Source organism: Luteibacter jiangsuensis (assembly GCF_011742555.1).
GTDB classification, from domain to species: Bacteria; Pseudomonadota; Gammaproteobacteria; order Xanthomonadales; family Rhodanobacteraceae; genus Luteibacter; species Luteibacter jiangsuensis.
Map to the genome: position 1 here is coordinate 400,443 of NZ_JAAQQR010000001.1, position 113,907 is coordinate 514,349.

General features: G+C 66.1%; 101 protein-coding genes and 4 tRNA genes (2 of these 105 running past the window's edge). 25 read left to right on the top strand and 80 right to left on the bottom strand.

Translation table 11 applies throughout. The annotated features are described in order from the left end of the window. Positions 1-501, top strand: partial view of a c-type cytochrome gene (locus HBF26_RS01630; RefSeq protein WP_167122417.1) — the end only. Its footprint begins 810 nt before the window's first position; only the last 501 of its 1,311 coding nucleotides appear in the window; its start codon lies beyond the left edge, outside the window; its stop codon occupies positions 499-501. Positions 502-609: 108 nt separating this feature from the next. Here HBF26_RS01630 and HBF26_RS01635 read toward each other — a convergent pair whose 3' ends face one another. The 10 genes from HBF26_RS01635 to HBF26_RS01680 form a co-directional block, all read right to left on the bottom strand. Further along, positions 610-1,068: a PA2171 family ribosome-binding persister protein gene (locus HBF26_RS01635; RefSeq protein WP_167122419.1), complete on the bottom strand. Its 459-nt coding sequence runs from the start codon at positions 1,066-1,068 to the stop codon at positions 610-612. 113 nt (positions 1,069-1,181) lie between these two features. Continuing rightward, positions 1,182-1,565, bottom strand: a complete 384-nt coding sequence (locus tag HBF26_RS01640; protein WP_167122421.1) for a VOC family protein — start codon at positions 1,563-1,565, stop codon at positions 1,182-1,184. Between the two features lie 142 nt (positions 1,566-1,707). Then, positions 1,708-1,914, bottom strand: coding sequence for a cold-shock protein (locus tag HBF26_RS01645; RefSeq protein WP_090053863.1), 207 nt, complete (start codon positions 1,912-1,914; stop codon positions 1,708-1,710). Between the two features lie 137 nt (positions 1,915-2,051). Next, positions 2,052-2,798 carry an S-methyl-5'-thioinosine phosphorylase gene (locus tag HBF26_RS01650; protein WP_167122423.1) on the bottom strand — a complete coding sequence of 249 codons (747 nt, stop codon included), beginning with the start codon at positions 2,796-2,798 and terminating at the stop codon, positions 2,052-2,054. 4 nt (positions 2,799-2,802) lie between these two features. Beyond that, positions 2,803-3,348, bottom strand: coding sequence for a hypoxanthine-guanine phosphoribosyltransferase (locus HBF26_RS01655; protein WP_167122425.1), 546 nt, complete (start codon positions 3,346-3,348; stop codon positions 2,803-2,805). 7 nt (positions 3,349-3,355) lie between these two features. Further along, the gene (nagZ, locus tag HBF26_RS01660) at positions 3,356-4,357 is read right to left on the bottom strand and encodes a beta-N-acetylhexosaminidase (protein WP_167122427.1); all 1,002 of its coding nucleotides are present in this window, start codon (positions 4,355-4,357) and stop codon (positions 3,356-3,358) included. After that, positions 4,351-4,875: a CYTH domain-containing protein gene (locus HBF26_RS01665; RefSeq protein WP_167122429.1), complete on the bottom strand. Its 525-nt coding sequence runs from the start codon at positions 4,873-4,875 to the stop codon at positions 4,351-4,353. Before HBF26_RS01665 ends, nagZ begins: the two co-directional genes overlap by 7 nt. Positions 4,876-4,890: 15 nt before the next feature. Continuing rightward, entirely contained in the window at positions 4,891-6,192 is a 1,302-nt protein-coding gene (gene rlmD, locus HBF26_RS01670; RefSeq protein ID WP_167122431.1) for a 23S rRNA (uracil(1939)-C(5))-methyltransferase RlmD, read from the bottom strand. A gap of 107 nt (positions 6,193-6,299) precedes the next feature. Then, positions 6,300-6,899: a YdbL family probable chaperone protein gene (locus HBF26_RS01675; RefSeq protein ID WP_167122433.1), complete on the bottom strand. Its 600-nt coding sequence runs from the start codon at positions 6,897-6,899 to the stop codon at positions 6,300-6,302. Positions 6,900-6,971: 72 nt separating this feature from the next. After that, on the bottom strand, positions 6,972-8,999 hold the full coding sequence (locus HBF26_RS01680) for a hypothetical protein (protein WP_167122435.1): 2,028 nt from the start codon (positions 8,997-8,999) through the stop codon (positions 6,972-6,974). Between the two features lie 46 nt (positions 9,000-9,045). On the opposite strand from HBF26_RS01680, the gene HBF26_RS01685 reads away from it, so the two are divergent. Next, entirely contained in the window at positions 9,046-9,783 is a 738-nt protein-coding gene (locus HBF26_RS01685) for a response regulator (protein ID WP_167122437.1), read from the top strand. A 129-nt stretch (positions 9,784-9,912) separates the two neighbouring features. Here HBF26_RS01685 and recO read toward each other — a convergent pair whose 3' ends face one another. The 11 genes from recO to HBF26_RS01740 all read right to left on the bottom strand — a co-directional run bounded on the left by recO (position 9,913) and on the right by HBF26_RS01740 (position 21,553). Next, positions 9,913-10,605 (bottom strand): DNA repair protein RecO, encoded by a 693-nt coding sequence (recO, locus tag HBF26_RS01690; RefSeq protein ID WP_167122439.1) that lies wholly within the window; start codon positions 10,603-10,605, stop codon positions 9,913-9,915. Between the two features lie 18 nt (positions 10,606-10,623). Then, complete coding sequence (era, locus tag HBF26_RS01695; RefSeq protein ID WP_167122441.1) at positions 10,624-11,559, bottom strand: GTPase Era; 936 nt, start codon at positions 11,557-11,559, stop codon at positions 10,624-10,626. Next, entirely contained in the window at positions 11,556-12,212 is a 657-nt protein-coding gene (gene rnc, locus HBF26_RS01700; RefSeq protein WP_425482961.1) for a ribonuclease III, read from the bottom strand. Before rnc ends, era begins: the two co-directional genes overlap by 4 nt. A gap of 6 nt (positions 12,213-12,218) precedes the next feature. After that, positions 12,219-12,593, bottom strand: a complete 375-nt coding sequence (locus HBF26_RS01705; protein WP_167122445.1) for a DUF4845 domain-containing protein — start codon at positions 12,591-12,593, stop codon at positions 12,219-12,221. A 136-nt stretch (positions 12,594-12,729) separates the two neighbouring features. Further along, a complete protein-coding gene (lepB, locus tag HBF26_RS01710; RefSeq protein ID WP_167122447.1) occupies positions 12,730-13,632 on the bottom strand; it encodes a signal peptidase I in 903 nt (300 codons plus the stop codon). Positions 13,633-13,710: 78 nt separating this feature from the next. Further along, entirely contained in the window at positions 13,711-15,501 is a 1,791-nt protein-coding gene (gene lepA / locus HBF26_RS01715) for a translation elongation factor 4 (protein WP_167122449.1), read from the bottom strand. 127 nt (positions 15,502-15,628) lie between these two features. Beyond that, positions 15,629-17,044, bottom strand: coding sequence for a DegQ family serine endoprotease (locus HBF26_RS01720; RefSeq protein WP_167122452.1), 1,416 nt, complete (start codon positions 17,042-17,044; stop codon positions 15,629-15,631). Positions 17,045-17,162: 118 nt separating this feature from the next. After that, positions 17,163-17,801: a sigma-E factor negative regulatory protein gene (locus HBF26_RS01725; RefSeq protein ID WP_167122454.1), complete on the bottom strand. Its 639-nt coding sequence runs from the start codon at positions 17,799-17,801 to the stop codon at positions 17,163-17,165. Beyond that, a complete protein-coding gene (gene rpoE / locus HBF26_RS01730) occupies positions 17,798-18,394 on the bottom strand; it encodes an RNA polymerase sigma factor RpoE (RefSeq protein ID WP_167026712.1) in 597 nt (198 codons plus the stop codon). Before rpoE ends, HBF26_RS01725 begins: the two co-directional genes overlap by 4 nt. A gap of 147 nt (positions 18,395-18,541) precedes the next feature. Then, positions 18,542-21,073 (bottom strand): putative bifunctional diguanylate cyclase/phosphodiesterase, encoded by a 2,532-nt coding sequence (locus tag HBF26_RS01735; RefSeq protein WP_167122456.1) that lies wholly within the window; start codon positions 21,071-21,073, stop codon positions 18,542-18,544. A 3-nt stretch (positions 21,074-21,076) separates the two neighbouring features. Beyond that, positions 21,077-21,553, bottom strand: a complete 477-nt coding sequence (locus HBF26_RS01740; RefSeq protein ID WP_167122458.1) for a Ycf46 family AAA ATPase — start codon at positions 21,551-21,553, stop codon at positions 21,077-21,079. A 161-nt stretch (positions 21,554-21,714) separates the two neighbouring features. Here HBF26_RS01740 and HBF26_RS01745 point away from each other — a divergent pair, with 161 nt between their 5' ends. Continuing rightward, entirely contained in the window at positions 21,715-23,772 is a 2,058-nt protein-coding gene (locus HBF26_RS01745; protein ID WP_167122460.1) for a 3-hydroxyacyl-CoA dehydrogenase NAD-binding domain-containing protein, read from the top strand. 139 nt (positions 23,773-23,911) lie between these two features. On the opposite strand, the gene HBF26_RS01750 is transcribed toward HBF26_RS01745, so the two are convergent. The 5 genes from HBF26_RS01750 to HBF26_RS01770 form a co-directional block, all read right to left on the bottom strand. Further along, positions 23,912-24,586, bottom strand: a complete 675-nt coding sequence (locus HBF26_RS01750; protein ID WP_167122462.1) for a DUF2058 family protein — start codon at positions 24,584-24,586, stop codon at positions 23,912-23,914. A gap of 21 nt (positions 24,587-24,607) precedes the next feature. Further along, entirely contained in the window at positions 24,608-24,820 is a 213-nt protein-coding gene (locus HBF26_RS01755) for a SlyX family protein (protein WP_167026697.1), read from the bottom strand. Then, on the bottom strand, positions 24,813-26,162 hold the full coding sequence (locus tag HBF26_RS01760) for a UDP-glucose dehydrogenase family protein (protein WP_167122464.1): 1,350 nt from the start codon (positions 26,160-26,162) through the stop codon (positions 24,813-24,815). Before HBF26_RS01760 ends, HBF26_RS01755 begins: the two co-directional genes overlap by 8 nt. Positions 26,163-26,313: 151 nt before the next feature. Next, the gene (locus HBF26_RS01765) at positions 26,314-27,078 is read right to left on the bottom strand and encodes an FKBP-type peptidyl-prolyl cis-trans isomerase N-terminal domain-containing protein (protein ID WP_167122467.1); all 765 of its coding nucleotides are present in this window, start codon (positions 27,076-27,078) and stop codon (positions 26,314-26,316) included. Between the two features lie 164 nt (positions 27,079-27,242). Further along, complete coding sequence (locus HBF26_RS01770; RefSeq protein ID WP_167122469.1) at positions 27,243-29,003, bottom strand: cation:proton antiporter; 1,761 nt, start codon at positions 29,001-29,003, stop codon at positions 27,243-27,245. Positions 29,004-29,206: 203 nt separating this feature from the next. On the opposite strand from HBF26_RS01770, the gene HBF26_RS01775 reads away from it, so the two are divergent. From HBF26_RS01775 to HBF26_RS01785, 3 genes are all read left to right on the top strand, one after another. Next, positions 29,207-29,282, top strand: a tRNA-Ala gene (locus tag HBF26_RS01775). Between the two features lie 11 nt (positions 29,283-29,293). Further along, positions 29,294-29,369: transfer RNA gene (locus HBF26_RS01780), tRNA-Glu, on the top strand. Positions 29,370-29,439: 70 nt separating this feature from the next. Further along, positions 29,440-29,516, top strand: a tRNA-Asp gene (locus tag HBF26_RS01785). A 187-nt stretch (positions 29,517-29,703) separates the two neighbouring features. On the opposite strand, the gene HBF26_RS01790 is transcribed toward HBF26_RS01785, so the two are convergent. After that, complete coding sequence (locus tag HBF26_RS01790; protein ID WP_167026686.1) at positions 29,704-30,168, bottom strand: DUF1249 domain-containing protein; 465 nt, start codon at positions 30,166-30,168, stop codon at positions 29,704-29,706. 30 nt (positions 30,169-30,198) lie between these two features. Continuing rightward, positions 30,199-31,014: a posphoenolpyruvate synthetase regulatory kinase/phosphorylase PpsR gene (gene ppsR, locus HBF26_RS01795; RefSeq protein WP_167027908.1), complete on the bottom strand. Its 816-nt coding sequence runs from the start codon at positions 31,012-31,014 to the stop codon at positions 30,199-30,201. A 189-nt stretch (positions 31,015-31,203) separates the two neighbouring features. Here ppsR and ppsA point away from each other — a divergent pair, with 189 nt between their 5' ends. Further along, entirely contained in the window at positions 31,204-33,576 is a 2,373-nt protein-coding gene (gene ppsA, locus HBF26_RS01800) for a phosphoenolpyruvate synthase (RefSeq protein ID WP_167122471.1), read from the top strand. Between the two features lie 161 nt (positions 33,577-33,737). Here the strand turns inward: ppsA and HBF26_RS01805 are convergent, their stop codons facing one another. The 3 genes from HBF26_RS01805 to HBF26_RS01815 are packed head-to-tail and all read right to left on the bottom strand — an operon-like array spanning position 33,738 to position 36,254. Continuing rightward, positions 33,738-34,508, bottom strand: a complete 771-nt coding sequence (locus HBF26_RS01805) for a DeoR/GlpR family DNA-binding transcription regulator (protein WP_167122473.1) — start codon at positions 34,506-34,508, stop codon at positions 33,738-33,740. Continuing rightward, entirely contained in the window at positions 34,505-35,125 is a 621-nt protein-coding gene (locus tag HBF26_RS01810; protein ID WP_167122475.1) for an HAD family hydrolase, read from the bottom strand. The genes HBF26_RS01805 and HBF26_RS01810 overlap by 4 nt, the downstream gene beginning before the upstream one ends. Before the next feature lie 10 nt (positions 35,126-35,135). After that, complete coding sequence (locus HBF26_RS01815; protein WP_167122477.1) at positions 35,136-36,254, bottom strand: MFS transporter; 1,119 nt, start codon at positions 36,252-36,254, stop codon at positions 35,136-35,138. A 106-nt stretch (positions 36,255-36,360) separates the two neighbouring features. Here HBF26_RS01815 and lexA point away from each other — a divergent pair, with 106 nt between their 5' ends. The 5 genes from lexA (at position 36,361) to HBF26_RS01840 (ending at position 42,868) form a co-directional block, all read left to right on the top strand. Then, positions 36,361-36,987 carry a transcriptional repressor LexA gene (gene lexA, locus HBF26_RS01820; RefSeq protein WP_167122479.1) on the top strand — a complete coding sequence of 209 codons (627 nt, stop codon included), beginning with the start codon at positions 36,361-36,363 and terminating at the stop codon, positions 36,985-36,987. 2 nt (positions 36,988-36,989) lie between these two features. Next, complete coding sequence (gene imuA, locus HBF26_RS01825; RefSeq protein WP_167122481.1) at positions 36,990-37,619, top strand: translesion DNA synthesis-associated protein ImuA; 630 nt, start codon at positions 36,990-36,992, stop codon at positions 37,617-37,619. Positions 37,620-37,692: 73 nt separating this feature from the next. Continuing rightward, on the top strand, positions 37,693-39,102 hold the full coding sequence (locus tag HBF26_RS01830; RefSeq protein WP_167122483.1) for a Y-family DNA polymerase: 1,410 nt from the start codon (positions 37,693-37,695) through the stop codon (positions 39,100-39,102). A gap of 124 nt (positions 39,103-39,226) precedes the next feature. Next, positions 39,227-42,376, top strand: a complete 3,150-nt coding sequence (locus tag HBF26_RS01835; protein WP_167122485.1) for an error-prone DNA polymerase — start codon at positions 39,227-39,229, stop codon at positions 42,374-42,376. A 219-nt stretch (positions 42,377-42,595) separates the two neighbouring features. Continuing rightward, the gene (locus HBF26_RS01840) at positions 42,596-42,868 is read left to right on the top strand and encodes a hypothetical protein (RefSeq protein WP_167122487.1); all 273 of its coding nucleotides are present in this window, start codon (positions 42,596-42,598) and stop codon (positions 42,866-42,868) included. 58 nt (positions 42,869-42,926) lie between these two features. On the opposite strand, the gene HBF26_RS01845 is transcribed toward HBF26_RS01840, so the two are convergent. Next, entirely contained in the window at positions 42,927-43,151 is a 225-nt protein-coding gene (locus tag HBF26_RS01845; RefSeq protein WP_167122489.1) for an RNA-binding S4 domain-containing protein, read from the bottom strand. 11 nt (positions 43,152-43,162) lie between these two features. Next, positions 43,163-44,275 carry an S-(hydroxymethyl)glutathione dehydrogenase/class III alcohol dehydrogenase gene (locus HBF26_RS01850; RefSeq protein ID WP_167026653.1) on the bottom strand — a complete coding sequence of 371 codons (1,113 nt, stop codon included), beginning with the start codon at positions 44,273-44,275 and terminating at the stop codon, positions 43,163-43,165. A gap of 512 nt (positions 44,276-44,787) precedes the next feature. Here HBF26_RS01850 and HBF26_RS01855 point away from each other — a divergent pair. After that, positions 44,788-44,940 carry a hypothetical protein gene (locus HBF26_RS01855; RefSeq protein WP_167122491.1) on the top strand — a complete coding sequence of 51 codons (153 nt, stop codon included), beginning with the start codon at positions 44,788-44,790 and terminating at the stop codon, positions 44,938-44,940. A 56-nt stretch (positions 44,941-44,996) separates the two neighbouring features. Here the strand turns inward: HBF26_RS01855 and HBF26_RS19385 are convergent, their stop codons facing one another. Then, entirely contained in the window at positions 44,997-45,578 is a 582-nt protein-coding gene (locus HBF26_RS19385; RefSeq protein ID WP_167122493.1) for a DNA-binding protein, read from the bottom strand. 239 nt (positions 45,579-45,817) lie between these two features. On the opposite strand from HBF26_RS19385, the gene HBF26_RS01865 reads away from it, so the two are divergent. Beyond that, complete coding sequence (locus HBF26_RS01865; protein ID WP_167122495.1) at positions 45,818-46,003, top strand: CsbD family protein; 186 nt, start codon at positions 45,818-45,820, stop codon at positions 46,001-46,003. Positions 46,004-46,054: 51 nt separating this feature from the next. Here the strand turns inward: HBF26_RS01865 and HBF26_RS01870 are convergent, their stop codons facing one another. Continuing rightward, positions 46,055-47,209, bottom strand: a complete 1,155-nt coding sequence (locus tag HBF26_RS01870; RefSeq protein WP_167122497.1) for an acyltransferase family protein — start codon at positions 47,207-47,209, stop codon at positions 46,055-46,057. A gap of 88 nt (positions 47,210-47,297) precedes the next feature. After that, the gene (locus tag HBF26_RS19705; RefSeq protein WP_275690547.1) at positions 47,298-47,423 is read right to left on the bottom strand and encodes a hypothetical protein; all 126 of its coding nucleotides are present in this window, start codon (positions 47,421-47,423) and stop codon (positions 47,298-47,300) included. A 143-nt stretch (positions 47,424-47,566) separates the two neighbouring features. Between HBF26_RS19705 and HBF26_RS01875 the strand changes: the two genes are divergently transcribed. Further along, entirely contained in the window at positions 47,567-49,585 is a 2,019-nt protein-coding gene (locus HBF26_RS01875; protein ID WP_167122499.1) for a hybrid sensor histidine kinase/response regulator, read from the top strand. Positions 49,586-49,649: 64 nt separating this feature from the next. Beyond that, positions 49,650-49,802 carry a hypothetical protein gene (locus HBF26_RS01880; protein WP_167026635.1) on the top strand — a complete coding sequence of 51 codons (153 nt, stop codon included), beginning with the start codon at positions 49,650-49,652 and terminating at the stop codon, positions 49,800-49,802. Here HBF26_RS01880 and HBF26_RS01885 read toward each other — a convergent pair. The 5 genes from HBF26_RS01885 to HBF26_RS01905 form a co-directional block, all read right to left on the bottom strand. Further along, on the bottom strand, positions 49,799-50,002 hold the full coding sequence (locus tag HBF26_RS01885) for a hypothetical protein (protein WP_167122501.1): 204 nt from the start codon (positions 50,000-50,002) through the stop codon (positions 49,799-49,801). The genes HBF26_RS01880 and HBF26_RS01885 overlap by 4 nt on opposite strands. 99 nt (positions 50,003-50,101) lie before the next feature. Beyond that, positions 50,102-52,942: a TonB-dependent receptor plug domain-containing protein gene (locus HBF26_RS01890; protein ID WP_167122503.1), complete on the bottom strand. Its 2,841-nt coding sequence runs from the start codon at positions 52,940-52,942 to the stop codon at positions 50,102-50,104. A gap of 203 nt (positions 52,943-53,145) precedes the next feature. Further along, complete coding sequence (locus HBF26_RS01895; protein WP_167122505.1) at positions 53,146-53,385, bottom strand: hypothetical protein; 240 nt, start codon at positions 53,383-53,385, stop codon at positions 53,146-53,148. A 64-nt stretch (positions 53,386-53,449) separates the two neighbouring features. After that, positions 53,450-53,695 (bottom strand): DUF2188 domain-containing protein, encoded by a 246-nt coding sequence (locus HBF26_RS01900; protein ID WP_167026624.1) that lies wholly within the window; start codon positions 53,693-53,695, stop codon positions 53,450-53,452. A 131-nt stretch (positions 53,696-53,826) separates the two neighbouring features. Next, a complete protein-coding gene (locus HBF26_RS01905; RefSeq protein WP_338039613.1) occupies positions 53,827-54,651 on the bottom strand; it encodes an NADPH-dependent F420 reductase in 825 nt (274 codons plus the stop codon). Between HBF26_RS01905 and HBF26_RS01910 the strand changes: the two genes are divergently transcribed. Then, the gene (locus HBF26_RS01910) at positions 54,629-55,648 is read left to right on the top strand and encodes a TraB/GumN family protein (protein ID WP_167122509.1); all 1,020 of its coding nucleotides are present in this window, start codon (positions 54,629-54,631) and stop codon (positions 55,646-55,648) included. The two genes, HBF26_RS01905 and HBF26_RS01910, sit on opposite strands and share 23 nt — an antisense overlap. On the opposite strand, the gene HBF26_RS01915 is transcribed toward HBF26_RS01910, so the two are convergent. The 4 genes from HBF26_RS01915 to HBF26_RS01930 all read right to left on the bottom strand — a co-directional run bounded on the left by HBF26_RS01915 (position 55,615) and on the right by HBF26_RS01930 (position 59,481). After that, on the bottom strand, positions 55,615-56,652 hold the full coding sequence (locus HBF26_RS01915; RefSeq protein WP_167122511.1) for an Lnb N-terminal periplasmic domain-containing protein: 1,038 nt from the start codon (positions 56,650-56,652) through the stop codon (positions 55,615-55,617). The two genes, HBF26_RS01910 and HBF26_RS01915, sit on opposite strands and share 34 nt — an antisense overlap. Positions 56,653-56,813: 161 nt before the next feature. Continuing rightward, positions 56,814-57,185 (bottom strand): response regulator, encoded by a 372-nt coding sequence (locus HBF26_RS01920; RefSeq protein WP_167122513.1) that lies wholly within the window; start codon positions 57,183-57,185, stop codon positions 56,814-56,816. Positions 57,186-57,335: 150 nt separating this feature from the next. After that, positions 57,336-59,045, bottom strand: a complete 1,710-nt coding sequence (locus HBF26_RS01925; protein WP_167122515.1) for a patatin-like phospholipase family protein — start codon at positions 59,043-59,045, stop codon at positions 57,336-57,338. 76 nt (positions 59,046-59,121) lie between these two features. Beyond that, positions 59,122-59,481 carry a DUF1304 domain-containing protein gene (locus tag HBF26_RS01930; RefSeq protein WP_167122517.1) on the bottom strand — a complete coding sequence of 120 codons (360 nt, stop codon included), beginning with the start codon at positions 59,479-59,481 and terminating at the stop codon, positions 59,122-59,124. Positions 59,482-59,597: 116 nt separating this feature from the next. Here HBF26_RS01930 and HBF26_RS01935 point away from each other — a divergent pair, with 116 nt between their 5' ends. Continuing rightward, positions 59,598-59,876, top strand: coding sequence for a hypothetical protein (locus HBF26_RS01935; protein WP_167026604.1), 279 nt, complete (start codon positions 59,598-59,600; stop codon positions 59,874-59,876). Between the two features lie 103 nt (positions 59,877-59,979). After that, entirely contained in the window at positions 59,980-60,345 is a 366-nt protein-coding gene (locus tag HBF26_RS01940) for a UBP-type zinc finger domain-containing protein (RefSeq protein WP_167122519.1), read from the top strand. A 15-nt stretch (positions 60,346-60,360) separates the two neighbouring features. Here the strand turns inward: HBF26_RS01940 and HBF26_RS01945 are convergent, their stop codons facing one another. From HBF26_RS01945 to tpiA, 5 genes are all read right to left on the bottom strand, one after another. After that, positions 60,361-60,792 carry a hypothetical protein gene (locus HBF26_RS01945; protein WP_167122521.1) on the bottom strand — a complete coding sequence of 144 codons (432 nt, stop codon included), beginning with the start codon at positions 60,790-60,792 and terminating at the stop codon, positions 60,361-60,363. Positions 60,793-60,885: 93 nt separating this feature from the next. Next, positions 60,886-61,566: a hypothetical protein gene (locus tag HBF26_RS01950; protein ID WP_167122523.1), complete on the bottom strand. Its 681-nt coding sequence runs from the start codon at positions 61,564-61,566 to the stop codon at positions 60,886-60,888. After that, positions 61,557-61,641, bottom strand: a tRNA-Leu gene (locus HBF26_RS01955). The genes HBF26_RS01950 and HBF26_RS01955 overlap by 10 nt, the downstream gene beginning before the upstream one ends. A gap of 23 nt (positions 61,642-61,664) precedes the next feature. Further along, complete coding sequence (gene secG / locus HBF26_RS01960; protein WP_166697965.1) at positions 61,665-62,096, bottom strand: preprotein translocase subunit SecG; 432 nt, start codon at positions 62,094-62,096, stop codon at positions 61,665-61,667. A 25-nt stretch (positions 62,097-62,121) separates the two neighbouring features. Next, positions 62,122-62,874 (bottom strand): triose-phosphate isomerase, encoded by a 753-nt coding sequence (gene tpiA, locus HBF26_RS01965; RefSeq protein ID WP_167122525.1) that lies wholly within the window; start codon positions 62,872-62,874, stop codon positions 62,122-62,124. Positions 62,875-63,032: 158 nt separating this feature from the next. On the opposite strand from tpiA, the gene HBF26_RS01970 reads away from it, so the two are divergent. Further along, positions 63,033-65,456 (top strand): DUF3772 domain-containing protein, encoded by a 2,424-nt coding sequence (locus HBF26_RS01970; protein ID WP_167122527.1) that lies wholly within the window; start codon positions 63,033-63,035, stop codon positions 65,454-65,456. A 3-nt stretch (positions 65,457-65,459) separates the two neighbouring features. Here the strand turns inward: HBF26_RS01970 and HBF26_RS01975 are convergent, their stop codons facing one another. From HBF26_RS01975 to HBF26_RS02000, 6 genes are all read right to left on the bottom strand, one after another. Further along, positions 65,460-67,091, bottom strand: coding sequence for a serine hydrolase (locus HBF26_RS01975; RefSeq protein ID WP_167122529.1), 1,632 nt, complete (start codon positions 67,089-67,091; stop codon positions 65,460-65,462). A gap of 66 nt (positions 67,092-67,157) precedes the next feature. Continuing rightward, positions 67,158-68,060: a DMT family transporter gene (locus HBF26_RS01980; RefSeq protein WP_167122531.1), complete on the bottom strand. Its 903-nt coding sequence runs from the start codon at positions 68,058-68,060 to the stop codon at positions 67,158-67,160. 107 nt (positions 68,061-68,167) lie between these two features. Beyond that, on the bottom strand, positions 68,168-70,000 hold the full coding sequence (locus HBF26_RS01985) for an ABC transporter ATP-binding protein (protein WP_167122533.1): 1,833 nt from the start codon (positions 69,998-70,000) through the stop codon (positions 68,168-68,170). Between the two features lie 59 nt (positions 70,001-70,059). Further along, positions 70,060-70,701 (bottom strand): Pr6Pr family membrane protein, encoded by a 642-nt coding sequence (locus tag HBF26_RS01990; RefSeq protein WP_167122535.1) that lies wholly within the window; start codon positions 70,699-70,701, stop codon positions 70,060-70,062. A gap of 11 nt (positions 70,702-70,712) precedes the next feature. Further along, positions 70,713-72,632, bottom strand: coding sequence for a M1 family metallopeptidase (locus HBF26_RS01995; protein ID WP_167122537.1), 1,920 nt, complete (start codon positions 72,630-72,632; stop codon positions 70,713-70,715). Between the two features lie 75 nt (positions 72,633-72,707). Then, a complete protein-coding gene (locus HBF26_RS02000; protein ID WP_167122539.1) occupies positions 72,708-73,202 on the bottom strand; it encodes a pyridoxamine 5'-phosphate oxidase family protein in 495 nt (164 codons plus the stop codon). Positions 73,203-73,391: 189 nt separating this feature from the next. On the opposite strand from HBF26_RS02000, the gene gnd reads away from it, so the two are divergent. Then, positions 73,392-74,429, top strand: coding sequence for a phosphogluconate dehydrogenase (NAD(+)-dependent, decarboxylating) (gnd, locus tag HBF26_RS02005; RefSeq protein ID WP_338039622.1), 1,038 nt, complete (start codon positions 73,392-73,394; stop codon positions 74,427-74,429). Positions 74,430-74,494: 65 nt separating this feature from the next. On the opposite strand, the gene HBF26_RS02010 is transcribed toward gnd, so the two are convergent. The 5 genes from HBF26_RS02010 to HBF26_RS02030 form a co-directional block, all read right to left on the bottom strand. Beyond that, the gene (locus tag HBF26_RS02010; RefSeq protein ID WP_167122543.1) at positions 74,495-75,436 is read right to left on the bottom strand and encodes a cation diffusion facilitator family transporter; all 942 of its coding nucleotides are present in this window, start codon (positions 75,434-75,436) and stop codon (positions 74,495-74,497) included. Positions 75,437-75,548: 112 nt separating this feature from the next. After that, entirely contained in the window at positions 75,549-76,532 is a 984-nt protein-coding gene (locus tag HBF26_RS02015; RefSeq protein WP_167122545.1) for a malate dehydrogenase, read from the bottom strand. A gap of 33 nt (positions 76,533-76,565) precedes the next feature. After that, positions 76,566-77,765, bottom strand: coding sequence for an aminotransferase class I/II-fold pyridoxal phosphate-dependent enzyme (locus HBF26_RS02020; RefSeq protein WP_167122547.1), 1,200 nt, complete (start codon positions 77,763-77,765; stop codon positions 76,566-76,568). 214 nt (positions 77,766-77,979) lie between these two features. Further along, a complete protein-coding gene (locus HBF26_RS02025) occupies positions 77,980-78,486 on the bottom strand; it encodes a peptidylprolyl isomerase (protein ID WP_167026561.1) in 507 nt (168 codons plus the stop codon). A 124-nt stretch (positions 78,487-78,610) separates the two neighbouring features. Next, entirely contained in the window at positions 78,611-80,365 is a 1,755-nt protein-coding gene (locus tag HBF26_RS02030; protein WP_167122549.1) for a 3-hydroxybutyrate oligomer hydrolase family protein, read from the bottom strand. 133 nt (positions 80,366-80,498) lie between these two features. Here HBF26_RS02030 and HBF26_RS02035 point away from each other — a divergent pair, with 133 nt between their 5' ends. Both HBF26_RS02035 and typA read left to right on the top strand, forming a co-directional pair. Continuing rightward, positions 80,499-82,688: a pilin gene (locus tag HBF26_RS02035; RefSeq protein WP_167122551.1), complete on the top strand. Its 2,190-nt coding sequence runs from the start codon at positions 80,499-80,501 to the stop codon at positions 82,686-82,688. Positions 82,689-82,807: 119 nt separating this feature from the next. Then, positions 82,808-84,640 (top strand): translational GTPase TypA, encoded by a 1,833-nt coding sequence (gene typA, locus HBF26_RS02040; RefSeq protein WP_167122553.1) that lies wholly within the window; start codon positions 82,808-82,810, stop codon positions 84,638-84,640. Between the two features lie 198 nt (positions 84,641-84,838). Here typA and HBF26_RS19455 read toward each other — a convergent pair whose 3' ends face one another. Together HBF26_RS19455 and HBF26_RS02050 are read right to left on the bottom strand one after the other, a co-directional pair. Further along, on the bottom strand, positions 84,839-85,393 hold the full coding sequence (locus tag HBF26_RS19455; RefSeq protein ID WP_167122555.1) for a DUF1003 domain-containing protein: 555 nt from the start codon (positions 85,391-85,393) through the stop codon (positions 84,839-84,841). 91 nt (positions 85,394-85,484) lie between these two features. After that, the gene (locus HBF26_RS02050; RefSeq protein WP_205287576.1) at positions 85,485-86,603 is read right to left on the bottom strand and encodes a mechanosensitive ion channel family protein; all 1,119 of its coding nucleotides are present in this window, start codon (positions 86,601-86,603) and stop codon (positions 85,485-85,487) included. 63 nt (positions 86,604-86,666) lie between these two features. Between HBF26_RS02050 and HBF26_RS02055 the strand changes: the two genes are divergently transcribed. Then, complete coding sequence (locus HBF26_RS02055) at positions 86,667-87,200, top strand: mismatch-specific DNA-glycosylase (protein ID WP_167122557.1); 534 nt, start codon at positions 86,667-86,669, stop codon at positions 87,198-87,200. 47 nt (positions 87,201-87,247) lie between these two features. On the opposite strand, the gene HBF26_RS02060 is transcribed toward HBF26_RS02055, so the two are convergent. The 3 genes from HBF26_RS02060 to HBF26_RS02070 all read right to left on the bottom strand — a co-directional run bounded on the left by HBF26_RS02060 (position 87,248) and on the right by HBF26_RS02070 (position 90,668). Beyond that, positions 87,248-88,573: a hypothetical protein gene (locus HBF26_RS02060; RefSeq protein ID WP_167122559.1), complete on the bottom strand. Its 1,326-nt coding sequence runs from the start codon at positions 88,571-88,573 to the stop codon at positions 87,248-87,250. Between the two features lie 166 nt (positions 88,574-88,739). Next, on the bottom strand, positions 88,740-89,960 hold the full coding sequence (locus HBF26_RS02065; protein WP_167122561.1) for a cytochrome c: 1,221 nt from the start codon (positions 89,958-89,960) through the stop codon (positions 88,740-88,742). Between the two features lie 3 nt (positions 89,961-89,963). Beyond that, the gene (locus HBF26_RS02070) at positions 89,964-90,668 is read right to left on the bottom strand and encodes a c-type cytochrome (RefSeq protein ID WP_167122563.1); all 705 of its coding nucleotides are present in this window, start codon (positions 90,666-90,668) and stop codon (positions 89,964-89,966) included. A 131-nt stretch (positions 90,669-90,799) separates the two neighbouring features. Here HBF26_RS02070 and HBF26_RS02075 point away from each other — a divergent pair, with 131 nt between their 5' ends. Further along, a complete protein-coding gene (locus HBF26_RS02075) occupies positions 90,800-92,383 on the top strand; it encodes an amidase (RefSeq protein ID WP_167122565.1) in 1,584 nt (527 codons plus the stop codon). A gap of 186 nt (positions 92,384-92,569) precedes the next feature. On the opposite strand, the gene galU is transcribed toward HBF26_RS02075, so the two are convergent. From galU to treS, 14 genes are all read right to left on the bottom strand, one after another. Then, positions 92,570-93,457: a UTP--glucose-1-phosphate uridylyltransferase GalU gene (gene galU / locus HBF26_RS02080; RefSeq protein ID WP_167122567.1), complete on the bottom strand. Its 888-nt coding sequence runs from the start codon at positions 93,455-93,457 to the stop codon at positions 92,570-92,572. Next, entirely contained in the window at positions 93,454-95,352 is a 1,899-nt protein-coding gene (locus HBF26_RS02085) for a polysaccharide biosynthesis protein (protein WP_167122569.1), read from the bottom strand. The genes galU and HBF26_RS02085 overlap by 4 nt, the downstream gene beginning before the upstream one ends. Continuing rightward, complete coding sequence (locus tag HBF26_RS02090) at positions 95,339-96,376, bottom strand: MraY family glycosyltransferase (protein WP_167122571.1); 1,038 nt, start codon at positions 96,374-96,376, stop codon at positions 95,339-95,341. Before HBF26_RS02090 ends, HBF26_RS02085 begins: the two co-directional genes overlap by 14 nt. Next, positions 96,373-97,545 carry a lipopolysaccharide assembly protein LapB gene (gene lapB, locus HBF26_RS02095; protein ID WP_167122573.1) on the bottom strand — a complete coding sequence of 391 codons (1,173 nt, stop codon included), beginning with the start codon at positions 97,543-97,545 and terminating at the stop codon, positions 96,373-96,375. The genes HBF26_RS02090 and lapB overlap by 4 nt, the downstream gene beginning before the upstream one ends. Continuing rightward, positions 97,542-97,793, bottom strand: a complete 252-nt coding sequence (locus HBF26_RS02100; RefSeq protein ID WP_167122575.1) for a lipopolysaccharide assembly protein LapA domain-containing protein — start codon at positions 97,791-97,793, stop codon at positions 97,542-97,544. Before HBF26_RS02100 ends, lapB begins: the two co-directional genes overlap by 4 nt. 126 nt (positions 97,794-97,919) lie before the next feature. Continuing rightward, positions 97,920-98,222 carry an integration host factor subunit beta gene (locus tag HBF26_RS02105; protein WP_167122577.1) on the bottom strand — a complete coding sequence of 101 codons (303 nt, stop codon included), beginning with the start codon at positions 98,220-98,222 and terminating at the stop codon, positions 97,920-97,922. 83 nt (positions 98,223-98,305) lie between these two features. Beyond that, positions 98,306-99,979, bottom strand: a complete 1,674-nt coding sequence (gene rpsA / locus HBF26_RS02110) for a 30S ribosomal protein S1 (protein WP_167122579.1) — start codon at positions 99,977-99,979, stop codon at positions 98,306-98,308. 168 nt (positions 99,980-100,147) lie between these two features. After that, on the bottom strand, positions 100,148-100,828 hold the full coding sequence (cmk, locus tag HBF26_RS02115; protein ID WP_167122581.1) for a (d)CMP kinase: 681 nt from the start codon (positions 100,826-100,828) through the stop codon (positions 100,148-100,150). A gap of 99 nt (positions 100,829-100,927) precedes the next feature. Further along, on the bottom strand, positions 100,928-103,540 hold the full coding sequence (gene treY / locus HBF26_RS02120) for a malto-oligosyltrehalose synthase (RefSeq protein WP_205287577.1): 2,613 nt from the start codon (positions 103,538-103,540) through the stop codon (positions 100,928-100,930). Further along, entirely contained in the window at positions 103,537-105,618 is a 2,082-nt protein-coding gene (gene malQ / locus HBF26_RS19390; RefSeq protein ID WP_205287578.1) for a 4-alpha-glucanotransferase, read from the bottom strand. The genes treY and malQ overlap by 4 nt, the downstream gene beginning before the upstream one ends. Positions 105,619-105,622: 4 nt before the next feature. Next, entirely contained in the window at positions 105,623-107,374 is a 1,752-nt protein-coding gene (gene treZ / locus HBF26_RS02125; protein WP_205287579.1) for a malto-oligosyltrehalose trehalohydrolase, read from the bottom strand. Then, on the bottom strand, positions 107,367-109,478 hold the full coding sequence (gene glgX / locus HBF26_RS02130) for a glycogen debranching protein GlgX (protein ID WP_167122585.1): 2,112 nt from the start codon (positions 109,476-109,478) through the stop codon (positions 107,367-107,369). The genes treZ and glgX overlap by 8 nt, the downstream gene beginning before the upstream one ends. A gap of 12 nt (positions 109,479-109,490) precedes the next feature. Further along, positions 109,491-111,677: a 1,4-alpha-glucan branching protein GlgB gene (gene glgB / locus HBF26_RS02135; RefSeq protein WP_425482959.1), complete on the bottom strand. Its 2,187-nt coding sequence runs from the start codon at positions 111,675-111,677 to the stop codon at positions 109,491-109,493. Continuing rightward, positions 111,674-113,907, bottom strand: the 3' portion of a protein-coding gene (gene treS, locus HBF26_RS02140; RefSeq protein ID WP_167122587.1) for a maltose alpha-D-glucosyltransferase. The gene runs 1,084 nt beyond the window's last position; 2,234 of the gene's 3,318 nt are visible here — the last part of the coding sequence; its start codon lies beyond the right edge, outside the window; its stop codon occupies positions 111,674-111,676. Before treS ends, glgB begins: the two co-directional genes overlap by 4 nt.

Sequence of the window (113,907 nt, forward strand, 5' to 3'; positions counted from 1 at the left end):
GGTGGTCCCATGGGCGAGGCGGTCGATCACAGCCTCCAGTACCTGGACGCCGCGGACATCTCCGCGCTGGTCACCTGGTTACGGACCGTCCCCGCGAAGGAAGGCAAGGACCCGGTGGTCGTCGATGCCGGTGCGCCCGGACTCCGCGCTTCGAACGAGCTGCTGCCGGGTTCCGATCCTTCCGCGAGCGACATGGGAAGGCAACTCTTCGCAGGCGCGTGCGCCAGCTGCCACCAGTGGAACGGACCGGGCCGTCAGACGCCGCAGGCAGGCCTGGCCGGCACCCGTGGCGTGAACGATCCGTCCGGTGCGAACGTGGTGGGCATCATTCTCGAAGGCGTATCGATGCGCGTGCGCGACCAGGACATCTACATGCCCGCGTTCGCCCAAACGTTCAACGATGCGGAAGTGGCGGCGCTGGCCAACTACGTGGTGCACCACTTCGGTGGCAAGGCCGGTACGGTGACACCAGCAGAGGTGGCGAAACGGCGCGCGGAGTGAAGGCTCACTGTGGGAGCCGGCCAGGCCGGCGATCCCGCGACCGCGGACAGGGGCGACGTGTGCGCCCTATCGCCGCTGAAGCGGCTCCCACAGATAACCCGGCCGATCTCAGCCGAAGGACGCGATTACCTCGGCCTTGCGCTCTTCCATGCGGGCTCCGAGTTCGGCCAGTTCTTCCTTGGAAAGCAGTTCCTTCGCGTCCTTGAACATTTCCTTCTCTTCCTCGTCCGCGTGGTGCTCGATCAGTTCCTTGAGCACCTTCGCCCGGCCGGAGAATTCGACGCTGGAAGGATCCGTGCCCAGCAGGTCGGGAAGCACGAGGTCCTCGGCGGCGCGATGCTCTTCAAGCGCCTCGAAATACATCTTCGCTTCGTCCTTACGGCCTGCTTTCTTGAAAGCGGGATAGAAGATCTCTTCCTCGATCGTGGTGTGGGCCTTGAGGTTCACCTGAATCTCGTGCAGCAGGGCGGCGCGTTTCTTCGTTGCGCGCTCGCTGGTTTCCGCAAGCTCCGAAAGGAGTTGCTTGACGAGCTTGTGATCGGTCTTGAGCAGCTTGATGGCATCCATGGTAGTTCCTGGCAGTGGGCTGGGTGCCTTACCATTCACTGGCGGCCGTGAATTTCCCGCGAGCGCAACGCGTGGGATTCGCATCGCGATTTTGACGGGGACAACCGATACGGTCACTCCTCGGGTGGCTGCCAGAGTTCCACCTTGTTCCCTTCGGGATCAATCACCCAACCGAACTGCCCGTAGCCCGAATCGGGCGCCTTTTCGAGCACGTTGCAGCCTTCCTCGCGCAATGTCCCAAGCAGCTCGTCGAGGTTTTCCACGCGGTAGTTGATCATGAAGGGCGAGGCACCGGGCGGGAACTGTTCACCGCCGTCCGCGCCGATCGACCAGACCGTCATGCCCTTCGTGGCGTTACCGTGTTCGTCGGTCCAGGGAAACATGGCGCCGCCCCATTCCTGCACGTCGATGCCGAGATGGCGCTGGTACCAGGCGCGCAAGGCGACCGGGTCCTTCGCCTTGAAGAAAATCCCGCCGATGCCGGTAACTCGCTTCATGCCATGCTCCCGTGGTCGCGCGCGATGTGCGCGGCGGGAGGACTATCGAACTCCGCCCGATTACGGTCAATAAGAACGATTCCAAAAAAAACCCCGCGCGGATGCGCGGGGTTTTCTTGTAACCGGCAAAACGTGGAAGCGATCAGGCGGCGACTTCAACGCCCGACGCCTGGGCACCCTTCGGGCCCTGGGTCACTTCGAACTTCACACGCTGGCCTTCCTGGAGACTACGGAACCCCTTGGAATTGATCGCAGAAAAGTGGACGAACACGTCCTCCCCACCGTCCTCGGGCGCGATGAAACCGAAACCCTTGGCGTCGTTGAACCACTTGACCGTACCGAAACGCATTGCGGAAACCTCTGGACATGGACTGGAAGCACCCGGATGGCGAGGCGTTCCCCATGGATCCCCTTGGCCTGCCCCCGCGGCGCAGCGGAAGTATCATCATGTTTCCAGGCAAAGCGCAACTGGGATTCTTTCCGAGATCAATCCGTCGCCAGTAACCGACCCAGGATCGGGGGCACGTTCGCGGTCGCCGCGGCGAGATGGGCGAAGATTTCCTCGATGCTTATTTCGGCTTCGTCCCCGGCGCCGGCCGCGAAATTGGCCACCAGCGCGAGGCAGGCGAACTCCAGGTCCAGCTCGCGGGCCAGCACCGCTTCCGGCATGCCGGTCATGCCCACGAGGTCGCAGCCGTCGCGCTTCATACGCGCAATTTCGGCACGAGTCTCCAGCCGGGGCCCTTGGGTCACGCCATGGACGCCGCCATCGACGATGGCCAGACCTTCCGCCCTGGCAGCGGCCAGGATCGCCTGACGCAGGCTCTCCGTGTACGGCTCGCTGAAATCGATGTGCCGCACTTCGGCGCCCTCGACATCGTTGAAACTCGTGTAGCGGCCGTGGGTGTAATCGATGATCTGATCGGGTACCACCAGCGTGCGCGGCCCCATGTCGTCGCGGATGCCGCCCACGGCATTGACCGCCACCACCCGGCGTGCGCCCAGCGAATGAAGTGCCCAGAGGTTGGCCCGGTAATTCACCCGGTGTGGCGGCACGGTATGGCTTTCGCCGTGGCGGGCAAGGAACGCGATCCGCTTGCCCCGGAAGCGGCCGGTGACGACATCGCCCGAGGCGGCGCCGAACGGCGTCTCGACGGTATGGCGCTCGCTGTCTTCGAGCCCTTCGAACGCGTAAAGGCCGCTACCGCCGATGACGGCGAGGTCGATGCTCATCGGGTCAGTCCTTCAGCGCGTAGATGCCCGGCAGGTTGCGGGCATGCTCGTTGTAGTCCATGCCGTAACCGAACACGTAGCGGTCCGGCACATCCACGCCATTGAAGTCCGCCGAGATGCCGTGGGCGCGGCGGCCATGCACTTTCGTGCAGAGCACCGCCAGCAGCACCCGGTCGGCCCCCATCTCCAGGCAGGCATCGCGCACGGCCTTCAGCGTGTGGCCCTCGTCGAGGATATCGTCCACCAAGAGCACGGTGCGGCCCTGCAACGGCACCTCCGGACGGCGGAGCCAATGCAGGTCGCTGCCGCTGGTCTGACCGCGGTAACGGGTGGCATGGACGTAGTCGAACTCGAGGTCGGTGCGAATCGACAGGGCGAGCTGCCCGGCAAAGAGCAAGGCACCGTGCATCACGGTAAGGAAGACGGGACGTTCGCCGGCAAGCGTGTGGTCGATCTCGCGGCCCATGCGCGCGATCTCGATATCCAGCTGCTCGCGGCCGAACAGGAGGTCCGCGCTGGCCAGCGCTTCTTCATACGGGACGGATGTCATGGGTAGCTCAAGGCTCCAGGGCGGTCACGCGCGCGATGAAACGCTCGCGCTGGGGGTTGTCGGAAAGTCCTTCCCAGGTGGAGCCGATCGCGCCGCGCAACGGCGCGATGCGCTCGGGCGGCGACGGACGGCGGCCCTCGACCGCCGCGATCGCCTCGGGAACAACGTCGGGAAAACAGGCGAGCACCAGGTCGCAACCGGCATCGAGGTGGGCGGCGGCGCGCTCGGCAATGCCGCCGACGCTGCCTGCCGCGGCCATGCTGATGTCGTCGCCGAACACGCAGCCACGGAAGCCCAGCTCGCCGCGCAGGATGTCTTCGATCCAGATGCGCGAGTAGCCGGCGGGACGATCGTCGACGGCCGGATACGTGACGTGCGCAGCCATGACCGCCTCGGCATGCGCCTCCATGCCGGCCAGGAAAGGCAGCAGGTCGTTGCGGAAGATCTCGTCCTTGCTCCGCGGATCGACCGCGGACGACAGGTGCGTGTCTTCGAGCACCGATCCGTGCCCGGGAAAGTGCTTCAACACGGCGGCCATGCCGCCCAGATGCATGCCACGCACGTACGCCTGCACCAGTTCGGCGGCCGCTGCCGGATCGGCATGGAAGGCGCGGTTGCCGATCGCCCGGCTGCCACGGTCGATGTCCGCCACGGGTGCGAAACTGAAATCCACGCCGATGGCGCGCATTTCGCTCGCCATGATCCAGGCATGTTCTTCGGCGCGGTTCACCGCATCCACCGGGTCGGTGTCGTAGAGCCGGCCAATGGCCGCCACGGGTGGCAACCGGGTGAAGCCTTCGCGGAATCGCTGCACGCGTCCGCCCTCCTGATCGACGCACACCAGGAAGTCTTCGCCGGCGACGTCGCGCACCGATTCGATCAGTGCCGCGACCTGCTGTCGTGAGGCGAAATTGCGGGAGAAAAGAATCACGCCCGATACACCCGGCGCCGTAAGCCACGCGCGTTCGTGCGCGGCCAGTTCCGTGCCGGCAAGGCCGACGATCAGCATGCGGTGCCTCCCTTCCCTTCCCGTTCCGCGGCCGACCATTGCGCGAATGGGCGGTCCACGAGATTGACGTTGTAGTAGCGCGATTGCTCGCTTACCTCGATGCCCAGCCATGAAGGCGTGGGATAAGGCGCATCCGCGGACGGAAGCTCGATCTCGGCGACGATCAGTCCGGCGTTGTCGCCGAGGAATTCGTCGATCTCGACGTGGGTGCCGTCGAGCATGACGTGGTGGCGGATCTTCTCCAGCACGCCGTCGGACAGTTCATGCAGCAGGTGCTCCGCGTCCGCGTACGGAATCGGGTATTCGAACTCGTGGCGCTCGACGCCCAGCGTGGCCGACTTGATGTTCAGCCAGCCCTTGTCGCCCGACAGGCGCACCCGAACGGAGCACTTCGCGTGGCCGGCGGCGATCGCGGCACCGCTTACCAGGTATCCCTGCGCCATCCGCTCGCTGCGCTCCACGAGGCCACGCCAGCCGTCGCCGGCGAGGAGGAACTTGCGTTCGATTTCGACGCCCATGAGCTTCCCGTTCGTTCAGCCGCGCTCGAAGAGCGCGATGGATTCAACGTGCGCGGTATGGGGAAACATGTCCATTACCCCGGCGGACACGAGCCGGAACCCGTGCTTCTCGACGAGGATACCCGCGTCGCGGGCCAGCGACCCCGGATGGCACGACACGTACACGATCCGCTGGGTGCCTTTGCGCGGAAGGTATTCCAGCACCTTGTCGGCGCCGGCACGCGGCGGGTCGAGCAGAATCTTGTCCCACGCCTGCGTGGCCCAGGGTTCGTTACGCTGGTCGTCGAACAGATTGGCGACACGGAACGTGGCGTTGCCCAGGCCGTTTCGCGCGGCGTTGGCCGCCGCGCGCTCCACGAGCCCGTGCTCGCCCTCCACGCCCACCACCTCGGCCGCATGACGGGCGATGGGAAGGGTGAAGTTGCCGAGGCCGCAGAACAGATCGAGCACGCGATCGCCCGGCTGCAGGTCCAGGAGTTCGAGGGTACGCGCGAGCATCCGCTGGTTCATGCCTGCGTTCACCTGCACGAAATCGAGCGGCAGGAAGTCGAGTTCCACGTTCTCCGCCGGAATGGCGAACGAGAGTCGGGGGGCTTCCGGCCACAGCGGATGCACGCTGCTGTGGTTGCCCGGTTGGAGGTAGATGGCCAGCCCGTGCGCCTTGCCGAATTCGGTCAGCGCCGCGCGATCGCGTTCCGACAGCGGCGACAGGTGACGGAAAACGAGAGCGACGGTGTCGTCACCGGCGGCGAATTCCACCTGCGGAATGTCGCGCGCCGCGTCGAGCCCGCCGATCAGCGTGGCCAGCAGACCCACCTTCGGGCCAAGAGCCGGATGGATGACGTCGCACACCTCGATGTCGGCCACGAAACGCGGGTTGGACTCCTCGCGGAAACCGACCAGCACGCGCTCCTTCTTCGCCACGTAGCGCACCGAGAACCGGCCCTTCCGGCGATAGCCCCAGGCCTGGTCCACCAGCGGCGGCAACCAGGTTTCCGGCGTGACCTTGCCGATGCGCTCGAAGTTCTCGGCAAGCACGCGTTGCTTGGCGGCGATCTGCGCGGCGGGCGCCAGGTGCTGCAGCGAGCAGCCGCTGCACTGGCCGAAGTGCCGGCAGACGGGCTCGACCCGGTCGGGCGATGCCTCGATGACGCTGACCACCTCGGCGTCGTCGTAATTGCGGTGGCGCTTGCGGTACTTCAGCAGCACGCGTTCGCCCGGTAACGCGCCCGAAACGAAGGTGGCCTTGTTGTCGATGCGGGCGACGCCCCGGCCGTCGTGGCTGAGGTCGGTGATGGTGGCTTCGAATTCGGTCATGCGCTCAAAAACGTGATGTGGGAAGCGCGCTGGCGCGCGAATGGGTGCTCGCTGCAAGCCCCATTCGCGCGCCAGCACGCTTCCCACGGAATCGGCGGGGATTTGCCTTACTTGCGCTTCCAGGCGCCCGAGGCATCCTGATAATACCAGCCCGACGGCGCTCGCTGGACCCAGCCCTGCGCGAAGGTCTTGCGGATCTGCGGCTCCCATTCCGGATGGCCGTTGGCGACGGCGACCGCGCGATACAAGGCGTCGCGGTCGTTGTTCTCGTCGCGCAGGAGGTTGTTGGCCTGCGCGCGCTGGTCGAGCGGCAACGCCGAAGCGTCGCGCACGGCCACGAGGCCGTCGCTGGTGAAGCCCACGGCGCCGCTGGCGAAAAGGGCCTTCAGCTGGCCGCCGAAGCGCGCGGTCATGCGCGCGCGGATGGCTTCGGTTTCCGGCGTGCTGACACGAATGTCCGGAGTCTCGGCCGCATGGGCGGCCGGAATCACCAGATCGAGCAGCGACGCGGAAGGTTGCTTCGCCGGCGGCGACGCGGGCTTGGTGTCGCTGCCCGTGGCCGGTTTACCGGCGCCACTGCCCTCGAGCACGTTGCCGATGAACTGGTCGGCGGCCTTCTGCGCGGCCGCTTCGGGGAAATACACGTTGATGGTGACGCACCCTACCAGGGCGGCCAAGGTAGCTATGGAGATCAATAGGTTGCGCATCGGTCTTCCTCCTGGATCTGGTACGGCCAAGCCGCTTCGTTGGCTCTTGCGCGCATGGCGCGCTCCTGCGTGTCAGCGGACGACGGGACCGCCGCCCTCGGTGGCTGCCTTCAGGCGACGAACCAGGGTCGGCCAGTCGACCTCGCGCTGGTGGCCAACCACGTTGAGGCGCGGCAAGCCGCTGCCCTCCACGATAGCGTAGCCGTCCTTCGCGGGACCGAGCCCGCCCATGCTGCAGACATCGCCCTTGAGCGTGCAACTCAACCCGACCCGCTTGTAGCCGAAGGTCTTGAACAGCTTCAGCACGGTGCCCTGCAAGCCGCCTGCGATGCCGCCCCCACCCACCGAGGTGAGGCTGTTCACCGCCTTCTGGCTGATCCGGCCGCCCTCGTCGGCGACAAGGCTGGCCTTGAACGCCGTGGGCGCCCACGCCACCAGGCGGATGTCGTCGATGCTGCCGTGGAGGCGCCCGGTCATGCTCCCGAAATCGAACACCGAGGTGAGCAGGGCGAGGTCGAGACGACGGAGCGCGACATCGCCCGTGAGCACCGGCGCCGCACCGAACGGCTGCGCGAGGGTCATGCGGGTGATGTCCACGAACCCGTCGAACACGTTGATGGACAGGCCGCCGCCGAACTCGATCCGGTCGTCCACGAAGCGCAGCGACGGCACGGCCCCACCGAGTTTGCCCTGGAACTCGGGCCAGCCCAGGGCGCGGCAGAACGCGGCCATGTCGATCTCGGTCAGCGCCAGCGATGTCTGCAACCGTTCGCCGGTGGCGGCGCCGGGGCGCAGGCTGAGGCCGAGCACGCGGAGTTGCCCGTCGAGCACGGGAATGGCGAAGGGCTTCTCCAGCTTCAGCACGCCCCCGGAGCTTCGCCAGGACGATTCGGCGGCTCCGTTGGGAATGCGATAGAAACGCAGGCCACGCCAGCCCAATCGGGTGGACGGACGATTTTCCGTGGCGCTCCAGTCGATGGCGCCATGCAGGCCGTCGACGCCGAGGCGCCCGTCGCCAAGCCTCAGGTCCAAAGCGGCCGTCTGCAGGGCGAACGCCTTCAGCGCGCCGCCTTCCATGGTCACATGGCCCGCCAGGTCGCCACGGGCGTCCAGTTGATCCACCCCGAAGGATTGCAGAAGCCCCTTGCCATAACGGGTGTATGCCGCCGGGAACCGTCCGTTGATGCGGTCCAGGCGCAGCTGGCTGAGGTCGCCGTTCGCGGCGAATGCGAGTTCGCCCTCGAGTTGCAAGGCGTCGGGATCGGTCAGACGGAGGCGTGGGATCGCCAGTTCGCCCTTCTTCGTGCGAGCGCCCAGCGACAATTGCACCGCGTGGTCGGGCAAGCGGGCATACAGCGGCCCCAACAGGACATCCCCGCCACGCAGGGTGGCGTCGAGGTCCACCGAGGCGCCGTCGGCCTGGCTGTCGATGCCCAGGCGACCGGACCCCGAAAGGCCCTCCCCGGCCAGCTTCCCGCCCGAACCGTCGAAACCCACGCCGGCAAGTGAAAACTGACCCGATGCCTGCACACCGCTGTCGAGCACGTCGAGGGCGAGGTCCGCGTCCACGCGCCCGCCGGTGGCACGCCCCGACCACACTGTGGACAACAACCCCTGCAGCCACCCGGCCGGCAGGCCGGCCAACGTGATCTGCGCATGAGTGGTCTGGTCCATGGGCAGGGCCACGCGCGCCTGGGCCTTGTCCTGCTTGAGCGACACTTCCAGCGTGTTCGCCGCCTGGTCCGCCACGACGTGTACGGCGGCGTTTCCGAGCGCCCCGCCGGGTGCCCCGCGCAGCTTCACGCTGCCGTCGAAGACCCATCGCCCCAGCTCGTCGCGGTCGAGGGTGCCGTCGAGGCGCAGTCCGAGCTTGCGCCAGCCCAGGGAGGGCATGTCCGCCCGGTCGGCGGACAGTGTGACGTCGAGACCCTTGCCGTTACCGGCAGGTTCGATGTCCGCCTTCATGCCGTTCATCGCCATTCCCGGAATGGACAGCGTGTCGGCTTCGACCGACACGCCCGCACGCGCGCCTTCTGCCGCGGCCATCGCGGTCAGGGCAACGAGGATCAGTGCGAAGAGGCGGGTTGATACGGAAAGCATGCTCGTCCATTCTGCCAAATCCAGATGAACGACACGGAACGTTACTATGTCGCAGGACCTTCACGATGCGCCTCGTGCGAGCGGCGAACGGCATCTACTGGTCGCCGACGACGACCCCTCCACGCGGCAATTCCTCGCCGGGGCGCTCGCTGCCCACGGCTACGTCGTGGCGCTGGCCCAGGACGGCACAGAGGCGTTGGAGATGGCGCGAAGCCGGCGTTTCGACGCGCTGCTGCTGGATTGCCGGATGCCGCGGGCGGGCGCGGTGGAGGTACTGAAGGCGCTGCGCGCCGACCCCGCCGCCGCATCGAGCGCGAGTACCGCGCTGGCGACGAGCGCCGAGGTACCGGCACCGTTGCGCGCGTCGCTCCTTTCGGAGGGCTTCGCCGGCGTTATCGAGAAACCGTGCCGCGTCGCGTCGCTGCTCGAGGCGCTGGCGGCCACCCTGGGGCTGGACGACGGCACGCGCATCCTGGATGACGCCGCCGGCCTCACCGCTGCCGGCGATCCGCACACCATGCAGGCGCTGCGCCAGCTGCTCCACGCGGAACTCCTGGATCTCTCGGGCGCTCTGGATCGGTTGGTCGACGCCCCCGCCGAACTGGTGGAGCGCCTGCACCGCCTGCGCTCGGCCTGCGGATTCTGCGGCGCCGCACGGCTCGGTGCCCAGGCGAAGGTGCTGCAAGGCCACGTGCGCGAAACGCGCATCGTCGTGCCCGGCGCCCTCGCCCGCTTCCGCGTGGAACTCGACGCGACGCTGGCTGCGTTGTCTGCTGCAGGGTAGGAGCGCGCCCTGCGCGCGACAACTTTTCGCGCCAATCTGGGAGCTGGCGCGTGAACTTGGGAACAGGCGCGAAGAGCTGTCGCGCGCAGGGCGCGCTCCTACAACGAGGGCGACGCCTAGGCATGCCGCCTAGCGCAAAACCCGCCAGGCGCGCAGTTCGCCGCCGCCGAGGTGGAAGGCGATTACCTGACGCATCATGCGTCGCAACGACGCCAGCCCCGCCGTGTCGGGCGCCATGTCCTGGGCTAGGGCCAGGAGGTCGGCGCCGCGAATCGCCCGCGGATCGCCCGCACGACCGGGCATCGCTCCCGATTCGGGGTCATAGAAGTACGTGGCTGCCGGGTCCAGCGGCTCCCCGTCCAGCGCGTCGGCGTCCAGTTGCAGGGCGTAGCCCAGGGCGTCGAGCATGTCGCGCTCGAACCGGCGCAGCGTCCACGCCAGCGGTTCGCGTGCCGCCATGCGCTGCAAGGCCAGCTCGTAGAGCGCGAACAGTTCCGGGTTCGGGTCCTGCCTGCCGGTGAGCCGTACGACCAGCTCATTGAGGTAAAGGCCGGCCAGCCCGGCGTCGCCCACGAGGCGCAGCACCGCGCCGCTCGGCTCGGCGGCGCGCAGGGTCGCCAGTTCGCCACGCATCAACAGGTCCAGCTCCACGCGCTGGAAGGGTTCGAGCTGCGCGCGTTGCAGGCGGGCCCGTTCCTTGCGTACGCCACGGGCGACCACGCCGATGCGGCCGTGGTCGCGCGTCAGGCATTCGATCAGCAGCGAGGTTTCCCGGTAGGGCCGGGCGTGCAGGACGAAGGCAGGCTGTTGTTCGACGCGCATGAGCGGCGCCCGGAGGGCTTACTCGTAACCGAAACGCTTGAGCAGGTTCTCGTCGTCGGCCCAGCCTTCGCGAACCTTGACCCACAGCTTGAGGAACACCTTTCGCTCGAAGAGGTTTTCCATCTGCCGGCGCGCGGAGGTGCCGATGGCCTTGAGCTGCGCCCCCGCGTTGCCGATCACGATGGCCTTCTGGCCGTCGCGCTCCACCCAGATCACGGCGTGGATCTCGGCCACGCCGTCGGGGCGGTCCTCGAAGCGCTCGATTTCCACGGTGGTGGCGTAAGGCAGTTCCTGGTCGAGCCGGAGCATGAGCTGCTCGCGCACCATTTCCGCGGCGAGGAAGCGCTCGCTGCGGTCGGTGATCTCGTCTTCGCCGTAGATCGCCGGCTGCTCGGGCAGGCGTTTCAGGATGCCTTTCTCCAGGCCGGCAAGGCCCTTCGACTTCAGTGCGCTCACGTAATACACGTCGTCGAAGGGATGCTTCTGCATCAGGTCGGCGACGAAAGGCAGCATGGCTGTCTTGTCTTTCTGCAGGTCGACCTTGTTGATCGCCAGGAGCTTCGGCATGTCCTTCTGTTCCGCCAGGGCGGAATACATGGTCATGTCCTCGTCGGTCCAGCGACCGGCTTCGATCACCTGCACCGCCAAGTCCACCTCGGTGATCGCCGCGCGCGCGGCGCGATTGAGGCTGCGGTTCATCGCGCGCTTGCCGCCGCGATGCAGGCCCGGCGTGTCCACGTACAGGATCTGCCCCTGCGGCTTGCTGGAAATGCCGAGGATGCGGTGACGCGTGGTTTGCGGGCGATGGCTGACGATGCTGAGGCGCACGCCGATGAGCGCGTTGAGCAGCGTGGACTTGCCCACGTTGGGGCGGCCGACGAGGGCCACGTATCCGCAGCGGAAATCGTCGTCGACCAGGGTGTCTTCGTGTTCGTTGGATTCGATGTCGTTCATGTCTTGGTTTCCAGCAGGCGGCGAAGGATCGCTTCGGCGGCATCCTGCTCGGCGGCGCGCCTGCTGCCACCGCGTCCTTCAACGCGAATGGGCTCGGGCTCGTCGATGGAACAGCTGACGTCGAAGACCTTTGCGTGGTCTTCGCCGTAGCTGCCGGTGAGTTCGTAGACGGGCAGCGCCATGCCCCTGCCCTGCAGCCACTCCTGCAAACGGGTCTTGGCGTCCTTGCTGGAGCGCTTGATTTCTGCCACGCGCGACGTGAACAGCCTGCGCACGACCTGACGGCACGCGTCGTAGCCGTCGTCCAGGTAGACGGCGGCCACAAGGGCCTCGAAGGCATCGGCCAGGATGGAGTCGCGGCGGAAACCGCCACTCTTCAGTTCGCCGGGGCCCAGCTTCAGGGCGTCTCCCAGTTCCAGTTCGCGGGCGATGGCAGCCAGGGCCTGCCCGTTGACCAGTTGGGCGCGAAGCCGCGACAGCTCGCCCTCGCTGGCATTCGGATGGGCCTCGAACAGCAGTTCCGCCACGGTGGCGCCCAACAGGGCGTCGCCGAGGAACTCCAGGCGCTCGTTATTCGGTTTCCCGGCGCTGCGGTGGGTCAGAGCCAGGGTCGCGAGGTCGGGATTACGGAAGGAATGGGGAAACGGCACGATCGCTCGTTACATGGACGCATTCCTCAACTGCACCGAGTTTTCGAAATGCAGGAGGAAGTCGATGTTGTAGATGAAGGGAATCTGTTTGTCGTACTCGACATGCAGCATCGCCCCGTTGTTGGCGCGGTCGATGGTGATGTCCTTGGGCTGGATGGTGGCGTCGTCCACGTACTGGAAGCCCATCTTGAAGATCAGTTCGCGGCGAAGGCTGTCCAGATCCTGGGCGTTTCCACTCGTGGCCATCTGGCTCATGGCCTTCTTCACCCCGAAGTACTCGATGTAGGACGGCACGAGCTTCATGGCCATGAATGCGAAAAAGCCGAGCACCAGCAGCACGATGGCGAAGCCGATGAGGGTAATGCCCTGTTGTCTGGATTTCATGGTCGTGTCCTCGCCGCCGTGGCGGCTCCCCTGTCGAGACGAATGCGTGCGGGGCGCGATACGCGCCCCGCAGCGGAGATTACCTTGTCCGGAGGCAACCGCAACGCCTTTCGGCGTGACCGGGGCCACCATTCGGTCAATGAATGACCTTGCCCATCTTGGAGAAATCGAGCCAGCCGTTGCCCGGACCGCGCCACGCCAGCCATACGAAGAACGCCTTGCCGACGAGGTTCTTCTCGGGCATGCAGCCCCACCAGCGGCTGTCCGTGCTGTTCATGCGGTTGTCGCCCATGACGATGTAGCAGCCCTTCGGCACTTCCGAGGGCACGACCTCGTTGGGGATGTCCTGCGGCATGTTGAAGGCGGGCGTCAGCGCAATGGTGTGGTTGATGCTGCCCAGGTGCTCGGTGTACAGCTTCGAGCCAAAGGTCATCAGCAGGCGGTCTTCCGGCCGGGTCATGCTGCCCTTGAAGGGACCGATCTCGTCGGCGCCGACGCGCTCGCCGTTGATGTAGAGCTCGCTGCCGCGAGTCTCGATGCGGTCGCCGGGAAGACCGATCACCCGCTTGATCCAGTTCTCGCTGGGCACGGGCGCGTGGGGGTTCTGGCAGGTGAGATCGCCGCTGCGGACGATGTCGCCGTTCTCGTCCTTGCAGAGGAAGCCGGGGAAGCGGAAGACGACGACGTCGCCGCGCCGGGGTTCACCGTTTTCCACCAGCTTGTTGTTGAAAGCCGGCATGCGCAGGCCGTAGGCGAACTTGTTCACCAGGATGAAGTCGCCCACGTCCAGCGTGGGCATCATCGAGCCGGACGGGATGCGGAACGGCTCGGCCACGAACGAACGCAGGATCAGCACCACCAGGATCACCGGGAACAGCGACCTGGCCCAGTCCACCGGCCAGGGCTCGGGCTGCTCCGTGCCGGAGGCCTCCGCGCGGGCGCGGCGCGCCTTCGCCAGGAAGAGGCGATCGAACAGCCACACCAGCCCGAAGAGGACCGTGAGGCCGAGAAGGATCGCCGAAAAATCGAATGCCGCCATGCCAACTCCGTTAGTCGTATCGAGGGGCCGCGAGGCCCATTCCGGCGCATCCGGCACCGGGGTTCCATAGGTCAGAGGTCACTTGTCCACTTTCAGGACTGCCAGGAAGGCTTCCTGGGGAATTTCCACGCTGCCGACCTGCTTCATGCGCTTCTTGCCCTCTTTCTGTTTCTCGAGCAGCTTCTTCTTGCGCGAGACGTCGCCGCCGTAGCACTTCGCGAGCACGTTCTTGCGCAGGGCCTTCACCGTCGAGCGCGCGATGATCGCCGCTCCGATCGCCGCCTGGATGGCCACGTCGAACTGCTGGCGGGGGATGAGGTCCTTCATCCGCTCCACGAGTTCCCTGCCGCGCCGCTCGGCATGCGAGCGATGCACGATGAGGCTGAGGGCGTCCACGCGATCGCCGTTGATCAGTACGTCCACGCGCACGAACGGGCCGGCGTCGAAACGGTCCATGTGGTAGTCCATCGAGGCATAACCACGGGACACCGATTTCAGCCGGTCGAAGAAGTCGAGCACGACCTCCGCCAGGGGCAGTTCGTAGGTCACCTGCACCTGGGTGGCCAGGTACTGGATGGAACGCTGCACGCCGCGCTTTTCTTCGCACAGCTTGATGACGTTGCCCACGTATTCGCCGGGCGTGAGGATGTTGGCGACGATGATCGGTTCGCGGATCTCGGCGATCTGCTGCGGCGGAGGCAGCTTGGCCGGGTTGTCCATCTGCAGCACGGTGCCGTCGGTCTTGGCCACTTCGTAGACCACGGTCGGCGCCGTCGTGATGAGGTCGAGGTTGTATTCGCGCTCCAGGCGCTCCTGCACGATCTCCATGTGCAGCATGCCGAGGAACCCGCAGCGGAAACCGAAGCCCATGGCCTCGGAGCTTTCCGGCTCGAAGAACATCGCCGCGTCGTTCAAGCGCAGCTTGTCCAGCGCTTCGCGCAGCGCCGGATAGTCGTCGGCGGACACGGGGAACAGGCCGGCGAACACGCGCGGCTGCATCGTCTGGAAACCGGGCAGCGGTTCTTCCGCCGGTTTGCCCGCGTGCGTGAGCGTGTCGCCCACGGGTGCGCCGTGCACGTCCTTGATCGATGCGTTGATCCAGCCCACTTCACCGGCCGCCAGGCGCTCGAGCTTCTTACGCTTGGGCGTGAACACGCCCACGTCGTCGACAAGGTGCGTGCGGCCGGTGGACATGACCAGGATCTTGTCGCCCGGCTTGATCTCGCCCTGCATCACGCGCACGAGCGACACCACGCCGAGGTAGTTGTCGAACCAGGAGTCGATGATCAGCGCCTGCAGCTTGTCGGTGTCGCGCGGCTTCGGCGGCGGGATGCGATGGATGATCGCCTCCAGCACCTCGATGACGTTCTGGCCCGTCTTCGCGCTGACCGGAATCGCGTCGCTGGCGTCCAGGCCGATCACGGCTTCGATCTCGGCCTTGGCCTTTTCGATGTCCGCCGTGGGCAGGTCGATCTTGTTGAGCACCGGAATGACTTCCAGGCCCTGCTCGATGGCCGTGTAGCAGTTGGCGACCGATTGCGCCTCCACGCCCTGGGCGGCGTCGACCACCAGCAGCGCGCCTTCGCAGGCCGAGAGCGACCGGCTCACTTCATAGGAGAAGTCGACGTGGCCCGGGGTGTCGATGAAATTCAGCTGGTAGGTCTTGCCGTCGCGCGCCTTGTACGGCAGCGACACGGACTGCGCTTTGATGGTGATGCCGCGCTCGCGCTCGATCGGATTGTTGTCCAGGACCTGCGCTTCCATTTCGCGCTCGGACAACCCGCCGCACAACTGGATGATGCGGTCGGCCAGGGTCGACTTGCCGTGGTCGATGTGGGCAATGATGGAGAAGTTGCGGATGAGTTCCATGGAGCGCCGTGGTCACGTTCACCATCGCTCGCGGCGCGAACGACGCGCGCCGGCCCAATCGGCCGGCGCGAATCCTGCATTATCGCATGGAAGACCGGCTACCGCCGAGCGGCGGCCGGCCGTGGCCTCAGCGGTCGGACGGCACGGTGACGCCGACGAAGCGGGTGGAGTCGTCGCGCCGCACCAGCAGCATGGCGGTGTCGCCGGGCTTCAGGCCCTTGACCGCAGCGCGGAACGCCGCCGAGCTGCCCACGCGCTTCTGGTTCACCATCAGGATCACATCGCCCGGGCGAAGGCCGGCGCCGGCGGCCGCGCTGCCGCTGACCTGGCTCACCACCACGCCCTCCCCGGCCTTGAGACCGAGCTCCGAGCGGGTCGAGGCGTCGATGTCTTCCACGGACATGCCCAGCGCCGCCGCGCTTCCGCTGGCGCCGTCCGTGTCGGAAGCGAGGGACTGCCCGCTCTTGTCGCGGGGCATCTCGCCCACCTTGACGTCGACGGTCTGCTTCTTGTGGTCGCGGAGGATTTCCACCTTGGCGATGGAACCCGGCTTCGTCAGGCCGACGAGCGGCGGCAGGTCGGGCGACGAGGTGATGGGCGTACCGTTGAAGGAGAGGATGACGTCGCCCTGCTTCAGGCCGGCCTTGTCCGCACCGCTGCCCGGGGTGACCTGGGCCACCAGCGCGCCGTTGGCGTCCGGCAGGTCGAGGTTCTTCACGAACTGGTCCACCGGCTGCACGGTGACGCCGAGCATGCCGCGCGACACGTAGCCCTTGTCCTTGATCTGCTGCACGACGTTCATCGCCACGTCGATGGGGATCGAGAACGACAGGCCCTGGTAACCGCCCGAGGTGGAATAGATCTGCGAGTTGATGCCGATGACCTGGCCTTGCAGGTTGAACAGCGGGCCGCCGGAATTGCCGCGATTGATCGGCACGTCGGTCTGGATGAACGAGGTGTACGGCTGGTCGCCGCTACCCAGGTTGCGGCCGACGGCGCTGATGATGCCGTGGGTCACGGTGGCGTCGAGACCGAACGGCGAGCCGATGGCCAGGGCCCATTGGCCGCGCTTGACGGTGCGCGAATCGCCGATGGTGACGGTCGGCAGCGACTTGCCGTCGATCTTCAGCAAGGCGATGTCGTACTGCGGGTCCTTGCCCACCACCTTCGCGGTGAAGGTCCGGCGGTCCTGCAGGCGGATCTTCACCTCGTCGGCGTCGTCGACCACGTGGTCGTTGGTGAGGATGTAGCCGTCGCCCGAAATGATGAACCCGGAGCCGAGCGACGTTCGATCGCGCGGCTGCATCGGCATGCCCGGCATGCCGAAGAAGCGCCGGAGCAATTCTTCCTGATCGTCGGGCATGTCACCCGGCCCGCCGCGAGACTTGCGGGCCGTGCCCGTGGTCTTCGCCTCGACGTGGACCACGGCCGGGGCGTTCTTTTCCACGACGCCGGTGAAGTCCGGAAGGGTTTGCGCCTGCGCGCCGGCGCTTGCCACGACCAGGGCGCCGCCGAGCAGTGCGCGTACATGCCAGAAAGCCATCGATTTCCTCCTTTTTACCTAACCACAGCTGCCCGCGCGGTTTGACCGCGCGGACTGTTACGAATTGAAGGGAAAGGCGCGCGCCGGCGAGGGGCGGCGCGCGGTCACGAACCGCGGCTCAGCGAGCCTGCGCCGCCACCGGCTGCACATAGCGACTGCCGTCGGGGCGGATCAGCAGCAGGTAGCCGTTGTCTTCCGGCGCCGCAGCGGCCCGGGCACGATGAATCTGATAGGGCGTGGAACGCGGCAGGTAGGCCTCGGCCCCGGCTGCGTTCGAGCTGTCGAATGCGGCCTTCTGCGTGAATTGGGAAGCCATGTTGCCGCTGAGCCATTGCGGGGCAACCGGCGCCGCGGGCTGGGCGGCGGGCACGCTGGCCACCTGGGCGTCCTCGATCGAGGTCCGCTGTGCGACGTCCGGCGCCGCCGAACGATTGCCGGCCGGCTGGGAAAGCATCAGGGCCGCCACGGCGACGCTGGCGGCGATGGCGCCACCGGCCGACCAGTGCAACCAGCGGCGACGCGGCGCGGCGGCCATGGCGGGCTCGGCTTCGATGGCGTCCATGACCCGGCTGGCGAAGTCAGCGGACACCAGCGGCACGCCCTGTTGACGCAGGCCGTCGCGGGCCACGTGGAAGCGGGCCCAGGTATCGGCGAGGACCGGATCGGCTTCGAGCCGTCGCAGCAGGAAGCGGATTTCCTCCCGTGACAGCTCTCCGTCCATGCCGGCGGAGAGAATTTCCCGATTGGCTTCGCTCATGGGTTGTGGTCCTCGCGGTCGGACAACAGCGGCCGCAGTTTCTGGTCGATGGCTTCGCGGGCCCGGAAGATACGCGAACGGACGGTACCGATGGGACAGTCCATGATGGAGGCAATTTCCTCGTAGCTTTTGCCTTCCACCTCGCGCAGGGTGATCGCGACCCGAAGTTCCTCAGGCAGGGCTTGGACAGTGGAAAACACCGTTTGTTCCACCTGTTCCCGCATCATTTCGCGCTCGGGGGTGGCGCTTTCGTGCATGCGGGTGGCCCCGGGCACGTAAACGGCATCCTCGACGTCGATGTCGCCGGTGGGCGGACGGCGGCCCATGGCGACCAGGTGGTTCTTCGCCGTATTGACGGCGATCTTATACAGCCAGGTGTAGAAGGCGCTCTCGCCGCGGAAGGAGCCGAGGGCGCGCCACGCGCGCACGAAGGCCTCCTGCGCGATGTCCTCGCATTCGGTCCAGTCGTGCACGTATCGCGAGATCAGCGCCACCACCTTGTGCTGGTACTTGCGGACAAGCAAATCGAATGCGCGGCGATCCCCTTGCTGCACGCGTTCGACAAGTGCTTGATCCAGTTCGTTTTCGCCCATCCGGGCCGTCTCCTTAACTCTATCGGGGCCAGTCGCGGGCGCAGCTGAGACAAGCCCGCGCGGCGCAAGTTCAGTCACGCCGGCGCGCTCGTCCGCAGCCATGGAACTATGCGGGGCGCGGCGCCCGACCTCAAGGTGGCGGGCTTTTCAGGCCGGCACGGCCTGCCCTTCACTCACCAGCCGCTCGCGCTCGCCGAGCAGTTTCTCGAACGTGGCGGTGGGCAGCGGCCGGCAGAAAAGATAGCCCTGCAGCTCGTCGCAGCCGTTGGCGCGGAGGAACTCGAGGTGTTGCTCGATCTCGACACCTTCCGCCACCACGCCGCGCTTGAGGCGGTGGGCCATGTCGATGGTGGCGCGGACGATGGCCTCGTCGTCGGGGTCTACGCCGATATTCCGCACGAAGCTCTGGTCGATCTTGATGCGGTCGGCGGGCAGGCGCCGCAGGTAGTCGAGCGAGGCCGCGCCGGTGCCGAAGTCGTCGATGGCGATGCGGCATCCCATCGCGTGCAGCGCATCCAGCGTTTCCACGAGATGCGGCACCGTCTTCACGCTGATGCTTTCGGTAACTTCCAGTTCGAGCTGGCCCGGCTCCAGGCCGGTGTCGCGAAGCGCGTTGGCGACCACGGCCGCAAGGTTCGGCTGCATGAGCTGCACCGCCGACAGGTTCACGCCGAGGCGAAGACCCAGCCCGAAGCGGTCCTCCCAGGCCTTTGCCTGCGCGCAGGCGGTGCGCAGCACCCATTCGCCGATGGGCACGATGAGCCCGCTGGCTTCCGCGAGCGGAATGAAGAAGCCCGGGCTGATCATGCCCAGCTCGGGATGCTCCCAGCGCACCAGCGCTTCCATGCCCACGATGTCTTCGCTCGCCGCCTCCACCTGCGGCTGATAGAACACGCGCAGTTCGTCGTTGCGCACCGCGTGCCGCAGGCGCACCTTCAGTTCCGCCTGCTGCTGTTGGGCGGTATCGACGTTGGCGGCGTACACCTGGTAATTGTTGCGGCCGAGGGTTTTCGCGCCGTACATGGCCTCGTCGGCATGACGCAGCAGCAGTTCGCCTTCCACGGCGTCGTCGGGGAAGAACGAAATGCCGACGGAAATGGTCACCTGGAGTTCGGAGCCGTCGTCCAGCGACAGCGGCACCTCCATGGCCTGCACGATCTTCTCGGCGATGCGCAGCACGTCGTCGCGCTTCACGATGTGACGCAGGATCAGGGTGAATTCGTCCCCGGCGTAGCGAGCGACCGTGTCCGACGCGCGCACGCTGGCGCGGAGGCGCTTCGCGACCGAGGTCAGTACCTGGTCGCCCACGGCGTGGCCCAGCGTCTCGTTGATGCCCTTGAAGCGGTCGAGGTCGACCAGCAGTGTGGCGAAACACTCGCCCGTGCGCTCGGCTTCGCGCACGATGGTTTCCATGCGGTCGTTGAAGAGCAGCCGGTTGGGCAGCCCCGTGAGGGTGTCCACGAGCCCTCTCGCCCGCCCCTGCTCGCGTGCGCGCCGCAGTTCGAGGGCCGAGGCGAAGCGAGCCGTGGCCGCGCGCAGGGCCGGCTCGAGCACGCGGGCATCGTTGGAAGGCCGGCAGCGGCCGGCGAGCAGTGCACCCAGGACGCTTCGCCGTTCGTCCAGCAACGGAAGCACGACGTAGGAACGCAGTTCGAGGGCATCGACGAGGGGATCGGCCAGGCGCGCATCGCCTTCCGCGTCGAGGCACACGTGGGGTTTGCCTCCGAGGGCGGTCTTCAGCAACGGAACGTCGCCGGGTTCCGGCCACAGCACGGGCGCGGGCCCGTTCCATACCCGCACCAGCACCTCGGGACCGGTTTCGCTTTCCGGTAGCGCCGACCACACCGCCACCACGTCGAGTTCGAGTGCGTCGGCCAGCAGGGCCGCTGCCTCGCTCATGCCTTCGTCGTCGCTGGGACACGCGTCCAACACGGCAAGCAGGGACAACGCCCGCTCGGCGATGTCGACCGCGCGCAGGTCGCGGAACGCCACGGCGATGCGATGGATGCCCTGGTCGACGATATGGCGCACGTCCACTTCGCCGGCTACGTCGCCGCCGTTCGCACGGCGCAGCGTGCACGCCTTGCCGTCGCCGTCGGGCAAGGGCCACGTCGCGCCGTCCGGGAGCACGAACACGTCGGAAAGCAGCCGCCCCTGGATGGGGCCATTGCCCGCCCAGAGGCGGTGCATGGCCGTGCCGCTTTCGAGGATGCAACCGTCCGGCGTCGAGGCCAGAACCCAGGCGGCTCCGGCGTCGAAAGCGAACCGCCAGTCCGTGCGCGCCGGACCGCCGGAGGGTGCCGGCACGGGCGCGCCGACCGCCGCGCGCACGCGCTGGGCCAGTTCAGCCGGGATGGCGCCGGCACGAAGCCAGTCGAGCGCGCCTTCCGGGGCCACGCCCGGAACGTCGTCCACCACGTAGACGATGGGGAGCTCCGAGTACGCGGGAGAACTGCGCAGGATGCGCAGACCCCGCTCGGTGTCGGCGGTGCCGTCGGCGCCGGCCACCACCACGCGCAGCGGCGGCGTATCGGCCAGCAGCGCTTCCAGCTGCGCGGCATCGCGCGCGCTGAGCAGGACGAAGTCGCCTTCCCTGTCCAGGGCGTCGAAGACGGCGCGGCGCACATCGCGTCGCGCGGTGAAGATCAATACGCCGTTGGGCTCGACCGCGATCGCCATCGCTCAGACGATCCAGCGGCCGTCGCGCAGCCGCGGCGCCGCGGCGCGCGCCTGCCACTCGGCGTCGACGGTGGCCACGTCGTTTTCGAACGTGGCCAACAGGATCGGATTCGCGCCGAGCAGAACCACACGGCGCACATGCCCGGTCTGGGTACGCGAAAGTTGCCGTAAAAGCGCACCGTCGGTGGCGCTCGGCACGCCCTGCGGCATGTCGAGCAGGTATACCCCGAAGTGGAGGCTTTGCAGGATGTAGCGCAGGGCGTCCCCGAGTCGCTGGCAGCCGGGAACGCGCATCTGCGCATCGCGCAGGCTCGCCAGCCCCTCGCCGTGGCGCCACAGGTACACCGCCTGCCCGGTGCGCCGCGCCACCAGGCGGAACTGTTCCACCAGCAGGCCCGGGTCGTTCGTCTTGAGCGCCACCAGCGGCCCCGAGGCCGACAGGATGCGGTCGAAGATATCGTTTCCTACGCTGGAATCCATGTGGGGGTCGGGCGGCTGACGAGCGCGAAGTATCCGCTCTTTGCCGGTCCCTGCGCCAGCGGCGAACCTTTCGATCCAGGCCGACCGTACGCCGGGGTATCTCGCATTCGGCCCGGGGGGAAGGTAAGGTGGTGCGCTCATTCGCCACCGCACGATCCGCCATGTTCGAAGGACTTCGATTCAAGCACTGGAAGACCAGCGAGGGCGACGACGGTATCGTCGTCCTTACGCTCGACCGCGAGGGCTCCAGCGCGAACGCGTTGTCGCGCGAGGTGCTGGACGAACTGGACACCCTCGTCGAGAGGCTCGCCATCGAGGCCCCGCGCGGCGTCGTCATCCATTCCGCCAAGCCGATGGGCTTCGCGGTGGGCGCCGACATCCGCGAGTTCGTTGAGTACGCGCAGACCGGCTCGGTGCTCGAGAACATCGAGAACGGGCAGCGGGTGTTCGAGAACCTGGCCCGCCTTCCCTGCCCCACCGTCGCGGCCATCCACGGCGCCTGCATGGGCGGCGGCACCGAACTCGCGCTCGCCTGTCGCCTGCGCATCGCGGCCGACGACGACGCCACGAAGATCGGCCTCCCGGAAGTGATGCTCGGCATCCATCCCGGCTGGGGCGGCAGTGCGCGCCTCCCGCGGCTCATCGGCGCCCCGGACGCCCTGCCGGCCATGCTTACCGGCAAGCCGTTCAACGCCCGGCGCGCGAAGGCCGTCGGTCTCGTCGACCGCCTTGCCCGTCCCGACGAACTCCTTGCCGAAGCGCGCGAACTTGCCCGCCGGCCGGTCGCGCGTCCGTTCGCGCAGCGGGCGAAGGGATGGGCCACCAACACCTTGCTCGCACGTGCCGTGCTTGCGCCCATGGTGCGCAAGCAGACCGCCGCCAAGGTGCGAAAAGAGCACTACCCGGCGCCGTTCGCGCTCATCGATACCTGGGCGCGCGGCGGCGGAAGCATCCAGCAGCGGCTGCGGCTCGAAGCGAAATCGGTGGCGAAGCTCGCCACCACACCGACGGCGCGCAACCTCATCCGCATCTTCTTCCTGCAGGAACGCCTGAAGGGCCTGGGCGGTGGTGTCGACCACGGCATCTCGCACGTGCACGTCGTCGGCGCGGGCACGATGGGCGGCGACATCGCCGCGTGGTCCGCCCTCAAGGGCTTCCAGGTCACGCTGCAGGACCGCGAGGCGCGATTCGTCGAGCCTGCCATTGCACGCGCACGCGGCTTGTTCGAGAAAAAGCTCAAGGCACCGGCGAAGGTCGAGGCCGCCATGGGTCGTCTTCGTGCCGACGTGGAAGGTCGCGGCGTGGCCGATGCCGATCTCGCCATCGAGGCCATTTTCGAGAATCCCGAAGCGAAGCATGCCCTTTACGCAGCCATCGAGCCGCAGTTCCAGGCCGACGAAATCCTGGCCAGCAATACGTCGTCCATTCCGCTCGACGAACTGCGCCAGGGGCTGAAGGCGCCGCAGCGCTTCCTCGGCCTGCACTTCTTCAATCCGGTGGCGCAGATGCCACTGGTCGAGGTAGTGCGCCACGACGCGCTCGACCCGGCGGTCGAGAAGCGCGCCCTCGCCTTCTGCAAGGCGATCGGCAAGCTGCCGGTGCCTGTGAAGGGCACGCCGGGTTTCCTCGTCAATCGCATCCTCATGCCCTACCTGATGGAGGCCATGCGCCTTTACAACGAGGGCGTACCGGGCCCGGTCCTCGATCGTGAAGCGAAGAAATTCGGCATGCCGATGGGGCCGATCGAACTCGCCGACACGGTGGGCCTCGACGTCTGCGCTTCCGTCGGCCGCGAGCTTGCACCGTTCCTCGGCCTCGAGGTTCCGCAAGGCCTGGAAGAAAAACTCGCCGCCAACAAGCGCGGCAAGAAGGACGGCGAAGGCCTGTACGTGTGGAAGGACGGCAAGCCGGACAAGCCGGAAGTCGATCCCGATTACGTTCCGCCCGCGGACATCCAGGACCGCATGATCCTGCCGATGGTCAACGAAGCCATCGCCTGCCTCGCCGAGAACGTGGTGGACGATGCCGACCTGCTCGACGCCGGCGTCATCTTCGGCACGGGTTTCGCGCCGTTCCGGGGCGGTCCGATCCAGTACGTGCGCAGCGAAGGCGTGGCCGTGGTGCGCGAGCGCCTGGCCAGGCTGGAGCAGACCCACGGTGCGCGCTTCGCGAAGAAGGAAGGCTGGGACAACCCGGAGCTTTCGGCGCCTGCGGCGTAGCCCCGGCGAGAAAGCTTTGTGTGGGAGCCGCTTCAGCGGCGATGGGTGCTCGCGGCAACCTTGCCCGCTGCCGCGGGATCGCCGCTGAAGCGGCTCCCACAAGAGCGGCTCCCGCAAGAACGGCTCCCGCCAGAGGGCCTCACCACATCAGATCGTCAGGAACCCCGTCGTCGGACTCGTTCACCGCGTTCGGATCGACCAGCAACGCAATGAACTCCGGCGCGATGCCCCGCAGTTCCTCGATCACCGTCTTCTCGACCACGAGGTAACGCCCGCCCTGCTGCACGACGCCCAGCTCGCCCGCGTTCAGTGCGGCCAGCTGTTTCGCATCGACGTACACGCGGCGGATCTTGTCTCCATACGGAAAATGCCGCACCTGGTCGGCATCGGCCAGATTCAGCGCCTTGCCTTTCAGCAGCTCCTCGACCTTGCGCTTCCGCTCCTTGCGCAGACGAGCCTGTTCGGCCGCCTGGGCCTCCGCCTGCTTGCGCTCGGTGGCTTCCTTCTGGGCCCGGATGGCATAGGCCTTGGCAAGGTCGATCTCGCCGTCCTTGCGCGGCGCCTGCGCGGCCTTGCTGCCCTGCTGCGGGCGGCCGCCCTTGCCGTGCGGGTTGCCGCTGCCCTGGGGCTTGCCTCCCTGGCCGGGACGCCCGCCCTGGGGTTTGCCGTGCTTCGGCCGGTTGCCGGCGTACGGCTGGCCGCTGGCCGAGCCCCCGCTGCCGGAGCGCGACGGTGGCGCGGACTTCCTTTTCTCCTCGGGAACTTCCTTCACGAGGCCGCTCTTCAACAACTGGTCGCGCAGTGACTCTGCCATCGGTAGGGCTCGTTCAAATACTCAGTAGTGCGGCGGCGGCGGCTCGGTCGCAGGATCGCTACCCAGGCCCGCACGCATGTTCACAAGGTCCGAGCGCAGGTCGCGCACGGCCCGCTCCAACAGATCGAGCCGACGCGCGATTTCCGCGTCGGCCGACGAAAGCGCATTGACGGTGTCGTCGACGAAAGCGACACGCACTTCGAGTTCCGTCAGGCGCGCGTCGATATCAGACATGCTCACGTCCGCTCAGGCTACGGCCGCGGCCGATGCCGTAATAGGCGATACCGGCTTCTTCCACGGCCGCGGGATCATAGAGGTTGCGGCCATCGACGATTACCGGCGTCGCCAGCAGCGACTTCACGCGCGCGAAGTCGGGGCTGCGGAAGGCCTTCCATTCCGTGACGATGACGAGTGCATCCGCGCCTTCCAGGGCTTCGTAGGGGCGCTCCACCAGCACGAGGTCGTCGCGCTCGCCGTAGATGCGGCGCGTCTCGTCCGCGGCTTCCGGGTCGAACGCACGCACGCGCGCGCCGGCATCCCACAGCTGCTCCATCAGGCGGCGGCTCGATGCCTCGCGCATGTCGTCGGTGTTCGGCTTGAACGCAAGGCCCCACACGGCAATGGTCAGCCCTTCCAGCTTGCCGCCGAAATGCTTCGAGAGCAGTGCGAAGAGGCGCGACTTCTGTGCGTCGTTCACCGCTTCCACCGCCTCGAGCAACCGGGCGTCGTACCCGACGGAATGCGCGGTGCGCGCAAGCGCCTGCACGTCTTTCGGGAAGCACGAGCCGCCGTAGCCGGCACCGGGATAGATGAAGTGGTAGCCGATGCGCGGATCGGCGCCGATACCCTGACGCACCAGCTCCACGTCCGCCCCGACGTGTTCCGCGATGTTCGCGATCTCGTTCATGAAGCTGATCTTCGTCGCCAGCATCGCGTTCGCCGCGTACTTGGTCAGCTCGGCCGAACGCTCGTCCATCACCACCATGCGGTCGTGGTTGCGATTGAACGGCGCATACAGCTTGCGCAGCACGCCGATGGCCTTCTGGCTCGACGCGCCCACGATGATGCGGTCGGGACGCAGGCAGTCTTCCACCGCGTCGCCTTCCTTCAGGAATTCGGGATTCGATACGACATCGAAAGGTACATCCACGCCGCGCGCCTTCAGGCGCTCCGCCACCGCCGCGCGGACACGATCGGCCGTGCCGACCGGCACCGTCGACTTGTTCACCACCACCGTGTAGCGGTCGATGTGATCGCCGATGGTTTTCGCCACCGCAAGCACGTATTGAAGATCGGCGCTGCCGTCTTCGTCGGGCGGCGTACCCACGGCGATGAACACGACCTCGCCATGGGCGATGGCCGGGGCGGCATCGGTGGTGAAGGCCAGGCGGCCTTCCGCGTGATTGCGCACCACCATCGGCTCGAGGCCCGGCTCGAAAATGGGAATGTCGCCGGCCTTCAGCCGCTCGACCTTTTTGGTGTCGACGTCGACGCAGACCACGTGGTTGCCCATTTCGGCGAGGCAGGCGCCCGTGACGAGGCCTACATAACCGGTGCCGAATATCGTGACTTTCATGGAGCTCCCGATGCGTTCGACGTCGTGTCGTAACGGGCAATTGTATCCCGCCGCCCGACGGCAGCAAACCGGCGTCTACGCTCGTGGCAACAAACAAAAAAAGGGCGCGGATCGCTCCGCGCCCTTTCGATACGCCCGAAGACGCCTGTGCTTACTTGCCGCCGTCGGCCGGGGCCTTGCCCGCCGGGGTGGCTTCCGTCTTCAGCAGTTCGACGTCGAAGATGATCGTCGCGTTCGGCGGGAAGCCGTTTTCCGGCTTGGCGCCGTAGGCGATGTTCGACGGGATGAACAGCTTGTACTTGCCGCCCGTCTGCATCAGCTGCAGGCCTTCGCGGAAGCCCGGGATCACCGCGGCGAGAGGAATCTTCGCGGGGCCGGCCGGCTGGTGGTCGGCCGAGGAGTCGAACTTCTCGCCGTTCACGAAGGTGCCGGTGTAATTGATGGTGACCGTGTCGTTAGGACCCGGACGCGCGCCGGTACCAGCCTGGACGACCTGGTACTGCAGGCCCGACGCCGTGACCTTCACGCCCGGGGCGCTCTTGTTCTTGGCGAGGAAGGCGTCGCCCTCCTTCTTGTTCTCGGTCGCGACCTTGTTGTACTCGGCTTCGGCCTTGACCTTCAGCTGGGCGACGAACGCCTCGCGAACGGACTTGGCTTCGGCTTCCGACATGGTCGGCTTCTGGCCCGAAAGGGCGGCCTGCAGTGCCTTGGCGACCGTGGCCGCGTCGACTTCCTTCGCCACGAGCGGCGGAAGCGAGCTGGCAAGGTCCCAACCCACGACATAGCTGGCCTTCTGCTTGTCGACCGGTGCCGCGGAGGCAGCCGGCTTGGCGGCCTGGGCGGATGCGCCCGCGGCCGTACCCAGCGCAACCGCCAGGGCGACGGCCGTCATCGTGGGACGCAAAAAGTGCTTCATTCGATACTCCCTCTCTTGGAAAGATTCGGCGACGCCGCCGGTACACCTCCTTGTGGAGGCGGAAACGCCATTGTGCGGTGGTTCGCGTCCAGCTTGCAATGACGGGGCGAGAGACAGGCTTTCACACGAAAAGTTCAGGAATCTTTCAAGAACTGGCGATCCCGTCACTCCGGGTGGTCCTGGCCCGGTTTTTCCAGGGTGTCCCGGATGGCGGCCTGCAGCCGGGCATGGACCTGGACCAGCACCCGCCAGAGGAGCCAGGTGAGCCCCACCCCCACCAGAATGAGCACCAGCGCCACTTCCCGGGGCGGGAGGATGGTCGAGGCCAGCGCCGCCACGAGAAGCCCCATCACCGCCATGGCGGCCAGGGGAATGATGCGCCCGAGGACGGACCGGATCCGGAAAGTCCGGGCACCGAAGCGATCGGGGATGGACAATTCGGCAAGAAGCATGCCCAGCGCGCCCGCCTTCCGGTAGGTCGCCACGATCATCGGAAGGGACAGGAGGGCGGCCATGGACCAGGCGAGGCTGCGGCGCACGGTGGGCTCGTCGGTCAGGAGGTCGAGATGGAGGAACCCGCGCCGGTATGCGAATGCCACGATGATGAACACGGCCACCACCAGCGCCGTATTGATGACCACGTGCCAGACCAGACGGCGGATCATCTTCATCACGATCGCGCCCTGCCCCTGCAGGCCCAGGTTGCCCATCCACTCCGTATAGGCACCGAACACGCCCGTGACGCGCTTCGGCAGCACCCTTCCCAGGAAGCCGGCCAACGGGTCGGACGAACGGATCAGGTAAGGCGTCAGGAACGTGGTGATCGCCGAAACCGCCACCGCCACGGGATAGAGGAAGCCACTGGTCACCTTGAGGGTGAGCCCCAGCGACGCGATGACGAACGAGAACTCGCCGATCTGCGCCAGGCCCATGCCGACACGCAGCGACGTACGTCCATCGTTGCCGGCGACGAAGCTGCCGAAACTGCACGTGATCACCTTGCCCAGCACCACCGCGACGGTGACCACGGTGATCGGCCACGCGTACTCGACCAGGAGGCTCGGATCGATCAGCATGCCGATGGCCACGAAGAACACCGCGCTGAACATGTCGCGCACGGGCATCACGATGCGCTCGATGCGTGCCAGACTCTTCGACTCGGCCACGATCGCGCCGATCATGAAGGCCCCCAGCGCCACGCTGTAGCCCAGCTCGGTCACGAGCAGGCAAAAGCCGAAGCAGATGCCGAGCACCGCCACCAGGAGCACGTCGTCGCGGCTCACCTTCGCGATGTAGTCGACCACGCGCGGCACCAGGAGCAGGCCGACCACCAGCGACACCGCCATGAACAGGCCGAGCCGGCCGACCGCCGCCAGGGCCTCGCCCGCCTCCACACCGCCGGTGCTGGCGATACCCGTGAGCAGCGCCATCAGTACGATCGCCAACAAGTCTTCGACGATGAGAATGCCGAACATCAGCTGCGCGAAGCGCTCGCGTTTCAACCCCAGGTCCTCGAGCGCCTTCATGATGATGGTGGTCGAGGAGATGGAAAGCATCGCGCCCAGGAACAGCGAGTCCATGGCCGACCAGCCGAAGAAGCGGCCGATTTCGTAGCCGATCCACACCATCAACACGATTTCGGCGAAGGCCGCCACCAGGGCAGCACCGCCCACCGCGCGCAGTTTCTTGAGACTGAATTCGAGGCCCAGCGCGAAGAGGAGCAGGATCATGCCCAACTCCGACAGCGTGCGGATGGTCTCTTCGTCGTGGATGAAAATTACCGGGAACGTGTGCGGCCCCACCAGCAAGCCGGCGATGATGTAACCCAGCACGACAGGTTGTCTGAGGCGCTGGAAGATCACCGTGGTAAGCCCGGCCACGAGCATCACGGTGGCGAGGTCCTGGATGAAGACGATGCCGTGCATGCGGTTCCCTGTAGATATATGCGAACAGGTTAACCCGTGTGCGCTCGTTCGAGGCGTGCATCGTCGAACGACGCGAAAAGCGAGATCCCGTGCAAGTGCTCGCCGGGCCTCGGCATTCCCGAAGCGTCGAAAAAAAATTCAAAAAAAGTGTAATGAATGCTTGACGGAATCCCGCCCCGGCCGTAATCTTTGCGGCTCCCAAGGGGGCCATAGCTCAGCTGGGAGAGCGCCTGCATGGCATGCAGGAGGTCGCCGGTTCGATCCCGGCTGGCTCCACCAACTTCTAGTACGTCCCCATCGTCTAGAGGCCTAGGACATCACCCTTTCACGGTGGCGACCGGGGTTCGAATCCCCGTGGGGACGCCACTTTCCGGCCCGCCGGAGAGTGTAAAGGACTAAGGAAGTTGGTTGTTGTTGGGAAGTTGGAACGTAGTGTGGAGCGGTAGTTCAGTCGGTTAGAATGCTGGCCTGTCACGCCGGAGGTCGCGGGTTCGAGTCCCGTCCGCTCCGCCATTACTTCCAAAAAGAATCCGCCGTCCGGCGGATTTTTTTTGCCTCGAGTTTGCCAAGCCCGCTCTATGTGGGAGCCGCTTCAGCGGCGATGGGTGCTCGTGGCGAGGTTGCCCGCTGCCGCGGGATCGCCGCTGAAGCGGCTCCCACATGAAGCGGCTGTCGATAAGCGGCTCCCACAGTTTCACGGCTATTTTTCCGCCCGCGACAGCGTCCCGATCGAATGCCCCTGCTCCGCCAGGTATTCCAGCCAGCGGCTGAGAAAGCCATTCATGCGCAGGCGATGCTGGAACACGGTGTGCGCCGGCGGGAAAGGCCCCAGCACATGCGTGAGCTTGCGCCCCGGATGGCAATGCATCGCCTCCGCCACGTGCGCGTCGGTGTACATGCGCAACTGGGCCGACGGCGAGGGCTGACCCGTCGTCTCGTCGAGGAAGTCGTAGGTAAGCTCGAGTTCGAGCGTGTAAGGGTGTTTTTCCTGGATCTCGAGCAGGACCTTCAGGCCATCGTCCACGTCCGATACGTAACGCCCCGGCGCGAGCCGCTGCGGAGCGAACAAGCGCGCCAGGCGATGGTAGTTCTCGGCATAGAGCCCCATCAGGAACTCGAAGCGTCCCGGAATGAGGGCGGTTGGGCGTTCGACGACGGCAGTCATGAGTAAGGCGGCGGCTCCGTAGGATGCTCGTTAATACATGTGGCGCTCGATACCGAGGTATTCGAAGATCTTGCTCGAAATTTCCTCGATGGACGTGTGCGTGGTGTTGAGGACCGGTATGTTTTCCCGTCGCATCAGCCGGTCGGCCTGCTCCAGTTCCCAACGGCATTGTTTCAACGTGGCGTAGCGGCTGCCGGGACGGCGCTGCTCGCGTATCTGCGCCAGGCGAACGGGATCGATGGTGAGCCCGAACAGCCGGCTGCGGTAAGGGCGGAGGCGCGTCGGCAGTTCCAGCTTGTCGAGGTCGTCGTCCGTGAGGGGGTAATTGGCGGCACAGACACCGTAATGCAAGGCCATGTAGAGGCAGGTGGGGGTCTTGCCGGAACGGGACACCCCCACCAGCACCACGTCGGCCTGGTTGTAATCCACATCCAGACCGTCGTCGTGGGCCAGGGCATAGTTGGTCGCCTCGATCCTGGCCTCGTAGCGTTCGAAATCCACCAGGCCGTGGGAGCGGTTCACCGCCCCCGACTGCTTGGCACCCAGCTCGGCTTCCAGCGGTTCGATAAAGGGAGCGAACACATCCAGCATCAGCGCCCCGCTTCCCGCCACGATGTCGCACAGGGAGCGGGACGTCATGGTGTTGACCACGATGGGGCGCTGGCCGTCCTGGGCGTACTTGGTCTTGATCCGCAGGCAGGCGGCCTCGGCCTTCGACGGGTTGTCGATGAAGGGGAGCCGGTGGGTATCGAACTGCACCCCCTCGAACTGGGCCAGCATGCTGTTACCGATGGTTTCGGCCGTGATGCCGGTGGAGTCGGAGATGAAGAACACGGTGCGGCGCATCGGGCGTTTTCCCTGCGGGTGGTCCATGGAAGCCACCTTAGCTCAAGACGCCGCAATGACAATCTACCCCCACGTTCGCTGAACGTTTGTGCATCGCGCCTTGTTTCGCTGCCGATCCGGCCACGACAATGGGCGGATTTTCCAGCGCGGCCCGCCGCCGATCCGACGAACCGATGTGAGGATTTCCCTTTGAGCGACCTGGTACTTTGGCTCGACGCGCTACGCATGACCGACCTGGGCAAGGTGGGCGGCAAGAATGCCTCCCTTGGCGAGATGATCGGCAACCTGGCGAAACTGGGTGTCTCCGTGCCGGGCGGCTTCGCCACCACGGCCGACGCCTTCCAGTCCTACCTCGAGAAGAGCGGCCTCGCGAAGCGCATCGCCGAGCGCCTGGCCACCCTCGACGTGGACGACGTGGACGAACTTACCCGCGGGGGCAAGGAGATCCGCGGCTGGATCGTCGACACTGCCCTGCCCGCCGACCTCGAACAGGCCATTCGCGAGGCCTACGCCAAGCTCTGCAAGGATGCCGGCGCCAGCGACATCGCCGTGGCCGTGCGTTCGTCCGCCACCGCGGAAGACCTGCCGGACGCCTCGTTCGCCGGTCAGCAGGAAACCTTCCTCAACGTGGTCGGCATCGACGACGTGCTGCACAAGGTGAAGGAAGTCTTCGCCTCGCTGTACAACGATCGCGCCATCGCCTATCGCGTGCACCAGGGCTTCAAGCACGAGGACGTATTCCTTTCCGCGGGCGTGCAGTTGATGGTCCGCTCCGACGTCGGCGCCTCCGGCGTGCTGTTCACCCTCGACACCGAATCCGGTTTCCGTGATGTGGTGTTCGTCACCGGCTCCTATGGCCTCGGCGAAATGGTCGTCCAGGGCGCCGTGAACCCCGACGAGTTCTACGTCTTCAAGCCCACCCTGCGCGAGGGCAAGCCGGCGGTGCTCCGCCGCAGCCTCGGCGCGAAACAGCAGCGCATGGTCTACTCCGACCAGCCGGGCGAGCGCGTGCGTATCGAGGAAACCCCCGCGCAGGATCGCCACCGCTTCTGCATCGACGATGCCGACGTGGAAGAACTGTCGCGCCAGGCCCTCGTGATCGAGAAGCACTACGGCCGCCCCATGGATATCGAATGGGCGAAGGACGGCCACACCGGCAAGCTGTACATCGTGCAGGCCCGCCCGGAAACGGTGAAGTCGCGCTCGCACGCCACCACGCTGGAGCGCTTCCAGTTGGGCGAAAAGGGCAAGGTACTCACGGAAGGCCGCGCCATCGGCCAGAAGATCGGTGCCGGCAAGGCACGCGTCATCCGTTCGCTGTCCGACATGAACAAGGTGCAGCCCGGCGACGTGCTGGTGGCCGACATGACCGATCCCGACTGGGAGCCGGTGATGAAGCGCGCCTCGGCCATCGTCACAAACCGCGGCGGCCGTACCTGCCATGCCGCCATCATCGCGCGCGAACTCGGCGTGCCGGCGGTGGTCGGTTGCGGTAACGCGCTGGAGGCCATTCCCGACGGTGCCGACGTCACCGTTTCCTGCGCCGAAGGCGACACCGGCACCATCTACGAAGGCACCCTGAAGTTCGACCGCATCACGGCCGATCTGGGCGCCATGCCGGAAGCCCCGCTGAAGATCATGATGAACGTGGCGAACCCGGAGCGCGCGTTCGACTTCGGCATGCTGCCGAATGCCGGTATCGGCCTTGCGCGTCTGGAGATGATCATCGCCAGCCATATCGGCGTGCATCCCAAGGCGCTGCTCGAATACGCGAAGCAGGACGCGGAAACCAAGGCCCGCATCGACGCGCGCATCGCGGGCTACAAGGACCCGGTGTCGTTCTACGTGCAGCGCCTCGGCGAAGGCATCGCCACCATCGCCGCCTCTGTCTATCCGAAGCCGGTGATCGTACGCCTGTCCGACTTCAAGTCGAACGAATATGCCGGCCTGCTCGGCGGCTCGCGCTACGAGCCGCACGAAGAAAACCCGATGATCGGCTATCGCGGCGCCAGCCGTTACGTCGATCCGGGCTTTGCCGAGTCGTTCGCGCTCGAATGCAAGGCGGTGAAGCACGTGCGCGAGACGATGGGCCTCACCAACGTCTGGGTGATGATCCCGTTCGTGCGCACGCTCGACGAAGGCCGCAAGGTCGTCGAGGTGCTGCGTCAGAACGGGCTGGTCCAGGGCGAGCACGACCTGAAGGTCATCATGATGTGCGAGGTGCCTTCGAATGCCCTGCTGGCCGACGAATTCCTCGACATCTTCGACGGCTTCTCGATCGGCTCGAACGACCTGACCCAGCTCACCCTCGGCCTCGACCGCGATTCCAGCATCGTCGCCCACCTGTTCGACGAGCGCGATGCCGCGGTGAAGAAGCTGCTCGCCATGGCGATCCGCACGGCGCGCGAAAAGGGCAAGTACGTGGGCATCTGCGGCCAGGGCCCGTCGGATCATCCGGACCTTGCCGAATGGCTGATGGAACAGGGCATCGAATCGATGTCGCTGAATCCGGATACGGTGGTCGATACCTGGCTGCGGCTGGCGAAGAAAAAGGCGGGCTGAGAAAGAGCCTTCCTTATTGGGAGGCCCACTGAAAAAGGGCCTTCCCTGTGGGAGCCGGCTATGCCGGCGATCCCGCGGCAGCGGGCAACCTTGCCGCGAGCAACCATCGCCGCTGAAGCGGCTCCCACATGGAGCGAGGCCCTGTTTACAACAGGGCCTCTTTACATGTGCACCGCGACACCTGCCGCGCGATAGCGCGCCACCACCGCCGCGTCCGTATCGGCGGACACCACCAGATGCGCGATCGCGGTCACCGGGGCCGTGTGATGCGTGGCCGAAGCCACCAGCTTGTCGGGCGTGGCGATCGCCACCGTTTCCCCGCTGGCCTCGATGATCGCCTGCTTGAACACGGTTTCCTCCTCGTCGTAGGTCCACAGACCACGTTCGGGATCGAGCGCGCATACGCCGGGGAAGCAGAGGTCGGCGCGAATGTCCTGCGCATGCCGCACCGTGCGCGATCCGATCGCGCCGCCTATGCGCGCATCTACATGTCCACCCAGCAGGATCACCTCGAAGCCGGGACGTCCGAGCACGGCCATCGCCACATCCGGCGCGTTGGTCACCACCGTGAGAGCACGGTTCTCCGGCAGCGCCTTGGCCAGCGCCGTGTTGGTGGAACCAGCGTCGACGAACAGGATCTGCCCTTCCCCGACCAGCCCCGCCGCCACGCGTGCGAGGGCACGCTTCAGTTCCGAACGCTCGCGATGCCGCTCGTCCAGGGGCGCTACATGCTGCATGAGCAACGCACCGCCATACACACGACGGCACAGACCCTGCGAAGCCAGGTCGCGCAGGTCGCGGCGTATGGAATCTTCCGAGACACGGAATTCGTGCGCGAGATCGGCGGCCACGACCTTGCCGTCGCGCCCCAGCCGTTCGAGGATCAGCTGCTGCCGCTCGCGCGGAAGCGTGGTTTCGGGCGTCGCGTTCATCGCGGAAGGAAACCCAGTCCCACCAGTTCGGCACGCAGCTGGGCTGGGGTATGGAAATGGATGCCATGGATACCGAGGGCTTCCGCGGCCACCACGTTCGCCTTGTTGTCGTCGATGAAGACGGCACGCGTGGGATCGACGTCGTAGCGTTCGAGCAGGGTCTGGTAGAGCTTCGGGTCGGGTTTCACCATGCCTTCCTGGCCCGATACGACGATGCCGTCGAACAGCGCGAGGAAGTCGAAGCGCTCGATCGCCACGGGGAAGGTTTCCTGCGACCAGTTCGTGAGGCCGTAGAGCGGATGCCCCGCTTCCTTGAGCTCGCGCAGGATATGCAGACTGTCGTCGATGGCGCCGCCGAGCGTTTCTTCCCAACGATGCTGATAGGCCGCGATGAGTTCGGCCTTGGTCGGATGTTCTTCGGTGAGGAGGCGAACCGCTTCGTCCCAGGAACGGCCCGCATCCTGTTGCAGGTTCCATTCCGGCGTGGTGACTTCGGCGAGGAACGCCTCCATGGCCGCCTCGTCGTCGCCGAACAGCTTGCGGTAGAGGTAGCGTGGGTTCCAGTCGATGAGGACGCCGCCGAAATCGAAGATCACGACATCGCGTTTGCTGTGCATGGTTGGCTCCTTAACGCCGCGCGATGGACGCGCAGGCCGAGACGACGACGAGCAGCACGGCCACGCCGGCAAGGGCGATGGAAAGGCTGCTGTGCTGGGCGACGAAGCCGATGGCCGCGGGGCCGGCGAGCATGCCTGCATAACCCAGCGAGGTGACGGTGGCGATGGCGATGCCCGGCGAGGTACGCGGCTGGCGGCCCGCGGCGCTGAACAGCACGGGGACGATGTTCGACGCGCCCATGCCGACCAGCACGAAACCCAGGAGCGCCGCGGGGCCCCAGGGCAGCATCGTGGCGAGGAAGAAGCCCAGCGCGGCGAGGAAGGCACCGGCACGGACGATCGTCACCGGCCCGACCCACGCGGTGATGCGATCGCCCAGGAGGCGTCCGCATGCCATGGCGATGGAGAAAGCCGCGTAACCCAGGCCGGCGAGCGAGGGATCGAAGCCGCGCGAATAACGCAGGAACACCGCGCTCCAGTCCAGCATCGCCCCTTCGGCGAGGAACACCACGAGGCAGAGGAAGCCAAGCAGGAGCACCGCGGCGGAAGGCAGACGGAAGATGGAATGCTTTTCGTCCGTGTCGTGCAGGCGGACGATGAAATGCCGCCATTGCGTGGCGACGATCGCCAGCAGGCCGCCGGACACGGCCAGCGCGCCGCTGGTAAGCGGCATGCCCGCTTTCAGCAAGGCAGCCATGCCGGCCGAACCGACCAGACCGCCCACGCTGAAGAGGCCATGGAAGCCCGACATCATCGGCTTGCCGGCATGTTTCTCCACATCCACCGCATGCGCGTTCATGGCGACGTCGACCACGCCCAGCGACGCGCCGAAAAACCACAGCGCCGCACCCAGCCAATACGCATCCGGCGCCATCGTCAGCAACGGCAACGCCACGCATACCAGCAAGGCGCTGACACCGATCACGTCGCGATTGCCATAGCGGTGGGTGAGGAACCCCGCCAGGGGCATCGCCATCACCGCGCCGAAACCCATGCACAGCAGCACGAGACCGAGCGTGGCTTCGTCCAGGCCCAGCCTGGCTTTGGCGTAAGGAACCATGGGCGCCCAGCTGGCCATGCCGATGCCGGAGAGCAGGAAGATGAGTCGGGTGGCGCGGGCGGGACGCATAGGTTTCCTTTGCGAAACGAATGCGCAGCACTGTACGAAATCGTGCAACAACGTGCAAACAATTTTCCACTTGCACCGCACCTCGTACATCTGTACAAATGTACGCATGTCGACACCTACCCTTACAGAGCGTCAGCAAAAGACCCTCGCCTTCCTGCGGGAATACCTGCAGAGCCAGGGTCTCCCACCCACACTGCGCGAAATCGCTGAGGCTCTGGGCTTCTCCAGCCACAGCTCCGCCCAGGCCTGCGTGGAGTCGCTGGTAAGGAAGGGTGTGCTGGAACGCTCGCCGCAGCACCGTGGTCTGCGCCTGCCCGCGGGCGACACCGGTTATCGGGGTACCGCCGCCGCCAACGACCTGCCGCTGGTCGGTCGCGTGGCCGCGGGTTCGCCCATCCTCGCCGAAGAGAACATCGAGGCGCAGCTCGAAGTCGATCCCGCGCTGTTCCGCCCGCGCGCCGACTACCTGCTTCGCGTGGTGGGCCTGAGCATGCGCGACGCCGGCATCCTCGACGGCGACCTGCTCGCCGTGCACAAGACCGCCACGGCGAACGACGGCCAGATCGTCGTCGCCCGCCTCGACGACGAAGTGACCGTGAAGCGCCTGAAGCACGAACGCGGTCGCCTCCTTCTGCTTCCCGAAAACCCCGACTTCGATCCCATCGAAGTCGACCCTCGCCGCCATGCGTTCGCCATCGAAGGGCGTTACGTCGGCATCATCCGCAGGACCTGACCATGAACGCCATCGCCTCACCGACTCTCGCCCAGGTGCTCGACCATCCCGGTATCTGGCGCCGGTCAGCCGATCGCCAGCCGCGCGTGCGCGCCCTGGCCACGGGCTGGACCTCGCTGGACGCGAAGCTTCCCGGCGGCGGCTGGCCGCAGGGCGCGCTGAGCGAGATCCTGTACGAACACGATGGCCTGGGCGAACTGGATCTGGTCATGCCCGCGCTGGCCGCGCTTACTCAGGAACATCGCCGGGTGATCTTCGTGGCACCGCCTTACCTGCCCTATGCGCCCGCCCTCGCGGCGGCCGGCGTCGACCTGCGCTTCCTGCATGAAATCCACGCCGGCAGCACCGAGGCCGCATGGAGCATGGAACAGTGCCTGCGTTCGGGCTGCTGCGGCGCGGTGGTCGGCTGGTTGCCCGACATCGACTACCGCAGCCTGCGTCGACTGCAGTTGGCCGCGGAAAGCGGCGACGCCTGCGCCATGCTCTTCCGTTCTGCCGAGCACGCCGCACAGAACAGTCCGGCCGCGCTTCGCCTCAAGGTCAGCAACACTGACGAAGCCACCTACGTGGACGTGCTCAAGTCACGGGGTCTGCTGACCACCACCGCTCCGCTGCTGCGCATGCGGGCCTGATGGAAGCCTTCATGACGCCGCCTCATCCACGCCGTCATGACGGACGCACCGTCGTCGCCATCCTTACGCAGCCATGCTTTGGGCCTGTCTCCGTTTTCCCGGCCTGGCGTTCTCCGCCGCCTTTGCCGCGACACCGGAGGCAGGCCCCTCCGCCCTGCTGGACCACAAGGCGCGCCAGCGCCTGATTGCCGCGACGAACGCCGAGGCCTCATCACTCGGCGTTCGTCGCGGACAAAGCCTCGCCGCTGCGCGCGCCTTGTGTCCCGCTCTCGAAGTACGCCCCCGCGATCCCATCGCGGAAGAACGCCTGCTCACCGAACTGGCCGCCTGGTGCTACCAGTTCAGTGGGCATGTGAGCCTCGTGCCGCCGAATGCGCTCCTGATGGAAGTCGGGGCCAGCCTGCGTCTGTTCGACGGCTGGCCCGTGCTGGCCGAAAGATTACGTAGCGGCCTCGTCGGGCAAGGCCACGCGCACACGCTGGCGGCAACGCCATTCGCCGCCGCCTCCTGGGTTTTCGCCGCCAGCGCAGACGGCATGGTGTTGCCCGACCACGAAGGCGTGCGACGCATGCTCCGCGCCTTGCCGCTGGCACAGAGCGGCCTGCCCGTCGCGACCGTGGCATCGCTGCAGGCGATGGGCTTCCGCCGTCTTGCCGAAGTGATCCGCCTGCCGCGTCCCGAACTCACCCGGCGCATCGGGCGCGAGGGCGTGAACTGGCTCGACCGCGTGCAAGGGCATGCCTCCGACGTATTGCCCGCCTGGCAGCCCCCGGCCAGCTTCCGGCAGAAGATCGAATTCGACGCCGAACTGGACGGCAGTCAGCCACTGCTCTTTCCATTGCGCCGCCTTACCCGCTCGCTCGCCAATCTTCTTGCCGCGCGCGATGGCGGCGTGCAGCGTTTCACGCTTGTCCTCGAACATGCCCGCGGCGAAACCACCCACGTCGTCGTGGCCATGGCCGCGCCGCAGCGCGATGCCGAGCGATTGTTCGAGCTGGCCCGCACGCGCCTGGAACGTACCGCCCTGCCCGCTCCCGCGCGGTCGATCGAACTGGAAGCCGCCGAACTACCGGTATTCCGGCCGCCCGTTCGCGACCTGTTCGAGCCGGTGCGGGGCGATGGCCTGGACTGGCCCACCCTCGACGAACGCCTGCGCGCCCGCCTTGGCGACGCGGCGCTGCGCCAGATCGCGCTGGTCGCCGATCACCGTCCCGAATATGCCTCCCGCTATGGCAAGCCCACCGACACGGTGTCGCCGCCGCGCCAGCGCCGTCCGCTCTGGCTGCTGCGGCGGCCGCAACCGATGCGACCGGAGCCAGCCGCCGTGCTCGCCGGCCCCGAGCGCATCGAAAGCGGCTGGTGGGACGGCGGCGACACGCGCCGCGACTACTACATCGTGCGCACCGCGCAAGGACAACACGCCTGGGCGTACCTGCCGCCCGGCACGCTCGACGGCTGGATGCTGCACGGCTGGTTTGCTTGAGATGACATGTTTTTGCACACAGACCTCTTGTGGGAGCCGCTTCAGCGGCGATCCCGCGGCAGCGGGCCAAAACACGGCAAGCCCCCATCGCCGCTGAAGCGGCTCCCACATTGCCCTGCTTTTTATGCCGCTCATAGACGCGACCCATAGGCTTCCCGCCAACGACGAGGACACATGCGTTCCCGCCTATGCGGAGCTGCACGCACTCAGCGACTTCAGCTTCCAGCGCGGCGCCTCCAGCGCGCGGGAACTGTTCGAGCGGGCGAAAGCCATCGGCTACTCCGCACTGGCGATAACCGACGAGTGCTCGCTTTCCGGCATCGTACGCGGGCTGGAAGCCTCGCTGGAAACCGGTCTTCCGATGATCGTCGGCAGCGAGTTCCGCCTTTCCGACGGCACCGTCGTGGTCCTGCTGGTGGAAGACCAGGCCGGGTACACGGAACTGTGCCGGCTGATCACGCTCGGTCGCCGGCGTGTGGCCAAGGGCCGTTACGAACTCCATCGCGCCGATATCGAGTCGCTGGGGCCCGGCTTGTGTCTGCTGTGGGCACCTGGCCCCTACACCGCCACGGAGGCGACGACGCACGAAGCGCGCGCCACCTGGGTGGCGACGCATTTCGCGGGGCGTGCGTGGCTCGCCGTGGAATTGCACCGCGGTCAGCACGACACCGCCGACCTGGCCGCGCTGCGCCAGATCGGCGAGCGTCACGGCCTGCCCTGCGTGGCCGCGGGCGATGTCCACATGCACCAGCGGAACCGTCGTGCCCTGCAAGACGTGATGACGGCGATCCGCATCGGCAAACCGTTGGCGGAAGCGGGACATGCACTTTTCCCCAACGGCGAACGCCACCTGCGCAAGCGCGAAACGATCGCCCGCATCTATCCGCGCGAACTGGTGGAGGTAACCCTCGTCGTCGCCGCCCGCTGCACCGGCTTCGACATCCGCAAGATCGACTACGTCTATCCCCGCGAACTGGTACCCGAAGGCCTGGACCATGCCACCCATCTGCGCCGCCTGACCTACGAAGGTGCCGCCACACGCTGGCCCGAAGGCATCTCCGCGCCCATCGTGGAACGCATCGAAAAGGAACTGGCCCTCATCGCGCACAAGGCGTACGAAGCCTTCTTCCTCACCGTGCAAGACATCGTCCGCTTCGCGCGCTCGAAGCAGATCCTTTGCCAGGGTCGCGGTTCGGCCGCCAATTCGGTGGTCTGCTTCTGCCTGGGCATCACCGAGGTGGATCCTGCCCGCGTCTCCACCCTGTTCGAGCGCTTCATTTCCATCGAACGCGACGAGCCGCCGGATATCGATGTCGACTTCGAGCACGAACGGCGCGAGGAAGTCCTCCAGTACGTATTCGACAAATACGGGCGGGAACGCGCCGCCCTCGCCGCCACGGTCATCAGTTACCGCAGCAAGAGCGCGGCGCGCGACGTCGGCCGTGCGCTGGGCCTTTCGGAAGACCAGCTCGACCAGCTCAGCCGCGCCTATTCGCATGCCCATGGCGACGTCTCCATCGTCGAGCGCCTGAGCGAGCGCGGCTTCGATGTCGGCAGCCGTACCATTCGCCAGCTCATGTTCCTGGTGAACGAACTGGTGGGCATGCCGCGGCATCTCTCGCAGCATGTCGGCGGCTTCGTCATTTCCGACACACCGTTGCACCATCTGGTACCGGTGGAAAACGCCGCGATGGACAACCGCACCATCATCCAGTGGGACAAGGACGATCTGGAAACCATGAAACTGCTCAAGGTCGACTGCCTCGCGCTGGGCATGCTCACGTGCATGCGCAAGGCGATCGACCTGCTGCGCGCGCAAGGCGGACCGGATTACCGGCGGCTGGCCGATATTCCCGACAACGACGACGCCACTTACGCGATGATCCAGGAAGCGGACACCGTCGGCGTGTTCCAGATCGAATCGCGCGCGCAGATGTCCATGCTGCCTCGCCTCAAACCCAGGGAGTACTACGACCTGGTGATCCAGGTGGCGATCGTTCGCCCAGGCCCCATCCAGGGCGGCATGGTTCATCCCTATCTGGAACGGCGCAAGCTGCCCCCGCACGAGATCGTCTACGAGAAAAATGTGAAGGAAGTACTGGGACGCACCCTTGGCGTGCCCATCTTCCAGGAGCAGGTCATGGCGCTCCTGCAAAGGGTGGCGGACTTCAGCGCGGACGAAGCGGATCACCTGCGCCGTTCCATGGCCGCATGGAAGCGGCGCGGCGGCCTGGAGAAATTCGACGGGAAGATCCGCCAGAACATGGCGAAGAACGGTTACTCGCCCGAGTTCATCCAGCAGATCATCGACCAGATCAAAGGCTTCGGCAGTTACGGCTTTCCCGAATCGCATGCGGCGGGCTTCGCGCTCATCGCTTATGCGTCGTCCTATCTCAAATGCCACCACCCGGAAATCTTTACCTGCGCGCTGCTCAATAGCCAGCCCATGGGCTTCTATGCACCTGCGCAACTCGTGGCCGACGCACGCCGGCACGGCGTGCAGGTACGGCCGCCGGACGTCACGGCCAGTCATTGGGATTGCACACTCGAGCCCATCGAAGGGCATCCCGGCAAGCATGCCCTGCGGCTCGGACTGCGCCTGGTGACCGGTTTGTCCGCCGGCCTGGGCGAACGCATCGTCGCCGCGCGCGCAACCGCCCCCTTCCGCGACCTTGCCGATCTCTCCCGCCGCGCCGGCCTCACCCGATTCGAACGCGAACGACTCGCCGACGCCGGGGCGCTTCGCGTGCTCAGCGGCCACCGCCATCGCGCCCGCTGGGAAAGCTCGGGCATCGAACGCAGCTTGCCCTTGATCGACGCCGTCGCGGAAACACGTCCTGCCCTGCGGCCGCCGACACTTGCCGAAAATGTGTTCGCCGACTACGCCACCCACGGCCTGTCGCTGACCTCGCATCCCCTGCGGCTCATTCGCAAGAACTTGCTGGCCAGGCGCGCGCGGCGCGCCAGCGACCTCCAGAACGAACGCAACGGCACCTGGCTGCGTCATGCCGGCCTGGTCACCGTGCGTCAGCGCCCGCAAACCGCCAGCGGCATCACCTTCGTCACGCTGGAAGACGAAACCGGCCAGATCAACGTCATTGTTCGCCCGAAGGTGGCCGAAGCCTGCCGCCATGCCCTGCTCGACGCGGTATTACTGGCAGTCGACGGGCAGTGGCAGGCCATCGATGGCGTATGCCACCTCGTCGCCCACCGCCTCCACGACTTCAGCGCGCTGCTGCCGGAACTCGGCTCCGTCTCTCGCGACTTCCATTGAGCGTTTCAACGATGTGCCACATTGCCGCCGTCGCTTAACGCTGCCTAATTTTCTCCTGAATGGTCACCTAAGAATTGCTGCTTTGCGAAGACCACGCCGGGGCGAAAGGGGATAGCTTCTGCACACCGCGTCAACATCCGGTCTTACCGGTGAGCGATGTCCACTGCGCCGGGCATCGCATCTTTTCCCAAGGCGCCATCTGTTCGAAGGAGATTCGTCATGCGCAATACGAAACTGATCGTCGCCATGCTCGCCGGCTGTATGGCCGTGAGCGGTGCCGCGTTGGCCCAGAGCGCTACACCGCAGACCGCTCCCTCGCCGTCGTCCACCGCCGCCACGCACATGCAGAGCGAGCACGATTCCATGAAGAAGAGCGATGGCTCGATGAAGTCGGAAGAAGGCGGCGCCATGAAGTCCACCCACAAGAAGCACAAGATGAAGAAGGAAGGCGCCACGTCCGAGCCGGCGAAGTCGTCCACCGCGGGTATGTAACTCTCGAGATGAAGTCGCTGGGCCCCTGCCTGCGCAGGCAGGCACCCAGCGACTTCAGTCAGTCCACTTCCGGAAGCACGCTGATTTCCTCGTCGCCGATAGTCACCACCTGCCCGGCGCGCACCTTGTACGTCTTGCGCAATTCCTGCACCCCGTCGACGGCAACGAGCCCATCGGCGACCAGGTGCTTGCCTTCGCCGCCGCTGGCGGCGATGCCGACCAGCTTCAGCAGCAGGTTGAGTTCGACGTAATCGCCTTCGAGGCGGAACTCGTGAAATGCCATGTGTGCCGGCCTCAGTAAACGATGACCGAGCGGATGGACTTGCCCTCGTGCATGAGATCGAAGGCGCGGTTGATGTCTTCCAGCCCCATCGTGTACGTGATCATCGGATCGATCTTGATCTCGCCGCCCATGTAGCGCTCCACGTAGCCCGGCAACTGGCTGCGGCCCTTCACGCCGCCGAACGCCGACCCACGCCACACGCGACCCGTCACCAGCTGGAACGGACGCGTGCGGATCTCCTGGCCCGCGCCGGCCACGCCGATGATGATCGATTCGCCCCACCCCTTGTGGCAGCACTCCAGCGCGGCCCGCATCACGTCCACGTTGCCGATGCATTCGAAGGAATAGTCGACCCCGCCATCGGTGAGGTCGACGATCACCTGCTGGATGGGCGTATCCGGATAATCGCGCGGGTTCACGCAGTCGGTGGCGCCGAGCATCCTCGCCATCTCGAACTTCGACGGATTGGTGTCGACCACGACGATGCGTCCCGCCTTCGCCATCACCGCACCCTGCACCACCGACAGGCCGATGCCGCCCAGGCCGAACACGGCCACCGTGGCGCCCGGTTCCACCTTGGCGGTGTTGAGCACCGCGCCGATGCCGGTCGTGATACCGCAGCCGAGCAGGCACACCTTCTCCAGCGGAGCGTCCTTGTTGATCTTTGCCAGCGAAATCTCCGGCAGCACCGTGTATTCGCTGAAGGTGCTGGTACCCATGTAATGGAGCAACGGCTTGCCGTTCAGCGAAAAACGCGAGGTGCCGTCCGGCATGAGGCCCTTGCCCTGGGTCACCCGGATCTTCTGGCACAGGTTGGTCTTGCCCGAGCGGCAGAACTTGCACTCGCCGCATTCCGGGGTGTACAGCGGAATGACGTGGTCGCCCGGCTTCAGCGAGGTGACGCCCTCGCCCACCTCCTCGACGATGCCGCCACCCTCATGGCCGAGGATGACCGGAAAGGCGCCTTCCGGGTCGTCCCCGGACAGCGTATAGGCATCCGTATGGCAGACACCCGTGGCGACGATGCGCACCAGTACTTCACCGGCCTTGGGACCCTGGACGTCGATTTCCTCGATGGACAGCGGCTTTCCTGCTTCCCAGGCGACGGCGGCGCGAGACTTCATGGTGCTTTTCCTCAATGACGTTGACCCCGAATTCTAGCTGCACGCCGCCCCGGAGACCCCTCCCGTGCACGTACGTGAAGGGACTTGAACATCCGGGGTAGTATGGAAGCCCGGATTGAGTTAAACTGGGGTTAACGGATACGGCCCACGCGGCGAACGAAAGCCTCGGGTAAGGGCCCCGCGGATAGCAGGATCGGTTCTCGGCGAAGGATTTCTTGAACCTTTTGCTTACAACCGCTGTCCAACCTTTCAATGCCTGGAAGCCCTTGTAAACGCTGGGGCCGCCCATAGAAAGGGGGCATAGAAAACTCGTTAGTTCAGAAATTCGACACGAAAACGCTGTGACGAAAGCCTAACGAACCGATTGTTCACCAAATGAAACGGACCAGTGCCACCGTGCGACTTCTCGGGAAGCTCGTCGGGGGCGTAAGGTTCCCGCCACGCCAGAGACCGGCGGCGTCGGCGCCAGAGCTATCAGAGACATCCGGTCGGTATTGACTGGGAGACATCACATGAACGAACTGCGCAACGAATACGGTATCTCGACCTACGAATTCGACGCCGGCGCCAACAGCGACGGCAGCTTCGACCTCTTCGGTGGCGAGATGGACGGCTACGACTGGCTTGGCGAAGTCGCGAGCCGCCTGAGCGGCGACGCCGTCTAAGACGCACCCGTATCCCTAAATGAAAGGCCCGCCTTCAACGGCGGGCCTTCCTTTTGTCAGGACGCCTTCCGGGCCCTGGTTCGTGCCGCCTTCTTCGCGGCCGTTTTCCTTCCCGTTGCGCCTTTCGTGCGTGCCGCCTTCTTGGCGGACGCAGAGCGGCTCGACGCGCTCCGCTTGGCTGCGGCCTTGTGCCCTTGTGCCGACAGAGCCCTCTTGGACGCGGCCCACCGGCCTTCCCGCTTCAACGCTGCCGTGCTCGCCTTCGACCGGGCCGTCGATTTCCTGGCTGTCGTCTTCTTCGCGGTCGACTTCCGGGCCGATGTTCCGGTGGCCCGCTTGCGGCTGGCCGACTTCTTGGCAGCGGTTCCGGAGGAGCGCTTCCGGGTGGAGGCGCGCGAATCCTGTGCCGCCTTCTTCTTCGTGGCCTTGCTCGCCGATCTGGACGGTTTGGCCTTCACCCCGTCGCGGCGCGCCTTGGAAAGGCCGATGGCGATGGCCTGCTTCGCCGAACGCGCGCCGTGCTTGCCTTCGCGGACGTGCTCGATTTCCTCGCGCACGTATTCTCCGGCCTGGGTCGAAGCCGACTTCCCTTCGCGTTTGTCCTTTCGTGCCCTGGCAGTGGTTTTTTTCTCAGGCATGACTCGGATCTCCTAATGAGGGAGTGACGGGTGTCGTCGAAGCACGAGACTGCGCGGGGATTTGTGATCCGCATGTATCTCCCGCGTCAGCGGACAACAGACGAACTTCAGTCCTCGATGGCAAGCCGCAATACATTGCGAGAGTGAACAGGTGCGCACGGGTGCTTCACGCATCGATAAGGACGTTCGGCGTTAAACAGTGCGCACTGCGAATGACGCAGCATGACGAGGAGAGCAGCATGGACAAGAACCGTACCGAAGGCATGAAGCACGAGATCAAGGGCAGCGTGAAGGAAGCGGCCGGCAAGATCACGGGCAACCACGCGAAAGAAGCGGCCGGCAACATCGAAAAGAATGCAGGCAAGGTGCAGCGCGAAGTCGGGAAGGCTGCCGACCACGCTCGCGACAAGGATCGCCACCACTGATCGGGCTTCCAGGTTCGCACACGCGGGAGCCATCGGCTCCCGCGTCCGATGTCAGGCTGCCGCCCTCACCGTCGCTCGCCGCGCGCTCATCCGGCTTCGCAGCCACCGGTTGGCGGGCTCGGAAAATCCGCGGGCCACGAGCCAGCCCAGCGCCCAGGAAAGGAGCACGGCCGGCGGATACCATATCCAGCCCCAGGCTTTGTCGGTCGCCGAGAAGCGCGCCACGGCCACGAGGGTGAACACGACGAACATGTGGGTAAGGTAGATCTCGTAGCTGGCCCTCCCCATCGCACCGAGCCAGCCGAAACCCCGCCAGCACTGTCCGCCGTCCGGCGAGGCCAGCACGAGGCACACGGCGCCCAGGATGAGCACCAGCAGGGATCCCTCGCCGACCGTATGCCAGAGGGGTGCGCCGTAGAACATCACCAGGCCTGTCGCCGCCAAGCCCGACACCGCCAGCGCCCTCCTGCGCCACGGCCTTTCCACCCTGCCCGTCTCCGCCGCTCGCGGCCCGCGCGACGCTGCCAAGGCGGCGAGCACGCCCGCCGCGATCGCGCCCATCCCGGGGAGGTACGCTTTCTCCTGCCAGATTTCGTTACCCGCCAATGCAGCGCGGGTAAACGGAACCGACACCACCAGCACGACCAGCAACGGAACGAACCAGCGCGTACGCCCTACGGACATGCACGCCAAAGGGAACGCGGCGTAGAACACCTCTTCGATGGACAGCGACCAGAGAACGTCCCAGCCGCCCGGTAGCCAGCCCGTACGTCCTTCGTAAAGATTGAGCGTGAAGGTAAGCGCGGAAACCGTCGCGCCCAGCGCGGACTGGCCGCTCTTCTGGATCGCATAGTCCGGCGCGGCCAACGCGTGCAGGATAAGAAGCACGGCCACGAGCGCCAGGAGACAAGGAAGAATGCGGGCCGCGCGGCGGACGTAAAAAGCCCGCCAGTCGATCGCGCCGAGGCTACCGTCCCGCTGGAGCGTGTGCCGGGTAATGAGGAAACCCGAAATCACGAAGAAGATGAAAACCGCTTCGTAGCCGTTGTAGATCAGCCCCTTGAGCAAGGGTATCGGCAACGCGCTGGCCGCCTGCGTCTTGTGCAAGGGCATGCGCAGGCCAAGATGGTGGACGACCACCAGCAGGATGCTCGCGCCACGCAGCATGTCGATGCCGGCGCTGCGCGGGAGAGTCGATTCGGACATGGCACCTTCCCCGGAAGTGGGGGAAGCATATCGGAACCGCCCGATACCGGTGCCCTCGCTTGGGCACCGGCGAAGGACAGGGGTAAGCTCAGCTGCAGCCGCGCACCAGCGCAATGAGGATCAGGACCGGAATGGGCACCCCGAGGATCCACAGCAGCACGTAACCGATACCGCCTTTCTGCTTGCCGGGCTGCGGCGTGATGTCGTCGTTCATGCGTGTCGCTCCTGGTGGAATGGCGACGACGTTCCATCGCAGCACGTCGACTGTACGTGACAGGCGCGCCACGGCATGTTTCGCAACGACGTCGTCTTCGCGCGTAGAGGATTATTTCCAGACCCAGAACAACGGCCCGGAACATGTCGAACCGATTTCCCGATCCCTTCGCCTTCCTCCCGGACGATTCGCCCACGGCGGACGAGATCCGCGCATTCGACTGGCCGCGGTCGCCGCTCGGGCCGGTGGAGGCGTGGTCGCTGGCGCTCCGCGCCATGCTCGCCACGATGCTCGACTCCCCGCAACCGATGTTCCTTTCCGCGGAACCGGGCGGGGTCTTTTTCTTCAACGACGCTTGCCGGCCGCTCCTCGGCAGACGCGTCCCGGGCGCCCTCGGCGGGCGCCTCGACGCGATATGGGTCGACGTGTGGGACGACATCTGCGCGCATGTGGCACAGGCGATGGCCGGCGAAGGCAGCACGCGCCGCGACCTTCCGCTGACGATGACGCGCCACGGTTTCGTCGAGAACACCTGGTGGACCCTCTCCTTCGCGCCACTGCGTGACGAACGAGGCCATGTGATCGGCGTGTACGCCTTCACGAACGAAACCACCAGCGCGGTGCGCTCCGCCATGACCCTGCGCGAGTTGAACGCGTCGCTCGAGCGGGAAATCGGCGCTCGCACGCGCGAGCGCGATCAGATCTGGGCGGTCTCGCCCGACCTCTACATCGTCATGGCGCGCGACGGGCGGTACCGCAACATCAACCCGGCCTGGCAGCGCGATCTGGGTTACGAGGAGAGCGACCTCGGGAGCATGGCCTTCGGCGAGCTGGTTCATCCCGACGACCTCGACCGCGCGCGCGATGCAATGGCCCAGCTGCTCGAAGGCGACACAGTGGAAGACCTTGAAGTCCGCCTGCGCGCCAGAGACGGCAGCTACCGCTGGTTCGCCTGGACGTGCGTGCCGGATGGCGAGCTGGTCTACGGCATGGGCCGCGACGTGCAACGCCGGCGCGACATGGAGGACCAGTTGCGGCACGCACAGAAGCTCGAGGCCCTCGGACGGCTCACAGGCGGCATCGCGCACGACTTCAACAACATCCTCGGCGGCATCGGCGGTGCCATCGAGATCGTGAGCGAGCGGATCGAGAGCGGCCGCCTGGAGAACACCCGTCGCCTGCTCGACGCCGCGCACGGCGCGGTGAACCGCGCCGCCGGCCTCACCCACCGCCTGCTCGCCTATGCCCGCCAGCAGGCCCTGTCGCTCGCGGACGTGGATGCGAACGCCATCGTCAGGGGCCTCGATCTGCTCCTTCGCCCTCTGCTGGGCGAACAGGTGGTGCTCGACCTGCGCATGCAACCGGACCTGTGGCGCACGCTGTCAGATGCGAGCCAGCTCGAAAGCGCCATTCTGAACCTCGCGATCAACGGCCGCGACGCCATGCCCGCGGGCGGCACCTTGTGCATCTCCACGCGAAACGAACCGGCGAGGAACATCGGCACGGGCCCCGCCGACTATGTGGTGATCTCGGTCGCGGACACCGGCACGGGCATGTCGCGCGCGGTGATCGAAAAGGCGTTCGATCCCTTCTTCACCACCAAGTCGATCGGCCAGGGCACGGGGCTCGGCCTCTCCATGGTCGACGGATTCGCCCGGCAAACGGGTGGCCGGGCCATCATCGAATCGGAGCCCGGCAAGGGAAGCACGGTGAGCCTGTGGCTGCCCCGGCATGTCGGCAAGGAGGAGGCGCCACACGCGCATATCGATCGCGGGCCGCATCATGGCGACGGCCGTCGGGTGCTTCTGGTCGAAGACGAGCACATGCTCCGCTCCCTTGCACGCGAGGTGCTCGAGGAAGCGGGGTACAGCGTGGACGATCACGCCGAAGCGGCGGCGGCGCTTCGCAGCTTGAGCGACTCATCGGCACCGGACATCCTCGTGACCGATATCGGACTGCCCGGCATGGACGGACGGCAGCTGGCCCAGTCCGCACGCCAGATCCTGCCGGATCTACCCGTGCTGTTCATCACCGGCTATGCATGGGAGGCCTTTGCGGACGCTCCGCGCCTGCCGCCCGGATGCGCCATCCTCGGCAAGCCGTTCTCGCTGCACGCCCTCGTGGGCGCCGTGGCCGATCTGGTCGAGGGCACGAATCCCTAACGCCGGCCATCCATTCCGTTGACTGGTCGGCCCGGAGACTCCAGGCGTCACCACGGAGCGCCCGATGAATCGTTCGCGTTATTACGCCCTGATCGCGCTGATCGTCGCGCTCGTGGCCATCTTCGTGGTCGGCGCCATTCACCGCGGCGGCCCCGCGGGGGACGTGCCCGACGACGGCGAGCGCGCGCCTTCGGCGCGGCCCGCCGCCGAGCGTTAGGCCGGTTCGGCCTCGGTCCGCACCGGTGGCCGCGCGGCATCGTGCGAGGCCGCGGCGCGCTGCATCGCCACCAGGAAATCGGTGCCGTAGCGCATGACAAACGGCGCGACCGTTCCGGGCATGAAGCCATCCGGCCATGCGGCGGCTTCCGGCTGGGACTGAACTTCGGTCGAGCGGACGAGCGTGAATCGACTTGCCATGGCCTTGACGGCCCCCTGTTGGTATTCCCCCCAAGGAGCCGTACTAAAGCAAAAGCCCGGGCCAGTCAATTCCCCGTGGGCACCCGAGGCACGTCCCGCCTATAGCTTCACCCGCACCCCGAGCCTGTAGAAGCGCCCTATCACGCCGTTCTGCGCATAGGTGGGGTTGTAGTTCAAGGCGGCGTAGTTCAAAGGATCGAACGGCGCCTTCTTGTCGAAGACATTCATCACCGAACCGGTGATCGCCACCTTGTCGGTGAGGTCGTAGCGTCCGGTCAGATCGAAGTCGGTGAACGACGCCATGCGGCAGTCGCCAGGCACGTTCGCACCCGTGTCGGTATTGGTCGAGAAACACCCGGTGGTGATGTCCGGCGCGGTGAGCTTGAGGCCGCTGGTGTAATACAGCGTGCCCGTGATGGTCGTCCGGCCGAACTGGATGCTGTTCGCCCAGGAACCGCGGTAGCGCGGCGTACCGGCGCCCGAGGAGACGCCGTACGGACCGTGCGTGCCGACGAACTGCAGTTTCGTGCCGTCTTCCAGGGTGAGCCGCCAGCTGATGATCTTCGTGAGGTTGAGCTCGCTGGTAAAGCGGACATTCTCGCTGAAGTCGTGTCCCGCCTTGAGGTTCAGATCCAGCCCTTTCGTTTCCAGCGAGTCCTGGTTCACATAGGGAGCGGCGACGATCAGGGGACGCGGCAGCGCGGCCGGCGCCGCCGGATCGGGTACGTCGGCCACGATCGCGGAGCCCTCGGGCAAGGGCTGGCCCGCGTAATAAGCATCGAGCACCGCGCTCGGACTCTGCTGTGCGATCACGCCGGTCTTCTTGATCCGGTAGTAGTCGAGCGAAGCGCTGAAGTCCTGCGTGGGCTGGTACAGCACGCCGAAGGTCCAGCTCTTGGACTTCTCCGGCTTCACGTTCGGATTGGCGCGGGTGAGGAACGCAAGACCGTAGGGCTGCACGTAGCCGCTGTTGTTGTGCGCAGCCTGGAAGTCCTCCGGCGGTGTGTACGTGGCAAAGCCCTGTGCCTCGCTCGATCCGTTCTCGGCGAAGCTCGGGGCCCGGAAACCCTTCGAGAACGTGCCGCGGAAGGCCAGTTCGTCGATCGGTTTCCATTTAATACCGATCTTCGGCGAGAAATTGTTGCCGAAGTCCGAGTAGTGGTCGAAACGTCCCGAGACATTCACTTCCAGCGACTCGAGGAAAGGCGCGTCGAGTTCGGCATAGGCGCCCGACACGGTGCGATCGCCCTTGACGTGGGCGATGCCCAACCCCTGCGCGCGAAGACCGGGATTGAGGTCCGGATCGTCCTGTTCCTCGTGTCGAACGTCGATACCGGCGGCCAGACCCAGCGCGCCGCCAGCGAGGTCGGCCAGCGGCCGGTTCACGCGAAAATCGAACTGCTGCAGGTCGCTCGTGGACGTCTTCCGCAGCTGCGGCGACAGGGAAGCCAGCAGCGCCGGCGAGTTCGCTCCGGGATCGAGGAAGTTGTAGGTGCCGTTCGTGACGACGTCGATCAGGCGGTCGTAGTCGAGAAATCCGTTCAGTCGCGTGTCGAGCGACGAGTGATTGAACACCAGCGCCGTGTCGTAACCCCAGTCGCCCCAGTAGCCCGTGAGCCCGCCCACGATGCGCAGGTTGTGGTTGTCGCTTTCGCCGCTGCCCAGCGCACTGGGAAACGCGAAGTTGATGAGCGCTGCCTTCCCTTCCGCCGCGAACGGATTGTTGGGGTTGAGCGAGCCGTCCGGCAAGGTGGCCGGCAAGGCGATCGAGTTTGTATTGCGCGGCGTGCCGGCCTGGATCTGCGCCGGCGGCCCGGGGAACGACGTCTTCACTTCGTAGTAGCTCGCCGACACATAGGCCTTCGAACGCTCGCCCACCTTCACGGTGAAGCGCCCGTACAACCCGCGACGATCGGTGGTGGGCTGGATGGCGGCATATCGGGCGAAGTTCTGCGCGCAGTAGCTTCCCGGGTTGGCGGGATCGTCGGTCACCAGCGTGGATCGTGGCCCGCAGGCAGCCAGCGGCTGGGCCACCGCATCGGGATCCGCGACGCCCGAGGTGACATCCCCGGGCCGGGAAAGCGTGCCGGGCGTCACCGAACCGTAGATCGAACCGGAGTTCTGCGAAGGCTGGCCTCCGATAAGGTTGTTGCCGCCGCTGCGCCGGATGTCCGCGGTGTTGTACGGGTAACCGCGCTGCCGTGTGAGGATGTCCTCATCCCTTTCGTATTCGGCGCTGAAATAGGCGTTCCATCCGTCCTTCTTAAGGTCGCCGCCGCCGAACAGCACCGTGGCGCGCTTGGACGTGCCGCCGCCGTGCTGGGAGGTGCCGACTTCGGCGCTGAATTCCGTGCCCTGGTAGTCCGGCCTGAGGATGATGTTCACCACACCCGCGATCGCGTCCGCACCGTAGAGAGACGACGCGCCGTCCTTCAGCACTTCGATGCGCTCGATGGCATTGGACGGGATCGTGTTGAGGTCGACGAAGGATCGCTGGCCGTCGTCGGCCAGCGGATAGTTCGCCGCTCGCCGGCCATCGATGAGCACCAGTGTGGAATTGACCGTGAGGCCACGCAGCGCGACGCCGGACGACCCTGCGGCGAAGCCGGCGGTGAACGATGCGGGTATGGAGCCGCTGTTGTCGGCCGACACCGCCCGCACCACGTCGGAAACGGTGGTGAGACCGCTCTTCTGGATCTGATCGGCTGTGATGGTAGTCACCGGCGACGGCGTCTCCACGTCGATGCGCGGCAAGGCCGACCCGGTGACGGTCACCGTGGCCAGTTCCGTCGTCTGCTGTTGCGAGGATTGAGCCGGCGGCGGCGAGGCGGGCGGTGCAGGCTGGGCGTCTTGTGCGGCAACCTGGCCGCACGCCAGTGCAGTGGCGATGGACAAAGCGAGGCCGTGACGCCGAAGCGCCTTCTGGGATGTCGGTTTCATTGTGAGTCTCCGAAGCCTTAGGGGAGTGGGGCTGGGACTTCGCGGCTCCGGGAATGGGCCGAAGAAAACGCATCATTCACAGGCACGCAAGGAAAACTTACGCCGCGTGAACGGGGCGCACCATCGGCCATTCGGAATATATTGCGGCTTAACAAAAAGGGCGCGCATGGCACGCCCTATGCACGCTCAGCGAGAGAGCGGGCTCATTCGTCTTCGCCGGGATCGAACCCTTCGCGTTCCTTCATCAGCATCCGCGCGGCCTTGATGCCGAGGCGCATCCCCTCCTCGCAGGCATCCTCTTCCCGTTCGTGAAGTGTCGTGCAGAGCTTTTCCTGGATTTCGTCGCCGTCTTCGCTGATGACATATTTGCCGCGCCAGCGCCCGGGCTTGGCAACGTAACACGAGCCTTCAACGTCGAAGTAACCGATCTTTCGATGCGTCATGGGTGGGATGATCCTCCTTCTCCACCCCCATCCTATGCATCGCGCATCAAGGCGATGTGCAGTGCTATTGCAGGCCGCTCACGGGACGCTTCGCGTTCGACTCGAACTCGCGCCAGATACCGTCCGCACCTTCCACGGAGACGAGCACCTGCAGGCCGTTCTGCGCGCCCAGAAGCTTTGACTGCTGCACCGCGTAGGCGATGGCAGCCACTCGGGTTTCGAAGTTCTGCGTCGGCACACCGTTCATCTGCACGTGCCACAGGCCCGCCATATCCGGATGGAACGGAATGTCGTAAATCACCATGGCCATGGAAGGAAGTGGATAACCTCGCGAGGCGTAGGGCCGGAGGGCGGCTGGACGACGGAGGCGCAAGATTATCCTTTCCATACCACTCCGACAACGGAAGAAACGTATGCCGTTCCTTCACGCCGGGATCACGACTAGCGGGGGTTGTCGTAGGTGCCCGGACTGCGATCCGTGGCACGCCATTCCGGTTGCCTCTCCCGTCTGGCGTCGAGCAGGCCCTGACGCACGCCTTCGATGTCGCGATCGGACGTATAGACGGGCGATCCCGGCTGCTGGCGCCAGGACTCGTCGAGGGGCCCCGCATCTACGCCGTCGAAGCCGATGTCGTCCATCAGCTTCAGCACCTTGGCCTTGGCATTGGCATCGTCGCCGGCCACGGGCAAGGCGATCCGCGACTCCGCAGTCGACGGCTTGCCTCGCGTTCCCAGGTGTTCGGCATAGATGTTATTGAACGCCTTGATCACGGGACGCCCGATACGCTCGGACACCCACTGGCTTTCCGGCATGCCTTCCTCGATGTCATCGATGCGACCGTCGCGCTGCCGGGGGTAATAATTGCCCGTGTCCACCACGACGGTTTCCGCCGGCACGCCTTCAAAAAGGTCGGGTGGCAACTGCGGCACTTTCGATTCCGGAATGGTCACGATCGCCACGTCGACACCGCGTACCGCCTCGTGCGCCGTGACCGCCACGGCGCCCGTTTCGCGCTCGATATCGGTGAGGGTTTCGGGCCCCCGCGAATTGGCGATGAGAACCTCGTGTCCCACCTCGCGAAAGCGGCGGGTCAGCGTATGACCGATATTCCCTGCTCCGACGATACCAATCTTCATGCAAACGATCTCCGCAAGACGATTCATTTCATTCTCGCGGCCGCGCGTGAACGCGGAGAGAGCGAACGGTGATCCGCCGCGCCCGCATCCTGCCAGAATCGCCGTCATGTCCAGCCCTGCCCGTCTCATCGCCGCCCTCTTCCTCGCCTGGCTGTCGTGGCTGCCGCCGGCCGCCGCGCAGCAGGCGCCTCCTGCGGCGGACGTGCCGACACTCGAAGCGGTGACGGTGCAAGGCGAGCAGCCGGGTCCGGGGCTGTGGCGGGCCACCCGTGACGGGCGCACCCTCTTCATCCTGGGCAGCCTGGCGCCCCTGCCGAAGGACATGACCTGGAAGACCGACGAGATCGATGCGGCCCTCACGCATTCAGGCGCGCTCATTTCGTTGCCGCGCGTCCGGATCAAGCCCAACACCGGCTTCTTTGGACGCCTCGCGCTGCTGCCCTTCCTGATCGGCGTGCGCAATGCGCCGGATGGCGCGACGCTGAAGGACACGGTGCCGCCGGACGTCTACGCACGCTGGCTCGCCGTGAAGGCGAGGTACATCGGCAACGATCGCGGCGTGGAACGCTACCGCCCCATCTTTGCCGTGCTGGAGTTGTACAAATCGGCCGTGAAGAAGGCCGGCCTCGGCAAATCGGGCGAGATCGTCCGTACCGTGAGCGACCTTGCGCGCAGGCACGGCGTGAAGGAGGTCCCCGTGGAGTACACGTTGCTCGTGGACGACCCCCGCGCCGCCATCCGGTCGTTCAAGCGATCCACGCTCGACGATGTTTCGTGCTTCGCGCAGAGTGTCGACAACATCGATGTGCAACTCGCGGACATGACCCGGCGCGCGAACGCGTGGGCCACCGGCGATATCGCCGCGCTGCGCGACGAGCGCAGCGAGCGTCAGCGCGCCACCTGCATGAACGCAGTGACCGAAGGCGGCGTGGCGCAGCGCATCGGCCTTGCCGATGTGCCGAAGGCAGTGCGCGACACGTGGCTCGCCACCGTCGACGCCACGATGGCCAACAACGCACAGGCCGTGGCCATCGTGCCGATCGACGACCTGCTGGGCGACAACGGCTACCTCGAGGCACTGCGCGCGAAGGGCTACGCCGTGGCTTCGCCCGACGATCCGGACTGAGCCGCGGGTACGCCTCGGCGGATGGCCGCCGAAAAATCCTCGTCGGCACCGGCGGCGAGTGCGCGAGCCGTGATCCGTCCCCTTGCCCGCCACTCGTCGATACTCAAGCGCCTGTCCAGCGCACCCGCGTCGCGCAGGTATTCCGGCAGGTAACCCGTCAGCAACAGGCGAAGATCGAGCGGCAGCGCTCCGTCGATCCGTTTCGCCATCCTGTAGACGATGGTCGTGCAGTTCGACGTCACGGTGTTGTAGAACCGGGGCGCGCGGGACAGGGCGTTCGCCTCCCGCACGTACGAGACGAAAAGCGAGCGCATGGCATCGGGCGTCATGCGCAGCGGGAAGATATAGGCATCCTCGCCGCGGACATTGGTGCGCACGCGCACGATGTCGCGCTCTTCGGCGGCGATGAGCACGAGCTCGAACTGCCGGAAGAAACCGCCGACCTCGGAGAATGCTTCATGGCGCTTGCGCCGTATCTCCACCGAGAACACGACATGGCGCCCGTCGTCGAAGCCGAACGAGAGCATGGCGTGTGCGATCGCCTTTCCCGACCAGTAAGACAGGATGGCATCCGCACCCGTCAGGCGATCCAGATCGTAGTTGCGTGTTTCCCAGCGGATGTCGTAATCGTCGTCGCTGCGCCATGCAAAATCGCGCACGTCATGGAGCACCACGCGATTCCCCTCCACCTCCCCGTGCAGTAGACGGGCCACGTCGTCCGCCCAGGGCCGGTCGTTGCGCGGGCGGATGGATACCCACCAGGCCAGGAGTACGGCATGCGCGACAAGGAGCGCGGTCAAGGCCCATGGCGAGCGCCATACCAGCCACCAGACCCAGGTCGCGGCACAGCCGGCCATCCAGAGTCCGGCGGCGGTGAGCCTTGCCACGCGAGGCGCGGGGAACCGGACGGCGAGTGCGAATGCTCCCCATCCCCCGGACAGCACGAGCAACAGGCCGGCGAGGAGGCCAGCGGCGCCGCGAACGAGCAAGCTCCGCCGAGTCATGGAGAAAGGATCATCGCAGGCCGGAAAGGGAAGAACTCGCCGACTTTCCCATGGCCTCGAAGCGAGGGCAACAGGCCCTGGCTGCCGCCGCTACATCAATCACCTGGCCGAGGATGACTTCGCTGGGCCGAAGGGTCGATTCCGGGCCGCCCCGGGGCGTTTTACATCGCCCGGGGTGCGCTCGCCTGGCGAATGGCGTCGGCAAGCTCATGGGCGCTATAGGGCTTGCGGACCAGGGGCGCCCGATAGCGCCCCGGAATGTCCATCGCCATGGAGCCGGTGGCCAGCACGTAGGGAATGCCCCGGCGTTTCAATTCGTCGAGGGCCGGATACGCCATGACGCCCTGAAGATCGAGGTCCACCACGGCGACGTCGCAGCGCTCCACGTGGGCCACGCGGATCGCCTCCTCGATGCAGCCGGCACAGGCCGCAACGTCATAACCGAGGCGCTCGGCGAGGAGGTCGGTCAGCGCGGACGCGAGACCGGAATGATCTTCGAAGACAATGGCCCGGGGAGAGGCTGTCATGTTCATGGGATAACCCGCGATCAGTAGCCGAACTTCAAACGTACTCCCGTTTTCCCACCGCGGCCATACATCCGAAGCAAATTCATCGTGGAATTTTTCGCACTGCTTCACGAATGCGACAACACAGGGTCATTTGCCACGATTCAAGACGTTTTTTTACCAAAGGTCATGCTTTCGTAACGCGTCGACCAGGCGCCTCGACGTGAAATCCAGCAGTTTCCGCCGGGCATAGGTATGCCATGCGAGCCAGGTCAGCAGCTTGTCCTTCCACTTGTCCGTCGCCACCCCGTACAACGCATCCAGGCGCTTGCGAATCGCAGGCATGAGCGTCATGGGGTCGAATGCGCCTTTCGGCCAATCGGGCAGCCCATCCTCCCGCGTTCCCGGGTGGCAATGTCCGACCAGGGGAATGACTGGCGCGTGCAGCACACCGTCGCGCTCGCGGAGGTATCCCGCCAACGCGGGATCGGCAGCCCACTCCGCGACGATGGGATTATTGGCCGGCACGAGGAAATGCTCCGCCAGGAAACGTTGCGCGTTGCGCCGGCCGAGCAGGAAATCGTGATGTCTATAAGCCTGGGCGAAGAAGCCCGAGAAACCGCCCAGCGCTCCGGCCGCGAGCGCGCGGCCGCCCAGCCACCGCTCGGCGCCGTTTGCCGAGGGCCGTGTCGGCGCGATCAGGAAACGGCTGTACACGGCATCGTCCATGGCAAGGGCGATCTCGCGGGGCTTGAACCTCGCCTGCTGCTTCCACGATGCGAACAATGCGGTGAGCGCCTCGAACACATTGATCGACGCGGCATATTCGGGCCCCAGGTCGTCGGGCTCGGGAAACGGATCCACCATGAGCACGATGCGGTTCACTTCGTCGCCGCGGCGCGGATTGCGGCCGAGCGTGCCCGCCAGCTCCGTGCGGGCCAGTTCGAACGGCTCGTTGTCCATCGCGCCGCCGTCCACGCCCACGAACCGGTACGTTGCGCCATGACGATCCCACGCATCGCGGCGGGGCTCGATCGGTACGACCCGCGAGATGCCGTGCTCATCCGGAACGACCACGCTGCGTTGCATGTAGTCGCTCCAGCGCCGCTCCACCTCGCGGTAACGCAGCCCGCCGGGAAACGCCGACGACGCGAGCGCGGCGTTCATCAGCGACGTCCACGCCCGGTCGGGCAGCGTCTTCGGATGCGGCACGTAGAGGTCGTCCGGGTACTGCCAGGCGCGGTCGTAGGGCCCCTGCCCCGTATCCACCGCGAAGCGCAGATAGTCCTCGTGAGCCACCATGCTGTGCACGGAATCGGCGCTACCGCCCGCGAAAGGCACCGCATACGGAATACCGCGGAGGTTCGTCACCGTGAATACGAGCTTCAGCGGATTGGCCACATAAGGCCGTGACGTCGGTTCGCCCTCGAAACGGAGCACCTTCGCGGCGATCTCGTCCAGGCAGCGCGTGTCCAGCAGCGAAGCGATGGGAACGTTCTTGTCCTTCAAGTCATCCGTGCCGAGGAAGCCGCGGATGTCGATCTGCCTCACCCACACGTCGTAGAAGGGATTGGCCGGCGCAGCCACCTCCGCGATATGCATGTGGGGAAAGGCATAGGGCAGCGCCACGGCGGAGATCGCCCCGTTGATGCTGCCTGCCGAGGCCCCGGAAATGTCCCTCAGCAGGACATCGTGCGTGGGCACGGGAAGCTTCCGGGCCTTCGCGTCGTACCAGTGTTCGAGCGCTTCGTAGAGGAAGTCCAGCACCCCCGCGGCATAGGCACCGCCGGATACGGCGCCGGCGAGCGCCAGGCCCAGCTCGAAGGTGTTGTCCCGCGGCGGCGGCGTGATTTCGGGGTGCGCCAGGGGCAGATCGGTATCGGGCATGTCCGCTCCATCGCCGTTGGTCGATGCATTATCGGCGACGAGCGGGTTATGAAACGCGAACGCTTGCCGCGTTTCGCTATCTGGCCATCCACTGCGCCGCGAGCGCCAGCGCGGCCGGCAGTGCCTGGACGTAGAGGATGCGACGGCTGGCGGTCACCGCGCCCCAGAGGCCGGCCACGACGACGCAGCCCAGGCCGTAGAACACGAAGGCCGTGGCGAAAGGCTCGCGAAGCGCCAGACCAAGCACGAGGGCGACCACCAGGAAGGCGTTGTAGAGGCCCTGGTTGGACGCGAGCGCCGCGCTGTCCCGGGCAAAATCGGCACTGATGCCGAACACCTTCGGCCCGCGCGAGCGCCAGAGCACCATCTCCAACAGCACGATATAGACGTGGATCAGGATCACCAGCGCGGTGAGCAGGTTGGCGGCGAGCGTCATGCGGAATCCTTGCATAGGGAGCCAGGTGGCGAAGGATAGCCGTTATAGCTGCCGGGCATCATCCTTAGGCCGGATGGACGATTGCATCCCGTGCGGCGTTCGGCCCTACTAACGCGATGTGCAGGAACCTCCCAACCCAGGAGATTTCCCTGGAGGCCCTCGGGCTGCTCCAGGCGCTGCGGTACCGCGACTACGCGGAAGCGCAATTGCGCGCCAACCACATGGCTCGCTGCGCGCTCCAGTACGATTACCTCAATGTCGCCGACGCCGCCGAGAAAATCGAAGCCCTGCTGGCCGACGGCCATCCGAATGCCATGGAACTGCGGATCGCCCTTCGTACCCTGACGAAATCGGTGGGAACGCTATCCCGGGAATGCGACGCTCCTGCCCGGTGACCTTCGCCCGGATGCGCTGGCCTCGACCTCGCTTCATCCGGGGGATGCACGGTGCCGCCTCTTGCCTTACGCTGCCCCGTAGCATCGGCTAGCGGGAGCTTTCATGAGCAAGCAGAGTGACGGCATCGACCCTTCGGTGCCACCCAGCGGCACCGGCTGCGTCGAATGCGAGCAGGATGGGGGCTGGTGGCTCCACCTTCGCCGTTGTGCGCAGTGCGGCCACATTGGCTGCTGCGACGACTCGCTGTCGAAACACGCCACGAAGCACGCGAAGGAAACGGGCCACCCGATCATCCAGAGCTTCGAGCCGGGCGAGGACTGGTTCTACGATTACCGCACCGGCGACGGCTTCGATGGGCCGCAGCTCGCGCCGCCGCACAGCCACCCGACGACCCAGTCGACACCGGGGCCCGAGGACCGCGTTCCCCCGAACTGGCAACGCGTGTTGTTGCGCGCGCAGAACCGCTAGCGGCGACTCCCCGGCTCAGCCGAAGAACCGGGCGTCGATCTCGACGGCCAAGGGCTCGTGCAGGCGCACGGGCTGTTCTTCGCCGGGAAGGAGTTCATAGGGCACGTACACCATGCGCGCGAATCCGGGCGCTTCCACGTGCACGCGGATGCCGTTCTCGGCGGAAGATCCGAGTTCTTCGGGCATGACGACGTCGGCGACGAGCGCCACTGCCACAACATTGCCGCTCGACGCCACGGAAGCGAGGCCCTTCGCCACCAGCTGGTACACCGCCTGCGCTTCCGGATGCTCCGAGTCGTCAGGTTCGCCGGCGGCTGCGGCGATTTCCCCCGCTTCCGTGATCGATCCTCCGAACGGGAAGAATTCGCCACTCTTGGCCAGCATCTGCTCGGCGAACTCGACCATGAAACCGAACAGGCGGTTTACCGGATTCTGCGTCTCTTCCATCGAAAGCTTCCCAAGGGCGACAGGCCGGCCATCGTACGCCATCGGCTTCGGTCCTGCGCGCCGACCGATGCGTTGGGCGTCATCTCTGGAAGATCAGATGCAGCAGCGCCCCGGCGGCCGTTTGCTGCCATCCTGGGTTACCGGCCCGCCTTCCATCAGCGGATCGACCATCGCGGCGTGCGCCTTGTAATAAGCGATGTTTGCCTCGCTCGCATTCTTCGAGGACACGAACTGATCGTGGATCTTCGCGCCGGATGCCTCGTCCGGACCATAAAGCGTCGCCTGTCTGGCACTGGCCAATGCATAAAGCGCCGTCATGTATTCGCGACGGCCGAAGCCGTGGCTCTCGACGATGCGGGCGAGCCGCGGTTGCGTGGTCAGCACGCGATCGGTGATGTCGTCCAGCGAACTGGAATAAAGCTGGGCGAACACCCAGGCCTTGTCGAGCCGCGCCTTGCGGGCATCGGCGGACACTGCTAGCAACCGCTGGACCACATCGTCGGTGATCCGATAATTCTGCATGGCCGCATGATCGGCCTCGGGAATCGGCGGCGCTTTGGCCCGGCCTTCGGCATGGACCGCCGAAAGGGACACGCTTATCGACAACAAAAGCGCCAGAAACGGATATCGCATCTTCATGTCGGGCCTCGCGGTTCGTGGCCTCACCCCAGAAGGGACCTTAGCGCAACCGAAGTGCCAGACACAAAAAAACCCGCTTTCGCGGGTTTCATTGCGATCCGGTTGAGGTTGTCCGAATCTAGCGTTGGTGCCCAAGGGGGGACTCGAACCCCCACGACCTAAGCCGCTACCACCTCAAGGTAGTGCGTCTACCAATTCCGCCACCTGGGCATAACTTTTACTGCGTGTTGCGACTACTTCTTGGCCGGTTCGGCGGGAGCCTGCGTGGCTTCCTGCTTCGGGGCCGGAACATCGTTGTTCGCTGCGGGCGCCGTGGCGGCGGGTGCGCTGGGCACGTCCGACGCGGCCGGGGCTACCGGAGCGTTGTTGGCGGGAGCGGCCGGGGTGGTGACACCCGACATCACACCAAGATCCGCGGCCGGCTGGGGATTGCCCGTACGACCGAGGTAAATGCCCATGCCGAGGCTGAGCAGGAAAAACAGGGTGGCGAGCACCGCGGTGGCGCGCGTCATGAAGCTCGACGAGCCACGTGCACCGAACACCGTGGCGGACGCGCCGCCGCCGAAGCCGGAACCTGCCTCCGCGCCGGCACCGCGCTGCATGAGAATCAGCACGATCATCGCCGCGGCGATCAGGATATAGAAAACGCTGAAGAGAATGAACATGTCTTCTTGGTTTGCCGTGTCGCGATTATCGACGCGCCGCGGCGCATATATCCAGGAAATCGGAAGCCACCAGAGCGGCGCCGCCGATGAGTCCCCCGTCCACGTCCGGCTGGGCGAAAAGTTCGGCCGCATTGGCCGGCTTGACGCTTCCGCCGTAAAGCACCCGGGTCAGGAGCGAGATATTAGCATCCTTTTTTGCCAGTTGGCTACGGATGACGGCATGAATTTTCTGTGCCTTCTCGGGCGTGGCCGTGAGGCCAGTGCCGATGGCCCAGACCGGCTCGTAGGCGATGGCCGCTTCGCGGAAACACTCGACGCCGCAGCCGTCGAGCACGGCCCCCAACTGGCGCTTGATCACTGCCTCCGCCTGCCCCGCCTCGTGTTCCTCCAGGGTTTCGCCCACGCACAGGATGGGTTTCAGCCCGGCCTTGCGCGCCGCGGCGAATTTCTTCGTCAGCAGTTCGTCGCTTTCGTGCTGGTACTGGCGGCGCTCCGAGTGCCCGACCAGGACCCACGTGGCACCGACATCCGCCAGCATGCCGCCGGACACCTCGCCGGTGTAGGCGCCAGGCACGTGGTGCTCGGAAAGATCCTGCCCCCCGAATTCGAGGCCCCGGTCGCCATAGCGGTGGGTCAGCTCCGCCAGATATACGTCCGGCGGGAAAACCAGGATGTCCACGCCATCGGGGCGGTTCTCGACGATCTCGCGCACGAGCGCGTCGGCCATGCTGCGTGAGCCATGCATCTTCCAGTTACCGGCGACCAGCTTCTTGCGCATGGGAGCTTCCAGGCGTGGGCAAAGGGGCGGCAGGATAGCGGCGGCCCCCTCCCCGGCAAAGCTGCATTGCCGCATGGACTGTCCGGGGGCCCGTTCACGGAGCGTAACGCATCGCTCGGGCATTTGACCTGACGGCTACCGGCTTCGATCATCGCCTCATGCGCACCTTACGAATTTTCTTTATCGCCCTCCTCCTGGTCTGCGCTGGCGGCGCGCTGGCGCAGACGGACGAAGGCACCCCGGCCACCCCGGCCCAGCAGATCGACGCCCTCCGCAGCCAGCTCGACGCGATCGAGAAGGCGATGAAGGACGACAAGGCTTCCAACCAGGACCTCGATGGCCTTCGCGGAAAAGTCTCGGACGTGGCGGACGCTGCCCAAAAGCTGTCGAGCTCCCTGCAACCGGACCGCGACGCCGCAAAGGCACGCCTGGATCAGCTGGGCCCGCCGCCGGCGGCCGGCACGAAGGAACCGCCGGAGCTGGCGGCCACCCGGAGGGACGCACAGAAGGCCTTCGACACCGTCGATGCGCGCATCAAGACGGCCGACGGCATCGCGCTCGAGGCCCAGCAGACCGCCAACCAGCTGATCAACCTGCGCCGCACCCGGTTCCAGGAAACCATTTCGCAACGCACGAACTCGCCACTGTCGCGCCCCTTCTGGTCCGAACCGGCGGCCGCCTTCCCGCGCGATCTGGCGAACCTGCGTGCGTTCTCCGACACCGTGAAAAGCGATGTCGCGACCAGCTGGAGCAGCGGCAACCGCACGGTGCTGATCTCCTGCGTTGTGCTGGGCCTGCTGCTGATGACGGTGGTGCGCTTCTACATCGAATCGCGCGTGCGCAGCCTCACCGCGAACCGCATGCCGCCGGGGCGGTTGCGTCGTTCCGCCCTGATCGTGGGCATCGCGCTCACGTCCACGCTCACCACCGGACTGGGTACGCAGCTCCTGTACACCGGCCTCAACTGGAACGACGTCTTCAGTGAGGAGACGGACGAGATGGCGCGTGCGCTCGTGCGCATCGTGTTCTTCGGTGCCTTCGTCGCCGGGCTCGGCCGCGCGCTGATCTCGGCGAAACGCCCTTCCTGGCGCCTGCCGGCCATACCGGACGAAACGGCGTTGGCGCTGCGCCGGTTTCCAATGCTCATCTCGCTCGCGGCGGTGCTGTTCTATTTCCTGAAGGAACTGAACCAGACGATAGGCACGAGCCTTGCCGCCACCGTGGTCACCAGCAGCCTGCAGGCCATCGTGCTGACGCTGCTTGCTGCCGTGGCACTCCTGCGGCTCAGCCGCACGCACCACCATGACGTCGACGGCACACCGCCGCCTCCGCGGCCGATCTGGGCCAGCCTGTTCATCGCCGCCGCGTGGATCGCCATCGTGGCGTCGTGGATCGGGCTGCTTACGGGCTTCATCGCCTTCGCCTCGTTCATGGCGGGCCAGGTCGTGTGGACGGCGATCGTCATTGCCGCCACCTATCTGGCGATGCGCCTCGTCGACGATCTGTTCGAAACCCTTCTCTCCGAAAAGGGCCCCATGAGCGCCCGCGCTCAGGCGGTATTCGGCACGCATCCGAAGCTGCTCGACCAGGCCGGCGTGCTCCTGTCGGGCGTGGTACGCCTGGCGCTGTTCCTGTTCGGCCTGACGGCCGTCATGTCGGGCTTCGGCGCGGGGGCGTCGGACATCCTCGCGCTCGGCAGCAAGCTGCAGTCGCTGAAGATCTATAACGTCGAACTCAAGCCCAGCCAGATCCTCAGCGCCATCGCCTTGTTCTTCCTCGGCCTGCTCGCAGTGCGGGTGATCAAGAACTGGATGTCGGAGCAATACCTGCCGCGGACCAACCTCGACCCCGGCATGCGCAGCTCGCTCACCACCTTGCTCGGCTACGTCGGCGTCGTGATCGTCGTGGCCATCGCCCTGCTCGCGATGGGCCTTTCCGTGCAGAACGTGGCCTGGGTGGCGTCCGCCCTCTCGGTGGGTATCGGCTTCGGTCTCCAGGCCATCGTGCAGAACTTCATTTCCGGGCTGATCCTGCTGGCGGAACGGCCGGTGAAGGTGGGCGACTGGGTGGTGCTGGACGACGCCGAGGGCGACATCCGGCGGATCAACGTGCGTGCCACGGAGATCCAGGTGGCCGATCGCTCGACCATCATCGTGCCGAACTCGTCGTTCATCACCAAGCCCGTGCGCAACATGACGATGGCGAATCCGCAGGGACGCGTGCTGTTCAAGATGCCGATGCCGCTGGACAGCGATCCGCTCGCGATACGCGAACTCATGCTCGCCGCCATGCACGACCACGCCTCGGTGCAGGAGACCCCCTCGCCGCTGGTGATGCTGGACAACGTCGACCATGCCGCGATGACCTTCATGGCCATCTGCTACGTGGGCAGCCCCCGCGACGTGGGCGGTGTGAAGAGCGACCTGCTGTTCGACATCATTGCGCGCCTGCGCGATGCGGGCATTCCGCTGCTGCGCCCGCAGGACCTGGTGCTGCGCTCGGGCGGCAGCGTGGGCGACCTCGTCGGCCCGAGCGGGGCCGACGCGCCGAAGGCTTCGACGGACCCCGACGCGTCCGCTTGATCGTCAGTCGGTGACGGGCGTCAGACGCAGATCCTGGAAGTCGAAGCTGAAGTCGGTCAGCGGCGACACCGGCTCCATGCGTACTTCCCGCACCTTGCCGTCCGGATTAAGCGAGAAGGTGACGAAGGCGTCGCCGTTGAGCGAGCGATCGTTCCAGTGGGCAATGAAGGTGTCGTGCTGCCAGGGCTCGAGGGTGCCCTTCAGCTGCGCCGTCTTCGCGAAGCTCATCACAAGCTTCCCGCCCTCCTTCGTCACCTTGACGTCGCCGTACCAGGGATCGCGATACGTACCGGCATAGCGATCGACCGGGAGCGAGGGCTTCGCGCCTTTCATGCGCTCCGCCTCGTGTTTCTTCATGCTCTCGTCGGCATTGGCCTCGGCCTTCTTCACGCTGGCCGCATAAGCCGCGTTCCAGTCGGTCTTCGGCGCATCCATGAAGGCGTCGAGCGCGCGATACGTCACTGCCTGGAAGGCGGCACCGGATTCCTGGTTGGTGAGCACCACGATGCCGAGCTTGAGGTCCGGTACCAGGGTCACGCGCGACACCATGCCCGGCCAGCCACCGGTGTGCCATACGAGCTTGTGGCCGCGGTAATCCGAAACGAACCAGCCTTCGCCGTAACCGTAGAAGTTGGGCTTGGTGGCCTTGAGCTCCGGCACGCTGGGTTCGCTGATGCGGATGGGCGTGAGCAGCGACCACATCTCCGCCTGCCGCTTCGCGCTGAAGAGCCGCTGTTCCTTGCCCGAAGCGTCGGTATAGGTGCCGCCCGCGAGCTGCATGTTCATCCACTTGGAGAGATCGTGCACGCTGGAGTAAATGCCCCCCGCGGCCTGGTTGTTGTTCCACGACATGGGCGCCACCGGCTTCAGGTCCTTGAAGTCGAACTTGGCATGCCCGGTGGCGATGTCGTCGTTCGGCCCGATGCTGTCGGGAGCATGGGTCTGCGATTCCGTCATGCCCAGCGGCGCGAAGATGCGCTCGCGCACGAAGTCGGCCCATGGCTTGCCGGAGACCTGCTCGATGACGAGGCCGGCCACGGCGAAGAGGATGTTGTCGTACGCGTATTCCGCGCGGAAGCTGTTGGTGAGCGGCACATGCCGTAGCCGCTGCACCACTTCCTGCGTGGTATAGGTGGTGGCCGGCCAGTACAACAGGTCGCCGGCGCCGAGACTGAGCCCGCTACGGTGCGCGAGCAGATCGCGGATACGCATCTCGCGCGTCACGTACGGGTCGGACATCTGGAACCACGGCAGCCGGTCGATCACGCGGTCGTTCATGTCCAGCTTCTTCTCGTCGGCCAGGATCGACAGCGACGCGGCGGTGAACGCCTTGGTGTTCGACGCGATCGCGAACTGCGTATGCGCATCGACCTTCGCCGGCTCGCCCAGCTTGCGAACACCGGAGCCCATCTCGAGAACGGTCTTGCCGTCCTTCACGATCGCCACGCCGATACCCGGCACATCGAACTGCTTGCGCGTCGCATCGACGTAGGTGTCGAAGTCGGCGAGAGCCGCCGGTCGAGCGGCGGGCGCGGCAGCCGCGGAAGCGGGGGCGCTGGTTTCCTGGGCTTGCGCGGCGAGCGCGAAAACGAAGCTTGCGACGCCGAAGGCGAGGCAGTGGCGAAGGCGCGACATGGACAGTCCCTGCATCTGGAGAGAGCCGAGACTAGTCCAACCGGCGCCCCCGGCGAAAGGGAGCTCTCAGGCCTTGCGCTTCTGGCTGAAGATGACGCTGCCCAGGATGATGGCGCCGGCGAGCGCCATGGTGGGGGTCAATGCTTCGCCCAGGAACATCCATGCCCAGCCCACGCCGAACAGCGGCACGAGATACGTGGCCGTGGCCGCGCGCGGGGCACCGATGCGCTGGATCAGGCGGAAATAGAACGCATAGGCAAGTCCCGTCGAGAGCACGCCAAGCGCCACCACGGCCACCCAGGACGTGGCGGGAATCGGCGCCTCTGGCCAGGTGAACACGGCCAGCGGCGCCATCAGCAGGGTGGCTCCGAGCAGGCATCCCGCCGCCACGGCGGTCGGCGCGATGTCCGACAGGTACCTCTTGATGAGATTGGCCGCCAGACCGTAGCAGAACGATGCAGCGGCGCCGGCAAGCGCGGCGGGGGCCACGTTCTCGCCCGCGGTACGGCCGCTGGCCAGGATCACCACGCCGACGAATCCCGCCACCAGCGCGATGGCCTTGCGGGTGCCGATCTTCTCGCCGAAGCCGATGAAGGCGACCAGCGCGGCGAAGAGCACGGTCATGCTGTTGGCAATGGCGCCGATGCCTGCGGGAGCGCGTTCCGCGCCCCATGCGAACAGGGTGAACGGAATGGCCGCGCTGAGCGCGCCCAGCGCGAGCATCTTCCAGAGGTGGGCGACGCGGATGACGGACCGTGCTCTCCACAGAAGGGGCAGCAAGATCGCGGACCCGAAGGCCAGGCGGGTCGCTACCATCGGAAACGGACCGAAGTCCTTCGCCGCAACGCGCATGAAGAGGAACGAACCGCCCCAGATCGCACCGAGGGCCACGAGTTCGGCCGGCGTGCGCCAGTCGCGCGCCCCCGTGGCGACAAGCGAATCGGCTGGGGTCTCTGCGACGGACGACATACGGAACCTCAAGGATGGTCGACGGGTATTTTCGCCGGAACGGAGCGCCCGACAAGCGCAACGTTTGCAAGGCAGCCTCTCATCCCATTCATCCCTGCGGGTGGGGCCTATTCGACCCCGACGAAGCCGCCGGTCTGGTGAGCCCACAACCGGGCGTACAGCCCGCCCCGGGCGATCAGCTCGGCATGCGTGCCCGTCTCCACGATGGCGCCCCGCTCCATCACCACCAGGCGGTCCATCTTCGCGATGGTGGACAAGCGGTGGGCGATCGCGATCACCGTCTTGCCGCGCATGAGAACCTCCAGGCTTTCCTGGATCGCGGCTTCGGCCTCGGAGTCGAGCGCCGACGTGGCTTCGTCGAGCACCAGGATGGGCGCGTCTTTCAACAGCACCCGCGCGATGGCGATGCGCTGGCGCTGGCCGCCGGAAAGCTTGACGCCGCGCTCGCCTGCGTGCGCCTCGAAGCCCGTGCGCCCGTCCCCGTCGGAAAGCCCGGGAATGAACTCGTCGGCGCGTGCCTGGCGCACGGCCGCGAGCAATTCGGCCTCAGTGGCGTCGGGGCGGCCATACAACAGGTTGTCGCGAATCGACCGGTGCAGCAGGGAGGTGTCCTGGGTCACCACGCCGATGTGCGAGCGCAGCGATTCCTGGGTCACCCTGGCGATGTCCTGGCCATCGATGGCGATGCGCCCTTCCTCAAGGTCGTAGAGGCGCAGCATCACATTGACGAGCGTGGTCTTGCCGGCCCCCGAGGGGCCGACGAGGCCGATCTTCTCGCCCGGCCGCACGATGAGGTCGAGCCCCGCGATGACGCCGCCCGCCTTGCCGTAATGGAAATGGATGTTGTCGAAACGCACCTCGCCGCGCGTGACCTGCAACGGCACGGCATCGTCGCGATCGAGCACGGTGCGTTCCTGCGCAATCGTGGTGATGCCGTCCTGCACGGTGCCCACGTCTTCGAAGATGCCGTTGACGACCCACATGATCCAACCGGACATGTTGTTGATGCGGATCACCAGGCCCACCGCAAGCGCTACCTGGCCGGTGGACACGTTGCCCTTGACCCACAGCCAGAGCGCCAGTGCGCTGGTTCCCGCGATCAACAGGCCGTTGAGCGAGGTGATGGACGTATCCATGCCGGTAACCATGCGGCTGGACGCCCGCACCTTGTCGGTCTGTTCGCGCATGGCCTCCTGTGCATAGGCTTCCTCGCGATGAGTGTGCGCGAAAAGCTTCAGCGTCATGATGTTGCTGTAGCCGTCGACGATGCGGCCCATCAGCTTCGAACGTGCCTCGGACGCGCGCCAGGAACGCTCCTTCACCCTCGGCACGAAGAACACCAGCATGCCGATATAGCAGGCGATCCACGCCACCAGCGGCAACGCCAGCCGGACGTCGGCCCTGGCGAACAGGTAGACCGAGGTGCCGGCGTATACGGTGACGTACCACAGGGCGTCCACCACCTGCACCGCGGATTGCCGCAGCGACGGCGCGGTCTGCATGATGCGGTTGGCGATGCGCCCGGCGAAGTCGTTCTGGAAGAACGACAGGCTCTGCTTCAGCACATAACGATGATGCTGCCAGCGCATCATGGTGGTCATGCCCGGGCTCAGAGCCTGGTTCACCAGCAGATCGTGCAGCCCCATGGCCAGGGGGCGCAGCAGCACCACCACGAAGCCCATCCAGGCGAGCGTGCGCCAATGCGTCTGGAAGAACACCGCCGCGGGCGTCTTCTGCGCCATGTCCACGACGCGGCCCAGGAAGTCGAACAAGGCCACTTCGATCAGCGCCACCGCGAGGCCCACCACCAGGGTGGCCGCGAAAATTTTCCACACCTGACGCAGGTAATAGGCGTAGAAGCGGACGACGCCCTTCGGCGGTGCCCGATCGGGCGCCTCGCGGAAGATGTCGATAAGGGATTCGAACCAGCGGAAGATCATCCGCCCATTCTAGTCCTTCCCCGCCACTGTGGCGGACAGAACCGGTGGTCCGGGCGTCGTCAGGGGGCCGCGTGCCTGGGCGCGAGCGCCTTGTCGGCAGCCACCAGGCCCAGCCCGAGCACGACAAACAGCACCGCCACCACCACGGCGTTGAGCAGAACCGCGGGGTACCCAAGCCGGCCGACGTCAAGAAACGGATACGGGTACTCGTCGACGACGGCTCCGCGAGCGAAGGTCCACAGGACAAACACCAGGGGAAACCAGAGCCAGCGCGCCGCGTCGCGCCAGACCAGGGTGCCGTGCGGCAACAGGGCGAACCACCACACCAGATAGAGCACCGGCACCACGTAATGCAGGGAGCGGTCGGCGATGAGTTGCGGGCCCAGCGGATGCCACAGGGAACGCAACACCGTGACGTACACCAGGGCCGTCACCGCGATGCACAACGCCGCCAGGCCGCGCACGCGTGGCGTGCGCAGGATGCGCAGCGGCGTCCAGCTGCCGCCCGTCGCCGCCGATGCGGCGACCAGCGCCACCAGGAGGTTGGAGAGGATGGTGAAGAAGCTGAAGTAACGCACCGTCACCGCGCCCGGCGAACCGGACCATACGATCAGCCAGTACTGCAATACGAGCGCGGGCCAGGCCACCGCCGCCACGATGATGGCGAAGAGGTCGGAGACGGCGGCGGTTCGGGGCGACATGGAGCGGTCCGTCAGCGGGGCCACTTATTATTGCCGCGATCGCGGTCCGGAATCTTGTGGTCCGGATCGATTTCGGCACGAACGACCTTCCGCCCGCCGGGTACCTCGATGTCGAAGCGCTTGTGCTGCTGCCAGGTCTCCACCGGTACGCGGATGTCGCGTGTGGACTTGTCGTCCAGCGTCACACGCAGCGTGGCCGGCATCACCAGCTGGTCCAGGTTCGCTACGGTGACCACGGATCCGTCGACCTTCTCCACGGCCATGTCCAGCTGCCAGTTCTTCTCGAACCATCCGCGCCAGAACCAGGAAAGATCCTCGCCCGCCTCGCTTTCCATCAGACGGAAGAAGTCCGACGGCGAGGGGTGCCTGTAGGCCCAGGTGGCGATGTATTTGCGGAACGCGGGATCGAAGCGCTCCGGCCCGATGATCTCCTCGCGCAACAACACGAGCCCCAGCGCCGCCTTGAAGTAGGTGGCGGGGTGGCGGTATTTCTCCTTGACCATGTCGGCGCCGATCATCAGCGAGGGCGCGTCCCGGTCGGCCAGCAGGGGCAGGATCTCGTCCACGGGATTGCCGCCCTTCGGCGCATATTCGCCGTCGCGCTTCGGCGCGAACTCGCCATGGTTGAAGGCATCGGCCTCGTATACGTCGATGAAGGTATTGAAGCCTTCGTCCATCCACGCATTACGGCGCTCGTCGCTGCCGACGATCATCGGGAACCACGTGTGACCGATCTCGTGGGCGGTGACCATGTGCAGGGGCTTGGCCGGCGCCTCCATGGGATCGAAGACGATGCCCGGGTATTCCATGCCGCTCGCCGCGGTGCCCGCCTCGTTGATCGCCACCGGATACGGGTAGGGGTACCACTTGCTGGAGAAGTGCTCCACCGCGGCCTTCAGGTATTCGGTCGAGCGGCCCCAGCGGTCCTGGCCCACACTTTCCACCGGATAGACCGACATCGCCAGCGCCGTCTTGCCCTCCGGCAGGTTGATGCGCGCCGCATCCCACACATACGCGGTGGACGCACCGAAGGCGACGTCGCGCGTGTTCTTCATCCGGAATTTCCAGGTAAGCGTGCCGCCCTGCTTGGGACGACTGGCCGGGTCCGCAACCTCGGCCGGCGTCCGGATCATCACCGTGCTGTCGCTCTGTCGTGCCTTGGCCAGGCGCTCGCGCTGCGTGGCCGTCAGCACGTCGTCGGGATTCACCAGTTCGCCTGAGCCGGCGACGATCATGTTGGAAGGCACGGTGATCGCATAATCGAAATCGCCGTACTCGAGATAGAACTCGCTGTTGAGATAAGGCGCCGTGTCCCATCCGCGCAGGTCGTCGTACACGCACATGCGCGGATACCACTGCGCCATCTCGTAGATGTTGCCGTTCTTCGAGGGGGCGAACCCCGTGCGTCCGCCGAAGTCGCCGGGAAGATCGTAGGAATACACGATCGTCAGCGAAATCTTGCCACCCTTCCCCGCCAGCGGCGCGGGCAGCCGCACCTGCATCCGCGTGTCGCTGATCACGTATTCGGCCTTGCGACCGTCGACGGTCACCGAAGCGATACGATAGCCGTCGGTATGCCTCTTTGCGGTCTTGTCCGAGGTGAAATTGCCGCGGGCGTCGGCGGTGAAACGGTTCTCGTCCAACTGCAGCCAGAGCACATCCAGCGCATCGGGGCTGTTGTTCGTATAGCGGATGGTCGCCTTGCCGCTCAGGGTGTTCCTGACCGGATCCAGCGTAGCCGCCAACTCGTAGTCGGCGCGGTTCTGCCAGAACATTGGCCCCGGCATTCCGCTGCCCGAACGATAGGCGTTCACCGGCTGGGGATACGAGAACGGCGCGAACGTCTCGCGCGGGTCGAAGTCGGCAGCCATCGCGCCGCAGGCGCCGGCAAGGGCGGCCGCGGCGAGACAGGCACGGGCGAGGAATTTCATCGGCTACTCTCGGGTGGGACGACCCTTGAGCGTAACCGGCAATCGATTTCCGACTCCACCGTGCCGGAAGTCAGGTCAACGAAGGTCGACCTTGCGGTTCTCCCCCGCCTCTGGCTTCCCACCGGTGACTCGGGCCTTCAGATAGTCGAAGGCAAGCACCATCTTCGACGAGGGCGCATCCCAATATTCCGCGGTGTCCACATCCACACGAAGCAACGCGAGATCCGGATCGTCCTTGCCATCGGGAAACCAGGCTTTTACCCAGACATTCCAGTGAGCCTCGATGGCCGCGCGGTCTTCCACGAGCACGGCCCTCCCGGAGAGCGACACGAAGCTGTTGTCGGCGGCGCTGGCATAAGCGACGTTAACCTCGCGGTGGCCTTCCACTTCCGCAACCTTGGGCGAGCTCTTCCGCGTGAAGAACCACAGGCTTCCGTCAAAGCCCTTTTGCGAAGCGACCATGGGGCGGCTGTAGAGCCTGCCGTCGCGTTCGCTGGTCAACATCGCGACCCGGGCATCCTTGATGAGGGCCCAGATGCGATCCAGTTCGTCCTGGCGGGTATCGGCCATGGCAATGCTCCTTTGAGAGAGGAGCCACACCGTCCCACTCCGCCGCTCAAGGGCTCGTCAAGCGCGGGATGCCACGGAACGACGCCGCCCTCACATCCCTTCGAGGAGGTCGACTTCGCGTGCGACAGAACGCACTATTAGGCAAGTGCATCCCAACGTATACCTTGCATATGGCCGGGGTATCCGCATATTCCCCACGTTCATACATCGAGGACCCCACGCATGAAAATCGGTTTGATCGGACTCGGCCGCATGGGCGGCAACATCGCTCGCCGCCTGATGAGGGACGGTCATCAGACCGTGGTCTACGACAACAACCCCGCCGCGCGCGACGCGCTGGCGAAGGATGGCGGAGAGGCCGTGGACTCGCTCGAGGCCCTGGTACAGGCGCTCCCGTCGCCGCGCGTGGTCTGGGTCATGCTTCCCGCAGGCGATATCACCGAAACCACGATCGCGAAGCTCAGCGACCTGATGGGCAAGGACGATATCGTCATCGACGGTGGCAACACCTTCTACAAGGATGATGCGCGCCGTGCCGAAACCCTTGCGGCCAAGGGCCAGCACTATGTTGACGTGGGCACTTCCGGCGGCGTGTGGGGCCTGGAGCGCGGCTACTGCATGATGATCGGCGGGGACAAGCCCACGGTCGATTATCTCGACCCGATCTTCAAGACCCTGGCCCCCGGTGCCGGCGACATCCCGCGCACGGAAGGCCGCGAGGGCCGCGATCCGCGCGTCGAGAACGGCTACATGCACGCCGGTCCGGCCGGCGCGGGTCACTTCGTGAAGATGATTCACAACGGCATCGAGTACGGCATGATGCAGTCGTTCGCGGAAGGCTTCGACATCCTGAAGAACCGCAACGCCGCGCATCTTCCGGAGCGCGAGCGCTACGAACTGGACATGGCCGACATCGCCGAGGTCTGGCGCCGCGGCAGCGTGGTGTCCTCGTGGTTGCTCGACCTCACCGCCAGCGCCCTGGCGAAGGGCCCGGAACTCGACAACTACTCCGGCTACGTCGACGATTCCGGCGAAGGCCGCTGGACGGTCAACGCCGCCATCGAGCAGGCGGTGCCGGCCGAGGTGCTCACTTCCGCCCTCTTCGCCCGCTTCCGCTCGCGCCAGGACCACACGTACGCCGAGCGCCTGCTCTCCGCGATGCGCATGGGCTTCGGCGGGCATATCGAAGGCCGCGGCAAGCCGCCGAAGGAAGGCGAGCACTCCTGAGGGCATATCGGGCAGCCGGGCCCACACAGAACCGGTTCAACACAGAACCGGTTCCCGTGACGTAGTCAGTTACCGTCCAGCTCGCGCAGACGCTCGCGCCATCGCTCGGGCGTCTGCGGCTTGATGAACAGCGCCACGATGGGCAGCCCGGCTTCCTTGGTGCGCGCCTCGATGGTGCGCACCACGTCCTCGATCTCCACCGTGGTCAGGCGATCATCGAAGGCTGCCGACACGGCCACCAGCACGTGGTCGGGTCCCATCTGAAGCGTGAGCATGCCGTTCACTGCTTCCACGCCCTTCACCTTCCCGGCGATGCCGCACACCCTCGCAAGCAGGTTCGGATGCGCGGGTTCGCCGATGAGCAAGGCCTTGCTCTCCCGCGCCAGCAGAGCCGACGCCAGCGCGAGCACCACCGCGATGCCGATCGATGCCCAGCCGTCGATGCGTGGGTCGCCCAGAGCGTGCGACAGGTAGACGCCCCCGGCGGCGATGGCCAGTCCAAGCAGCGCCGCGCTGTCCTCGAACAGCACGGAAAAGGTCGTCGGGTCCTTGGTGGTACGGAAGGCTTCGAAGTAGCCGAGCCGTCCCTTCCTGCGCTGCACGCTCTTCAGCGACATCCACCAGGATACGCCCTCGAACAGCACGCCTATGCCGAGCACCACATAGTTCACCGTCGGATCGCGTAGCGGCTCCGGCGAAAGGATGTGGTTCACGCCTTCGTAGAGGGAGAAGCCCGCACCGAGCGCCAGCACCAGCAAGGCCACGATGAAGCTCCAGAAGTAGAGTTCGCGCCCGTAACCCAGGGGGTTCTCCCGATCCGGCGGCAGCTGCGAGCGCCGCAGGCCGTAGAGCAGCAGCACCTCGTTGACGCTGTCCACCAGCGAATGCACGCCCTCGGAAAGCATGGCCGAGCTGCCGCTGATGGCCGCGGCCACGAATTTGGCGATGGCAATGCCGATATTCGCGGCGAGCGCGGCGTAAACGACAAGCTTGGGACTATGGGCCATGGGCCGCATCCTCTCCGGGACCACGTAATGGCCAGGTCAATCCCTCAACATGCACGACAAAAAAGGCCGCGCCTTGCAGCGCGGCCTTTTCATTTGCAGGATCCCGCCGCGATTACTTCGCGAACAGGTGCTCCACGCCAGCGCGTTCCTCGCGCAGTTCCTTGTTGGTCGCGTCGATGCGCGCCTGCGAGAACTCGTTGATCTTCAGGCCCTGCACGATGGCGTACTTGCCGTCCTTCACCGTCACCGGGTAACCGAAGATCACGCCCGGCTCGATGCCGTAGGAGCCGTCGGACGGAATGCCCATGGAGGTCCAGTCGCCTTCGGCGGTGCCGAGCGCCCAGTCGCGCATGTGGTCGATGGCGGCCGAAGCGGCGGAGGCCGCCGAGGAGGCGCCGCGCGCCTTGATGATGGCCGCGCCGCGCTGCTGCACCGTGGGAATGAAGGTGTCCGCGTACCAGGCCTGGTCGACCTGCTCCAGCGCCGCCTTGCCCTTCACCGTGGCCTCGTGGAGGTCTGGGTACTGGGTGGAGCTGTGGTTGCCCCAGATGGTGACCTTCTTGATCTCGGTGGTGTGCGCGCCCGTCTTCTCGGCAAGCTGCGACAGCGCGCGGTTATGGTCGAGGCGGACCATGGCGGTGAAGCACTTCGGATCGAGGTCCGGCGCGTTCTGCTGCGCGATCAGGGCGTTGGTGTTCGCCGGGTTGCCCACCACGAGCACGCGCACGTCGCGCTTGGCGTGATCGTTCAGCGCCTTGCCCTGGGGTCCGAAGATGGCACCGTTGGCCTCGAGCAGGTCCTTGCGCTCCATGCCCGGGCCGCGCGGACGCGCGCCGACGAGCAGCGCGTAATCGACGTCCTTGAAGGCGACGTTCACGTCGTCGGTAGCCACCACGCCGGCAAGGGTCGGGAAGGCGCAGTCGTTGAGTTCCATCACCACGCCCTGGAGGGCGGGAAGCGCCGGGGTGATCTCGAGCAGGTGCAGGATCACCGGCTGGTCGGGACCGAGCATGTCGCCGGCGGCGATACGGAACAGGAGGGCATAACCGATCTGGCCGGCTGCGCCGGTGACGGCAACGCGAACGGGTGCTTTCATCTTTCGACTCCTAGGAATACCGCGGGGAACTGATCAGGTGAGCTCGGCGAAGAACTCGACGATGCGGGCCATGCCCTTGTCGAGCGCCTCGTCGGAGCAGGAATAGGAAATGCGCAGCGCGCGCGGTTCACCGAACGCGGAACCGGGCACGCAGGCCACACCCTTGGCTTCGAGCAACACCGCGCAGAAGTCGACGTCGGAGTCGATCGCCACGCCGTTGTGCTTCTTGCCGAAGGCCACGGAAATATCGGGGAACGCGTAGAAGGCGCCCTGCGGGCGCGGGCAGACCACGCCGGGAATGGAAACCAGGGCGTTGTACACGCGGTCGCGTTTCAGCGCGAACTCGTCGCGCTTCGCCGCCGGGATGTCCTGCGGGCCCGAAAGCGCGGCCACGGCGGCGGCGGTCACGACCTCGGGCAGGCTGGTGATGTGGTTGGAATTGAGCGTGGTGACGGCGAGCGCCACCGCTTCCGGCGCGGCGATGAAGCCCACGCGCCAACCCGGCATGCCGTAGGTCTTCGAAAGCGAATCGACGAAGATCACCCGGTCCTTCAGCTCCGGGCGCACGTGCACGAAGTTGTGATAGCCCACGCCGTCGAACACCATCGTGTTGTAGATGTCGTCGGTGATGACCCAGGTGTCCGGGTACTTCGCGATCACGTCGGCCAGCGCGGCAATTTCCTCGCGCGTGTAGACCATGCCGGTGGGATTGGACGGATTGTTGAACAGGAACACGCGCGGCTTGCGGGCCAGCGCGGCATCGAGCTGCGCCGGCGTGAGCTTGTAGTGCTGCTCCGGCGGGCACGGCAGGATGTTGATCTTCGCGCCGACGATTTCGGCGATGTCGAGGTAGCTGGTCCAGTACGGCGCGGGGAATGCGATTTCGTCGCCTTCGTCGAGCAGCGCCTCGGCCAGGTTGTACAGCACCTGCTTGGCGCCCACGCCCGTGGAAACGTTCTTGCGGGTGTAGCCGGTGAGCCCCAGGGCTTCGATATGCGCCAGGAAGGCGTCGACGAGGGCATCGGGGCCACGATTGCTGCCGTACTGCCCGGAATCCTTCGCCAGGGCCTCGCGCGCCGCGGCGTACACGTGGTCGCCGGGGAGGAAGTTCGGCACGCCGATCGAGAAGCTGACGATGTCGCGACCCTCGGCCTTCAGGCGCTTGGCCTTCTCGGCGATGACCATGATCGCGCTGGGCTTGGCACGACCGATACGCTTGGCGAGCTGCGGCATCGTTTCCTCGACTTCGGAAGGGGCAAAGGCCGCCATTTTAACACGGCCCCGCCGGCGCAGGCTGCGAACTCATGTGACTTGTGGGAGCCGGCTACGCCGGCGATCCCGCGGCAGCGGGCAAGCCTGCCGCATGCACCATCGCCGCTGAAGCGGCTCCCACAAAAAGCACCCATTGCCTTGCGGAAGCCGAATATCGGCCCCCGCAGCGAGGCGATCAGCGTGCGTCGAGCACCGCGTTCCACTTGGCCACGTTGTCGGCCTGCGCCGCCAGCAGCGCGTCCACGTCGCCAGAGACTTCCACCTTCTCGATGGTGTCGTCCTGGCGGATCGCATCGACCACCTTCTGGTCTTCCGGACCGACCACTTCGCCGAACACGCTGTGCTTGCCGTCCAGCCACGGCGTCGCGCCGTGCGTGATGAAGAACTGCGAACCGTTCGTGCCCGGCCCGGCGTTGGCCATGGACAGAACGCCCGGCTTGTCGTGCTTCAGGCTGCTGTTGAACTCGTCGCCGAACTTGTAGCCCGGGCCGCCGCGGCCCGAACCTTCGGGGCAACCGCCTTGGATCATGAAGTCGGCGATCACGCGATGGAACGACAGGCCGTCGTAGTAGCCACGCTTGGCCAGGTTCACGAAGCTGGCCACCGTCATCGGGGTCTTGTCGTCGTGCAGGCGCAGGTGGATATCGCCCTTGTTCGTCTTCATGGTGACGTTGATGGTCATCGCGGTTCCTGTAACTCGTTGAAATGCGGACGGACACGTCGTCGTGCCCCGCCCGGGGGGATGCAAGGCTACCGAAGATGGCGCCCTCGTCACAGGACTTCAAGCGAGAAAGCGTGACGACCGTTCAGGCGCCGGGCAAGGCCAGCGCGGCGGCAGTCAGGGCGCCCGGGCCGCGCGGCCGCGTGTCGCGCACCGCCGCGTCCTCCGGCAGGGCCCTGCCCTCCGCCACATGCGCCCAGGCCCGGTCGAGGGCGGCGTGGCCGAACGGAAGAAGGGGCACGTGGCGATCGCCGAAATCGGGAAACGCCAGGAAAGCGTCGAAGTGCTGGGCGTGAGGCACTTTCCAGTAGACCGGGGAACGCCCGGCGGCGCGCAGCCACTTCACATAGGGGTCGGACGAGAACCCGACAGGGATCAGGCCATCCTGCGCACCATGCACGACGAAAACCGGCAGATCCTCGCGCGGCAACGAGGCGGCCGTGACCTGGACCGCCTCGCGCAGGCGTTGCGCATCGGTGTCCTGCCCTGTCCACAGATCGCGCAGGCAGAGGTTGCCCGGCAGGGTGGGATCCATGGAGACATCGCTGCCCCCGGCGAGCGCGATGCCCGCCCCGGGCGGGGTTCCGGAGCCGTCGGCCCACCATGCCGCGCGGATCATCGCGTCCACAGGCCCCGCCATGCCGCCCGTGTGCTGTGGCCGATACGAGTAACCGCAGGGCATGTCGCCGCATGGCCGCCGCAGGTACGCGGAGGCATACGCCACGGTGACCGCGCGCCACAGATCCAGCGAAGCCGACGAGGCTCCCACGGCCAGGGCTTCGTCATGCCAGCCCGATGCCCGCAGCAGGGCAAGCGCTTCCTCGCCCTGGGCGGCCGGTAGCATCGCGGAGAGCCGCCCGTGGGCGCGCAGCGCGGCACACCGCAACGCCCATGCCGGAGGTTGCGCGCCGCCCACGCGGGCGAACGGCAGCCCATCGAACGGCGGCGCGGCCAGCGCGGCCGGCAGGAAGATCGCGGCTTCGGTCGCGTAGTCGTAAAACGGCCGGCCATGACCTTCCACGTAGATATTCGGTGCCAGGGCCACCACGGCCGTGAGCAGGCCTTCCGTATCCTCGCCTGCCGCCCGCAGCACGGCGCCGCCACCGTTCGACAGACCGGTAGCGATGATCCGCGTGTTCGCGGGCGTGAACGGCGCATCGTCGGGAAACGCCTCGTCGAGCATGGCGAGGCCAAAACGTGCCGCCTGCAGGACATGCCGGCCCCAGTCGGCTTCCGGGTTGTCTCCGGAATGGGCATGTTTCACGGCGATGCCGGCCCGGGCCGCGACACCGGTCGGCTCGAACTCCAGGGGCACTTCCCCCGCCTTCGCCCGGGTGCCGTCGAGCGCCACACCGCTGCCGTCCGCGCTGTCGAAATAGCCGCTTCCCGCGCCCTTGTCGGTATACGCCACGGCGCAGCCGCGTGGCAGCCCCCATGCCCCGGCGACGGCGATGGAGCCGTAAACGCCGCGCGTGCCCGGCGAGGCGCTGACGACGAGGCAGCGCTTCGCGCGATCGAAAGCATCGGGCACCTGCACGAGAATGCGATGCGATGCCTTCGCGCCGGCAAGCCTCGCGAACGCCATGAATTCGCGCCCCGGCACATCCGGCACGCTTCCATACACGGTGCCGAAGCCACCGAGCGGACCGAGATCGGCGATGCCCTTCCAATTGCTCTGGATCGCGCGGCGGCGCAGTTCGGCGGGCGTCGGCGCTGCCGGATGTGCGAACGGCGCCGGCGCACCCGACAATCCACGCAAGCCGAGGCCGGCGCTGAGCAGGTCGTCGCCGCCGCGGTGCGTGGTGACGCGCAGCGTGCCGAAGTTGTCGGATGCCGACATGCGGACTCCCTCGATCGAGAAGGCTTGGTATCACATCCGGCCTGCGCCGTCTCGAACACGTGCAACCGGATGCTGTGCCACTGCTATCCTCCCGCGACCCGGCAGGAGCCGGATGAATCCACAGGGGAGAGCAATGATTGCCCGTCGCACCGTCGTGATGTCCGCCGCCCTCGTCGCGGCGCTTGGCCTTGTCGCCTGCCACAAGAAAGACGAGGCCGCCGCGGCCGATCCAAAGGCTGTCGCAGCCGCGCAGACCGCCATCTCGGCCCCCGCGTGGATGCGCCAGCACCTCCCGGCCCAGACCGTCGGCTACATGCGCATTCCATCGCCATGGGCGATGCTCGGTGGCGTGCCGAACGGACGCCCGCTGGATGCGGCGTTGTCCTCGAAGGCCCATCTGGATGCCATCGCGCGCATCCGCAACAGCATGGCCAGCGACAAGGCGCTCGCGGACCTGAAAATCGCGGGCCTGGTCAATCTGCTGCTGAACGATCTGCGCTCGCCATTGGAAATCGCACTGGTCGACCCGCTCGGCATCCCGGCGCCCACGTCGCGCCTGGTGCTCACGGCGCTGCTCGACTACCCGTCCGTCGATGCCTTCAATGCCCGTATCGCGAGTCTCGATGCCTCGACGCCGCTGCTAGCCGCCCCGCTCGACGCACAGGGGAACGGCCAGCTCGCCAGCGGCGGGGCCATTCGCTACGTCGCCGCGGAACACCGGCTGTGGATCACGCAGTCGGCCCAGGCGCCAAGTGACAAGGCCACGCTGGACGAGGTGCTCGCTTCGTTCGGCAAGACCGCGCCCGGCGCGGCGCCCGCGACGCTGGCGGCCCTGGAGCCGCGCATCGACACCTCCGGCGAAGGCCTGTTCGGCTGGATCAGCGTACGCGGCATGGGCGGCGTAGCTGCCGCGCAGGCGGGCGATAACCCGTTCGGCCGCCTCCCGTCCGATTTCGCCTCCAAGGCCGACGCCATCGCTTTCGGCGGCGGCACGGTCGATGGGCGTGCCCAGTTCCGCATCATCGCCCACGCTCCCGGCGCACGCGCACTGCAGTATCTCGCCCCGTCGGCGTTCTCCCCGACCTTGAAAACGGTGGGCGACCCGCGCTGGGCGCTGACCTTGTCGCTTCCGGACGCGAAAAACTACCAGACCTTCGAAAGCAACCTGAATCTCGATTTCGGGACCGAGGCGGCGCAGCGCTACCGCGCGGCGGTGGAGAAGATGCGGGCCCGCTACGGCGCCGGCCCGTCCGACTGGTTCCGCTGGTTCGGCCCCGAGATGGTGGTGTTCTCCGACGACACCGGCCTGTTCTATGCGCTGCACACGCCCGATCGCAAGGACTGGTACGCACGCATCGAAAGCATGGCGGCGAAAGGCTGGAAAACCGGGGTGAGCAAAGTCGACGGCACGTCGGTCCACTGGCTGTCGATGCCGGGACCGGGGGAGGCCGATCTTCCGCCCAATGCGCCGGAATCGCTCAAGCCGTTTGCGTCCTTCCTCTCCCGCCTCGGCGGCCGCTCGTACTGGGTCGAGGACGGCGACTGGGTCGTGATGGCGAAAGTGCCGCAGGCCCTGGCCGACCGAGCGGCCGGGAACCCAGGCACGTCGCTGGTCGACTGGTTCAAGGCCCGCGCCTACCCGGGCACCAGGACGCTTGTCGGCTTCACCGCCTCCACGCGCGACGCGCAGCGCGAGGCCTATTACTCGTACATCCAGATCCTCCAGATCCTCGGCAGCGCCGTCGGTGCGGACATCGACATCAGCGCCCTGCCCTCCGCGCACACGTTGAATCTTCCGGAAGACGGCGTGATCGGCGCCGCGCTCGAGGTGGACCCGGATACGCTCGCGGTGTCCTTCACCTACGAGCAGAGCCCGGTGGAACTCGTCGGCGAGGTGGGCGGCATGGGTCTGGTCGCCGGGACCGCCATCGTGGCGGCGATCGCCGTGCCGCAGTACCAGGAGTACATGCTGCGCAGCCAGGTGGCCTCCGCGCTCGACGCCGCCTCCGCGGCCAAGGCGGCGGTGACGGAGGCGCGTCAGCGCACTGGCAAGTTTCCGGCCAGCAATAAGGCCGCCGGCCTCGGCGAGCCGACGAGCCTGGGCAACGACGTCGCCGGGTCGGTCGAGGTGGGCGCGGGCGGCGAGATCGTGGTCACCATCGACGCCAGACCGCCGCGCAAGGCCGATGCCCGGCTCGACGGCGGCACCCTCGTGCTGACCCCGCGCGTGCAGGGCCATTCGGTCGCCTGGGGCTGCTCCGGCGAGGGTATCGACGAGAAATACCTTCCGCTGACCTGCCGGGACGAGCCCCTGGAACCGTAGGCCGGACCGGGCGGGGCTTCGATTGCCCCGCCCGGTCATGCGAACGTCGCCAATTTCCTTTATAATCGGCGGCTTCCCATACCAAAGAGGTGCACCGGCTGAAGGCCGGCGCATGACGCATGTCGATCGAAAACCTGCGCAATATCGCCATCGTGGCTCACGTCGACCACGGCAAGACCACCCTCGTCGACCAGCTCCTCAAGCAGTCCGGCACGCTCAACGAGCGCACCGTGCTTGCCGAGCGCGTGATGGATTCGAACGACCAGGAAAAGGAACGCGGCATCACCATCCTTGCCAAGAACACCGCGATCACCTGGCAGGGTAACCGCATCAACATCGTCGACACCCCGGGACACGCGGACTTCGGCGGCGAGGTCGAGCGCGTGCTGTCGATGGTCGACACCGTGCTGATTCTCGTCGACGCGATGGACGGCCCCATGCCGCAGACGCGCTTCGTCACCCAGAAGGCGTTCGCGATGGGCTTCAAGCCGATCGTCGTCGTCAACAAGATCGACCGCCCGGGCGCGCGTCCGGAGTGGGTCGTGGAACAGGTGTGGGACCTCTTCGACCGCCTGGGCGCCACGCCCGAGCAGATGGACTTCCCGATCGTCTACGCGTCGGCCCTGAACGGCTACGCCTCGCTCGACCAGGACGCCCGCGAAGGCGACATGACCCCGCTGTACCAGGCCATCATGGACCATGCGCCGAAGCCGGACGTCGATCCGGAAGGCCCGTTCCAGATGCGCATCAGCCAGCTCGACTACAACAACTTCGTCGGCGTCATCGGCATTGGCCGCATCCAGCGCGGCACGCTGAAGAAGAACATGCCCGTGGCCGTCATCGACCGCGAAGGCAAGAAGCGCCAGGGCAAGGTGCTGCAGGTGCTGGGCTTCCTCGGCCTGGAGCGCATCGAGCAGGACACCGCCGAGGCGGGCGACATCGTCGCCATCTCGGGCATCCAGGAACTCACCATTTCCGACACCGTCTGCGCGCTGGACACTCCGGAAGCGCTGCCGGCCCTGACCGTCGACGAGCCGACGATCAGCATGACCTTCCAGGTGAACAACTCGCCGTTCGTCGGCAACAAGGACCTCTCCGGCGGCAAGTTCCTCACCAGCCGCCAGATCCGCGAGCGCCTGGACCGCGAGAAGGTGCACAACGTGGCCCTGCGCGTGGAAGACGGCTCCGACGCCGACAAGTTCCTCGTTTCCGGCCGCGGCGAACTGCACCTGTCGGTACTGATCGAGAACATGCGCCGTGAAGGCTACGAACTGGCCGTGTCGCGTCCGGAAGTCATCATCAAGGAAATCGACGGCCAGCTCATGGAGCCGTACGAGCAGCTGGTGGTCGACGTGGAAGAGACCCACCAGGGTCCGGTCATGGAGCGCCTCGGCATCCGCAAGGGCCAGCTGAAGAACATGGAGCCCGATGGCAAGGGCCGCGTGCGCCTGGAATACATGATCCCGGCGCGTGGCCTCATCGGCTTCCAGAACCAGTTCAAGACCCTCACCCAGGGTTCGGGCCTGCTGTTCCACGTGTTCGACCATTACGGTCCGAAGGAAGAAGGCCAGATCGCCAAGCGCCTCAACGGCGTGATGATCGCGAACGCCGCGGGCACCACCCCGGCCTACTCGCTCGGCCCGCTGCAGGAGCGCGGCAAGCTGTTCGCAGCCGAGGGCGACTCGGTGTACGAAGGCCAGCTCATCGGCATCCACGCCAAGGACAACGACCTCACCGTCAACGCCATCAAGCCCAAGCCGCTGACCAACATGCGCGCCGCCGGCAAGGACGATGCGATCCAGCTCACCCCGCCGATCAAGTTCTCGCTCGAACAGGCGCTGGACTTCATCGACGACGACGAACTGGTCGAGGTCACGCCGAAGGAAATCCGTCTGCGCAAGAAGCACCTGACGGAAAACGACCGCAAGAAGGCGTCGCGCGGCCAGGGTTGATCCCGGCTGATGTGCGGAAGGAAAAACCCGGCTTCGTGCCGGGTTTTTTTATGTTCGTCGGAACGCACCACGAAACTCGGCGCGACCACCCCGATCATTCCTGCGGAAGCAGGAATCCAGAGCCTCATCGCTCAATCGGGAACCGAGGCCCTGGGTCCCTGCTTTCGCAGGGATGACGGCGGGCCCTGAGACTTCGCCCTAGCGAGCCCGGGAGTCCACCAGCTTCATCAGCAGATCGATCTGTTCCTGTTGCTTTGCCAACAGGGCCGCCAGCTGCTCCGTGCGCATCTGGTCCAGCTTGTCATGCAAGGCCATGATCTCGATCTCGGCCTTCAGGTTCACCTTGTAGTCGTTGGTGGCGTCCATCCGGTCCATGGCGGCCTGGCGGTTCTGGCTCATCATGATGACCGGCGCCTGCACGGCGGCGAGCATCGAGAGCATCAGGTTGAGGAAAATATAGGGATACGGATCGAACGGTTTGTGCAGCACATAGGAATTGAGCCCTGTCCAGAGCAGCAGGCCGACGGCGAAAAGGATGATGAAGGTCCACGAACCTCCGAAGCGCGACACGGAATCCGCCAGTCGCTGGCCGAAGGTGAGTTCGGAGTGGAACTCGGCGCTCACGTTCTCCGCTACGATCTTGCGCTGAACCAGCCTCTCCAGGAGCCACCGTTCGGCATGGCCCAGGTCGCCGGAGCTCTTGGCGAACCACTTGCGTGCCGCCTGCTCTGTGTTCTGCTCGTTGACCGTCACGGCGATTCTCCTGGTACAAGGGGATTGCCGCGCACGCTACCACGACCCGCGTACCACGAGCTTTCATGCTTCTGTCGTGGACGGGCGAAAGTCAGCGACGGGCCGATACCGTCCTGCTCGCGAACGGCGGGGCAGCCGCGTCGGCCGCACGCACCTCGCTCTCCAATTCGCCCCGCAGCCGCGGCAGGTGTTGGGGATACTCGCGGCGGACGAAGGCGATAAGCCCTTCCCGCACCTTGCAGCGCAGATCCCACGATCTGCCGGAATCGGCGGAACTCACCAGGGCGCGCAACTGCATCGCCCTTTCGTTGCTGTCTACCACCTGCAGCACGCATACCCGCTTGTCCCACTCGGGCGCCTCCTCGCAGAGCCGCTTCAGTTCCGCCCGAAGCGGATCGAGCGGCAATCCATAGTCGAACCACAGCATCACCGAGCCGAGGATCTGCGAACTGGTCCGCGTCCAGTTCTGGAAAGGGTTTTCAATGAAGTACTGCAACGGCACGATCAATCGCCGTTCGTCCCAGATGCGCACGACCACGTAGGTGCTGCTGATTTCCTCCACCTTGCCCCACTCGCCTTCGACGATCACCACGTCGTCGATGCGGATAGGCTGGGTAAGCGCGATCTGTATGCCGGCTATCAGGTTGCCGAGCACCGGTTTCGCCGCCAGGCCAACGGCGAGGCCGGCCAGACCGGCCGACGCGAGCAGGCTCGCGCCGAACTGGCGCACGGCGGGGAAAGTCATCAACCCCACACCGATCCCGAGCACCACCGTCACGACCATGGCCGTGCGGCTCAACACGCGCACCTGCGTCTGCAAACGCCGTGCCCGCAGGTTGTCCGCAAGGTCAATGGGATTGAAGCGGGACACGGCCGCTTCGAGGGCACCGATGCAGCGCACGACGAACCATGTGCACGCGGCGATCAGCGCGACGCCGAGTATATGCTCGAGGCCGTCGACCAGGCGTGCGGGCTCGTCCGGCGCCGCGCGAAACGCAAGGAGCAGCATCGCCAGCGGGAGGATCGCCTCCAGGGGCGCATTTGCGCGCGCGACGATGGAAGCGCCCATGGGATGGCGGATGGCGAAGCGCCGGAGCAGCACCTGCACGAGCCTGCGAAAAATACCCGTGGCGACCAGCGCAATCACGACAATCAGCGCGAAACGCGTCCACGGATGCGCGAAATCAAGCATCCAGTCGGGAAAGTTCATGGCGTCCTAGCTTAGCGGCACGGATGTCCACGCTTTGTCGGCGTGCTCGCGTAAGATTCGCGCATGACAACAAATGTCGTCAGCGACCGTTTTGTCCTTCCCGATGTGCTGCAAGACGGGCTGCGAGTGGTTTTCTGCGGCACGGCCGCCGGCACGCGCTCGGCGCGGGAGGGGGCTTATTACGCCCATCCGGGCAACATGTTCTGGCGCACCTTGTTCGCGGTCGGGCTGACACCGCGACTGCTGGCACCCGCGGAATACCCGTTGCTCCCGGCCTTCGGCATCGGACTCACCGATCTTTCGAAATACCACTACGGCAACGATGCCGAGCTTCCCGTCGACGCCTTCGACGTCGCGGCACTGCGTCAGAAGATCGAGCACTTTGCTCCCGATGCCATCGCGTTCACCAGCAAGCACGGCGGCACGGCCGCGCTGGGCAAAGGTATCGGCTACGGCTTGCAGGAAGAACGTTTCGCCAACGTGTCCACCTTCGTCCTGCCCTCGCCTTCCGGCCAGGCGCGGCGGTCGTGGGACCTTCGCGCCTGGCAGGCGATGGCCGACTTCCTAACGGCTGGCATCCCGGGCGTGCAGGACTGAATGCCTGCACCGACCGGGTGATTTACGCGCTTCGAAAGGAGTGCCTGTCAGTTCGACAATCGCATGACCCAGGGTGTCGGGGAATCAGCGTTGTAGCCCGCGATAAGGATCTTTCCGTCCAGCGCGAACTGGAAACTGCTTGGCACACTGAGCGCACTTCCGAACGCCTGTACCGTCGTCCAGCCCTTGGGAACCGCGAAGCTACGATCAAGGGAACCGTCCGGCATGTAACGTGCCACGAGGACGGCGACTTTATTCTCTGAAAGACCATTGGCAGACCCGACAACGACGATCTTGCCGTCGGGTTGGGAAAGGACGTTTACATCCAATCGATGCTCGTCCGCTCCAAGCGGATCGAAAATGACGACCTCGCCACCGTTGAACGAAGGCAGCAGTTTGCCCGTGGCATCCAAGCCAGCCAACAGTCCTGCCTGTCGGTCGTTTTCCCTGAATCTACCACTCGCGAAGATTCTGCCGTCAGGCATCACATGCACCGCGGTAAACAACATGGAAGACGGAAATCGTCCACTCGGCGGCTCCACAACGGCGATCCCCTGTTCGCCAAAGGTATCGTCCGGTGTGCCGTCTGAATGGAAACGGGCGACTACCCCCACCGGGGAACCGAAGTCGCCGGCCCAGCCAACAACGACGATCTTATTGCCTTCGCCCCCCTCCACGCTTTTGGCAGCGAAGATGACGGTTTGCTCACGACCCGGAAGCTGGATGTAGACGACGCCGGAGTCGCCAAAGCTTGTATCAAGAAACCCGTCGGGGTCGAAGTGGACAAGGATGCTCCATGGAGGGCCGCCGAAGCCGAAGTCGCGGACGAAGTAGCTGCCGCCGTCCGGAGCAGGAACGATTCCGTTATCCATGGCCCCGACCGCAAGGGGCCCTTCGCTGGGGAAATCCCGGTTTCGCGTATCCTCGATCACACGACGATCATTGCTGGAACGAGCCGCCGAATACCTCGACGCCCTTCTCTCGAAGTCATGCACGATGGTGCCCCAACGACCGAATGTGAGATCCAGGCTACCTCCCGGTTTAAGGCGAGCCAGACCGATCGTCCTGTTTATGACCAACGCGGCCGTGACCGTTCCAGCGGGGCCCCTCATGACACCCCAGGGAACACCTACCTGAAAGCCCGTATTCAACTGGATTGTCGCAACCCCATCGGCACCGAACCCGACATCCGGGTTGCCTTTCGCGTCGACACGGGCTACCAGCAAGGTCACCGGTTCGTTGGGACCATTGGCATCGAATGAACCCGTCAAATACATACCGCCATTAGCCAAAGGCAGCATGCTTCCTGCGTACGTACTGAATGGGAACCTGAATTCGTACTCAAGCTCCCCACTCTTTGCTTCCTTGCTCATGGCGCTCTCCTTCGGCCGATTTTGCATCCTTGCCCGAACTCCCTGAAAGGTTCGTTCGAGTTCGTCACCGTGTACTTGCGCAATCAGCCTATGCCCTGCTGCCAGTCGATTCCATACGACTTTTGGCTGCGTGCCACCTGCGGTGCGTTACGGCAAACGCTTGAACTCAACCGCCAGGCGTCGAGCGATAAGCCCGCACGTCAGCGGGCGACACCGCGGCGGCCTTGTTCGACCATGCCTGCCGGATATACGTGACCACCGCCGCCACATCGTCGTCGGTGAGCTTCTGGGTGAACGGGGGCATCGAGTAAGGCCGCGGATTGTCCTTCGTGACAGGAGCGAAACCGCCCGACAGGACGACGCGAATGGCGTTGATGCCCGTGGGATCGGTGACCGATACGTTGCCGTCCAGCGGCGGATACGCGTCGCCCTTTCCGCGTCCGTTGTCGGCGTGGCATTCGGCGCATTGCTGCGCGTAAACCTTCTGGCCCCGCAGGGCCAGGTCGCGCGCACCCACCGCCGATTCGCGCTGCCGTTGCGGCTCGCGATCCGGCAGGGACTTCAGGTACGTGGCCATGGCCTCCAGGTCGTCGTCGCTCAGATGCTGGGTGCTGCGCATGACGACGTCGGCCATCGGCCCCGATGCCGTGCCCTTGGCCGAACGGCCGGTTTTCAGCAGCGCAACCACGTCGGCTTCGGTCCACCCGGCGAGTCCGCCGTGCGGCCCCATCGAGAGATCGGGGGCGTACCAGTTCTGTACCGGCACGATGCCGCCGGCGAGGAAGGGCTCCTGCACCATCGCGCCGAAGCTGTTGCGGCGAGCATGGCATTCGTTGCAATGGCCGAGCCCCTGCACGAGGTACGCGCCCCGGTTCCATGCTGCGGATCGTTTCGGATCCGTGGCGTATTCGCCCTCGTCGAAATAAAGGGTGCGCCACGCGCTCATGAGCGAGCGCATACGGTACGGCCAACGCAGTGTGTTGGGCGTATCCGCGCTCCTTACCGCCGGAAGGCTGCGCAGGTAGGCGAAGATGGCATCCGTGTCGGCACGCGTGACCTTGGTGTACGAGGTGAACGGAAAGGCGGGATAAAGCGACGTGCCGTCGTGCGCCACTCCGGAGTGCATGGCGCGATAGAAATCGTCGGCGCTCCAGTCGCCGAGGCCGGTTTCGCGGTCGGGCGTGAGGTTGGGCGCGGGAATCGCTCCGAACGGCGTGGGCACGACGCTGCCGCCCGCGAACGGCTGGCCATGGCGCGATGTGTGGCAGGCGGCGCAATCGCCCGCCATGGCAAGGTACTGGCCACGTTGCACATCGGCGGAGGCTTGTGCGGCGGTGGCGGACAGCAGCAGGACGAAACAGGCGAACAGAAGGCTGGATGTCTTCATGGGTCAGCCTCCGAGCACGCCGCAGTGGAGTGGCGGCTTGATGCTTCCCGCCGGTTCCGGATGTGCGTCGTCCGGCACCGGACGCTGGGCCAGCCACGCGGCCACGGCGCTGATGTCGGCGTCGCTCAGGCGGTTCGCGATCGTGGCCATGCAGTCCGGCGCCACCGTGCTGCGCGTGTTCGTGCGCCATGCGCCGATCTGCGCGCTGATGTAGTCGTAAGGCAAGCCGACGAGCCCCGGAATGTCGGGCTGGACCCCCGTGAGGTTGGGACCGTGACAAGCCATGCAGGCAGGCACGCCGCGCTTGGGATCGCCGCGCGTGGCCAGTTCCTCGCCTCGCGCCATCGCCGCGGCGGTGGTCGCCGGCACCGGATGCCGCGCATAAGGTACTTCCTGTCCGGCGAAGTACTCCGCGATTTCCCGCATGTATGCGTCGGTCAGCGGGGCCACCATGTATTCCATGATCTCGTAGTGGCGGAGCCCTCGCTGGAAGTCCTGCATCTGCCGGTGCAGGTAGCCGGCGGGCTTTCCGGCGAGGCGGGGGTTGAAGCCGTTGTCGCCGCCCTCGCCGCGTTCGCCGTGACAGCTCGTGCAGGCAGCGATGCGCTGGGCCAGGGTGTCGGGTACGGCCTGCGAATCGGCGGCCGGCGCCGGAACGGCGCAGAACACGACGGCTGCGACTAGCAGCCGGCGAAGGAGACGACGCATGTGGCACTCCCTGGTGTAACGTTGGCGGGCCCGCGCACGGCTCTCGCGCGAGCATGGCTTTGAGCCAGTATATGCCCGGGGGCACCCGGTTAAGATGGGTGCGACGCTTCGTCCGATCGAAGGGGAAAACGATGCAGCATCGCTGGACCAGACCCTTGGTGCTTGTCGCCACGGGGTTGTCGTTCCACCTGGCTTCGACGGCCCGAGCGCGTGAGGCCGGAGAGGACGACGCTTTCGCCTCCATCGCCACCGTGCAGGCCGCCTATGCATCGGGCGCGCTGACGCCGGAAGGGCTCACACGCCTGTTCCTCGACCGGATCGCGACCATCGACAAGGCCGGCCCACGCGTGAACGCCGTGCTGGAGACGAACCCCGACGCGTTGCAGATCGCGCGTACCGCCAGGGGCAAAGGCCCTCTGGCCGGTATTCCCATCCTGCTGAAAGACAACATCGACACGGGCGACCGCATGATGACCAGCGCAGGCTCGCTGGCCCTCACGGTGAAGCCCGCGCCGCGCGACTCCGAAGTGGCGGCGCGCCTGCGAAAAGCGGGCGCCATCATCCTTGGCAAGACCAACCTCAGCGAGTGGGCGAACATGCGCTCCACTCACGCCACCAGCGGCTGGACGGCGCGCGGCGGCCTCACCGTCAATCCGTACGTGCTCGATCGCAATGCGTGCGGTTCGAGCGCGGGCTCCGGCGCGGCGGTGGCCGCGGGTCTTGCCACGGCGGCCATCGGCAGTGAAACCGACGGCTCCATCATCTGCCCGGCGTCCATGACCGGCCTCGTAGGCATCAAACCCACCGTGGGGCTGGTGAGCCGCAGCGGCATCGTGCCCATCTCGCACAGCCAGGACACCGCCGGTCCGATGGCCCGCAGCGTGGCCGACGCGGCCGCGGTGCTCAGCGCCATCGCCGGGCCCGATGCCCGCGATCCCGCCACGGCGGAAGCGGGAAAGCACGCCACCGATTACACGAAGTTCCTCGATCCCAATGGCCTGCGCGGCAAGCGTATCGGCGTGGTGAGGCAGTTGGCCGGCATCGAGCCGAATGCCGACAGGGCGCTCGAACACACCATCGCCCTGCTCAAGGCGCAAGGTGCGATCGTGGTGGACAACGTGGAGATACCCCACCTCAAGGAACTGAGCGAGCACGAGATCGATGTGCTGCTTTACGAGTTCAAGCACGACATCGCGGCCTATCTCGCCACCCGCCCCGACCAGCCGATGAAGACGCTGGCCGACCTCATCGCCTTCAACAAGCGCGAGGCGGCGAAAGAGATGCCGTGGTTCGGCCAGGAACTGTTCCTCGCCGCGCAGGCGAAGGGTGGTCTCGACGACCCGAAGTACATTGCCATGCGCGACAGGAACAAGCGGCTCGCGGGGCCGGAAGGCATCGACGCCGCACTGCGGAAGGACAAGCTGGATGCCCTGCTCGCGCCAAGCTGGGGGCCGGCCTTCGTGAACGACTTGGTATTGGGCGACCACGTGGTCAGCGGCGATCCCACCGTCGGCGGCGTCTCGGCACCAGCGGCCATAGCGGGCTATCCATCGATCACCCTGCCCGTCGAATTCGCGCACGAACTGCCTATTGGCGTGGTGTTCTTCGGCACGAAATGGAGCGAGCCGACGCTGATCGCGATTGCCTATGGGGTGGAGCGGAAGGCGAACGCGTTCCGCCGGCCGAAGTACCTGCCGACGCTGCCGGTTCGGTGAACCGGAAGTCGCACGGGGAGCGGGCTTTTGTGGGAGCCGCTTTAGCGGCGATGGGGGCTCGCGGCGAACCTGCCCGCTGCTGCGGGATCGCCGGCGAAGCCGGCTCCCACATAGAGCCGGTTGCTGCGCCCAAGAGAGCCGGCTGCTACGCCAACAGCCGGCTTCTACCAGGTACGGTGAATCCGATCAGGCCGGAACGGCCGCCTTGTTCGCGAATTCCCGCACGATCGGCGCGAGCTTCGGATCTTCCAGCGCCATGGCCATCGTGGCGCGCACCAGGCCAGCCTTGTTGCCGCAGTCGAAGCGCGTGCCTTCGAAGCGATACGCCAGCACCCTGCCCTTGTCCTTCAGCAGATTCTCGATGGCGTCGGTGAGCTGGATCTCGCCGCCGGCGCCTTCCTTCGTGTTCTTCAGGTAGTCGAAGATCTCGCAGGGAAGGACATAGCGGCCGACGACCGCGAGATTCGACGGAGCATCCGCGGGCTTGGGCTTTTCGACCATGTGGGTAATGACATGGGTGCGATCGTTCAGCCGTTCCTTCGCGTCGACGATGCCGTATTTGTCGGTGTCCTTCTCGGGCACCTCCTCCACGGCGATGACGCCGGCCTGGTTGGCGTCCGCCACCTCGGCCATCTGGCGCAACGCGCCCTTGCCTTTGTTCCAGATGAGATCGTCGGGCAACATGACGCCGAAGCGCTCGTTGCCCACCACCGGTGCCGCGCGCAGCACGGCGTCGCCGAGGCCCAGGGCTTCAGGCTGCGTGACGAACACACAACGCACGTGGCGCGGAAGGATGCCGCGAAGGATGGCCAGCAGTTCTTCCTTGTTCTTTTCGGCGAGCTTTTCTTCGAGCTCGTACGCCTTGTCGAAATAGTCGGCGATCGCGTGCTTGTAGCGATTGGTGACGAACACCAGCGTGTCGGCACCCGCATCCACGGCCTCGTCCACCGCATATTGGATCAGCGGACGGTCCAGCACCGGCAGCATTTCCTTCGCCACCACCTTCGTCGCGGGAAGGAATCGCGTACCGAGGCCGGCTACGGGAAATACGACCTTGCGCAGGGGTTGGGTCATGCAATGTCTCCACTTTCGTTACGGCGTAGCGGCAGCACGTTGTCGGTCTGCGGCTCGCTCCAACGGAAGGAAGGCAGCAGTTGCGACACGCACCGGCGCAGGGTTTCTTCGTCGAACGCGGACACGGCCTCCTCGGCGCGTGCCAGCTGCGTCTGCAGAAGTTCCCAGGACACCTGGCGATGCTGGGCCTGGAAGATCTTCGCGTGGGTCGTACTCGTGTAGTTCTCCAGCGGATGGAACAGTTCCTCGAACAACTTCTCGCCGGAGCGCAGCCCCGTGTACACGATCTGGATGTCCGAGCCCGGCCGCTTGCCCGCCAGGCGGATCATCTGCTCGGCGAGATCGCGGATCTTCACCGGATCGCCCATGTCGAGCGCGAAGATCTCGCCGCCCTTGCCGAGACTGGCCGCCTGGAGAATCAGCTGGCAGGCCTCGGGAATGGTCATGAAATAGCGCGAGATCTCCGGATGGGTGATGGTCACCGGCCCGCCCTGCCGGATCTGCCGGCGGAACAGAGGGACCACCGAACCGGCGGAGTCCAGCACATTACCGAAGCGAACCGTAATGAAACGTGTCGAAGTATGCGCCGCGAGGTTCTGGCACCAGATTTCCGCCATGCGCTTGCATGCGCCCATCACCGAGGTGGGGTTCACCGCCTTGTCGGTGGAGATGAGGACGAACGACTCTGCACCGCAACGCACCGCGGCGTCGGCCACGATGCGGGTCCCGAGGACGTTGTTGCGGAAGGCCTCGCGCAGCTGGCCCTGGAGCATGGGCACGTGCTTGTATGCGGCGGCGTGGAAGACGATCTGCGGCTGGGTTTCCTCGAAGAGCCGGTTGACCGCCATCGCATCGCGGGCGTCGGTAAGCACGCCGTTGAAGATGAGCTCGGGATAGGCGGAGGTCAGTTCCTGGCCGATGCGATAGAGGTTGTACTCGGAAATCTCCACCACCGTGAGCGAACTGGCGCCGAGGCGCGCCACCTGACGGCAGAGTTCCGAACCGATCGAGCCGCCGCCACCGGTAACGAGCACCCGGCGGCCGCTGATGTTCTCGCGGATGGCCGTCCAGTCCAGCTCCACCGCGTCGCGGCCGAGCAGATCCTCGATGGCCACTTCCTTGATCTCGTTGAACTGCGCGCGCCCCGCGACGACGTCCTCCAGGCGGGGCACGGTGCGGAACGGCAGACCGGTGCTTTCGCAGAAGGCCACGATCCGGCGCATCTGTGCGGTGGTCGCGCCGGGCACGGCGATCAGCAGCATCTGCACCGCCACGGCCTTGGACAGCTCGGCAAGCTGGTCCACGGTGCCGAGCACCGGGATACCGCCGATCTGCGCACCGCGCAGGGCGAGGTTATCGTCGACGAAACCTATGACACTGTAGCGACTGTCGCGGCGCAGGTCGCGCGACAGCGCCTCGCCCGCGCGATCGGCGCCGACGATGAGCACCCGCTTGGTCGGCACCGACTGGAACAGGTCGATGCGGCTGTCCTTCCAGAAGCGGTAGCTGAGCCGCGGAAGGCCCAGCAGCACCACGAGCACCACCGGATAGACCAGCAGCACCGAGCGCGGCACGCCGTCGAGGCGCGCGTACATGACCATGGCCAGGCCGATGATCAGCGCACCGATCACCGTGGCGCGGATGATGTTCCAGAGGTCCGGAAGGCTGGCGAAGCGCCACACCCCCTTGTACAGGCCGGTCCAGTTGAAGACCGCACCCTGAACCAGCAGCACGATGGGGAACTCCATCGGCAGGTAGGTGACCGGCGCGAGGTCCGGCATCAGTGCGTAACGCAATGCCTTGGCTATCCACCACGCGAGCGCGGACATCGCCAGGTCGTGGGCGACGACCGCCGTGCGCGGATGAATGATGCCGATGAACTTACGCAGAAACATGTCGCTCCCTTCGACGCAAGCCGTAACGCTTGCCAGTACGCCAAACCGCTGCCCCCACCACGTACACCGCCGCGAAACAGGCCGGCGCCGCCGCTGGTGAGCGGAACGCGATCCATGCGACGGGAACACAGACGAGAACGTTCCAGGCAAGGTAGCCTGCGGCTACCCTCCGATGTGACGTTCCCCGTCTCACAAGCCACTGATAAAGGTGCTCGCGGTGCGGAGTGTACCAGCGCGCACCGCGCAGCATTCGCACGAGCAATGTCAAGGTCGCGTCGATGACGAAGGCCGAGGAAAAGACAAGTGCCGGCCAGAGCAAGTTCGTACGAAATGCCCACAGCATCGCCGAGAGCGCGAAAACCAGCAGCCCCAGCGTTCCGCTGCCCACATCGCCCATGAATATCCGTGCAGGCGAGCGGTTGAACCACCAGAAACCCAGGGCGGCCGCGGCCATGGCAAGCCCCGCGTAGGCGATCGCCGGGTTCCCGGCAGCCCAGGCGAGCGCCCCGACGGCGGCGCCGAAGAACATGGCCTGCTGGGCGGCCAGACCGTCGATGCCGTCCATGAAATTGTGGAGGTTGATGGACCAGACGCCAGCCAGCAGGAGCGGCACGGCCCACCACAGGCTCGAGGTGCCCGACGCGACGGCGACACACAGCAATAACGTCGCCGCCAACTGAATAAACAGGCGCGGCCGGATGGGCAGCGAGCCGTGGTCGTCCAGCCAGCCGATGGCCGCCACGGCGATGGTCGCGACCGTGAAGGCGCCGACCGTGGCCGCACCCGGCGATTGGGGCAGCAGCAACAGGCAGGCCGGCATGCCGACGAGGGCGCCGAGCACGATGCCGATGCCGCCGCCACGTGGCGTGGGCATCGTGTGCGAACGCCGGCGGCCGGGCGTGTCGAGCATGCCGCGCCGGTGGGCATAGGCGATGGCCACGCGCACGCTCGCGAAAGACACGACGAACGCCGCCACGATACAGCCGATCGGCAGCGATGCGTAGGCGGCGGGCCAGGTTGTCATTCGTTCGCGACGCCGTGAATGGGGCGTACCGTGCCCCAGCTCTTGCAGCTCGGGCACTGCCAGTGGTGCGCCTTCGCGCCGAAGCCGCAACGGCTGCAGCGATACATGGCCTGGCCTTCGAGAAGCTTGCGCGTGAGGTCGCGGAGGATGAGGTAGTTCTCGCGTGCCTCGCCGGACACCTTGTCCATCGTGGCGTCGATCAACGCCATGAGGCCACGCACGGAGGGACGCTTGCGCAGCTGCCCGGTGAGGAAGTCGATGGCCGTACGCTCGCCATCCCTGCCCTCGTATAGCCGGGTGAGCGCGAGCACCGGCGAGATGCCGTGGTAGCGCTCCATGATTTCCCGCAGGAATGCTTCCGCGCGGTCCATCTGGCCCGAGCGCGCATAACAGTTGAGCAGGGGCGGAAGAATCTCGGGGACGAAGGCGATGTCCGCGGCGATGGCGGCCTCATACGACGCGATCGCCTGCTCCAGTTCGCCGTCTTCCGACGAGAGCCGGCCGGCGATCATGTGCGCGCGCACGCAGTTTTCCTGGCAGGCGAACGCGTCGCGAACATAGTCGCGTGCCTCGGTGCGCGCGCCGTGCTGGCGCGATTGCTCGGCAAGCTCGCAATAGAACTGGGCGATCATGGCCGATTCGTCTTCACCGGTCATGGCCTCCAGCCGGCGCGCATGGTCGATCGCCTTGTGCCACTCGCGTTCGTGCTGATAGATGGCGATGAGGTGCCGCAGCGCCGAGGGCGCCAGGGCGTCCATGGCCACAAGATCGGAGAACAGGGTTTCCGCACGGTCGAGCAGGCCGGCGCGCATGTAGTCCTCGCCGAGCTCCAGCAAGGCCACGGTTTTCATCTCGTCGGAAAGGCCCTGGCGCGAAACCAGGTGCTGGTGCAGACGGATGGCCCGGTCCACTTCCCCGCGCTTGCGGAAGAGGTTGCCCAGGGCGAGATGGGTCTCGACGGTGTCGCGGTTGTATTCGGCAAGGCGAAGAAACACCTCCAGCGCCTTGTCCTGCTCCTCGTTGAGGAGGTAGTTGAGGCCCCGGAAGTAATCGGAAGACAGCTCGTTGACACGCTCCCCCGAGCGCCTCACATGGCTTCGTTGGGCGAGCCACCAGCCACAGGCGAAAGCGAGGGGAGGAACGAGCGCCAGCAACCAGATCGGATTCATGCGGTGGTCGTGCTCTCCACCTTGCGCTCGCGCCGGCGGCGCCGGCGATGGCCCAGCGAGGTCCCGAGCCAGGCGGTAATGCCGCCCAGGATCCAGCCCAGCAGTACCGCCGAAAGCATGGCCCCGCCCTTGGGAAGGGACAGCTGCGCGAAGCCGAGGTCGAACGACGCGAGGTCGGCATTCAGCGCACCGAAAACGACGCCGGCGGCAATGAACAGCAGTAGGAAAATGATGACAATCAGACGCATCCGGCGACTGTACCCGAATCCTGAATGACGTGGTGGTTTGCGGTTCGCATTTCATACAGCTTCGCCGGCACGCTCAGGGCGTAGGTGCCGGGAAAAACCACGGGGGTTGCCAAAAAAAACGCCGCGCTACTGCGCGGCGTTCGTTCCTTCGATGAGGTTTACGCGTTCGCGTAATTCCTTACCGGGTTTGAAATGTGGGACGTGCTTGCCCGGGAGGGCCACTGCCTCGCCGGTCTTGGGGTTGCGGCCCATGCGCGGCGGACGGAAGTGCAGCGCGAAACTGCCGAATCCGCGGATCTCGATGCGCTCGCCCGTGGACAGGGCTTGGCTCATCTGTTCCAGCACACTCTTGACGGCAAGTTCCACGTCGCTGAAGGCAAGATGGGTCTGGCGCCGCGCCAGCGCCTCGATCAATTCCGACTTTGTCATGGGTCCCCTGGTGGTTCTCGAAGCTGACGCTATGGATCTGTCCAACACAGCGAGGGGCGGGTTGGCCGCCCCTCGCCCGACGGTCAGTCGGCCTTGTTCATCTGCTCCTTGAGGAGCGCGCCGAGCTTGGTGGTACCACCGGCGGCGGACTGGTAGTCGGCCATGGTGTCGGCCAGATCTTCCTCGTCCTTCGCACGGATCGACAGCTGGAGCTGACGGCCCTTGCGATCCATGCCGGTGAACTTCGCCTCGACCGAATCACCCACCTTGAGGTACTGGGTGGCATCGTCGACGCGTTCCTTGGCGATGTCGTTGGCACGGATGTAGCCTTCGACGCCTTCGCCGAGGTCGATGGTCGCACCCTTGGCGTCGACTTCGCGGACCGTGCCGGTCAGGATCGTGCCGCGCGGATTCGTGGCCATGAACTGGCCGAACGGATCCTGCTCCATCTGCTTGATGCCGAGGGAGATGCGCTCGCGCTCCGGATCGACGGCAAGAACCACGGCCTCGACTTCGTCGCCCTTCTTGAAGTTGCGGACGAGGTCTTCACCCGAGGCCTGCCACGAGATGTCGGACAGGTGGACGAGACCGTCGATGCCGCCTTCCAGGCCGATGAAGATGCCGAAGTCGGTGATCGACTTGATCTGGCCCGACACCTTGTCGCCCTTCTTGTGCATGGCGGCGAAAGCTTCCCACGGGTTCGAGCGGGTCTGCTTGATACCGAGGGAGATACGACGACGCTCTTCGTCCACGTCGAGAACCATGACTTCGGTCTCGTCGCCGACCTGCACGACCTTGGCCGGGTTGACGTTCTTGTTGGTCCAGTCCATTTCGGACACGTGGACCAGGCCTTCGACGCCCGGCTCGATCTCGACGAAGCAGCCGTAATCGGTGACGTTGGAGACCTTGCCGAACAGACGGCTGCCGACCGGGTAGCGGCGGGCGATGGCGACCCACGGGTCGTCGCCGAGCTGCTTGAGGCCGAGCGACACGCGGTTGCGCTCGCGGTCGTACTTGAGCACGCGGACGTCCAGTTCGTCGCCGACGTTGACGACTTCGGACGGGTGACGCACGCGCTTCCACGCCATGTCGGTGATGTGCAGCAGGCCGTCGATACCGCCGAGGTCGACGAACGCGCCGTAATCGGTGAGGTTCTTCACCACACCCTTCACGACCGCGCCTTCGGTCAGGCGCTCGAGCAGCTTCTCGCGCTCTTCCGAGAACTCCGTCTCGACGACCGCGCGGCGGCTGACGACGACGTTGTTGCGCTTGCGGTCGAGCTTGATGATCTTGAACTCGAGGTCCTTGCCCTCGAGGTAGACCGGGTCGCGGACCGGACGCACGTCGACCAGGGAGCCCGGCAGGAACGCGCGGACGTCCTTGATGTCGACCGTGAAGCCGCCCTTGACCTTGCCGGAGATCTTGCCGGTGATGGTCTCTTCCTTGTCGAACGCCTGCTCGAGGTCGTCCCACACCATCGAACGCTTGGCCTTCTCACGGGAGAGCTTGGTCTCGCCGAAGCCGTCTTCGAGCGCGTCGAGCGCGACCTTTACCTCGTCGCCCACTTCCACTTCCAGCGCGCCGGACTCGTCCTTGAACTGCTCGATGGGGACGATGCCTTCGCTCTTCAGGCCGGCGTTGATCACCACCACGTCGTTGCGGATTTCCACAACGATACCGGTGACGATGGAGCCGGGCTTCAGCTTGGAAATGGCCTGCTGGCTCTGTTCAAACAGTTCGGCAAAACTTTCAGTCATGTTGATTCCAGGGTTATGAAAGGTCGTACCCGGGCCTGCGTACCTTCGTGATCGCAGACGAACGGGGGACCCACCGGTAGAGGGTGCGCGGAGTGACCCGGATGGGATCCCCTGCACCGTTGCCAAGAGCCCGCGCACACCGCGCGGACACCGATGCCGCGACGCGCCTTACGGACGCACCACGGCGAAAACTTTCGCCACCACCTCGTCGATGGGCATGCCGGTGGTATCGATGACCACGGCGCCTTCGGCGGGCTTCAACGGGGCGACCGGCCGCGACGCGTCCCGCTCGTCGCGCGCCTCGATCTCTCGCTGAAGGGTGGCAAGTGTAACGCTTAGCCCCTTATCCTTCAACTGCTTATAGCGCCTTTTCGCGCGCTCGGCGGCGCTGGCCGTAAGGAAGAACTTATGGGCGGCATCCGGGAATATCACCGTCCCCATGTCACGGCCGTCGGCGACCAGCCCCGGCGCCTTGCGGAACGCGTGCTGGAGGTCCACCAGGGCCTCCCGGACCGACGGAATCACGGCGATGGCCGAGGCGGCCGCGCCGGCCGTTTCCGTCCGCAGCTCGTCGGTGGCGTCGTGCCCGTTGACCAGCACCCGGGTTTCGCCGCCGTCGGCGCTGGGCTGGAAGCGGATCTTCACCGTGCGGGCGCAGCGGGTCACCGCCTCGGCGTCGGACAGGTCGATGCCCTCCTCGCCCGCCGCGTAACCCACGGCCCGGTACAGGGCCCCGGAGTCGAGCAGGCGCCAGCCCAGGCGCTCCGCCACCAGGCGGCTGATGGTTCCCTTGCCGGAGCCGGAGGGGCCGTCGATGGTCAGGACGGGGACGGCTGCCGGATCGGCCATGGGATCAACCTCGTTCGCGAAACCCGCATGATATCGCGTCGAGGGCCCGGTCGGCCCTGACGACGGTATGGGGCGGTTCCCTCGCCGCCATGGCGGCTCCTACATTTTACCGGTGAACCAGGCGGCCACGGGGAGGTCGCCCATCAGGTCCGCCATGCCGATGTCGCCGCCGCGCGAGCCGCCGGTGCCGAGGACGTCGCGCCAGTTCCCCTCGGGCAAGGCGAGTAACGTGCCGGCCCAGCGGGACGCCGGGATGGCCGGGGTTTCCGCGCCCCCCAGCCAATCGGCCGTGTGCCGCGCCACGGCCACGACGAGCTTCTGGCCGCGATGCTCCCGCATGAAGGCCAGGACGTGGTCCGCCGCCGGCCCGGTGGCCGCCAGCGGCCGGTAAGTGCCGCGGGCGAACAAGTCCGGGTGGTCCCGGCGCAACCGCAGCAGCCGCGCGATGACTGCCTGCTTGATGGCGCCATCGCGCCAGCTCGCCAGCGCCTCCGCCGGACTCGCGTCACGCGCCAGCGAAGCCGCGCGGGCGGAGAAATCGACGGGGCGCCGGTTGTCCGGATCGACCAGGCTGAAATCCCAATAGTCCGTCCCCTGATAGAGATCGGGAACGCCGGGGGTGGTGAGGCGCAGCACGGTCTGAGCCAGGCCGTTCGCGGCCCCGGGCGCCGCGATGTAGCTGGCGAAGGCGGCGAGTTCCTCGGCGCAATCGCTGGACAGCAGGCTGCGCAGGAAGTCCTCGCACGCGTCTTCGTAAGGCTCGTTCGGCGACGTCCAGCGAGTCCAGCGCTTGGCCTCGCGCAGCGCCTTGCGCTGCCACGCCGCGATGCGCGTCGCGAAGCGCTCCATCCCTTCGTCGTCGCCCGGCGCCAGCCCCAGCGGCCAGGCACCCACGAGCATCTGGTAGAGCATGAGTTCGTCCGCGGCCGACGGCGCCATCCGTCCATCCTCGGTGCGTTTCCGGAAATCGGCGTGGCGCATGCGCCAGCGTTCCACGGTCACGACCCAGCGGCCCGCCACTTCCGACAGCACCGCGAGGCGCGCCCTTAAGTCTTCCCCGCGCTTGTGGTCGTGCGTGGCCGTTGCCAGGAGGTTGTGCGGCAGGACGTCGGCGCGCTCCGCGCAGCGTCGATGGAATTCCTCGACGGTGAGCGCCAGGTGCGCGGCATCCACGCCCACCTCGTTGCGCGAGAGCAGGCGCCCGTAGCGATATCCGGCCGTGTCCTCCACGGCCTTTGCCGCCACCGGCGAGGTGGCCTGCTGGAAGACGGCGATAGCGCGCTCGCGGGCCCGCCGAACGGGCCCGGGCGGCAGGCTGCGCGGCGCTTCGCCGCCCAGCCACCGTGCGACAAGATGCAGCAGTTCCACGTCTTCCAGGCGGATCGTGCGCAAGGCGCCTTCCACCGCTCGCGCGAACACGGATTCGTCGAACGCATCGCGCCCCGCGCCACCGGCATAGGTGCGGTAGACGGGAAAATGCACCAGCAATTCCACCAGCACACGGCGGAGGGCGGCGAGGGACACGTCGCGCGTGGCGACATCGGCACGCGCGGCCGCGAACAGCGCACGCGCGGTCCGGTCCAGTTCCGCCTCGAAGCTGTCCACAAGGATCTGCCGCCGGGCGCGCACCGCCTGCGTGGCAAAGTCCGCGCTGTCTCCCGTGAGTTTTCGCCACAGTTCGGTAAGCGGCGCCTCGCCCGCTTCGTCGTGCAGCACGGCCGACACCTGATCCATGAACTCGTAGCCCGTGGTGCCGTCGGTGCGCCAGTCGAGTCGCAGCGACTCGTCGTTCGCGAGGATCTTCTCCACGACGAGATATGCGCCATCGCGCGGTGCGCCCGGCGGACGCTGCGGACGCAGGCGCTCGAGCCGATGCCGCAGCTGGCGGCAGTAGCGCCGCGGATCGGCCAGGCCGTCCACGTGATCGCAGCGCACACCGTCGATCAGGCCCTCCGCATAAAGGCGGAAGATGGTCTTGTGCGTATCCTCGAATACGGCAGTACGTTCGATCCGCAATCCGGCGAGTTCGTTGATGTCGAAGAAGCGCCGGTAGTTGACCATGTCGCTGGCCAGCTTCCAGAACGCCAGACGGTAATGCTGGCGTTCGATCAGCGCATGCAACGCCGCCCTGCCCTCGTCGGTGGCGGGATCGTGCGCGGCTTCGGCGTCTCTTGCCAACGCTTTCGTCGACGCCGGCGACAAAGGCAGATGATCGTCGTAGACCCGCAGCATCCATTGGTCGCGACGCAGCGCAAGGCGGATGTGCCCTTCGCGCAGCGTGGCGTCGTAACCGGCGCCGAGGATGGGAAGCAGTAGCCTGCCCCGCAGCAGCGGATCGGGTGTCTGCCAGTCGATGTCGAAGTAGCCGGCATAGCGGCTCTCACGACCATGGCGCAACACGTCCATCCACCACGCGTTTTCCACGCCGACGCCCATGTGGTTCGGCACGATGTCCAGCACCAGGCCCATCCCGCGCGCGCGGAGCGCCGCCACCAGCCGGCGCAAGGCGTCTTCGCCACCCAGTTCCGGATTGACCTCATGGCAGTCCACCACATCGTACCCGTGCGTGGACCCCCTGCGTGCGCGAAGGATGGGCGACGCATAAAGGTGGCTCACGCCGAGGTTCGCGTAGTAATCCACCACGCCCACCGCGTCGTCGAGTGTGAACCCCGCATGGAACTGCAGGCGTGCAAGCGCGCGCGGCGGGCTCACGAGCGATTCCGTGTCTGGTCGATCGTGGCGCAGACGGCATGGGCGATCGGCCCGTCGAACAGCCGCGACGATGTATCCGGCATGCGCCGGCGCCAGTTCGGATGCAGGGCGTCGGTCGGTCCGGGAAGATTGGGCTGCTCGTGCAGGCCGAGCACGTCCTCGACGGGAAAGATCGCCAGCGGCGCCGGGGTCAGCGATACATGGTGAGCGGCGGCCCACACCACCGGCGAGATGTCGTCGGGCGCGGGCGGGGAATCTTCGTTCCAGGCGGAACCCGAGGCGAAAAGCGCATGCCACAGCTGCACGCGCTCGCGTTCCCGCTGCGCGTTCTCGTCCACCGCCGGGTCGTCCAGTCCGGTGCGCTTGCGCCATTCGACATCGCGTCCGCTCCACCAGCCTGCCACGGTCGGCACGTCATGCGTGCTCGTTGTCGCCATCGCCTTGTCCGACCATGTGTCCGGCGCGATGAAGCCACCGTCCGCCGCGCGTTCGAACCACAGCACGCGAATGCCGAGCACGCCCTTGTCGGCAATCGTGTCGCGAAAGTCGGAAGGCACGGTGCCGAGATCTTCGCCGATCACGATGGCGCGATGCAGGTGCGATTCCAGCGCGATGAGACGCAGCAGATCGGTCAGGGGGTAGCGCACATAGGCCCCCTCGGTGGCACCCGCCCCGTGCGGCACCATCCACAGGCGTTTCAAGCCAAGGACGTGGTCGATGCGCACGCCGCCGGCGTGCGCAAGCGCCGCGCGCAGCATGCCGATGAAGCCGCGGAAGCCGCTTTCCCGAAGGCCGCGCGGCGAGAACGTGGTAAGGCCCCAGTCCTGACCGAGACGATTCAACGCATCCGGTGGCGCGCCTACCGATAGCCCGGTAAGCATCTCGGCCTGGTGCGCCCAGGCATGGCTGCCGCCCGAGTCGGCACCCACGGCAAGGTCGGCGATCAGACCGATCGCCATGCCGGCGTCACGCGCGGCCTTCTGCGCCCCTTCCAGGCCTTGCGTGGCGAGCCATTGCAGCCATGCATGGAACGCCACCTCTCGCGAGTGCTCGTGCGCGAAGGCTTTCACGGCCTTGCCTTCCGGATCGTGGAACTCGCCCGGCCAACCCTGCCAGCCACCGGCACGACCGTGCGCGGTGAAGTCGGCATGCAGCGCCTCGAAACGGGCGTGCCGCTCCAGCGGCTCGCCCTGCTCACGGCGAAAGGCCATGAATCGATCCGAATGCGCGAGGTCGGCCGAGGCGCCTTCGAAGATCGAGCGCAGGATCGTCATGCGCGCCCGCGCGGCGCGGGGCCAGTCGATGAGCTCGAGCCACTCCAGCTCGGCCAGTTCCTGGCGGAGGTTGTGCGAATCGATCACCGCCCGCACGGTCTGCTCGCCGTTGGTCCGGGAAGGATCGATATACAGGCCATTGAGGAACAGGCGACTCGAAGGCGCATAGGGGCTGTAGCGCTCGGGCGCGGCGGCGAACAAGGCATGCAGCGGACTGATCGCCAGGGCATCGGCGCCCTTCTCGGCCGCCGCCTTCGCGCAGATTTCCAGAGCCGTGAAATCGCCTATGCCACCGTCGCCGGGCCGCCGCAGACCCGACACCTGCACGGCCATGCCCCACGGTCGGCGGCAGGCCGCCTTGACGTCGCTCACGCCGAAGGCGCGACGTGGCGCCACCGCCAGCGTGGTTTCTTCGTCGCCCAACCGCAGCGTGTAGTAGCCGGGAATCGACGGCGCGTCGATGCCACCGTCGCCCGCGGCCAGGGTGCCCTCGCTCACCTGGGTATCGTCGTCGGCAACGATTTTCCAGGGCCGTGCGCCGGTGCCCGGCGCCACCTCGAGTCGGCCACCCGCGTCGGTGGTCATCATGCGCGGAAGCCGCGCCCTGCGCCCCTCTTCGTCGAGCCTCCGCAGGCTGTCCTCGACCTCGTCGGCGTGATCGGCCGGCAGGCCCAGCGCGCGAAGCACCGCGCGCAGGGTATCCGCCGGCGTCGTCTGCGGCCGATCGAGCGCGTCACGCCAGTGCACATCGACGCCGGCACGTTCGGCCAGCAGTGCGAGGCGATCGTCGAGGGGTGCGTTCACAGCGTCAGGACTCCAGGCAGGCAAGGGTACGGCGTGCCGGAAGCAGGCCGCGCGAAACGGAAGCGACATCGGCGGCGTCGCCGTGCAGCCATGCCGCCGACGGCGACGGCGGTCGATCGACGACGACATCCTCGTCGCCGACATTCACGAACAGGCTGAGCGACGCGCCACCCAGTGCCCACGAGGCGACGAATGCCTTCGCGCCCAACGCATGCGCACCGAGGCTTCGGGCCTCCTCGATGTAGGGCGCCACATGCTTGCGCCGCAGCGCGATCAACTCGCGCACCAACGCGCGGCGCTTCTCGCCCAGGGCACCGTCGCGATCCGGAATGGAGGCGGTGAACGTGTCGTACTCGTTGGGATCGGGAATCGTCTCCCCGGCAAAACCCGCGAAGGCCTCGAACTCCTTGCGCCTTCCGTCGCGCACAGCCTTGCGCAGGTCTTCGTCGGGAAAATCGGTGAAGAAGAGGAACGGTGTACGACTTGCCCATTCCTCGCCCATGAACAGCATGGGCACGAACGGCGCGAGCAACAGCAAGGCCAGCGCGGCTTCCACTGTCTCAGGCGGCACCAGCGTGCTCAGGCGGTCGCCGAACGCCCGGTTCCCCACTTGGTCGTGGTTCTGCAGGAAATTGACGAAGCGTGCCGGCGGCAGATGGGCGCTCGGCTCCCCGCGGCGGCGCCCGCCCATGACTTCGCCCTGGAACGCGAAGCCTTCCGTGAGGCTGCGCAGCAACTTCTCCATCGGGGGCTGGTAATGCGCGTAGTAGCCCTCGTCCTCTCCCGTGAGCAGCACGTGCAACGCGTTGTGAAAGTCGTCGTTCCACTGTGCATCGAAACGGCTGCGCCCCAGCAGGTGGGCCTGGTTCGCTTCGTTTTCGAGCACGAGGTGCACCTGCCGCTCAGGCCCTACGGTGGCACGAACCCGACCCGCAAGGGCCGCCAGCCAGCCAGGATTGCCAATCGCGTGCACGGCATCGAAACGAAGGCCGTCGAAGCGGAACTCGTCCAGCCAGTACAGGGCGTTGTGCACGAAGTAGTCGCCCACCTGCGGCGTGGCGACGCCGATGGCCGCGCCCCATGGGGTGTGCGCCGCCTCGTCGAAGAAAGGCGACGCATAGGCACCCAGGTAGTTACCGTCCGGCCCGAAATGGTTGTAGACCACATCGAGGAAAACCATCATGCCCAGCCCGTGCGCGGTGTCCACGAGCGACTTCAGGTCGTCCGGCGAGCCATAGGAAGCGGCCGGCGCGTACGGGAGCACCCCGTCATAGCCCCAGTTGCGTTCGCCGGGGAATTCGGCGATCGGCATGAGCTCGACCGCGGTGATGCCCAGCGAGGCCAGGTGCGGCAAGACCATCTCCACGCCGTGGAAACCGCCCAGTGCGCCCACGTGCAGTTCGTAGATCACGGCCTCGTGCCATGGTCGCCCCTTCCAGTCACGATGACGCCATGTGTAGCCCAACGGATCGGTGACCACGCTGTAGCCGTGCACGTCGCCGCCATCCTGTCGACGCGAGGCCGGATCGGGAACCACAAGGTCGTCGTCGAGCCGGAACCGGTAACCGGTGCCTACCTCGGCGGGACACACGCATTCGAACCATCCGTCGTCCAGCGCCCGCATGGGCGCCACATGGCCGTCGTCGCACTCGATGGACACGGCCTCGCGGTCGGGGGCCCACAGGCGGAAATGCGTGCGCCCGTCCCCCAGCACTTTGAAGCCATAGGGCATGGCATGGATGTATCCGTCACTCATGCGGTTCGGTCCTTACCGTCGCCGCCAGGAGTATCACGCTGCGGCCTTCCACTTCGATCGTCGGTTCGCTCCAGGCCATCTCCGGAGCGGCCGGCGCCGCGCTGTTGCAACGAAGGCGCCAGTTGGCGCCCGGCTGCGGCAGATGGAACACATGCGTTTCCGGGGTGCCGTTGATCATCAGGAGCGTCACATCGGCGCGCTTTTCGCCCTGGGCCTGGGCACGCCGCAGCGTCAGCAGGCGGCCCTCGGTGAAGTCCCAGGTTTCCTGCGTCATCTCCGCACCGCTCTCGTCGAACCACATCACCTCGCGCATCCCGGGCACCACCTCGGTGTCGCCACGGAGGAAGTGCGCGGCGCGCAGCGTCGGATGCTGCTCCCGCAGCTGAGCCAGGCGCGCCACGAAGTCGGTAAGTTCCCTGCCGCGGTCCGACGTGGCCAGCTTCCAGTCGTACCAGGAGATCTCGTTGTCCTGGCAGTAGGCGTTGTTGTTGCCCTGCTGAGTGCGCCCGAATTCGTCGCCCCCCAGCAGCATCGGTGTACCGTGCGAAAAGTAGAGCGTGGCCAGCATCGCGCGTTTCGCCCGGTCGCGCGCGGTGCGGATGCCTTCGTCTTCCGTGTGACCCTCGACTCCGTGGTTGTAGCTTTCGTTGTCGTTGCCGCCGTCGCGGTTGTCCTCGCCGTTGGCCTCGTTGTGCTTGTCGTTATAGCTGACCAGATCTTCGAGCGTGAATCCGTCGTGCGCCGTCACGAAGTTCACCGAGGCCCACGGCCTGCGGCGATGGTGGTCGAACAGCTCGCCGGATGCCTGGAGGCGACCGGCAAGCGCCCCGCGCATGCCGGCCTCACCCTTCCAGAACTTCCGCACGTCGTCACGGAACTTGCCGTTCCACTCGCCGAAGCCGGGGGGATGGTTGCCCAACTGATAACCGCCGGGCCCGATGTCCCACGGTTCCGAAATCAGCTTCACGTTGGCGAGCACAGGGTCCTGACGCATCGCGTCGAACAGGCCGCAGTGCGGATCGAACCCGTGTTCCTCGCGGCCCAGGCTCACGCCGAGGTCGAAGCGGAAGCCATCCACGTGGAAGGTCTGCACCCAGTAGCGCAACGAATCCATGACCAGTTGCAGCACCCGTGGATGCGCCGTGTTCACCGTATTGCCCGTGCCGGTATCGTTGATGCAATACCGGGGGTTGTCCGGCATCAGCCGGTAGTAGCTCTTGTTGTCCAGGCCGCGGAACGACATGGTGGTGCCGAGTTCGCTGCCTTCGCACGTGTGGTTGTACACCACGTCGAGGATCACCTCGATGCCTGCCGCGTGCAGGGCCTGCACGGCGGCGCGTATCTCGTTCAATGCACCTTCGGCGAGGTAGGCGGGCTCCGGCGCGAAGAACGCCAGCGTGTTGTAGCCCCAGTAATTGCGCAGCTTCATCTCGGTAAGGCGGCGATCCTGCACGAAGGCATGCACGGGCAGCAGCTCGACCGCCGTCACGCCAAGCTTCACCAGATGATCGATGACGTAGGGGTCCGCCAGGGCGATGAAGGTGCCGCGTTCGTGCTGACGGATGCGCTTCAGGGTACGCGTGAACCCTTTCACGTGGGTCTCGTAGATGACCGTCTCGTTCCATGGCGTGTGCGGACGGTTCCCCTGCGTCCAGTGCATGGGCTCGTCCACCACCACAGCCTTCGGCATGGCGGCCGCACTGTCGCGGCGGTCGAACGAAAGATCGGCGCGGGGCGACGAAACGCGATAGCCATGCAGGGCATCCGACCAGCGAACCTGCCCATGCAGCAGGCGCGCATACGGATCGAGCAGCAGCTTGTTCGGATTGAACCGGTGTCCTTCCTCCGGGGCGTACGGCCCATGGGCACGGAACCCGTACAGCGCCCCGCCCCGTACCCTCGGCAGATAACCGTGCCAGACCTCGTCAGTGCATTCGGGGAGGTCGTAGCGCGCGATCTCGCGCTTGCCGGAAGGGTCGAACAGGCACAGCTCCATGCGCTCCGCATGCGCGGAAAACACGGCGAAGTTGGTGCCCATGCCGTCGCAGGTTGCGCCTAGCGGGTAAGGCGAGCCCGGCTGCATGCGTTCGGGTAAGGCGGGCATTCGTACTCCTGATCAGTCGGCGACGAAGATGACAGTGGCGAGCGGCGGCAGGCTGAGGACCAGCGAGTGCTCGAAACCATGGGCGGGAACGCCCTGCGCGTGCCGCTCGCCTTCGTTGCCGACGCCGGAACCGCCGTATTCGAACGCGTCGGAGTTGATCGCCTCCCGCCAACGACCACCCTCGGGCACACCCACGCGGAAGCCGTGCCGGACGGCGGGCGTCATGTTGCTCACGACCAGCACCGGTCGATGGCCCTCGGCGAAACGAACCCAGGCGAACACGCTTTGTTCGGCGTCGTCGCCGATAACCCAGCGGAAGCCGCGCGGATCGGCATCCCACGCATGCAGCGCCGGCACCTCCCCATAGACCCGATTGAGGTCCCGCACCAGCTTCTGCACGCCCAGGTGCAGTGGATGGTCGAGCAGTTCCCACGCGATCTGCGCATCGTGGTTCCATTCGTGCGGCTGGGCGATTTCGCCGCCCGTGAACAAGAGCTTCTTGCCGGGGTGCCCCCACATGAAACCATAGTAAGCCCGAAGATTCGCGAAGCGCTGCCATTCGTCGCCGGGCATGCGTCCGAGCAGGGAACGCTTGCCGTGCACCACCTCGTCGTGCGACAGCGGGAGCACGAATTTCTCCGAATACGCGTAGACCATGCTGAAGGTCATCTCGCCGTGGTGCCAGCGGCGATGGATGGGATCGCGCGACATGTATTCGAGCGAATCGTGCATCCAGCCCATGTTCCACTTGAAGGTGAAGCCAAGTCCGCCCTGCTCCACCGGTTGCGTCACGCCCGGCCAGGCGGTGGATTCCTCGGCGATGGTCATGCAGTCCGGGTGGCGCTCGGCCACCAGCTGGTTCACGCGGCGGAGGAACGCGATGGACTCGAGGTTTTCGCGCCCGCCGTACTTGTTCGGCACCCATTCGCCGTGCTTGCGCGAGTAGTCGCGATACAGCATGGACGCTACCGCGTCCACGCGCAGGCCGTCCACGTGGAACCGCTCAAGCCACGCGAGCGCGCTGGCGATCAGGTAAGCCGACACCTCGTTGCGACCGAGGTTGAAGATCAGCGTATTCCAGTCCTGATGAAAACCCTCGCGCGGATCGGCGTGCTCGTACAACGGCGTGCCGTCGAAGTGCGCGAGGCCATGGATATCGGTGGGGAAATGCGCAGGCACCCAGTCCACGATCACGCCGATGCCGGCCTCGTGGCACCGGTCGACGAAGCGGGCGAACGCATCCGGCGTGCCGAATCGCGACGTCGGTGCGAACTGACCCAGGGGCTGGTAACCCCACGAGCCGCCGAATGGATGTTCCGAGATCGGCAGCAGCTCGATGTGGCTGAAACCCAGGCCCGCGACATAGGGAATGAGGCGCTCACCCAACTCGTCCCAATGCAGTTCGCGCCCGTCCTTCCCGCGTAGCCACGAGCCGGCGTGCAGTTCGTAGATGGAGATCGGCGAGCCGGCATGATGGAGGGCGCCTCGGCGCCGCAGCCAGTCGTCGTCCGTCCAGTGGAAGGCCGAAGGATCGGCGACGATCGACGCCGTCGCCGGCGGCAGTTCCGCGGCCAGGGCGACGGGATCGGCCCGCTGCGTGAGCGAGCCGTCGGCGCCCCAGATCTCGTACTTGTAGCGCGCCCCCGGCAGCAGGCCCGGAACGAACAATTCCCACACGCCGGCGGGCACGCGTTTGCGCATGGGGTGACGGCGTCCATCCCAGCTGTCGAAGTCGCCGACGACGCTCACCCGCTTGGCGTTGGGTGCCCACACGGCAAAGCGCACGCCATGCACCCCGTCGATCGTGACGGGATGCGCGCCAAGGCAGCGGAAGAGTTCGATATGCGTGCCTTCGGAGAGCTGGCGCAGATCGTCCTCGCCCAGCAGCGTGCCGAACGCATACGCGTCATGCGTGTCGTGCGTGGCCATGGGCCAGTGCACGCGCAGCCGATACGCTTCGTCGCCGTCGAGGAAACCGGCGAAGAGCCCGCCGGTGTGGACACACTGCAATTCGCCGATCACGCGCCCTTGCGCGTCGATGAGTTCGACACGCCTGGCGCCCGGCTGCAAGGTGCGCACGACACGGCGGCCTTCGACGCGATGCGGTCCCAGCAGCGCGAACGGGTCGCCATGGCGGCCTTCCACCAGCGCGTCCACCGCAGCCTCGTCTTGCAGCCCATAGGTACGTGGATCGATCACGAGCCCTCCTCCCCGTCCACCACAGGCTCGCCGCGCGCGAGCCGCAGCAGACCGTGTACGGGCACGTCGAGCCAGCCGGGGCGATTGGCCGCCTCGTAGCCGATCTCGTACGCCGCCTTTTCGATGACGAAGAGTTCCAGTACGTCGTCCAGCGCATCGGCGGCGATCCACGGCACCGATGCTTCGGCGAGAACGGAGCGGTAAGCGTCAAGGAACACCTGCGACGAACGCGCCCGGAAGCGGATGAGGAAGCTGCCGAAGCCTTCGTCTTCGATCGGAGCGAGCCCATCCTCGCCGCGGCGCGCCATGGCCGCCGCGTAGTCGAGCGAGCGCAGGAAACCCGCCACGTCGCGCAAGGGCGAGGTCTTGCTGCGCCGTTCCTCCAGCGACCGGGCCGGTTCGCCTTCGAAATCGATGATGTATGCATCGTCCTGTACCACGAGCACCTGGCCCAGGTGGAAGTCACCATGCGTGCGCGTAGTCAGTGCGCCGCGTCCCGCCTCCGCCAACCGCGCGATGCGCTCGTCCAGTTTCCCCGCCAGCCCACGCAGACTCTCCGCCTCGGCAGCGAGCGCCTCCGGCACGTCGGTCGTCGAATCCAGGGACATCAGGGCCTTGCCCACCTGCTCCCGCACCGCTTCGCGCCACGCCTCGGCCGTGCCGCCGTCCGCCGGCGCGGGGGAAAAGGCCGGCAAGTCGCTCGGCCTGGCGAGCAAGGCATGCAACTCGCCCAGCCGCCTGCCGACGGCGGTGGCGAACGCGTCGTAGCCGCCTTCGATCTCCGTCTTCCTTTCCTCGTCGTTGGAATGGCTGTATTCGTCGTAACTGCGGCGCAGGAAATCCAGGGTCCAACGCCAGGCGTCGCCCTGGTTACGCAGAAAGCCCTGCAGTACCGCCAGCGTGGTGCGCTCGCCGTGCTCGCCCACGCGTACCACTTCACCGAGCAAGGGGGCGGTGTTCGCATAGCCGTTCTCGGTGAGGAAACGGCCCATTTCGACTTCGGGGTTCACGCCGGCCGATGTGCGACGGAACAGCTTCAGCACACCCGCATCGTGCAGGATCATGGAACTGTTCGATTGTTCCGCGGTGAGCCAGCGGTTCTCGATATCGTGATCGAACGTGATGCCGGCGAAGGCGGCGGTGGTTTCGAAACGAACCGTACCGCCGTGCATCGGCAGCTCCGCGTTCTGACGCAGGCCGATGAGCAGGCCGCTGGCGAAAGCCTCGAGAGCGAAGCCGTCGGTCAGCAGCCCGATGCGCCGCCCCCGGCGAACCCGGGCCAGAGCCAGCTGTTGGGCGCGCGCGGTCGGGTTCTCGTCCTCCCAGACAATACCGACGGGCAGGCTGTAGCGCTCTTTTCCGCCGTCGGACAGCGTCGCCTCCACCTCGGTGAGAATCAGGTCGTCGCCGCGATCCGGCCAGGGCACCGCGTAAAGGATGCGCACCGATTCGATACCGCGGTCCTTCGCCGCGAACCACCGCCGCACGGCGAGGTAACCGGGGAGCACCTGTTTCTCGATCACACCGCGATGGTGCGCCATCACCGGGCCCTCCACCAGCGCACCGCGGAGCACCAGCGTTTCGTAGTCCGGCATGGGCTCGGCCGGCACCTCGTGCCAGGACGGCATCTGTGCGTTCGGGCAAATCTGGAACGCATAGAACCCGTACGGCGGCACCGTCAGCAGGTACGGCAGCTGGCCGATGGGCGGAAACGAGGAGCCGCCCATGATCTCGATGGGCACCTGCCCGTCGAACGCGCCGAGATCCAGCTCCACCGCCTGCAGCGAGCGGGACATGTTCGCCACGCAAAGCACGTGCTCGCCCTCGTATTCGCGCAGGTAGGCAAGCACCTTGCGATTGCCCGGATAGAGGAACTTCAACGTACCGCGCCCGAAGGCCTTGTAGCGCTTGCGCACGGCGAGCATGCGGCGCGTCCAGTTGAGCAGCGAGTGCGGATCGCGCGACTGGGCTTCGACGTTGATGGCCTGGAAACCGTACAGCGGATCCATGATCGGCGGCAGCACGAGGCTGGCCGGATCGGCGCGGGAGAATCCGCCGTTGCGGTCCACCGACCACTGCATCGGAGTACGCACGCCGTCGCGATCGCCCAGGTGGATGTTGTCGCCCATGCCGATCTCGTCGCCGTAATACAGCACCGGCGTACCGGGCATCGACAGCAACAGCGCGTTCATGAGTTCGATGCGGCGGCGGTCACGCTCGAGCAACGGCG

Coding starts and splice junctions, on each gene's coding strand:
- secG (WP_166697965.1), bottom strand. CDS start 62,096: ATGTTCATTCTCTTCAGCGTTTTCTATATCCTGATCGCCGCGGCGATG.
- HBF26_RS01830 (WP_167122483.1), top strand. CDS start 37,693: ATGCTTTGGGCCTGTCTCCGTTTTCCCGGCCTGGCGTTCTCCGCCGCC.
- HBF26_RS01850 (WP_167026653.1), bottom strand. CDS start 44,275: ATGAAGTCTCGCGCCGCCGTCGCCTGGGAAGCAGGAAAGCCGCTGTCC.
- typA (WP_167122553.1), top strand. CDS start 82,808: ATGTCGATCGAAAACCTGCGCAATATCGCCATCGTGGCTCACGTCGAC.
- HBF26_RS01655 (WP_167122425.1), bottom strand. CDS start 3,348: ATGACATCCGTCCCGTATGAAGAAGCGCTGGCCAGCGCGGACCTCCTG.
- HBF26_RS01840 (WP_167122487.1), top strand. CDS start 42,596: ATGCGCAATACGAAACTGATCGTCGCCATGCTCGCCGGCTGTATGGCC.
- HBF26_RS01770 (WP_167122469.1), bottom strand. CDS start 29,003: ATGCACGGCATCGTCTTCATCCAGGACCTCGCCACCGTGATGCTCGTG.
- HBF26_RS01880 (WP_167026635.1), top strand. CDS start 49,650: ATGAATCGTTCGCGTTATTACGCCCTGATCGCGCTGATCGTCGCGCTC.
- lepB (WP_167122447.1), bottom strand. CDS start 13,632: ATGGCGGCATTCGATTTTTCGGCGATCCTTCTCGGCCTCACGGTCCTC.
- HBF26_RS01895 (WP_167122505.1), bottom strand. CDS start 53,385: ATGACGCATCGAAAGATCGGTTACTTCGACGTTGAAGGCTCGTGTTAC.
- HBF26_RS01935 (WP_167026604.1), top strand. CDS start 59,598: ATGTGCAGGAACCTCCCAACCCAGGAGATTTCCCTGGAGGCCCTCGGG.
- HBF26_RS19385 (WP_167122493.1), bottom strand. CDS start 45,578: ATGCCTGAGAAAAAAACCACTGCCAGGGCACGAAAGGACAAACGCGAA.
- rlmD (WP_167122431.1), bottom strand. CDS start 6,192: ATGACCGAATTCGAAGCCACCATCACCGACCTCAGCCACGACGGCCGG.
- HBF26_RS01990 (WP_167122535.1), bottom strand. CDS start 70,701: ATGTCGCCCCGAACCGCCGCCGTCTCCGACCTCTTCGCCATCATCGTG.
- HBF26_RS02100 (WP_167122575.1), bottom strand. CDS start 97,793: ATGCGTCTGATTGTCATCATTTTCCTACTGCTGTTCATTGCCGCCGGC.
- tpiA (WP_167122525.1), bottom strand. CDS start 62,874: ATGCGCAAGAAGCTGGTCGCCGGTAACTGGAAGATGCATGGCTCACGC.
- HBF26_RS02060 (WP_167122559.1), bottom strand. CDS start 88,573: ATGAGCAAGGAAGCAAAGAGTGGGGAGCTTGAGTACGAATTCAGGTTC.
- HBF26_RS01685 (WP_167122437.1), top strand. CDS start 9,046: ATGTCGCAGGACCTTCACGATGCGCCTCGTGCGAGCGGCGAACGGCAT.
- HBF26_RS01885 (WP_167122501.1), bottom strand. CDS start 50,002: ATGGCAAGTCGATTCACGCTCGTCCGCTCGACCGAAGTTCAGTCCCAG.
- HBF26_RS01930 (WP_167122517.1), bottom strand. CDS start 59,481: ATGACGCTCGCCGCCAACCTGCTCACCGCGCTGGTGATCCTGATCCAC.
- HBF26_RS01725 (WP_167122454.1), bottom strand. CDS start 17,801: ATGAGCGAAGCCAATCGGGAAATTCTCTCCGCCGGCATGGACGGAGAG.
- HBF26_RS01910 (WP_167122509.1), top strand. CDS start 54,629: ATGTCCAGCCCTGCCCGTCTCATCGCCGCCCTCTTCCTCGCCTGGCTG.
- HBF26_RS02025 (WP_167026561.1), bottom strand. CDS start 78,486: ATGACCATCAACGTCACCATGAAGACGAACAAGGGCGATATCCACCTG.
- HBF26_RS01665 (WP_167122429.1), bottom strand. CDS start 4,875: ATGGGCGTCGAAATCGAACGCAAGTTCCTCCTCGCCGGCGACGGCTGG.
- rpsA (WP_167122579.1), bottom strand. CDS start 99,979: ATGACTGAAAGTTTTGCCGAACTGTTTGAACAGAGCCAGCAGGCCATT.
- era (WP_167122441.1), bottom strand. CDS start 11,559: ATGAACGACATCGAATCCAACGAACACGAAGACACCCTGGTCGACGAC.
- HBF26_RS01995 (WP_167122537.1), bottom strand. CDS start 72,632: ATGAAATTCCTCGCCCGTGCCTGTCTCGCCGCGGCCGCCCTTGCCGGC.
- HBF26_RS01720 (WP_167122452.1), bottom strand. CDS start 17,044: ATGGCTTTCTGGCATGTACGCGCACTGCTCGGCGGCGCCCTGGTCGTG.
- HBF26_RS02070 (WP_167122563.1), bottom strand. CDS start 90,668: ATGCGTCGTCTCCTTCGCCGGCTGCTAGTCGCAGCCGTCGTGTTCTGC.
- HBF26_RS02065 (WP_167122561.1), bottom strand. CDS start 89,960: ATGAAGACATCCAGCCTTCTGTTCGCCTGTTTCGTCCTGCTGCTGTCC.
- HBF26_RS02035 (WP_167122551.1), top strand. CDS start 80,499: ATGATTGCCCGTCGCACCGTCGTGATGTCCGCCGCCCTCGTCGCGGCG.
- HBF26_RS01845 (WP_167122489.1), bottom strand. CDS start 43,151: ATGGCATTTCACGAGTTCCGCCTCGAAGGCGATTACGTCGAACTCAAC.
- galU (WP_167122567.1), bottom strand. CDS start 93,457: ATGACCCAACCCCTGCGCAAGGTCGTATTTCCCGTAGCCGGCCTCGGT.
- lexA (WP_167122479.1), top strand. CDS start 36,361: ATGTCGACACCTACCCTTACAGAGCGTCAGCAAAAGACCCTCGCCTTC.
- HBF26_RS01645 (WP_090053863.1), bottom strand. CDS start 1,914: ATGCGTTTCGGTACGGTCAAGTGGTTCAACGACGCCAAGGGTTTCGGT.
- glgX (WP_167122585.1), bottom strand. CDS start 109,478: ATGCCCGCCTTACCCGAACGCATGCAGCCGGGCTCGCCTTACCCGCTA.
- HBF26_RS01810 (WP_167122475.1), bottom strand. CDS start 35,125: ATGCACAGCAAACGCGATGTCGTGATCTTCGATTTCGGCGGCGTCCTC.
- HBF26_RS01970 (WP_167122527.1), top strand. CDS start 63,033: ATGCGCACCTTACGAATTTTCTTTATCGCCCTCCTCCTGGTCTGCGCT.
- lepA (WP_167122449.1), bottom strand. CDS start 15,501: ATGGAACTCATCCGCAACTTCTCCATCATTGCCCACATCGACCACGGC.
- HBF26_RS01835 (WP_167122485.1), top strand. CDS start 39,227: ATGCCGCTCATAGACGCGACCCATAGGCTTCCCGCCAACGACGAGGAC.
- HBF26_RS01750 (WP_167122462.1), bottom strand. CDS start 24,586: ATGGCAGAGTCACTGCGCGACCAGTTGTTGAAGAGCGGCCTCGTGAAG.
- HBF26_RS01705 (WP_167122445.1), bottom strand. CDS start 12,593: ATGAAATCCAGACAACAGGGCATTACCCTCATCGGCTTCGCCATCGTG.
- HBF26_RS02055 (WP_167122557.1), top strand. CDS start 86,667: ATGACAACAAATGTCGTCAGCGACCGTTTTGTCCTTCCCGATGTGCTG.
- treZ (WP_205287579.1), bottom strand. CDS start 107,374: ATGAGTGACGGATACATCCATGCCATGCCCTATGGCTTCAAAGTGCTG.
- HBF26_RS01890 (WP_167122503.1), bottom strand. CDS start 52,942: ATGAAACCGACATCCCAGAAGGCGCTTCGGCGTCACGGCCTCGCTTTG.
- HBF26_RS01745 (WP_167122460.1), top strand. CDS start 21,715: ATGTTCGAAGGACTTCGATTCAAGCACTGGAAGACCAGCGAGGGCGAC.
- nagZ (WP_167122427.1), bottom strand. CDS start 4,357: ATGCTGATCGTCGGCCTTGCCGGCACGGAACTGGCCGCGCACGAACGC.
- lapB (WP_167122573.1), bottom strand. CDS start 97,545: ATGAATCCGATCTGGTTGCTGGCGCTCGTTCCTCCCCTCGCTTTCGCC.
- HBF26_RS01680 (WP_167122435.1), bottom strand. CDS start 8,999: ATGCTTTCCGTATCAACCCGCCTCTTCGCACTGATCCTCGTTGCCCTG.
- HBF26_RS01980 (WP_167122531.1), bottom strand. CDS start 68,060: ATGTCGTCCGTCGCAGAGACCCCAGCCGATTCGCTTGTCGCCACGGGG.
- HBF26_RS01735 (WP_167122456.1), bottom strand. CDS start 21,073: ATGGCGATCGCGGTCGAGCCCAACGGCGTATTGATCTTCACCGCGCGA.
- HBF26_RS01875 (WP_167122499.1), top strand. CDS start 47,567: ATGTCGAACCGATTTCCCGATCCCTTCGCCTTCCTCCCGGACGATTCG.
- HBF26_RS02090 (WP_167122571.1), bottom strand. CDS start 96,376: ATGACAACCTGGCCCGCCGCCTACGCATCGCTGCCGATCGGCTGTATC.
- HBF26_RS01945 (WP_167122521.1), bottom strand. CDS start 60,792: ATGGAAGAGACGCAGAATCCGGTAAACCGCCTGTTCGGTTTCATGGTC.
- HBF26_RS01650 (WP_167122423.1), bottom strand. CDS start 2,798: ATGAGCATCGACCTCGCCGTCATCGGCGGTAGCGGCCTTTACGCGTTC.
- HBF26_RS02050 (WP_205287576.1), bottom strand. CDS start 86,603: ATGAACTTTCCCGACTGGATGCTTGATTTCGCGCATCCGTGGACGCGT.
- HBF26_RS01920 (WP_167122513.1), bottom strand. CDS start 57,185: ATGAACATGACAGCCTCTCCCCGGGCCATTGTCTTCGAAGATCATTCC.
- HBF26_RS01940 (WP_167122519.1), top strand. CDS start 59,980: ATGAGCAAGCAGAGTGACGGCATCGACCCTTCGGTGCCACCCAGCGGC.
- HBF26_RS01640 (WP_167122421.1), bottom strand. CDS start 1,565: ATGAAGCGAGTTACCGGCATCGGCGGGATTTTCTTCAAGGCGAAGGAC.
- HBF26_RS02010 (WP_167122543.1), bottom strand. CDS start 75,436: ATGGCCCATAGTCCCAAGCTTGTCGTTTACGCCGCGCTCGCCGCGAAT.
- HBF26_RS01760 (WP_167122464.1), bottom strand. CDS start 26,162: ATGAAAGTCACGATATTCGGCACCGGTTATGTAGGCCTCGTCACGGGC.
- HBF26_RS02000 (WP_167122539.1), bottom strand. CDS start 73,202: ATGGCCGATACCCGCCAGGACGAACTGGATCGCATCTGGGCCCTCATC.
- HBF26_RS01765 (WP_167122467.1), bottom strand. CDS start 27,078: ATGAAGCACTTTTTGCGTCCCACGATGACGGCCGTCGCCCTGGCGGTT.
- HBF26_RS01855 (WP_167122491.1), top strand. CDS start 44,788: ATGAACGAACTGCGCAACGAATACGGTATCTCGACCTACGAATTCGAC.
- HBF26_RS01815 (WP_167122477.1), bottom strand. CDS start 36,254: ATGCGTCCCGCCCGCGCCACCCGACTCATCTTCCTGCTCTCCGGCATC.
- HBF26_RS01740 (WP_167122458.1), bottom strand. CDS start 21,553: ATGGATTCCAGCGTAGGAAACGATATCTTCGACCGCATCCTGTCGGCC.
- recO (WP_167122439.1), bottom strand. CDS start 10,605: ATGCGCGTCGAACAACAGCCTGCCTTCGTCCTGCACGCCCGGCCCTAC.
- ppsR (WP_167027908.1), bottom strand. CDS start 31,014: ATGCGCCGCACCGTGTTCTTCATCTCCGACTCCACCGGCATCACGGCC.
- HBF26_RS01985 (WP_167122533.1), bottom strand. CDS start 70,000: ATGATCTTCCGCTGGTTCGAATCCCTTATCGACATCTTCCGCGAGGCG.
- HBF26_RS01915 (WP_167122511.1), bottom strand. CDS start 56,652: ATGACTCGGCGGAGCTTGCTCGTTCGCGGCGCCGCTGGCCTCCTCGCC.
- rpoE (WP_167026712.1), bottom strand. CDS start 18,394: ATGGGCGAAAACGAACTGGATCAAGCACTTGTCGAACGCGTGCAGCAA.
- HBF26_RS01790 (WP_167026686.1), bottom strand. CDS start 30,168: ATGACTGCCGTCGTCGAACGCCCAACCGCCCTCATTCCGGGACGCTTC.
- HBF26_RS02030 (WP_167122549.1), bottom strand. CDS start 80,365: ATGTCGGCATCCGACAACTTCGGCACGCTGCGCGTCACCACGCACCGC.
- HBF26_RS01805 (WP_167122473.1), bottom strand. CDS start 34,508: ATGAACGCGACGCCCGAAACCACGCTTCCGCGCGAGCGGCAGCAGCTG.
- HBF26_RS01755 (WP_167026697.1), bottom strand. CDS start 24,820: ATGTCTGATATCGACGCGCGCCTGACGGAACTCGAAGTGCGTGTCGCT.
- HBF26_RS01905 (WP_338039613.1), bottom strand. CDS start 54,651: ATGAGACGGGCAGGGCTGGACATGACGGCGATTCTGGCAGGATGCGGG.
- HBF26_RS01925 (WP_167122515.1), bottom strand. CDS start 59,045: ATGCCCGATACCGATCTGCCCCTGGCGCACCCCGAAATCACGCCGCCG.
- HBF26_RS02085 (WP_167122569.1), bottom strand. CDS start 95,352: ATGTTTCTGCGTAAGTTCATCGGCATCATTCATCCGCGCACGGCGGTC.
- imuA (WP_167122481.1), top strand. CDS start 36,990: ATGAACGCCATCGCCTCACCGACTCTCGCCCAGGTGCTCGACCATCCC.
- HBF26_RS02075 (WP_167122565.1), top strand. CDS start 90,800: ATGCAGCATCGCTGGACCAGACCCTTGGTGCTTGTCGCCACGGGGTTG.
- HBF26_RS01870 (WP_167122497.1), bottom strand. CDS start 47,209: ATGTCCGAATCGACTCTCCCGCGCAGCGCCGGCATCGACATGCTGCGT.
- HBF26_RS01975 (WP_167122529.1), bottom strand. CDS start 67,091: ATGTCGCGCCTTCGCCACTGCCTCGCCTTCGGCGTCGCAAGCTTCGTT.
- HBF26_RS19705 (WP_275690547.1), bottom strand. CDS start 47,423: ATGAACGACGACATCACGCCGCAGCCCGGCAAGCAGAAAGGCGGTATC.
- HBF26_RS02015 (WP_167122545.1), bottom strand. CDS start 76,532: ATGAAAGCACCCGTTCGCGTTGCCGTCACCGGCGCAGCCGGCCAGATC.
- HBF26_RS01900 (WP_167026624.1), bottom strand. CDS start 53,695: ATGGCCATGGTGATTTACGACATTCCGTTCCATCCGGATATGGCGGGC.
- HBF26_RS02020 (WP_167122547.1), bottom strand. CDS start 77,765: ATGCCGCAGCTCGCCAAGCGTATCGGTCGTGCCAAGCCCAGCGCGATC.
- HBF26_RS01865 (WP_167122495.1), top strand. CDS start 45,818: ATGGACAAGAACCGTACCGAAGGCATGAAGCACGAGATCAAGGGCAGC.
- HBF26_RS02105 (WP_167122577.1), bottom strand. CDS start 98,222: ATGACAAAGTCGGAATTGATCGAGGCGCTGGCGCGGCGCCAGACCCAT.
- HBF26_RS01675 (WP_167122433.1), bottom strand. CDS start 6,899: ATGCGCAACCTATTGATCTCCATAGCTACCTTGGCCGCCCTGGTAGGG.
- cmk (WP_167122581.1), bottom strand. CDS start 100,828: ATGGCCGATCCGGCAGCCGTCCCCGTCCTGACCATCGACGGCCCCTCC.
- HBF26_RS01635 (WP_167122419.1), bottom strand. CDS start 1,068: ATGGATGCCATCAAGCTGCTCAAGACCGATCACAAGCTCGTCAAGCAA.